Here is a 112478-nt window from a genome sequence, read left to right as displayed (position 1 = left end):
ACCAGAGCGCGTTCGGGATCGGCACGCCAGAGACCTTGACCTTGCCCTCCTTGATGATCTGCTCGAAGTCACGTGGCGCGAAGCCGCTGGAGATATCCGCATCACCCCGCTCCAGCATGGCGCGGCGGGTGCCGGGGGAAGGAACGTCGCGCGCAATGACGCGCCTGAGCTTCGGCAGCGGTCCGCTCTTCCAGTCATCGAAGCGCGCCAGTACAGTCTCGCTGCCGGGCTTCCAGCTTTCGATCCTGTAGGCGCCGCCACCGGCCTCGTTGTTCCTGAGCCACGCGAGCGCCCAAGGATCTTCCGGCGTCGCGTTCTTCTTGGCGAGCTCGGAATTGATGATGAAGGGCACGACCACCGCGACGTTGAACAGCAGCATCTTGTCCTTGCGCACATAGTCGATGCGGAAGGTGTGGTCGTCGACCACGACGAACTGCTCGGGCTTTTCCAGCGACCCCGCCGACATCTGGAAGGTCGGAAAGCCGCCGACCTTCACCGCGCGGTCGAACGACCATTTGACGTCCTTCGCGGTGACCGGCGTGCCGTCGTGGAATTTTGCGTCCTTCCGCAATTTGAAAGTGCAGGACATGCCGTCGGCGGCAACCTCCCAGCTCTCGGCGAGTTCAGGCGCGAGCTTCTCGCGGTCATAAGACACCGTGCCGTCGGGGAGCGTCTTGGAGGCGTAGCTCAGCAGGCGATCGTAACAATTCCAGGACAGCCCGTTCACGGTCTGGTTGGAGCCGACGCCCTGCATGTCGAGCGAGTTTGGCCCGAGCTCCTGCACCACCAGCAGCGTCTCCGCGCGCCCTTGCGCCGAGGCAAAGCGCGGAGCAAGGGCGGTCATTCCGGCAAGGCCGAGGCCGCCCAGCACGCCGCGGCGGTTTAGTTCGAAAGATGATGCGCTCATGGGTGCCTCACTCTTGAGAGATTTGCACCATAAAGAGGCAAGGCGCATGCCATCGGCCGCGCTTCACGGCGTCACATCCTGGGCGGACCTAAATCCTACGGCGTCACCGCTCCGCGGCTCACGGCACGCGGGGCGGTCAGCTCTTTCCAGGTGGAATTGGCGACATGCACGGGTGAGAACGCCGGGCGCTCGACATAATGGCCGTCGCCGGCCTCGGCTCGGAGATCGCCATCCTTCCAGACGACGCGGCCGCGCGACAACGTCGCCGCCGGTCCGCCGGTGCAGGAAAAGCCCTCGAACACGTTGTAATCGATCCGGCTCATCTGCCGCTTCGCGCTGATGGTCTTACTCGCCTTGGGATCCCAAACCACGACATCCGCGTCCGAGTCGACGGCGACCGCACCCTTGCGCGGATAGATGTTGAGGATGCGGGCGATGTTCGCCGAGGTCACCGCGACGAATTCCTCTTTCGTCAGCCGCCCCGTAGCGACACCGGCAGTCCACAGCAGCGCGAGGCGATCTTCGAGGCCGCCGGTGCCGTTCGGGATCTTCCTGAAATCGGCGCGCCCGAACCGCTTCTGCTCGGTGGTGAAGGCGCAGTGGTCGGTCGCGACCACCTGCAGCGAGCCGGCTTGCAGACCGGCCCAAAGACTATCCTGATGCGACCTGTCGCGGAACGGCGGCGACATCACACGCTGCGCAGAATGATCCCAATCCTCGTTCTGATATTCACCGGCGTCGAGCAGCAAATGCTGGATCAACGGCTCGCCATAGACGCGCTTGCCCGCCGCACGTGCCCGCGCGATCGCCTCATGCGCTTCGCGGCAGCTCGTGTGCACGATGTAGACCGGTGTGCCCGTCATGTCGGCGATCATGATGGCGCGGTTGGTGGCTTCGCCCTCGACCTCCGGTGGCCGCGAGTAGGCGTGTCCCTCGGGCCCGGTGACGCCGCGCGCGATCAGCGCCTCCTGCATCAGGGCGACGACGTCGCCGTTCTCCGCATGCACGACCGGCATGGCGCCGAGATGGGCGCAGCGGGCGAACGAGTTGTAGAGCTCGTCGTCGTTCACCATCAGCGCACCCTTGTAGGCCATGAAGTGCTTGAAGGTGTTGATGCCGTAGGTTTTGACCACGGTCTCCATCTCGTCATGGATCTGCTTCGACCACGACGTTACCGCCATGTGGAAGCCGTAGTCGGAGGCCGCCTTCTCGGATTTGTGCCGCCACTCCTGATAGGCCCCGAGCATCGACTGGCCGGGATCGGGCAGGCAGAAATCCACCACCATGGTGGTGCCGCCGGCCAGCGCTGCCTTGGTTCCCGATTCGAAATCGTCGGCGGTGACGGTGCCCATGAACGGCATTTCGAGATGGGTGTGCGGATCGATGCCGCCCGGGATGACGTAGGCGCCGCCGGCCTCGATGATCTCGCTGCCCGTCGGTGCATCGAGCGACGGCCCAACCGCGACGATGGTCTCGCCGTCGATCAGCACGTCCGCGCGGCGCGAATGATCATGATTGACGACTGTGCCGCCGCGGATGAGGAGGGGCATGAAGGCTCCTGAGAGAGGCGTGAACCTCGCGAAGCTAAGCGTGCTGCATGCGATGCGACAGGTGAAATTTTAGTCAGGCGCCGACAGTTGAGCTGTGCTCTCCCGGCCTCTACGCCGCCCGCGCGATCAGCCCGTCAATCATCGCGCGCACCAGGCCCGCGATTTCCTTCCGAAGCGCCGGCAGCGGTACCGCGACCAGCTTCTGCTCCAGTCCGAGCGCCACCATGCCATGCACCGCCGAGAACAGGCTGCGCGCGGTGATGCCGAGCTCTTCTCGGCTGCGTTTTGGAAACAGCGCGGCCAGAGGCTCGTATACGTGGCGGAACAGCTGGAGCTGGTCGTCGATCGACCAGTCGGGGAGGAGCTTGTCGGCTTCCATGCGGTGCTCGAACAGGGCGCGCCACAGTTCGAGATTTTCCGCGGCGAAATCGCAATAGGCGAGGGCGATGCGGACCAGGGTCTCCTGTAGCGACGGCTCGCCCGCGCTTTCCGCTGTGCTGAGGGCCTGGTCGAGCCGAAGCAAAGTGCGCGAGCCCACGCGCAGGATCAGCTCGTCGACATCGGCGACGAGATTGTAGACCGCGCCGTTGGCGCAGCCGATCTCGCGGGCGAGATCGCGGGTTTTTAGGCCCGCCAATCCCCTGTCGGCGATCATTTTTTCGGCCGCCAGGATCAAATCTGATCGCAGTTTCTCCCGGCGTTCCAAAGGCTTAGTCATCTGCAAACCAAATTTATGAGCGTTGCTCAAATATTTATTGAACGATGTTCAAGCTTCTTGCTACAAACCATCTGTGAGCAACGCTCATAACAGGGAGCTTCAGATGTTCAAGACCGTAGTGACACTTTTCCGCGGCAGCGTGGCTGCCGCCGGCGAGGAGCTGGAGGACCGGACAGCCCTTCTGATCCTCGATCAACAGATGCGCGACGCGGCAGCCGCCGTCGAGCGGGGCAAACGGACCCTGGCGCTGGCGATTGCACAGGACCAGCAGGAAGGCCGCAAGCTCGAGGCGACCGTCGCCCGCATCGCCGATCTCGAGACCCGCGCGGTTGCGGCGCTCGACGGCGGCCGCGAGGATCTCGCCAACGATGCCGCCGAGGCCATCGCGGGCCTTGAGGCCGATCGCGATGCGGCGCTGACGGCACGCGCCTTGTTCGCAACCGAGATCATCAGGCTGAAGCGGCACGTCGCAAGCGCGCAGGCCCGCATCACCGAGCTCGATCGCGGTCGCCGCGTCGCCCGTGCTTCGGAAGCGGTGCGCTCGCTTCGCCGCAGCGGCATCGAGGCGGCACGCCCCTACGAATCCACGCTGCCGGAGGCGGAGACCACTTTGAGGCGTCTTCGTGAGCGGCAGATGGAAGCCCAGGCCGCCGACGACGCGCTGATCGAGCTCGATGCGGCCACCGGTCCGCTCGCCACCGCCGAAAAACTCGCCGAGCAGGGTTTTGGCCCCCGGCTCAAGACGACCGCGGACGACGTGCTGGCGCGGTTGAAGTCCAAGCGCACGCCGACTGTCTGATCCCAAACCCCATCATCATTCGAACCAACAGGAGACCATCGTGAACCAGAATGGCCAGCCCCACAGCGGCGCCTGGGTGACTTTCACTTACGTGTCCTTCGCAGCCTCCGCCTTCCTCATCGCGATCGGCATCTTCTTCCTCCCGATCGACCTCTGGATGAAGGGTTATCTCACCATGGGCATCGTCATGCTGATCCAGACTTGCATCACCCTGACCAAGACGGTCCGCGACAATCATGAAAGCAGCCGGATGGTGAACCGCATCGAGGATGCCAAGGCGGAACGTCTGCTGATGGAAGTCTCCAAGGCGGCTTGATGGGCATAGCAATTGCGCAAGGAAGCAGCGGAGCAAGTCGCTCCGCTGCTTTGCGCGCCGGAGCGCATCCGCCAAACCTCATTTCGCGCCTGCGAAATGCAACCGAGCCATGACGGATCGCGCGGGCGTGCGCCCTTGCGCAGCCGCGGCGGTCGGAGCACTCTGCGCGAGCGGCACACAAAGAATGCCGCCAAAAAGATGTGCTTATAATATCTTGGCGAGGAAGCTCATGGCGGTGACGCGGATCGACTGCGACATCCACCCGGCGGTTGGTGGCACGCGCACGACGCTGCTGCCCTATCTCAGCGATCACTGGAAAGAGCAGGTGGTGAGCCGGGCCATCGACGGGCTCGATCTCACCTCCTATCCACCGAGCATGCCGCTGGCGGGCCGTGCCGATTGGCGGCCGGTCAATGGCACGAAGCCTGGTTCCGATCTGGCGATGGTGCAGAAGGGCGCATTCGAGCAATTGGGTGCCAGCCACGCGATCCTCAACGTGCTCTATGGCGCGCAGGCCGTGTTCGACCCCTACATGGCGGCCGACTTCTGCAAGGCGATCAACGACTGGATCGCAACTGAGTGGCTGTCGCGCGATCCGCGCTTGCGGGCCTCGATCGTGGTGCCGATGCAGGACCCGGATCTGGCGATCGAGGAGATCGAGCGCCGCGCCGGCGATAACCGCTTCGTCTCGATCCTGGTGCTGGCGCAGGGCGAGACGCTGCTGGGGCGGCGGCATTTCTGGCCGGTTTATCGGCTCGCGGAAAAGTACAAGCTGCCGCTCGCGATCCACGCCGGCACGCAATATCGGCAGGCGCCGAGCTCGGCCGGCTGGCCGTCGCACCGCTACGAATATTACTTCGTCGAGGCACAGGCATTTCAGGCGCAGATCCTGAGCCTGATCTATGAGGGCGTATTCGGCAAGTTTCCGAACCTCAGGGTCGTGCTGATGGAATCCGGCGTGAGCTGGCTGCCGGCCTTCATGTGGCGCGCCAACAAGACCTGGCGAGGGGTGCGCGTCGAGGTGCCTTGGGTCGAGCGCGAGCCGGCTGCGATCATTCGCGACAATTTTCGCGTCACAATGCAGCCGTTCGATGCGCCGGGCGATGCCAAAAGCGTCGAGGACATCATCGACCAGATCGGCTCCGAAAAGATGTTCCTGTTCGCGTCCGACTATCCCCACTGGCAGTTTGACGGCGACGATCCGATACCGCCGAACCTGCCGAACAGCATCATCTCGAAGATGTGCGTCGACAACCCGCTGGAGACGTTTCCGCGGCTGTCGCTCGCCAATTGACTTTGGAGGTTCGCATGAGTGAGGTCATCGACCGCCCGCTGCGGGAAGACGAGAAGCCTGCCGCCTCGCGGCTGCGCATCGTCGATTGCGACGTCCATCCAAGCCTGCACTCGTCCGACGACCTCAACGATTTCCTGCCAAAGCGGTGGCAGCAGCATCTGAAGGAATATGGCAGCCATCTGCGCACGCCCTATCTGTTTACAACGCCCTATCCGCGCTCTTCGCCGCTGATCGCGCGCCGCGATGCCTGGCCGCCGACGGGCGGGCCGCCCGGCTCGGATCTCGCCTTCATGCAGAAGCAGCATCTCGATCCGCTGGACGTCGAGTTCGGGATTTTGCAGGTGCTCGATCTCTTCATCTTTTCGCAGCAGAACCTCGAATTCGGCGCCGCGATCCAGCGCGCCATCAACGACTGGCAGCTGGCGTTCTGGTCGCATCGCGACCCGCGCCTGAAGGCTTCGATTCTGGTGGGACAGGACGGCGTCGATCTCGCCATTGCCGAGATCGAACGCTGCGCGAAGATCGGCGAATACGTTCAGATCAACGTCTCGCCGCGTGCCAACGAGCCGCTCGGTCGCCGCCGCTATTGGCCCATCTACGAACGTGCCGAGGCGTTGGACCTGCCGCTCGGCATCCATGTCGGCGGCTATGGCGGGCATGCGCCGACCGGTGGCGGCTGGCCGTCCTATTATGTCGAGGAGCACCAGTCCAACGCGCACACCATTGCGGCGCAGCTTGCCAGTCTCGTCATCGAGGGCGTGCCGGAGCGCTTTCCAAAATTGAAGTTCGTCTTCATCGAGGGCGGCTTCGGCTGGATCCCGTCTGCGGTGTGGCGGATGGATCAGCACTTCGAGCGGTTCCGCAGCGAGGTGCCGCATCTCAAGCGCAGGCCGTCGGAATACGTCCGCGAGCACTTCTGGTTCACGACGCAACCGATCGACGAACCTGACGAAGCCCGGCACCTGCGGTCGCTGATCGAATGGGTCGGCATCGATCGTCTCTTGTTCTCGTCAGACTATCCACACTGGGATTTCGACGATCCGCGCTTCGCCTTCAAGACGCCGCTCACTGAAGCCGAGCGGACCAAGATCTTCAGCAGCAATGCCCGCGCCGTCTACAAGTTCTGAGAAGGTCCGCACGGTATGGCCCGTCACATCGTCGCGTCCATCTCGGAGATCCCACCCGGCGGCAACAAGGTCGTCGATGTCGCCGGCCGCGACATCGTCGTGTTCCACGTCAATGGCGAGTTCTTCGCGTTGCTGAACCGCTGCCCGCACGAAGGCGCGCCGCTGGAGAAAGCGGCCTGTGTGGCGCGGCTGACCTCGCCCGAGCCGGGTATCTATCAGCGCTCGCGCGTCGGCGAGATGCTGCGCTGTCCCTGGCATGGCTGGGAGTTCGACATGCGCAATGGCCAATCCTGGTTCGACCCGAAGCGCGTCAAGATAAGGTCATATCCGGTCGCTGTGGAGCGCGGCGAGGAACTCCAGAAAGGTCCGTATGTTGCCGAGACCTTTCCGGTGCATGTCGAGGACAGCTACGTGATTGTCGAGGTCTGAGCAGTCGTTTCGGATTGTGATTCCGCCGCAGGTGGGATAAGCCTCGCCCCGCATTTATGGCGGAGACGAGCTTTGTCGAAACAATCCCTGCGTGAGGAGGCCGAGCGCCTGATCCGCGAATCGATGGAAAAGAAAACCGTCGTCATCAAGCAGGGCGATACCCGGATCGAGGCCGTTTGCGGTAAATGCGGTGCCCCGAACCGTGTGCAGGCGCCAAAGGGCCAGACCCGCATCAAGTTCGCCTGCAAGAATTGCGGGCATCAGCAAGAGACGCTGTAGAGCGCCCCCTGTGTAGATCCTCATCCTGAGGCGCCTGCTGGAAGCGGGCGTCTCGAAGGATCGAGGCCCCAGCCGGCCTGCATGGTTCGAGACGCGCGTTCCGCGCTCCTCACCATGAGGATCAACTACTCTCCCTTCACGAACTTCGCGAATGCATCCGCATGGTCCGGATGCCAGCGTGACAGCGGCGGGCGGTTCTCCACGATGTCGCCGGCGGCCCACAGCATGCGCTTTTCGTCGAGCGCGCGCGGGACGTCGTTGTCCGGGCACAGGATGTAGAAATCACCGGCCTCGAGTCGGGTCAGCATGAAATTCACGGTCTGCTCGGCCGTCCAGGCGCTGGCCGGCTTCTCTGTCCGGCCCTTCGCGGTAAGGCCCGTAAAGACGAAGCCGGGAATCAGCAGATGCGCGGTGACGCGGCAATCCCTGGTGTTGCGCAGCTCGTGCTGGAGCGCTTCGGTAAAAGCCTTCACGCCGGCCTTGGAGACGTTGTATGCGGGATCGCCGGGCGGAGTGGTGATGCCCTGTTTCGAGCCGGTGTTGATGATGAGGCCGGCCTTGCCGCGCGCGATCATGTTGGGCGCGAAGATGCGCGCGCCGTTGATGATACCCCACATATTGACGCCGATGATGCGCTGCCAGTTGTCGGGCTCGCCGAACAGCGTGCTGCCGGGCTGGATGCCCGCATTGTTCATGAGGATGTCGGTGCCGCCGAAGCGCTCGCGCACGGCGCGCTCCAGTTCCGTCACGCTCTCGGCCTTGCTGACGTCAATCGCGAAGGTCATCACATGTGTGGCGGACGAGACGGATGAGAGTTTTGTTGCGGCTTCCGCCAGCCGCGCCTGATCAACATCGGCGATACACACCTTCATGCCGTCGCGTGCGAAGGCCAAAGCGGCGGCGAATCCGATGCCGGACGCACCGCCGGTGATCACGGCAACATTGTCTTTGACGATGGCGGGGTGCGGCATGGATCGTCTCCGGGGGAAGGGGGTCGGTCGAGCTATAACATGGCGCTCGCGCGACCCTGCACAAGTCGGCATGGGAGGTCTTCGTTCCGCGCCGACTTTACGCCTCTCCTTTACGCCCCTCCGGCATCGCAGTATTCTATCGACCTAACGATCCCGCCCAGATCGAACCAATCAATCATTTGACAGGGAGTTCAGCCATGGCTGTGTCGCAGGCTATTCCGATCACGCGCCATCCGTTCGCCAACGGGTCCTACAAGCAGATGCTGATCGACGGGAAGTGGATCGATGCTGCCTCAGGCAAGCGCTTCGAGACCCACAACCCCGCGACCGGCGAGCTGCTCGCAACCGTGGCGGAGGGTGACAAGGAAGATATCGACCGCGCAGTTGCTGCCGCCCGCCGCGCCTTCGAAGGGCCCTGGAGCAAGGTCAAGCCGTTCGAGCGGCAGAACCTGCTTCTGAAGCTTGCCGACCTCGTCGAGAAAAATTTCGACGAATTGTCGCAGCTCGATACGCTCGACATGGGCGCGCCGCTGAGCCGTACCCGCGCCTATCGCCTGCGCGCCGTCGGCATGCTGCGCTATTATGCCGGCCAGACCACCGCGATCCACGGCGAGACCATCGAGAACTCGCTGCCCGGCGAAATCTTCTCCTACACGCTGAAGGAGCCGATCGGCGTCGTCGGCGCCATCATTCCCTGGAATGGTCCGCTGACCGCGACGATCTGGAAGATCGGTCCGGCGATCGCGACCGGCTGCACCGTCGTGCTCAAGCCGGCCGAAGAGGCGCCGCTGACCTCGCTGCGCATCGCCGAGCTCGCGATGGAAGCAGGTGTTCCGCCCGGCGTCATCAACGTGGTTCCCGGCTATGGCGAGACCGCGGGCGCGGCGCTGGCCTCGCACCACGACGTCGACAAGGTTGCCTTCACCGGCTCGCATGTTACGGGCCAGTCGATTATCCGCGCCTCGGCCGGCAACCTCAAGCGTGTCTCGCTCGAGCTCGGCGGCAAGTCGCCGGACATCGTGTTCGCGGATGCGGATCTCGATGCGGCCGTGCCGGGCGCCGCGATGGCGGTGTTCGCCAATTCGGGGCAAATCTGCAGCGCCGGCACCCGGCTGTTCGTCGAGCAGTCGATCTATGAGGAATTTGTCGGCCGTGTTGCTGAGTTCGGCAAGAAGCTGCAAGTGGGCAACGGCCTCGATCCCAACACCCAGATCGGACCGCTGGTGTCCGAACAGCAGCTCGAGCGCGTCACCAGCTATCTCGATATCGGACAGAAGGAAGGCGCGCGGGCGCTCGCCGGCGGTGGCCGTGTCACCGAAGGCGCGCTTGCAAAGGGCTTCTTCGTCTCGCCGACAGTGTTCGCGGGCGTCCAGGACAACATGCGGATTGCGCAGGAGGAGATTTTTGGTCCCGTCATCTCCGCGATCGCGTTCAAGGACATGGACGAGCTGGTCAAGCGTGCCAACGCCACCACGTTCGGCCTCGGTTCAGGCCTGTGGACGCGCGACGTCAGCAAGGCGCATGCGGTCGCGAAGCGCCTGCGTGCCGGCTCGGTGTGGGTGAACTGCTACCAAGCGATGGACCCGGCCGTGCCGTTCGGCGGCTACAAGATGAGCGGCTACGGCCGCGAATCCGGCAAGCAGCACGTCGAGGAATATCTCAACGTGAAGGCGGTGTGGATCAAGACGGGCTGAGGCGTTTTTGCGATCGCGTCCGGACTTCAGCAGTCGAGTCTTGCCTGCGGCGACGCAAGTTCGCTTGCGGCGACTAAGGGTTGTTGCCCGGACGCTACAAGCGGTTTGAAAGCGCGCGTCGTCCGCGATTTTTGCAAGACTCGCTATCCCATTTCGAATGTCGGCCGGTTAGTTCTGGTCAGCGTCAATCTTCGGAATTGGAATATCGATAATGCTTCGCTTTGCTCCGATCGTGCTTGTGGCTTTGGGGGTCGCCTCGGCGCAGCCCGCACTCGCGGCCGATATGACCGCACGTGCGCCGGCCTACAAGGCGTCTCCACTGCCCGTCGCCTACAACTGGTCGGGCTTCTACGCCGGCGTGAATGTCGGGTATGGGTGGGGCGATGGTGCGAACGATCTCGCGCCGCATGATCCGATCTTCACCGCGGGTGTGCTCGACGTCGCACTGGCGGGCGGCCTTGTCCCGGCTTCGCTGGCAACAAACGCGCGTGGTGTGCTGGGCGGCTTGCAGGCCGGCTACAATGTGCAGACGGGTTCGTTGGTGTGGGGCGTCGAAGCCGATATCGCGGCTGCCGACATCAAGGGCAGCTCAACGGTGACCCGAACCTTGCCGGTCTTCCCGACGATCATGACCACGCAAGATCAGAAGGTCGACTGGTTGGGGAGCGTGCGCGGCCGGATCGGTGCTGCCGTCGTGCCCGACTTGATGCTCTACGCGACCGGTGGTCTTGCCTATGGGCACGTCAAGGCGTCGACGTCGATCGTGGATCCCACGGGTGCGAGCGGCACGCCCTGCCTCAATGTGATCTGTAGCGCCGGCGCGGTGGAAAGCTGGCGCGTGGGCTGGACCGTCGGCGGCGGCGGCGAGTACCACTTTGCGTCGAACTGGAGCGTCAAGCTCGAATATCTCTACTACGATCTCGGCAGCGAAAAATACACCATCTTCAATCCGCTGTTCCCGTTCACGCCTGGCCCGGCGCGCGGCTTTGACTCAACCGCGAATTTCTCGGGCCACATCGCGCGTGTCGGCTTGAACTACAAGTTCGGCCCGGGCGCGGTCGTTGCAAAATACTGACCTGCAATTCTGAATGGACAACAAGCCCCGGGCCCGGCCCGGGGCTCTTTTTATTCCCGCCTCTTTCGGCTGGCCAGCCATTCCCCCATGCAGCTTCCGAGCTGCGAGGCTTTCTCTTATGATCCTCATCCTCTCATGGATCATTTTGGGGCCGGCATGAAATTCGAGGCGTTGTTTCAACCGTTGCAGGTCGGTCCGTACAAGCTCGCGCATCGCGTCGCGATGGCGCCGTTGACGCGCATGCGGGCCGAGCGCGAGAGCTTTTCGCCGCGCTCGCTCAACGCCGAATATTACGGACAGCGCGCCACCCAGGGCGGTCTGCTCATCGCCGAGGCCTCGCCCGTGCTCTCGCACGGCCGCGGTAATCCGGCGACGCCCGGCATCTATTCGGAGACGCAGATCGCGGGCTGGCGCAAGGTTGTCGACGCCGTGCACGCCAAGGGCGGCGTCATCTTTCTCCAGCTCTGGCATGTGGGCCGCGTCTCGCATTCCTCCTTCCACGGCGGGGAGCTGCCGGTCTCGGCCTCGGCGATCGCGATCAAGGCCGAAGGCATGAAGGCAATGACCGCCGACGGCAAGATCTCCGATTACGAAACGCCGCGCGCGCTGGAGACGGACGAGGTCCAGGGCATCGTCGAGGCCTTCAGGCAGGGCGCGAAGAACGCGCTGGCCGCCGGCTTCGACGGCGTCGAGATCCACGGCGCCAACGGCTATCTTCTCGAGCAATTCCTGCAATCACGCAGCAACCAGCGCACAGATCAATATGGCGGGTCGATCGAGAACCGCGCGCGACTTCTGCTTGAAGTAACGCAGGCCGCGATCGACGTCTGGGGCGCAGGCCGGGTCGGCGTGCGGCTGTCGCCCCACGGCATTGCCAACGATTCCGGCGAGCCCGATCCGATGCCGCTCTACACGCATGTGGTGAAGGCGCTCGACAAGCTCGGTCTTGCCTATTTGCATTTCATCGAGCCGCGCTCCAGCGGCTCGGGGCGTGCAGAAGTCAACTGGCAGAACGTGCCGTCGGCAATGTTGCTGTTCCGCCCGCTCTACAGCGGCGTGCTGATGACCGCCGGCGGGTTTACCGGCGAGACCGCGGACGCCGCGATCGCCGACGGCCACGCCGACATCATCGCCTTCGGCCGCATCTTCATCTCCAACCCCGATTTGCCGCGGCGTCTGCAGCACGATTACCCTCTCACGCCGTATAACCGTGCCACGTTCTACGGCGGGGAGGAGAAGGGGTATACGGATTATCCGGTGCATGGCGAGCCGACGCCGGTCTGACACTGCTGTAGCCCGGATGAGCGAAACGATATCCGGGGTCTTCACCCAAGCTCAGGTCTTACCGGATGTCGCTTCGCTCATCCGGGCTACGGAGTTATTGTGCTGTCCCGACGGACACCACAAATTCCGTCATTGCGAGCACCGCGAAGCAATCCAGAATCCCTCCGCAGAAAGACTCTGGATTGCTTCGCTGCGCTCGCAATGACGACGGAGAGAGATGATGGCCAAAGCCGCAGCCGCCGCAGGAGTTGCCACCGGCCAATGCCTCTGCGGCAAGGTCACCTTCGAGATTGACGTCCCCGCACGCTGGGCCTGGCACGACCACTCCGCCGCCAGCCGTCGCGCCCACGGCGCTGCTTATGCGACATACGTCGGAAGCTGGAAGAAACGGTTTCGCATCACCGCAGGCAAGACGGCGCTGACCCGCTACGAGGACAAGGCAACGAAGACCGCGCGCAGCTTCTGCGCGCATTGCGGCACGCCGATCGCCTATGAGCGCCCGCGCGGGCCGCACATGGTCAACATCCCCCGCGCGCTGTTTAGGGAACGCACCGGCCGGCAGCCGCTCTATCACATCGCGATCGAAGAGCTGCAGGAATGGACCTATACCGGCGAGCTGCTGGTGCCGCTGAAAGGCTTTCCCGGTGTGGTCTGGCAGCGCTCGAAAAAGAAGAAGCGGGCGGGCGGCGAGGATCCGTTCGAGCTGGGTCGCGAGGAGATGTAGCGTGCTGCGCCCGCGCAACGCAGCCATGACCGCGCTTCCTTGCGCGCCTCCCGCGATTTCGGCCATCATGCTTCCTGCCTTGCGGCAACGTCCGCCTCTGGAGGAAACATGAAGAACAAGATCACCGGTCGCTCCGCCTTTCTCGCGCTGCTCAAGGACGAGGGCATCACGCATCTGTTCGGCAATCCCGGCACCACCGAGCTGCCGATCATGCACGCGCTGAAGGACCATCCCGATCTCACCTATGTGATGGCGATGCAGGAGAGTCTGGTGGTGGCGATCGCGGATGGCTATAGCCGCGCCTCCGGAAAGCTCGTCGCCTGCAACGTCCATGTCGCGCCCGGCCTCGGCAACGCGATGGGCTCGCTCTACAACGCCCAGTTCACGGGCACGCCGATGATCCTCACCGCGGGCCAGCAGGAGCAGGGCCACGGCCTGATGGAGCCGGTGCTCTACGGTCCGCTGGTGCGTATGGCCGAGCCGCTGGTGAAATGGGCGGTCGAGGTGACGCGGCTCGAGGATTTGCCGCGCATCGTGCGCCGCGCCGCAAAAGTCGCGACAACGCCGCCGACCGGGCCGGTGTTCATTTCGTTGCCCGGCGACATCCTCAACAGCGAGGCCGGAATAGATCTCGGCCGTTCCACTCGCATCGACGCCCGCACAAGGCCATCGGATGAGGCACTCAAGGCATTCGCCGCGCGGCTGCTCAAGGCTGAGCGTCCCGTGATCGTCACCATGGACGAGGTGGTGAAGAGCGACGCGCTCAAGGAGGCCGCCGAACTTGCCGAGGTGCTCGGTGCGGCTGCCTACCAATCCTCGACGCCCTATGGCTCGCACTTCCTCTCGGAGAGCCCGAGCTTCGTCGGCACGCTGGCACGTGTCCAGAAAGTCGCGCGCGACACGCTTGCGCCGTACGACCTCCTGATCGCGCTCGGCGGCGATCCCCTGCGGATGTCGGTCTACAGCGAGGTCGATGCGCTGCCGGAGGGTCTCGGCATCGTGCAAATCGGCCTCGGCGATTGGGAGATCGCCAAGAACTACGGCGCCGAGATCGCGCTGAAGGCGGATTTGAAGGAAACGCTGCGCGCGCTGATGCCGGTGCTGAAGGAGATGGGCGGCGCCGCCCTGGCGCAACGTGCGAGGCAACGTCTCGCCGAACTCGCGCCGAAGAACTGGACCGCGCGGCGCACCGCGCTGGTCGAGCAGATCGGCAAGGCTGCAGACCGCAGCCCCATCGATCCAGACTGGCTGGTGCTACAAATGGTCGAGGCCATGCCCGCCAATGCCATCCTCGTGGATGAAGGCCTCACCTCGAGCCGCCAGATCACGGCGTTGCGTGCGCACCGCGACCGCTTTGGTTATCACGGCCTTGCCTCCGGCGGCATCGGCTGGGGCCTGCCGGCCTCCGTCGGCGCCAGCATCGCCAACCCCGATCGCCCCGTGGTCTGCTTCTCCGGCGACGGCAGCGCGATGTATTCGATCCAGTCGCTGTGGACGGCAGCGCATCACAAGCTGCCGCTCAATGTGGTCATTGCCAATAATGGCGGCTATCGCATCATCAAGCAGCGTCTGCTCGCCTTCCACGGCGACGACAATTACGTCGGCATGGATTTTGTCGATCCGCCGGTGGATTTCGCAGGCGTGGCGAAGGCGCTGGGATGCGAGGCGATCAAGGTCAGCGACCCCCGCGAGCTGAAGGCGACGCTGGCGTCGGCGTTTGGCCGGCCGGGGACGAAGCTGATCGAGGTGATGGTGGATGGGAAGGTGTAGGGCAGCGTCTCTTGCGCGCCGCTGGTGCCCGCCATGTTCTCACTCGTCATCACCCGCGAAGGCGGGTGATCCAGTATTCCAGAGGCGGCTGTGATTGAGTCGAGACGCTGCGGCGTACTGGATGCCCCGGTCAAGCCGGGGCATGACAGCGTACCTTGGGGTGCTACCCCTTCCTCCCCACCCGGTACCCCGCCGCCGGATGCGGCGCACCTAGTCGCGCACGCCCGTCACCGAACAGCTTCTCTCGCAGTGTGCCCTGCGCGTACTCCGCCTTGTACCGCCCACGTCGCGTCAGCTCCGGCACCAGCATGTCGGCGATGTCCTCGAAATCGCCGGGTGAGATCGCGAAGGCGACGTTGAGGCCGTCGACATCGGTCGCCTCGAACCACGCCTCGATCTTGTCCGCGACCATCTCCGGCGTGCCGACCACGACGGGACCGGCGCCGCCGACGCCGACATGCTCGATGACGTCGCGCACGGTCCAGACGCGATCGGGATCGGCGCGGGTGACGTTGTCCATTGCGCTCCGGCCGGCGTCGTTCTGGACGTGACGCACCTGCTGGTCGAGGTCGTAGCCGGAGAAGTCGACGCCGGTCCATCCCGACATCAGCGCCAGCGCGCCCTCCGGGCTGATATGGCGGCGATAGTCGGCATATTTTTCATTCGCCTCGGCCTCCGTCCGCCCGAGGATGATCGTCATCATCGAGAACATCAGGATTTCCGCCGGATTGCGGCCGAACGCGGCGGCCTCCTGACGGATCGCCGACACGCGCGGCGCGATCACCTTGGCCGACGGTCCCGACATGAAAACGCATTCGGCGTGCTGTGCCGCGAATTTCCGTCCGCGCGGCGAGGTGCCGGCCTGGTACAGTACGGGCGTCCGCTGCGGCGACGGCTCGCTCAGGTGGATGGTGTTGTTGATGCGGTAGTTCGCGCCCTCATGGTTGACGCGATGCACCTTTGTGGGGTCGGTGAAGATGCCGCGCGTGCGGTCGCGCAGCACGGCGTCGTCCTCCCAACTGCCCTCCCAGAGCTTGTAGACGACCTCCATATATTCGTCCGCGATCTCGTAGCGGTCGTCGTGCCCGATCTGCTTGTCCTTGCCGGCGCCGCGCGCGGCGCTGTCGAGATAGCCGGTGACGACGTTCCAGCCGATACGTCCCTCGGTGAGATGATCGAGCGTCGACATCCGCCGCGCGAACGGATAGGGCGGCTCGAAGGAGAGATTGCTGGTGACACCGAAGCCGAGATTCTGCGTCACCGCCGCCATGGCCGACAGCAGCAGCAGCGGATCGTTCGAGGGCGACTGGGCAGCATTGCGCAAGGCTGCGTCAGGACTGTTGCCATAGACGTCATACACTCCGAGCACGTCGGCCAGGAATAGCCCGTCGAAACGGCCGCGCTCCAGCGTTTTGGCAAGATCGATCCAGTAGGGGAGGCGGTTATATTCGGCGGTGCGGTCGCGTGGATGGGTCCACAGGCCCGGTGACTGGTGCGCGACGCAATTCATCGCAAATGCATTGAGCCTGATCTGCTTGGCCATGATGGTCCCCCGGCGCCCTATACCGGGCGCTCTTCGAATGATAGTGCTGCGCCCCGAACTTGGCGAAGTTCTTGCATATAGCCCGACGTTGGCAAGGCCAAAATCAGCGGCGCTGCCGCGCTTGGCAAGCCAATCTCAAGAGAGCAAGAACGAAATCCCAAGACTATCGAAGTCCCCGCCACTTTCGGAGGCCTGCCCGTATCGGGTATGCTCCTTCGTCTCGCAACCTAAAAAAGAAAATAATGACCAGAGCCGATGCCATCGCCCGCGCCCGTGACGATTTCAAATCCGGCGCGTTCCTCGCTGAACTCGATCGCCGCGTTGCCTACCGGACCGAGAGCCAGAATCCGAACCGGAGCGTCGAGCTGCGCGCCTATCTGGAACAGGAGATGGTGCCCGCTTTCGCCGCGCTCGATTTCGAAAGCCGAATGATCGAATCTCCCAGCGGCAAGGCGCCGTTCCTGTTTGCCGAACACCACGAGAGCGAGACGGCGCCGACCGTGCTGATCTACGGCCATGGCGACGTTGTCGACGGCATGGAAGGCGAGTGGCGCGACGGCCGCGATCCCTGGCGCACCACGGTTTCGGGCACGCGTCTCTACGGTCGCGGCACGGCCGACAACAAGGGCCAGCACAGCATCAACATGGCCGCACTCCGCGCGGTGCGCGAGGCCCGCGGCGGCAAGCTCGGCTTCAATGCCAAGTTCATCGTCGAGATGGGCGAGGAGATCGGCTCGCCGGATCTCGGCAAGGTCTGCGATCTCAATCGCGATGCGCTCAAGGCCGATCTGTTCATGGCCTCCGACGGGCCGCGCCTGTCCGCCGACCGTCCGACCCTGTTCCTCGGCTGCCGTGGCGGCATCCGCATTCATCTCGATGTGAACCTTCGCGACGGCGGCCATCACTCCGGCAATTGGGGCGGCGTGCTCGCCAACCCCGCGACCATCCTGGTCAACGCGATCTCGACGCTGGTCGACGGCCACGGCCGCCTTCAGCTGGATGCGCTGAAGCCGCCCCGGCTCACCAACCAGATCCGCAGTTATCTTGCCGACGTGCAGGTGGTGCCGACCGAGGACGAGCCGGCGTTGGCGGAGAACTGGGGCGAGGAGGGTCTTTCGGCAGCCGAGCGGCTCTATGCCTGGAACACGCTCGAAGTGCTGGCGATGTCGTCGGGCAATATCGAGAAGCCGGCCAATGCCATTCCCGGCCACGCCAATGCCGTGCTGCAACTGCGTTTCGTGGTCGGCACTGAGATCGATGGGTTGATCGAGGCGATCCGCGCGCATCTGGCGCAAAAGGGGTTTCCGATGGTCGAGGTGCGGGCGGCGCAGAGCTTTGCCGCCTCGCGCACGGATTTCGACAGCCCCTGGATTACATGGGCGGCGGATTCGGTGCGCCAGACCACCGGCAAGGTGCCGGCGGTGCTGCCGAATTTCGGCGGCTCGTTGCCCAACGACGTGTTCTCCGAGATATTGGGCCTGCCGACGATCTGGGTGCCGCACTCCTATCCCGGCTGTTCCCAGCATGCGCCCAATGAGCACATCCTGCTGCCATTGACCGAAGAGGCCTTGACGGTGATGGCCGGGCTGTTCTGGGATCTCGGGGAATTGCCGAAACCGCTCGCTGGCCTGAGCCGTTAACCGGAGCCACGATCCAGCCAAAAGTCACATTCTATTCCAACCCAATTTGTGCTTGCATCCCGCCGGCATCATCCTGAAAGGGGACAAAAAAGTGAAACATTTCCGTAGCATCGGCCTCGCGCTCGCCGCGACCTTCGCTGTCAGCCAGGCCGGGGCCCAGGAGCTCACCGGCACGCTGAAGAACATCAAGGACACCGGCGCCATCACGCTGGGCTTCCGCGACTCCTCGATCCCGTTCTCCTATCTCGACGACAACCAGAAGCCCGTCGGGTTCGCGATGGACATCTGCTACAAGATCGTCGACGCCGTGAAGAAGGAGCTCAAGCTCGACAAGCTCGAGGTCAAGCTCAACCCGGTGACCTCGGCGACGCGTATTCCGCTGATGGCCAACGGAACCATCGACCTCGAATGCGGCTCGACCACCAACAACGCCGAGCGCCAGAAGCAGGTCGCCTTCACCAACACCCATTACCTGACCGCCAGCCGCTACGTCTTCAAGAAGTCGAGCGGCCTGAAGTCGATCGACGATCTCAAGGGCAAGACCGTGGTCTCGACCGCCGGCACCACCAACATCAAGCAGCTCACCGAAGCCAACGTTGCGAAAAGCCTCGGCGCCAACATCATCCCGGCCAAGGACCACGCCGAATCCTTCCTGATGGTTGAGACCGACCGCGCCGTCGCCTTCGTGATGGACGACATCCTGCTTGCGAGCCTCGTTGCCGGCTCGAAGTCGCCCGACGACTACGTCATCTCCAAGGACGCGTTCTCCAAGCCTGAGCCCTACGGCATCATGCTGCGCAAGGACGACGCACCGTTCAAGAAGGTGGTCGATGCGGCGACCGCCGCGCTCTACACCTCCGGCGAAGGCCAGAAGATCTACGAGAAGTGGTTCACCCAGAAGATCCCGCCGAAGGGTCTGAACCTCAACACCCCGATCTCGGCCGAGCTGAAGAACGAGTTCGCGAAACCCTCGGACTCGCCAAACCCGGACGACTACAAGTAAGCTGAGTTGTTCGCCTCTCCCCGCTTGCGGGGAGAGGCAGCATATTCCGGCCATTCTGGAGGGAGAGTGGCCGGACATTTGCATAGGCGCCGGGACATCCATGACTGGCGCGTTCGCGCGGGGGACACGTGAACTACCACTGGAACTGGGGAATCTTCTTTGAGCCGAACCCGATGGGGACCGGCACCTATCTCGACATGCTGTTGTCGGGGCTGGTGCTGACCCTCAAGACGGGTGCGCTCGCCTGGATCATCGCGCTGATCACCGGATCGTTCGTGGGCGTGATGCGCACGCTGCCGTCGAAGCGGGCGTACTGGTTCGGCTTTGCCTATGTCGAATTCTTCCGCAACATGCCGCTGCTGGTGCAGCTCTTCCTGTGGTTCTTCGTGCTGCCGGAACTGCTGCCGAAAGCTGCCGGCCTCTGGCTGAAGCAGCTGCCCAATGCTCCGTTCTGGACGGCGGCGATCGGCATCGGCTTCTTCATGTCGGCACGCGTCGCCGTGCAGTTGCAGGCCGGCATCGGATCGCTCCCGCGCGGCCAGAAGATGGCGGCGACCGCGCTCGGCCTGACGACCTTGCAGGCTTATCGCTACATCCTGCTGCCGATGGCGTTCCGCATCATCCTGCCGCCGCTGACGTCCGAGTTCCTCAACACCATCAAGAACACGGCTGTGGCCATCACCATCGGTTTGCTTGAGCTGACGGGACAGGCGCGCTCCATGCAGGAATTCTCGTTCCAGGTGTTCGAGGCCTTCACCGCCGCGACCCTTCTCTATCTCCTCGTCAACGCCGTCGTCGTGACCGCGATGCGCTTCCTCGAGCGCTACGTCGCGATCCCCGGCTATATCACGGGGAAATAGCACCATGTTCAGCAATTTCGATTTCGAGGTCATCCGTCGCTCGCTGCCTTATCTTTTCTATGAAGGCATGACGTTCACGGTGACGTTGACGGCACTTTCCGCGCTCGGCGGCCTGATCTTCGGCACGGCCATCGCGCTGATGCGGCTCTCGGGCTTGAAGATCCTGGGCCGCATCGCCGGCGTCTATGTCGACTTCATGCGCTCGCTGCCGCTGGTGCTGGTGATCTTTTGGTTCTACTTCCTGGTGCCCTATATCGGGCAATGGGTGACCGGCGCGTCGCGCCCGATCAGCGTCGGCGCGTTTGCGTCCTCGCTCATCACCTTCATCATGTTCGAGGCCGCGTATTTCTCCGAGATCATGCGTGCCGGCATCCAGTCGATCTCGCGCGGCCAGCCGGCCGCAGCCAACGCGCTCGGCCTGACCTACGCCCAGACCATGCGCTACGTCGTGCTGCCGCAGGCCTTCCGCAACATGCTGCCGGTCCTGATCACGCAGACCATCGTGCTGTTCCAGGACACCTCACTGGTCTACGTGCTGTCGATCACCGATTTCCTCGGTGCGGCCAGCAAGGTCGCGCAGCGCGACGGCCGTCTGGTCGAAATGTATCTGTTCGCGGCGATCGTCTACTTCACCATCTCCTGTGTCGCGTCCTTCGGCGTTCGTCGCCTGCAGGCGCGCATCGCCATCATTCGATAGAGTTTGTCATGATCGAGATCAGCCACGTCGACAAATGGTACAGCCCGAGCTTCCAGGTGCTGACCGACTGCACCACCAGTGTCACCAAGGGCGAGGTGGTCGTGGTCTGCGGTCCGTCGGGATCGGGCAAGTCGACGCTGATCAAATGCGTTAACGCGCTGGAGCCGTTCCAGAAAGGTGACATCAGCGTCGATGGCACCAAGGTCAACGATCCCAAGACCAATCTGCCCAAGCTGCGTTCGCGGGTCGGCATGGTGTTTCAGCACTTCGAGCTGTTTCCGCATCTGAAGATCATCGATAATCTCTGCCTCGCACAGCAGAAGGTACTCGACCGGTCGCGCGACAAGGCGATGGCGAAAGGCATGCAGCTGCTGGAGCGCGTCGGCCTGAAGGAACAGGCGCAAAAGTTTCCCGCGAACCTGTCCGGCGGCCAGCAGCAGCGGGTGGCGATCGCTCGCGCGCTCGCGATGGATCCCATTGTCATGCTGTTCGACGAGCCGACCTCGGCGCTCGACCCCGAGATGGTGAGCGAGGTGCTCGACGTCATGGTGGACCTCGCCCATGAGGGCATGACCATGATGGTCGTCACCCACGAGATGGGCTTTGCCCGCAAGGTCGCCAACCGCGTCATCTTTATGGACCGCGGCGAGATCGTCGAGGACGCCCCGAAGGACGATTTCTTCGGCAAGCCCCGCAGCGACCGCGCGCAGAAATTCCTGTCGAAGATCCTGTCGCATTAATTCTCTCGTCACTCCGGGATGCGCCGAAGGCGCAGGCCCGGAAGTCATCGGGCGATATGAGGTGAAATGGATTCGCTGATGCGCAATTGCGCATCATAGTTCGCCGCTTCGCGCCGCCCCGGAATGATGGTTGAGGGTTTCAGGGCGCCACCAAATCCCCTATAACCGCACCAAATCTCTCTTCCCGCCAGGAGACCTGCCTTGGATCCGATCGCCTATGTCAACGGCTCATTCGTCCCGCTCTCGGACGCCAAAATTTCGGTCCTCGATCGCGGCTTCCTGTTTGCCGACGGCATCTATGAGGTCTCCGCCGTGCTCGACGGCAAGCTGGTCGACAATGCCTCGCATCTGACGCGGCTGGAGCGCTCGGTCGGCGAGATCCAGCTGAAGCTGCCCGAGACGGTCGAGCGCATCACCGAGCTCCAAAAGGAGCTGATCGCGCGCAACAAGGTCGAGAGCGGTCTCGTCTATCTCCAGGTCACCCGCGGCGCCGACAAGGGCCGCGACTTCGCCTTCCCCAAGGGCGACGTCAAGTCGAGCCTGGTAATGTTCACGTCGGAGAAGGACATCATCAACGCCGCCTCGGCCAAGACCGGCATCAACGTGATCACCGTGCCCGACATCCGCTGGGAGCGGCGCGACATCAAGAGCGTGGCACTCCTCGCGCAAGTGCTGGCCAAGCAGGCCGCGGCCGAAGCCGGTGCCGGCGAAGCCTGGATGCTGGAAGACGGCTACGTCACCGAAGGCGGCTCGTCTTCGGCGTTCATTCTCACCAAGGACGACGTCATCGTGACCCGCAAGAACTCCAACGCGATCCTGCCGGGCTGCACCCGCAAGGCGGTGGTGGCGCTGGCGGAGGAGCGTCAGCTCCGCATCGAGGAGCGCTCGTTCACGGTCGCCGAGGCGCTCGCCGCCAAGGAAGCCTTTGCGACGTCCGCGTCGCTGTTCGTCCAGCCGGTGGTTGCGATCGACGGCAACAAGGTCGGCGATGGCAAGCCGGGCCCGATGGCGGCGCGGCTGCGCGAGATCTACGTGGAGTTCGCCAAGGCGACGGCGGTTTAGCCATACACTCGGTGTCATCGCCCGCGAAGGCGGGCGATCTAGTACGCCGCGACGCCAGTGATTGAACCGAGAAGCCGCGGCGTACTGGATGCCCCGCCTTCGCGGGGCATGACAGTTGAGAATGTCTTAGGCCACCGACGCCTTCACCTTCACCGGGTGAACCGCACGGAACGCGATCGCGAGCCGGTTCCAGGCATTGATGGCGCCGATCAGCATGGTCAGGTTCACCGTCTCCGCATCGGAGAATTGCGCGCGGACCTGCTCGTAGACGTCATCAGGCGCGTGCGTCTCGGAGATCAGCGTCACTGATTCGGTCCAGGCCAGCGCGGCGCGCTCGCGGTCGGTGTAGAGCGGGGATTCGCGCCAGGCGTTGAGCAGATAGATGCGCTGCTCGGTCTCGCCGCGCTTGCGGGCGTCCTCGGTGTGCATGTTGATGCAGAAAGCACAGCCGTTGATCTGCGACGCGCGGATCTTGACGAGCTCGATCAGCGATTTCTCAAGGCCCGTCGACTGGATCTGCTCTTCCAGCGCCATCAGCGCCTTCATCGTGTCGGGTGCGGCCTGGTAGAAATTCATGCGGGGTTTCATGGTCGTTCTCCTTGCTTGCTGGGTTGATGTCAGTGGGCGCCGCCAGCCGAGGCATGGCCGGCCTTCTTCAGGAAGAGGGTGGCGATCAGCGCGACGATCAGTGCCACGCCGAGCAGATAGAAGGTGTCGCTGAAGGCGAGGATATAGGCCTGCTTCTGCACGATATGGCCGATCGCAACATAGGCGCGATGCGACGCGTCCGCAGGGTCGAGAATGCCGTGATTGACGAAGTATTGGGTGAGCTGTTCCAGCCGCGTCCGCGTCGCCTGCTCGAACAGCGAGACCGACTGCATCAGCACGTTGGAGTGATACTGCTCGCGCTTGGTCAGCAGGGTCTGCAGCAGCGCGATGCCGACGGCGCCACCAAGATTGCGCATCATGTTGAACAGGCCGGAGGCCGAGCCCGCGTTCTCCGGCTCGATGCCTGAGGTCGCCACCGCAGACAGCGGCGCCATCACCAGCGCCTGGCCGATCGCACGAACCACATTGGGCCAGAGCAGTTGATCGGCGGCATAGTTGCCGGTCATATAGATGTTCATGAAGTTGGAGGCCGCGAACAGGACGAAGCCGACGCCGATGATGAGCCGCGCATCGAGCTTCTGCATCAGCCGCGGCACCAGCGGGATCAGCAGGAGCTGCGGCAGGCCGGTCCAGGCCAGCACCATGCCGATCTGCTCGGCGTTGTAGCCTTGGATGCGGGCCAGATATTGCGGCAGGATGAACACCGAGCCGTAGAGCGCGATTCCCAGCAGGAAGTTCGCGAGCATGCCGAAGCCGAAATTGCGGCGGACCAGCAGACGCAGGTTCAGGAGCGGCTTCTTCACGGTGAGCTCGATGATCAGGAAGGCGGTCAGCGCCACGGCCGCGATGACAGACAGCTTGACGATGAAGGGCGAGCCGAACCAGTCGTCCTTGTTGCCTTCCTCCAGCACGGTCTGCAGCGCCGACAGTCCGATCGCCATGGTGATGATGCCGGCCCAGTCACCGTCGCGCAGCAGCGCAAGCCTCATCGGCTTTGCATCGAGCGCGTACCAGAGCATGCCGACCATGATCCCGCCTGGGACGACGTTGACGTAGAAGATGTATTGCCAGCCAAAATTCTCGGTGAGATAGCCGCCGATGGTCGGGCCGATCGCGGGCGCGAACGTCGCGGACAGCGCGAACAGCGCCAGGCCGACCGGCTGCTTTCCGCGCGGCAGCAATGTGATGATGAGCGTGAACGCCATCGGGATCAGCACGCCGCCGGTAAAACCCTGCACCGCCCGCAGCACGATCATCTGCGGCAGGTCCTGCGCCAACGCACAGGCGGCCGACAGGACCAGGAACAGGACCGCGTTGGTGAGGAGATAGATGCGGATCGAGAACACCTGCGCCAGCCAGCCCGAGAGCGGGATCACCACGATCTCCGCGATCAGATAGGAGGTCGAGATCCAGCCGCCGTCGTCGATGCCGGCGCCGATCGCGCCCTGGATGTCGGCGAGCGAGGCATTGACGATCTGGATGTTCAGCACCGCCATGAAGGCACCGAGCGTCGCGCCGATCACGGCAATCCAGGTCTTGGTCGAAACCGCGGGCGCGGCGGGTGCGGCCGGAGCAGGCATGCTGGTGACCGAAGCGGCGTTCAGGGCGGGTCGGAGCGTGCTCATGAAGGGCCTCGTCTCGGATACGGAGACAGGATGCATCGGGCGGATGGTTTCGATCATCGAGGAAGCGTGGGAAAGATCGTCCGGCAGGACTTGATGATGCTGCCGGAGCTGGCCTTTAGCCTCCGTGGGGTCGCGTCGCATTGTCGGCGAGGCGCTTGGCCGTTTCGCGCTCGGCCAGCACGGTCGCCTTGGTGTCGACTGTCGGCTCCGCCGACATGCCGGGGCGCAGCAGCCCGGTCAGGCGGTGGTCGTCGAGCACAATCTTCACCGGCACGCGCTGCACGATCTTGGTGAAATTGCCGGTGGCGTTGTCGGGCGGCAGCAGTGCGAATTCGAGGCCGCTCGCCGGCGACAGGCTGTCGACATGGCCGCGCAGGGTCTGGTTGCGGAAACCGTCGACGTGCAGCTCGACCGGCTGACCGGCACGGACATGGGTGAGCTGCGTTTCCTTGAAATTCGCCACGACATAGACCGCATCGAGTGGCACCACCGCCATCAATTGCGTGCCGGCCTGCACGAACTGTCCCACGCGCAGCGAGCGGGCGCCGACCGTGCCGTCGACCGGCGCGGTAATCTCGGTGTAGGAGAGATTCAGCGTCGCCTGCTCCGCGACCGCGCGCGCGTGTTCGAGCTGGGCTGTGGCCTGCGCGCGCTGGGTACTGAGCACGTCGACCTTGCGTTGCGCGGCCACGAGGCCCGACTTGGCATGTTGCAGTTGCGCGTTGCTGGCGCGCAACGCAGCGTCAGTTTGTTGCGCGCGTTGAATCGTGCCGGAGCCCGACTTCATCAAGTCGTCGTAGCGCGCGCGCTCCTCCTGCGCAAATTTCAGATTCGCGTCCGCAGCGGTGACATCGGCAGTGCTCTGCTCGATGATCGGCTGCTGGAGTGCGAGCTGGGCGTCGAGGTTGCGCACCGACGCTTCCGCTGCAGCGACATCGGCGCGGGCCTGGTCGAGCGCCGCCTTGAAGTCGCGGTCGTCGATCTTCGCCAGCACCTGTCCCGCCTTGACCTTTTCGTTGTCACTGACCTGCACCTTCGCGATGTAGCCCGAGACCTTTGGCGCGATGATCGTGGAGTCGGCCTTCACATAGGCGTCGTCGGTTGTCTCGAGGTAACGGCCGTTGACCCAGTAGTCGTGTCCCCAATAGACAATCGTTGCCGTGCTCGCGAGGAGCGCAAGCACCAACGCCGCCCTCCGGACGATATTCCTGGCCGGGCCACGCACCGGTGCCGTGGGGGAAGCTTGAGTTATTTCAGTCGCTTGCTGGAAATTTTCGGTGCGGGGCATCTCGGACATGGCAGTCTCCTGTCGGCTGGCTGAGACTATCGGTCTTCCTCGTTCGATCGATAATTGGCAAAATTCCGGAAGGATTATCCGCTGAGAGTGGATAGTCCGGATCTCGCCTTGGCGCGTATGGTCTACCGAGCCGGAAGGGCGACTGCCCCAGAGCGATTGCCGGGTCTGTCGAGGGATTGCGGCTAACGCGCCGTGCCGCACACGAGATGATCTGATGGATAATCCGAGAGAATTCCTTGCGATTATCGATCAAGAGCGGATAATCAGTCGGCATGGACCGATTGACCAGCCTCGAAGTCTTCAGCCGGGTGGTGGAAACCGGCGGCTTCTCTGCAGCAGCCCGCAAGCTCAACATGTCGACCACCATGGTGAGCAATCACGTTCAGGCGCTGGAAGACCGGCTCGGGGTAAGGCTGCTTCAGCGCACCACGCGCAAGGTCAACCTCACCGAGATCGGCAGGGCCTATTACGACCGTTGCATCCAGATACTCGCCGATATCGAACAGGCCGACGATATCGCGAGCGAATTGCAGTCGGTGCCCCGCGGCACGCTACGGATCCACGTTGCCACGCACATGGTGCCGTTCGTTGCGCCCGTGGTCGCGAAGCTCCTGTCAATCTATCCGGAGCTCAAGATCGATCTGCGCATGGGCGAGGCCGACATCGACCTCATCGAAGAAGGCTATGACGTCGCTTTGCGCATGACCGCGCCGCCGGATTCGAGCCTGATCGTCCGCAGCCTCGCCACCTGGCGCCACGTGCTGTGCTGCTCGCACGACTATCTCGATAGGCACGGTCGCGTGCAGAAGCTCGATGAGCTCACCGCGCACAATTGCGCCCGTCACTTGAATTATCCGTTCGGCGACGACTGGCGCTTCTTCGACCGCAAGGGTATGCCGGCATCGGTGCGCATCTCCGGCAGCTTCATCACCAACAGCGGTGAGGCCCTGCGGAAGGTGGCGCTGGAAGGCGCTGCCGTCTGCCTGATGGCGGGCTTTCTCGTCCAGGACGATCTCGAAGGCGGTCACCTCGTTCGCCTTCTGCCCGAATATCGTCCCGTCGAGATGTCGATGAACGCGGTCTATCCGCACCGGCATCATCTGTCGGCGAAGGTCAGGACCTTCATCGACATGCTCGTGCATCACAGCGCCGAGCAGCAGAAGCTGATCAATCCCTATTCATGATCGGGGTGGCGCCGGCAGCCGCCCGAACACTTTTTCAAGCGCCATCCCGACCGCAAGCAGGCGGCGATCGCTGCCCGCGGGGCCATCCAGCTCAAGCCCGATCGGAAGTTTGCTGACCGCGCCGAGCGCAATCGGGATCTGGATTCCGGGAATTCCGGCATTGCTGCCGGGATCGGTGTTCTGGATGAACAGGCCGAAATTTTCGAGGCTGCTGGAGTCGGGATTGGAAGCAATCGCCACACGCGGCGTGGTCGGAAAGGCGATGGCGTCGAGCCGGTTGTCCGCAAAGGTCCTGCCGTAGAGCGCCTGCAGGGCGGGACGCGCGCTTGTGATGGCAGCGTCATAGATCGGCTCGGCATCGACCAGCGTATTGTCGGGACCAGGCAGCTTGCGCGGGATCACGAGGCCGTCATAGGTGCCCTTGACGTCGGGGCTCGCGATCTCCCGCGCCAGTGCTTCGATGGTGATGCCGGTGCCGGTGTGAGCGAGATAGGCCACCATGTCGTCATAGGCCTCGTACAGCGCGACGGGAAAGCCGACCTGGCCGTTGAGTTCGGCCAATTGCGGCATTTCGATCTCGACCACCGTGACGCCCTGCGCCTTCAGTTTCGCGACCGCCGCCTGGAAGGCGGTCTCGGTGTCGGTATCGAGATTGATCAGCATCGACCGCACGATACCAATTCGCATCTGCTTCAGATCAGCCGGCTGAACGGCTTCGCCCCCTGCAATGACGCGGTCGAGCAGTTCGACATCCGCCAAGGTCGCGGCCATCGGGCCCGCGGTGTCGCGGGTGTGCGAGATTGGCGCGATGCCGGTTTGCGGATAGCGTCCGACCGTCGGGCGCAGCGACGCGCATCCGTTCAGCGCAGCCGGCACCCTGACCGATCCGCCAGTGTCGGTGCCGAGCCCGCCCGCGACGATCCGTGCGCCGATCGCGGCGCCCGTTCCGGAGGAGGATCCGCCGGCGATCAGGGCGCGGTCATAGGCGTTGCGCACGCCGAACTCCGCGCCGGTCTTGAACGCGGTGTTGTAGCCGGAGATGCCGAAGGCGAGCTCGTGCATGCTGGTTTTGCCGATGATGACCGCGCCCGCCGCGCGCAGCCTTGCTACCACCGGCGCGTCGGCCTCGGGAACGTAATGCTTCAGCGCTGGCGTTCCTGCGCTGCAGGGGAGCCCCGCGACCTCGATATTGTCCTTAATCACGATAGGAACGCCGCCGAGCGGCTTGTCCTTGTCGTCGTTCGCGTCGAATGCTGCCGCAGCCTTCAGGGCGCCGGCCTCGTCCAGGGTGACGAAGGCATTCAGATCGGCGTTGGCGTTGGCGCGGACGAGAGCTTGCGTCGTGAGCGCGGTGCTCGTGATTTTTCCGGCGCGGAGGTCGGCCGCGGCCTGGGTCAGGGTCAACTGGTCGAAATCCATGATGCGTCACCCGATTGCAGGAGCGCCATCAGGGGGCCCCTCAGCTCCAGAGGCTGAAGCCTCGTCGGCGCTCCGTCAACCGTGGGCGCGCATCCTTGCAGGTGATGGCGCGTCGAGCTCGGCGAACAGCCGTTCGACCTCGGCCTTCACCTTCCCGATCGCGGCGTCCTTGACCGGCCCGTAGCCGCGGATATCCATCGGCGCTTTTGCAATGGCGACGAGACTTGGCAGATGCGCCGCGTCGAGCCCGCCGAGCAGCCGTTTGATGATGCCATCGTACCAAGTGATCAGTTCCCGCTCGGCGCGCCGTTCCGCCGTGTAGCCGAACGGGTCGAACGGCGTCCCGCGCAATCCCTTCAATCGCGCCAGCAGGGCAAGCGGCATCTGGATCCACTGCCCGAAGGCGCGCTTGCGCGGACGTCCGCGGGCGTCGCGCCTTGACGGCAGGAACGGCGGGGCGAGGTGATATTGGATGCTGAAGTTGCCTTCGAACTCGCCTTTCAATTCGTCGAGGAACCCACCCTGCATGTGCAGCCGCGCCACCTCGTATTCGTCCTTGTAGGCCATCAGCTTGAACAGGGCTCGCGCGACTGCCTCAGTCAAGGCCTCGCTCTTCGAGTCGGCTTCCGCATGGCGAACATTTGTAACGAGCTCTCGATAGCGCGCTGCATAGGCATCGTTCTGATAGGCCGTGAGGAAGTCGGCGCGGCGGTCGATCAGCTGGTCGAGCGTCTCGGCCTTCGGCGCTCCGTCCATCTTCGGCAAGAAGTCGGGATCGGCCGCTGCAATCCGGCCCCAGGCGAAAGCCTGCTTGTTGCTTTCGACCGCGACACCGTTGAGCTCGATCGCGCGCAACAGCGCCGGCAGTGAAACCGGCAGCAGCCCGCGCTGCCAGGCAAAACCCAGCATGACGATGTTGGCATAGACGGCATCGCCGAGCAGGCGCTCGGCCAACGCGTTGGCGTTGATGGTGTCGAGATTGCCGTCGCCGATCACCCGGCCGATCGCGCGCAGGCGGGCGGGCGAGGCGAGATCGGCGTCGCGGAAACGGACGACGTCACCGGTCGGCATCTCCGCGGTGTTGACGGCGGCGCGCGTGCCTTTTCGATAGGTGCCGGACGCCTTTGGCGAGGAACTGACGACGAGGTCGCAGCCGATCAGCGCGTCGGTCGCACCCTGGTCGATACGCACCTGATGGAGCGACTCGGGAGTTGCCGCAAGCCGGATATAGCTCAGCACCGGCCCGAATTTCTGCGCAAAGCCGGTAAAATCCAGCACCGAGACACCGTGTCGTTCGAGATGTGCCGCCATGCCGATCAGCGCGCCGACCGTGATCACGCCGGTGCCGCCGACGCCGGTGATGAGCAGATCATAGGGACGGTCGAGCGTTGCGGGTGCGGGCAGGGGAAGCGTGGCGGCGTGGCCGGCCGCGTCGATCCGGCTTGCGCCCTTCTTCCGGCGCGTCGCGCCTTCAACGGTGACGAAGCTCGGGCAGAAGCCGTTGAGGCAGGAAAAGTCCTTGTTGCAAGACGAGAGGTTGATCTGACGCTTGCGGCCGAACGGCGTTTCCTTCGGCTCGACGCTGAGGCAGTTGGATTCGACCGAGCAATCGCCGCAGCCTTCGCAGACGAGATCGTTGATGTAGGCAAAGCGTTTTGGGTCGGCCATCTGTTCGCGCTTGCGCCGACGACGCTTCTCCGTCGCGCAGATCTGCTGATAGATCAGCACCGAGACGCCGGAAATTTCGCGCAGCTCGCGCTGCACGCTGTCCATCTCTTCGCGCGGATGGATGGACACGCCGACGGGCAGGTCGCCGGGCGCAAATTGCGCCGGATCGTCCGACACCAGCGCGATGCGCGCAACGCCCTCGGCGCGGACGCTGTGCGCGATGGCGTGGACGCTGATCGGGCCGTCAACGGGTTGGCCGCCGGTCATCGCGACGGCATCGTTGAACAGGATCTTGTAAGTGATGTTGGCTTTGGCCGCGATCGCCTGCCGGATCGCCATCGAGCCCGAATGATAATAGGTCCCTTCGCCGAGATTCTGGAAAACGTGCTTGTTGCCGGTGAAGCGAGACGAGGCGGCCCAGTTGACGCCTTCGCCGCCCATCTGGATCAGGGACGATGTCTCGCGGTCCATCCAGCTCGCCATGAAATGACAGCCGATGCCGGCGAGCGCCTTCGACCCCTCCGGCACTTTGGTCGATGTGTTGTGCGGGCATCCGGAGCAGAAATAGGGCGTGCGCGTCGCACCAGAGACGTTGACGGTCCGCTCGGCGTCCGGCAGCAGCGAGGCTGCACGCGCGGCGAGATTGAGGCCCGGAAACATCGGATCGAGCCGTCGCGCCAGCACGGACGCCAGCGCGCGTGGCGACAATTCGCCGATCCAGGAAATCAGTCGCGCGCCGGTTTCGTCATGCTTGCCGACCATGCGCTCGGGCTTGCTACCGGGATAGTCGTAAAAATATTCCTTGAACTGGCTCTCGATGATGCCGCGCTTCTCCTCGACCACCAGGATCTCGCGCTTGCCCTTCACGAAATCCATCGCGTCATGGAGCGCCAGCGGCCAGACCATGCCGACCTTGTAGATGTCGATGCCGATGCTGCGGCAGGCCGCTTCGTCGAGATCCATCAGCCGCAACGCTTCCATCAGATCGAGATGCGCCTTGCCCGTGGTGACGATGCCGTAGGTGGCGTCGGGGATGTCGTAGATGTGACGATCGATCGGATTGGCCTTTGCGAAGGCGTAGACCGCATGCTTCTTCGCCTCCAGCCGCTCCTCGATCTGCGGCCCCGGCAGATCCGGCCAGCGATAGTGCAGGCCGCCTAGCGGCGGCGTGAAGTCCGGCGTGTGGAAGGCGCGCGGCGGGCGCAGCGCGACGGAGGCGCCGGATTCAACTATCTCCGAGATCGCCTTGAAGCCGACCCACATGCCGGTGAAGCGGCTCAGAGCGTAGCCATACTCACCGAATTCGAGGTACTCGCCGACGCTTGAGGGGTGGAGCGTCGGCATGAACCAGCTCATGAAAGCGACGTCGGACTGGTGCGGCATCGAGGACGAGACGCAGCCATGGTCGTCGCCGGCGACCACCAGCACACCACCATGCGGCGAGGAGCCGTAGGCGTTGCCGTGTTTCAACGCATCGCCGGAGCGATCGACGCCGGGCCCCTTGCCGTACCAGAGTCCGAACACGCCATCGACCTCGCGGTCGGCCTGCGTCTCGACCTGCTGCGAGCCGAACACGGCAGTCGCGGCAAGGTCTTCGTTCACCGCGGGGAGGAATTCGATGCGGTCCTGCTTCAGCCGTTCCTGGATGCGCCACAGTTCGAGATCGACGCCGCCGAGCGGCGAGCCGCGATAGCCCGAGATGAAGCCCGCCGTGTTCAGCCCCGCGGCACGGTCGCGCCGCACCTGGTCGAGCGCGATGCGGACGATGGCCTGCGTGCCCGTGAGGAAGACGCGGCCCCGTTCGCGATCGTAGCGGTCGGAAAGCTCATAGGCGTCGAGTGACGAAATGGCGTCCATGCGGACCTCCCGCGGCATCCTTACCGGATAGGAGAAGGGTAGGCCTGGGCCACTGGTAGGTCTTACCTATTTTTCCGAGTAACAGGCTTGTTATGGTAGAGTTATCCGATGTGATCTACAGAGAGGTGGAATAATCCATTTTGGCGGCATCCATGATCGAAGACCAGGACGCGCGGATTCTCGCTTTCCTTCAGAAGGACGGCCGCGCCACCAACCAGCAGCTCGCCGACGCGGTCGGCATGTCGACCTCGGCATGCTGGCGCCGGGTGCGCGCGCTGGAGGAGAGCGGTGCGATCCAGGGCTATGCGGCCCTGGTCGCGCGCGAGCAGGCTGGCTTTGCGATGTCCGCGATCCTCCACGTCTCGCTGGAGCGGCACGACGCAAAATTCGTCGACGAGTTCGTCGCGCGGGTGACCACGCGGCGTGAGGTGCTGGAGTGCTTTGCGACCACCGGCGATGCCGATTACCATTTGCGCGTCGTCGTGGAGGACATGGCAGCCTACAACAGATTCCTCGACGACTTCATGTTCCGCATTCCCGGCATTCGCTATGTGAGAAGCAATGTCGTGCTGAAAGAGATCAAGACGGGCGTGGCCCTGCCGTTTTGAGAAGCAGCGCTTCGTCGTCCCGGCGAAGGCCGGGACCCATAACCACGAATGCCAATTGTCTTTGTGAAGCCGTAACGACGAGTCCTAATCAAAACATCTGCTGCGGCGCATGGGTCCCGGCTTTCGCCGGGACGACACTGTTGGTGCAACGTGGGCTACCGCTCTTCCCGGACGAACCTGTTCATCAGCGTGCCGATGCCGGTGATGTCGATCTCCACGACGTCGCCGTGCGTGATGTCAGGCGAGGCACCATCCGTTCCCATCCAGATCACGTCGCCCGGCCATAACGTAAAGTATTTGCTCAGCTCGACCAGGAACGGCACAACGCCAAAGATCATGTCGTTGGTGTGGAAGCGGTTGGTCTCCTTGCCGTTGACCCGGACGATCGTTTCCATCTTGTCGAGGTCGGCTTCGGTCTCGATCCACGGGCCCATCGGCTTGAACGTGTCGGCATTCTTCGAGCGCCAGAGGCTGCGGTCGGCCTTCTGCCAGCTCCGCTCGCTGACGTCGTTTCCGATGGTGTAGCCGAAGACGCAATCCATCGCGTTCTGTTTGGTGAGATGCTTCACCTTCTTGCCGATGACCACGACGAGCTCGCCTTCGTAATGGATCTTGTCCGTCGCAAAGGACGGGATGACGACCTCCTCGCCATGGGCGATCAGCGCATTCTGGGCGCGATAACCGATCTCGGGTCTGTCCGGCACCGCCGGCACCTCGCCGCGCTTGTCGGCGGCCTCCTTCAGATGCTTCAGGTAGTTCAGGCCGACGCAGTAGAAGGTGCGCGGAATCAGCGGCAGCTCGATCTTGACCTGTGAGAGCGGATGCGTGCGCGAGGTGCGTTGCCATTCGCCGAAGGGATCGCCGTCGACCGCGATGACCTGATCGCCCTCGACGATTCCCCAGGACGTTTTGTCCGCGGCGGTGAATTTCAGCCAGCGCATGCCGTGTCTCCGTTGTTATTCCGCGGCATCGCGCGGCTGCACTTTCCAGTCGCCGGCAGCCGGCCGCTTGAGCCCGAGATTTTCCCGCAGCGTCTTGCCGCGATACTCCTTCTGGAACAATCCGCGCCGCTGTAATTCCGGGACGATATGTTGCACGAAATCGGCATAGGAGCCGGGCACATAGGTCGCTGCGATGACGAAGCCGTCGCAGCCGCGCTCGACGAACATCTCTTCGAGCTTGTCCGCGATCTCCTTGGGACCGCCAACCATCGCATCCTGGACCTGACCGCGGCCGGAGAAGGTGACGAAGTCGCGCGCGCTCGGATTGCTCTTTCCGGAGTTCTTGAGCACGCCGTCCCGGATGCCCAGAATGCCCTGCATGCTCTTCAACTCTTCCGTCGTCAGCGGCTCGTCGAGATCCTTGGAGGCGAAGTCGTAGTTGAGCGCTTCTGCCAGCAGCGACAGCGCGTCGATCTGCAGCGGCAGCTTGTTGATCAGCGCCATTCTGTCTTCGGCCTCGGCTTTGCTCGCGGCGCAGACGGGTGTCGTCAGGTTGCAGAGGAACATCGCCTCCGGATCGCGACCGGCTTTCGCGGCCTCGTTACGCACGGACGCATAGCCTTCCTTGGCGGCGGCGAGGTTGCGTGCAGCGGTAAAGATCACTTCGCCCCAGCGTCCTGCAAAGCGTTGCCCGCGGCCGGACGCGCCAGCCTGGATGATCACGGGATGGCCCTGGTCGGAGCGCGGCACCGTGAAGGGACCGCGGGACTTGTAGAATGGACCCTTGTGATCGAGCCGCTTCACCTTGGCTGGATCGGCGAAGCGGCCGCTCGTCTTGTCCATGATGAGCGCGCCGTCCTCCCAGGTGTCCCAATGGCCGAGCACGACCTCCATGAATTCGTCGGCCTTGTCGTAGCGGGAATCATGTTCGGGATGAGAGTCGCGCCCCATGTTGTGTGCTTCGCCGTCGTTGAGCGAGGTGACGACGTTCCACCCGGCGCGTCCGCCGGACATCAGGTCGAGCGTTGCGAAGCGGCGGGCGATGTCGAAAGGTTCGAAATAAGTCGTCGAACCGGTAGCCCCCAACCCGAGCTTCTCCGTAACCATGCCCATCGTCGTCAGCACGATCAGGGGATCCATCTTCACGCAGCGGATGCCGTATTCGACGGTGTGGGCGTGATCGTTGCCGTAGCGGTCCGGCATCGCCAGCCGGTCGTCGAAGAAGGCCATGTGGAACTTGCCGGCTTCGAGGATTTTGGCGATCTCCTGATAATAGTCCGCCGACATCGAATCGTCGCGCGAATCCGGATGTCGCCACGAACTCGGCAAATTCGTGCAGTTCTGGGCCTGAAGGAAGCCGACCAGTACCATCTGCCGCGTCATGCTGCTGTTCTCCGAATTCCATCAGGCCAGATCGAGGACCGTATCCAGCCTGTACTCGCGCGCCAGCGCGCGCAGCTTTTCCCAGGTCGCATCCTCGATCTCGATGCCATCGCGTCGGCGCTGCTGCTCGCGCACGCCCTCGATCTCACCGGGATAGAACACGCCCTTGCTGCCCTCGGACGGCGGGGTCGATTTGAGATAGTGTGCAAACTCGGCGACCTCGCGCTTGAAGTCCTGCAGCGGGCGAAACGCGGCGACGTTGAACACGGCCATGAAGCAGCCGTCATTGTGCCGGCCCGTGGGTTCGACGCCGAAACCGAGGCCGGTGAGCAGGCCGCACAGCACCTCGACCATCGCGGCGAGGCCGCTGCCCTTGTAGCCCTCGCTTCCGCCTAGCGGCAGCAGCGCGCCGCCCTTGCGGTATTGGGTCGGATCGGTGGTGTGGCGTCCTTCGGCATCGATGATCCATCCCCTCGGAATCTCCTCGTCCCGTGCGACCGCGAGCTGGATCTTGCCGGCCGCGACCGCAGAGGTCGCCATGTCCAGGTAGAAGGGCGCATCGAGATCGGACGGCACCGCAATCGAGATCGGATTAGTGCCGAGCCGTGCCTCCTTGCCGCCGAACGGCGCCACGTGTTTCGGCGAGCGGCCGGAATCCGCCGTTGCGATCCCGATCATGCCTTCGCGCATCGCCATCAGCGGATAGGCAGCGAGGCGGCCGACATGGCTTTGCCGGAACACGGTGCAGGCGGCGACATTCGCCGTCTTCGCCTTCTCGATCGTCAGCGCCATCGCCTTGGCGTTGACGTGAAAACCAAAACCCCAATGGCCGTCGATCACGGTCGTGGTCGGCGATTCCTGGACGATGGTCCATTTTGCGCCGGGAACGATGTGCCCGGCCTTGATCCGGTCGATATAGGTGGAGACCGCGATTACGCCGTGGGAATCGTGGCCGGCGAGATTGGCGTTGACGCAGCCGCTTGCGACCGCGTCGGCCTCTTCCTCGGAAGCTCCGGCGGCACGAAGCAGCGCGGCGCTGATGCGCGTGAGGCGGTCGGCCTGGACGATCGGCATGGCGTTTCCCCGGCATCGTGCCCTTAACAGGCTGCTTGTTGGGAGCCATGGTCTCAAAGCGCGGCTGCGATATCAATCTCCCGTAAACCAATACAGGGCTGCAAATTCGTAGCGAGAACGCGCTGTTGGGCCAAGATTCGTCCCGCGCGGCGGTATTTTCGACAGTTTGGCGCCGGTCGTTCGCAGCTCGTTCACTTTGATGGACGGTTTGCAGCGCGCAATAACGAGCACTTAGGCGCTCGCCGGTCATAACGTCATCCGGGAAAAAAAGGCAGAAATTGCCCGGGAGCTGAGATCGTGACGACGACACTCGCGCGCACCTTTGCGGCGTTGAGCGCCATCAACGAAGCGATCCTCTACGCGAAATCGCCGGACGAGCTGTACCAGAAGGTCTGCGACGCCGGCTTTTCGAGCGGGGATTTTTTGGCTGTTGCAGTGTTTCTGATGGGACCGGATGGCCGGCGATTGCAATTTGCGGCCGGCTGTGGCGACGACATTCCGCGGCTGCGCTCCATCATGATTACGACGGAAGCCGGCACAGCCGAAGGATCGGGCGTCGGCGGCGAAGCATTTCGCAATCAGAAACTGTGCGTCAGCAACGATTATCTGAACGATCCGCGCTCGCTGGCGTGGCGCGCGGGCGCGGCCGCGGCCCAGATCGGCGCTGCTGCGGCGCTGCCGCTGCTCTGCAACGGCAAGAGTGTCGGCGTGCTCTTTGTGACCCGCCGCGAGGCCGGCTCGCTGAATGAGCAGATGGTGTCGCTGTTCGAGCGCATGTCGGCCAACATTTCCTACGCACTGGACATTTTCCGGCGAGAGAGCGCACGGCAGACCGGTGAGCGGGCGACGCGCCGGCTCAACCGCATGTTCGGCGCCATCAGCGCGACCAACGAAGCCATCCTGCGCGCCAAGACCGAGCGGGAGCTGTACCAGCTCGTGTGCGACGCCTCTGTCCATGGCGGCAAGTCGCTGGCGACCATCGTTCTGCTCCGCGAGCCGGACTCGCACTGGATGATCCCGGTCGCCTCCACCGGAGAGAACCTCGAGCTGGTCACCCAGGCGCGCTACTCGATCGATCCGGAAAGCCCCTATGGCAACGGCATATCCGGCGAGGTGTTCCGGACGCAGAAGGCCATCGTCGAAGACGATCTCGCCAGTCGTACCAAGGGCTCGCCGTGGGAACAGGCCAAAATCAACACCGGCGTTGCCGCGTGCGTGGTTGCACCGCTGATCAGGCACGGCGAAAGTGTCGGCGTGCTCTTGTTCTTCATCAGCCGGTCCTGGGCCAAGGATGAGGAGATCGTCGCGCTCCTGCTGCGGATGGCTGAGAACGTCTCCTTCGCGCTCGAGAATTTCGGGCGCGCGGCCGACAATGCCAGGATCGCCGCGGAAGAAGAACGCCTGGCCCGCATGTACGCGGCGCTGAGCGCCACCAACGAGGCGATCCTGCGCGCGCGGTCGCGCTCAGAATTGTTCGATTTGGTCTGCGAGGCGACGGCCAAGGGTGCAAAGTTCACCTCGGCTACGATTGCGCTCGCCGACGATCGCGCCGAGCTGTTGCGCGTCGTCGCCTGCTACGGACCGAATGCAGATCAGGTCCGCACCTTCAAATTCTCCACCTCCGACCAAGTGCCTGAAGGCCGCGGGCTGACCGGCACCGCCTTCCGCACGGGTCAGCCCGCCGTCAGCAACGACGTGCTCGCCGACGACCGCATCAAGCCCTGGCAGTCAAGCGCCCGCCGCAACGGGATCGCGTCCTCTGCGGCGCTGCCGCTGTTCAACGGCGACCGCATCGAGGGCGTATTCCTGTTCAACTCCCCCGAACGCCACACCTTCACTGGCGAATTCATCGAATTGCTGCGTAAGCTTCAGGCCAACGTCGCCTTCGCGCTGGAGAATTTCGACCGCGCCGACGAGAAGGCGAAGGCCGACAAGCAGCGTGGCAGGTTGAGCGGCATGTTCGAGGCGCTGAGCGCCACGAACGAAGCCATCATGCGCGCCAAGACGCGCGAGGAGCTGTTCGAGGTCGCGTGTCAGGCGGCCGTGCTCGGCGGGGTCTTCGCATCGGCGACCATCGGAATCGTGGACGAAAAACGTGAGCTGGTTCACGTCGTGGCAGTCAAGGGACGGCTCCAGGAGCGAATGGTTGGACGTACCTGCAACCTCGCTCCCGATCATCCCGAGGGACAGGGGATCATCGGAACGTCGTTGCGCACGCGGCGGCCCAGTGTGATCAACGACTATCTCCACGACCCCAGATCGGCGCATTGGCATTCCAAGGCTACCGAAGATGGGACGCGAGCCGCTGCCAGCTTCCCGCTGCTGCGCGCGGGTCAGGAGCCCATCGGCATTCTGCTTTTCCTCGCGCCGGAAGAGAATACGTTCACACCAGATATGGTCGAGCTGCTCGGGCGCCTCGCCGAGAACGTCTCGTTTGCACTCGATAATTTCGATCGCGCCGAGGAAAAGGCCCGCAACGAGGTGCGGACGGAGCGCCTGGCTCGCATGTTTGCGGCGCTGAGCGCGACCAACGAGGCGATCATGCGGGCGAAGTCGCGCGCCGAACTGTTCGACCTCGTCTGTCTCGCCGCATCGAACGGCGCCAAGTTCACATCGACGACCATTGCGCTGGCGAGGGCCGACAGCGACCAGCTGGAGATCGTGTCGAGCGCCGGACCATCGTCTGACACCACGCGCAATGTCCGCCTGTCAATCGACCCCGAGCGTCCCGAGGGGCGCGGAATGAGCGGCACGGCGTTCCGTACCCGCCAGCCCTGCATCAGCAACGACTATCTCAACGACGATCGCGTTCGCGCCTTTCATACCATCGTCCGCAACGACGGCGCGCGGTCGGGCGCGGCTTTTCCGCTCGTCGCGCACGATCAGGCCGTCGGCGTCATGATCTACATGTCGACCGAACCGGGCACCTTCACGGCCGAGTTCGTCGAGCTGCTGCAGCGCCTCGCCGACAACGTCTCCTTCGCGATGGAGAATTTCGACCGGGCCGACGAGAAAAACGAGGCGGACGAGCGAATCGAGTACCTCGCTTCGCACGACAGCCTGACCGACCTGCCGAACCGGGAGACGTTCAACGGGCTGCTGCATGAGGCGATCGACGCAGCGCAGCGCCACGATCACCGCTTTGCGGTGCTGTTCATCGACCTCGACCGTTTCAAGGTCATCAACGATTCGCTGGGTCACGAGGCCGGCGATCTGCTCCTGCTCGAAGTGGCCAATCGGCTGCGTGGTGCGCTGCGCGCAAGCGACGTGGTGGCGCGGCTCGGCGGCGACGAGTTCGTGGTGATCCTCGATCAATGCGGCGAGATCGATGACGTCCAGCGCATTGCGACCGGGCTGTTGACGGCCCTTGCCGAGCCCATGGAGCTGGCGGGACACGAGTGCCACACCACGGCCTCGATCGGCATCGCGATGTATCCGACCAACGGCTCCGACGTGCAGACGCTGACCAAGAACGCCGACATGGCGATGTATCTCGCCAAGGAGGACGGCAAGAACGGCTATCGCTTCTTCTCGCAGGAAGTGAAGACGCAGTCGATCGAGCGACTCTCGCTCGAAAGTGCCCTGCGCCGGGCGCTGGAGCGGGAGCAGTTCTCGCTGAACTACCAGCCCAAGGTGGACATGGTGACCGGCCAGATCACCGGCGTGGAAGCGCTGTTGCGCTGGGCGCATCCCGATCTCGGCAATATCTCGCCGGCACAGTTCATCCCGCTCGCGGAGGAAACCGGACTGATCGTGCCGATCGGCCGCTGGGTGATGAAGGAGGCCTGTGCCCAGGCCATGGCCTGGCAGCGGCGCGGCCTGTTGCCGGTGTCGATGGCGGTAAACCTGTCGCCGCGCCAGTTCGTCGACGCGCATCTGTTACAGGACGTCGACGAGGCGCTCGCTGCAAGCGGCATGTCCCCGGTGCTGCTCCAGCTCGAAGTCACCGAGAGCATGATGATGCGCAATGTCGGACGTGCGATCAAGGTGCTCGACGCCATCCAGAGCCGCGGCATTCGCCTGGCCATCGACGATTTCGGCACCGGCTATTCGTCGATGTCGCTGATGAAACATTTCCCGATCGACACCATCAAGATCGACCGCTCCTTCGTGCGCGACTTGCCGCAGGATGCGGAGGATCAGGCAATCGCGCAGGCGATCATCAGCATGGGCAAGGCGCTCGGTATGACCGTGGTCGCCGAAGGCGTCGAGAACGTCGAGCAGGAGACCTTCCTGCGCGCCCATGGCTGTGACGAGATGCAAGGTTTCCTGATCTCCAAGCCCGTTCCGGCGCGGCAGATGGCCGAGCTGCTGCGGCCGATGGTGCCGCCCTACGCGCCGCCGCTTCAGCCGGAGCTGGACCATGCCGCGACCGATGCCGCGGCGCTACGGTTGAAAAGCGCTGTCGTCTGACGGCTGCGGGTGCAGCTCGCGGACGTCCTCGTCTCTTATCTCCACCTTGCGTGGAAAATCATCCGGCCACGGGAGCGAGGTTTGTTCGGCGAAGAGCGTGATAAGGACATTTGCTCCTTCCGCAAAGCTCGAGCTGTCGCCGAGGCCGAGCGCACGACACCAGGCCTGTCGCATCGGCTCATGCGCGTCCAACACCGCCATCGCCGGTCCCCACCACCAGGCAGGCGCCGGCGATCGTTCGTTCTCCGGCACGGCATGCCAGAGGACGAACTCGTCCATCATGCGCTCGAATTGCAGGCTTGCGGCCTGATGCATTCGTTCCGTGCTCCCTTGGGTCGCGCCTGAAAGCAGGCCGATGCGCGGACTCGATCGTGGCCTTCGCTGTGAAAAGCTGGCTCGCGCTGTTGGCTGAGCCGATTGTGCCGCTTGTGTCGGCAGCCATACAAAAACATGCGGCGGCCGGGAAAGGTGCCGACGCCGACTGTGACAGCCTCTTTAGCCGCTTATGAGCCCGGCCCGCAAGGCGCAATACCGGCGGCTCTGGCGTTGAAATAGCGCAGGCGGGGCTGATAACCGGCGGCGGTCTGGGCGCGGCACGCGTGCGAGCCGATATAGCCCGCGCCTCGCGTCACGAGGACTGTCGGTCGGTCATGTCGTTGCCTGCTCAGCGATTGAAGGGCCGATTGCGGCTGAACAGCAGATAGATCGCGCGGGGGTTGGTGGTCAAATAGCGCCAGAACAGGCGGCGAGGCTCGAGCAAGGTGCGCCAGGCCCATTCCAGCCCAATCTTCTGCATCCATCGCGGCGCGCGCGAGCGGCTTCCCGACAAGAAGTTGAATAGGCCGCCGGATGTCTTGATGACGCCGACATTGGTGAGATGCGGGGTGAATTCCTCGACGAACGCCTGCTCGTTTGGCACGCCCAGCGCAACCCAGAGATAATCCGGCGCCAGCGCGTTGATCTCGTCGACCTTCGCGCGCAGCGCATCGCCACGGAGATAACCGTGGCTGTAGCCGACGATCTTGAGGTTTGGATACATCTTCCGCACGTTCTCGACCGCAGCGGCGTTTTCATCCTCGCTGGCGCCGAACATGTAGAAGGTGCGGCCGACCGCTTCAGCCTTGCGCGCGACGACGTGAAACAGGTCCGTCGTGGCGACGCGCTCGGGCAGCGGAAACCAGGATTGCAGCCTGGACGCCGCCACCAGCGGCTGACCATCGGCGTTGATGAGGTCGGCGCCGCGGAACAGGCGCTCGGTCTCCGGTTCGGTCGAGCACCGCGCCAGCACCTCGCCATTGGCCGAGGTCAGGTGCAGCGGACGGCCGATGCGATGGCGCGGATCGGTCGCCTCGATCATGAAATCTGCGGTTGCTTCCAGGTCGAGCGCGGCCATGCGAAGGCCGCCGATGGTGATCCGCGGCACGTCGGCGGTTGCGGCCCGGCCATCGAGATTGATGCGGCGCTCAAGCATATTGTCTGCCTCGCTGGCGAGCTTGGGCCATAGGAGTGAGCTCGTCGAGCACGACCCCGACGAGCTTGCGCTCGGCGCGGCCGAGCGTGCTCAATATCTCTTCCAGGCCGTCGTTGATGTCGAGGCTGGTCGGCAGCACCGCCACCAGCGCGTCGGCATCATCGAGCAGCTTACGGCTGCCGGCCGTGAGTGGCGCCGCGGGGCCGTCGAGGATCACAAGGTCATAGCCGCCGGAGGAGCGCGCCTGCTCGATGGCCTTGCGGATGGCATCAGCGGCTTTGCCTGCGTCGCGTTCGGCGGCCGGCAATACCGAGATGCCGTTGAGGGTCTTGATCTCGCGCGCGGCCTTGCTGCCGATCGAAAGCCATCCGACCTTGCTCGGCTCGCTCTTCCCGGGACGGCTGACCTTGTTCGAGAGCGAGTGCGCCTGATGGTCGGCATCGATCATCAGCACCCGGGCGCCGTCGCGCGCGGCCGCGAGCGCGAAATTCAGCGCGGTCACGCTGCGCCCGGTGGTTTCGCTGGCACCGACGAGCGCGATGACCGGCATTGTCTTTCCACCAGCGCGCCGGGCCGCCGTAGCGCGCATGTCGCGCCAGGCGTTGAGCAGCGTCGTCAGTGGAAAGCCGGGGCGCAGCGTCGGCCAGCCCAGCCGGGTGAGGTCGATGCCGCCGCCGGTGGCGAGAATGGCACCGAGCGTATGAATGACGTCGGCCTCCTGGAGGCGCGCGATCAGCGGCTTTTCGATCAGGGGCTTCTCGACCATCGAAGGTTGCAGCGGCGGGGCGGCGAGTTCCGGCAGTGCCTCCGCGACTTCCGGGGCTCGCGAGACCGGCTGGGGCCGGGTGGTCTCCGGCGCCCGCGAAGGCGCTGGGGCTCGCGGAGCTTGCGGCAATGGAGTGCGATTGGGACGGGCCGGCGCCGGTGCCGGCACGGACGCACCGGCGAACAGCAGTTCAGCCGCGACGAACCAGCTCGATGCAGCGATCGCGCCGAAGATGAAACCGATCATGGCGAACAGGCTCATCGCCGGCGGGAACGAGCGCCGCTGCGGCACCGTCGCTTCGCCGATGATTCGAGCCGCCGAGGTGTTCAGCGTCTCCTGCTCCTCGGTCTCGCGCGAGCGCTTGAGGAAGGATTGATAGACGTCACGGCTGGCATCGGCTTCACGCTCGAGCTCGCGCAAACGCACGGCGGCCTGGCTGAGCTGGACGCTCTGCCGCTTCTGCGCCTCCAGCGCCCGGCTGAGCGAGGCTTGAAAGTCGCGGGCGCGCGTCAAATCGTTCTTGGCGGACTGGGCGAAGCGGTCGATCTCTTCGTTGATGGTGCGCTTGAGATCTTCGACCTGCTTCTCGGTCTGACGCAGCGCCGGATGACGCGGGCCGAGCTCGCCGGCCTGCTCCGCATATTTCTTGCGCGCGTCGGCATATTGCGCGCGCAGGTTCGCGATGGTCGGCGATTGCAGCGCCTCGGAGTTCGCGCCCGCATCTGCCGTGGTGCGTCGGCTCGCCTCGATCTGGTCAAGCCGCGCCTGCGCGTCCATCGTCGCGGCGCGTGCGGCGGAAAGCCGCTGGTTGCTGGCGGAGAGCTGCTGATCGCTGATCAGCGCGTCCTGAGTGCCGACGAAGTTGTTCTGCGCCTTGTAGGTCGCGAGCACGGTCTCGGCGTTGCGCAGCCGCTCGCGCAGCTCCTTCAGGCGGCCGGAGAGATCGTTGGTGGCGCGCCGCGCGGCCGAAGCCTGCGAATTGCGGGATTCCGCGAGGTAGGCGCTGGTCAGCGTGTTGGCGAGCATCGCCGCTTTCGCCGGATCGGTCGACCAGACCTCGATGTCGACGATGAAGCTCTTCTCGGTCTTGCGGATCGTGATGTGCCGGTTCAGCGCCTCGAGGGCGGCGAGCTGCACTTCCTTTTTCTCCGTGGCGGAGGGCGCGCGGGGCTGAAGGCCGATCAGGCCGAGCAGCGACGACATCACGCCTTTGCCGTCGGCCCCGCCGCCGAATTCGGGGTCCTTGTCCAGATCAGCCTGCTGGATCACCTGGAGCAGCACGCTGTTGGAGGTGATCAGTCGCGCCTGGCTCTCGACCACCATCGACATGCCGGATACGTCCTGCGCGCGAGGCGTTAGCTCGCGATCGACGAGCTGAAGCTCGCGCGGGTCGACATAGAGCTGGGCGGTGGCGGTGTAGCGGGGCGCCAGGCTCTTGCCCACGGTGACGGCAAGCGTCGCACCGAGCAGCGCGGCAACGGCAATCGCGATCTTCCGCCGCCAGAGCAAATTGACGAGCTCCAGCACGTTCAAGCCGGCCTGAGGCCGCTGCTGCGGGGCCTCCGGTCTGGCCCGGTCGATCGGCTGGTTATAGTCAAGCATGATCCCCAGCTTTCATTCCAAGTGCCGCGTGCTGAGGGGTTGTTCTTCGCTCTACGCCACGCACCCCAGATATAGGTGCCCACTCAACGCAACAGGGAAAATTAACCATACTCATTGAGGGACTATTCACCGAAATGGCAAACAAAGCGTTTAAGCGCATGCCACTCTTCGACGCGTCGCCGTGACGCGTGCGATGCCGCGGTCCTTCAGAGATTAACGGTTCGTTACCGCGTGCGTCGTGGCCGCGAGGACTCGCTGGTCTTGCGGTCGGCCGCGCGCGCACCATGGCCGTCAGCTTTTCCGCAGAATGACGTGATAGTCGCCGCGGCGGACGTCGGTCCCGCGCGGGAGCACGGCGTTGAGCACGGCGGCGCCGGCGTCGACCAGGGCTGCGAACAGCGGCTTGCGCCGGCGCATCTCGGGATAGCGCGGGCTCTCGACCTCACGGCGGTAGATCATCTCGAGGCCGTGGGCGGTGGCGAACGCTTCGAGCCTCGGCAGCGACACCAGGGGATGGAAGAAGGTCGGGAACGGCGGCTCGCCCGGCAAGCCGGCATCCTTGATGCCTCGAATGTGCCGGTAGAACCAGACGTGGAACCAGTGCGGCGAGTATTTGGTGACGACCCCGGACAACGAGCGCGGATTGGGCGCGCCGATCAGGATCATCCCGCCCCGCTTGAGCGCATCGCGGAAATTCAAGAGTGCCGCGTCGACGTTGGGAAGATGTTCGATCACATTATAGCAGATCACCAGATCGAAGGTCTCGCGCCCGAAGCGGTAGGTCTGGACGTCGCCGAGGATCGCTTCGTCTGCATAGCTGTTGTTGCGGACCTGGTCCTCGTCGATGTCGACGACGGTGACCTTGCTCCGGCTCAGCAATTCCGGTGGCAGTACGCTGCACGAGCCGCCTCCGGCTTCGTAGGCGGCGAGCTGGCCCTGCGGCAGTTCGCGGTGCAGCACGTCGTGAACGGCGAGCAGACTGTCGCGGGCTTCACCGGGGACGAGATCGTGCAGCGCCTGAGTGTGTGCAATGGCCGCGGGAATCTGGACCGCCGTGGCTGTCGCGAAATCGATCGTGGCTGGCTTGTTCATATTTTTTTCTGACCGCGCTTGTTCGACTTAAATTTACAGGAAAAATCTCGTGTACCCGTAGAGCAAATCCGGTGCCGCGACGCTTCACCCGTCGCAGTGCTTACGGTCCGGTTAATGAGCATGCGCGTTAACTACGGCATTGTCGGCGCCAGCCGCCGTCGGCACGGTGGACCGCGAATTGCAGTATCACGCGCGCGAGGTTTCGCAGCAGAAACACCCGAAGGCGGTTAAGCGTATGGATGGCGGAACATCGGCGATGTGGCGACGTCGCGAGACTCAAGCCGGCCGTTCATTTTGGGACGTGCCTGTCCCGCGGCGATGTGCCGTCGCGGGACGGCGCCGATCCCCGGGATCGAAGCAGGGCTTTTTCAATCTATCTCGGACATCTAGAACGTCATGACATTGATCCCGACAGACCTGTCCGCCACGCGTATCTCGGATGCCGTGCGCGATCCCAACCGGGAGATCGCGGCCAGCTCCCGGATTATCGACCTGTCGGCTGGTATCGTGGTCTGCGTCCCCTGCTTCCGCCGCCCGCAGCATCTGCGGTTGACGCTGGACTCGCTCGCCAACCAGCGCACCCCGCGCTCCTTCGCCGTCGTCATGGTCGAGAACGATACGGTACGGCGCGAAAGCGCGCCGGTGGCCGCGGAATATCTCGCCGATGGCAGGCTTCAGGGCGTCTGCCTGGTCGAGAAACGGCAAGGCAACGTCCAGGCGATCAACGCCGCGTTCGAGACGGCGCTGGCGCTGTTTCCCGCCGCGACCCGGTTCCTGATGATCGACGATGACGAGATCGCTTCGCCCGATTGGCTCGAGCTGATGGTTCGCACCGCGGAGGCGACCGGCGCCGACGTGGTCGGCGGGCCGGTGCTGCCGGTCTTCGAGGACGACAGCATGCCCTGGCTTTCGCGACACCCGGTCTTCTGTCCCGCCTATGACTACAGCGGCGCGGTGCCCCTGATCTATGGCTGCGGCAATTGCCTGATCACGCGTGCGGCGTTCGAGAGGTTCGCCCGTCCGGCCTTCGATCCGCGCTTCAACTTCCTCGGGGGCGGCGACTGCGATTTCTTCGTGCGGTGCCGCGATGCCGGCATGACGTTCCACTGGACGGCGGAGGCAGTCATCACCGAGACGGTGCCGCAAAGCCGCACCAGTTTCGGCTGGATCGTGAAGCGAGGCCTGCGCATCGGCGCGATCAATTATCGTGTGCAGTCCAAGGCCGCGCAGGGCGCGGCGGCGCGACTGTGGGTGTTTGCGCAGATGCTCGGGAGGCTGCCGCTGTCGCTGGTGCGCGCGGCCGGCTTGCTGAAATCGTCGAAGGCCGTCGTCGCGATGCATCCCGTGATGGTCGCGCTCGGCTCGCTGCTCGCTGCGTTCGGCATCGAGCCGAAACCGTATGAGGCCTCGAAGATCGCGTCCTGACGTCGAGGCGGCGGGCTAAATACCAAAGCAGGCGAGGGCAACCCTGACCGCGGAGCGCGGCAGCGACTTGAGCGAGCGGCGCCCGACCATGCCGAGATAGGCGAAGGCCTGGCGATATCTGCCGAAGCGGACCGCTTGCATCGCCGAATACGTGACGAGATGAACCTCGGCGGCCTTGCGCAGTCCGGCTGCCATGCCCGCGGGCAGTCGTGCCATGATCAGCCCGTCATCGAACACCCGGGCGATCGCCGGAAAGAAATCCTGTGGCGTCCGCACCGCCGCGTTCATGGTGTTGGCCGTGTGCAGGCGGTAGTCGAGCAGAAGGTTTGGCGCAAATTCGAATTCGCCGATCGCGGCAAGGCGGCACCAGCAGTGCCAGTCCTCGCAATATCTGAGCGACACGTCGAAGCCGCCAATGGCGCGGAAGGCCTCTGCACGTGCCAGCGCAATGCCGCCATTGACGATGAAGTTGCCGGCCGCGAGCCGCGCCAGCACGTCGCCGGACGGTTTGCGGCGCCCTTTCAGCAGATCCCGGCGGCCGATCTGCCGTCCCTCGCTGTCGATCGTGTTGTAGTCGCCGTAGACGAGAACGGCCCGCGGCGCGCCACGCGCAGCCGCCAGCAGCGCCGCGACCGCGCCGGGCCGCAGGCGATCGTCGGCATCCAGGAAGAGCAGCCATTGGCCACTCGCATGCTGCGCGCCGAGATTGCGCGCTGCTGATACGCCGGATGCGCCGTTGGTCGTCAGGCGCAGTCGCGGGTCACGAACGGCACGGACGATGGCGGTGGTGCCATCGGTCGAGCCGTCGTCCACGACGATGACTTCGGTGACCTCGGCTTGCGCCAGCGCGCTGGCGAGGGTTTCGCCGATATAGGCCGCAACATTCTTGGCCGGAATGACGACCGACACCGATGTGTTTGAGCCGACCTGCAGCGGGACGCGCGCCGCCGGAGCGACGCGTGATGTGGCGGGCAATTCGAGAATTTCTTCCGCGGTGATCAAGATAAGACTCGCCTTTAACCGTCTGTTAACCAGGGCGCATCTGAGAGTTGGACAATGCGATCAATCGCAACCTTGGCCGTCGCCGATGATACTCGCATCGGGAAAAAAACGTCGCCGCGAAGACTGCCGCAGCGTTGGTTTCGTCAATTAGCGTTAAGCCGCCGGCATTAAGCCTGTGGCAAATTTGGAAGAGTGCGACAGCCGGTCCCATGCGAGAATGCGCACCAGACCGCCGCGGATGGACCCCAGTGCCCGCAAAGACATTCGACTACGATCCCGACGACATGGTCCTCAACCTTTTCTACGAGGACAAGGACGATCGCTGGTTTCCCGGTGACCGGCATCTGCGGCGCGTGGCGCGTCGCATGCTGCTCGGCGAGCCGCGCATGAGCGGGCAGCTCCGCGTGTTCCTCAATCTCTGTGCGGGGCTCGATCGGCTCGGTATCCGCTATCGCGTCAACGACTATGGCTACATCGCGCGGCATCCGGGCGAACTCGCCTGCATCATCGGCCGCACCTTCCTGCTCGACAAGTTTGCCTGGAAAAATCCGATCTTGCTCGGGGTCGCCGCCCACAATCATCCGCTCGACGATCCCGATCTGTTCAAGCGCCTGCCGGTCAAGAAGGTCGTGGTGCCCGGCCCGTGGTACGCCGACATGTATCGGCCGCATTGGCCCGACACGGAGGCCTGGCCGATCGGCATCGACACGGATCTCTGGGCACCCTCGCCGAGGTCGCAAAAGAGCGTTGACGTCCTGATCTACGACAAGGTGCACTGGGACCGCGAGCGCTACGCGCCGGAGCTGATCGAACCCGTCCGCGCCCGGCTCACGAGGGAAGGCCGCTCGTTCACCGAGCTGCGGTACGGCAGCTACAAGGAGGAAGACTATCGGGCCGCGCTCGCGCAGTCGCGTGCGATGATCTTCCTGTGCCAGAACGAGAGCCAGGGCATCGCCTATCAGCAGGCATTGTCTTGCGGCGTGCCGGTGCTCGCCTGGGATCCCGGCGGCCCCTGGCGGGACCCCGATTATTATCCGCACCGCGTCCAGTTCGCACCGGTGTCGTCGGTGCCGTACTGGGACGATCGTTGCGGCGCCAAGTTCGTCGACATCGCGGGGTTCGAGGCGGGGTGGGACCAGTTCTGGGCCGGGTGCGCCGCGGATACGTTCGATCCGCGCGGCTTCGTGCTCGACAATCTAACGCTGGAACAACGCGCGCTGCAATATTACGAGATCGCGCGAAGCATCGTGCGGCAGAAGGCGGTGCCGCAGAGCCCCGCTGGACTGGTTGACGGATGCTTAACAGGGACCGGCTAAGACTTGGAGCTTCCCTCCGGCTTCACCACCAGCCTCGAGCCATGGATCGCAGCGCCACTGACATGACCGACGTCGAGGCCCGATCGTTCGGCGACGTCCTGCGCGATGGGTTTGCGGGGGTCAACGCCGTGCGGGCGGCGCGCTGCCTCGTCGCGGTCGCAGCGCTGCTCCTCGTGCTGGTGACGCTCGATCCGTTTCCGGACCTGCGCAGCGAGGATGTCGCCACCGTGGTTGGGGGGCGATTGGCGCTCACCTATGTCTCCTGGGGCTTGCTGGCCGCGGTCGCGGTCCTGTTGGTCGCCGCAACGGATGCGCCGGCGCTGAAGACCCTGGTGACGCCGCTGCATCTCTGCCTGCTCGGCTGGCTGTTGATCAACATCGTCTTCTCCGAGAATCGCGGAGTCTCGATGCAGCGCTTCGTGCTCGCTGCCAGCGTGATGTCGCTCGCGGTGCTGTTGCCGTTGCTGCCGCCGACGCAGCGCAGCTTCAACCTGTGTCTCGGGGGTGCCGCGCTCGCACTGCTTGCCCTCTGCTATCTCGGCGTCTTCATGGCGCCGCAATACTCGATCCACACCGCACTCGACGTCACCGAGCCGCAACTGGCCGGCGACTGGCGCGGCAGCTTTGGCCACAAGAACATCGCCTCGCCGGTGATGACCATCCTGGTCTATGTCGGCATTTACCTGTCTGCCGTCGGCTCGTTCGTGATGGGCCCGGCGATCGCCGCGCTGGCCGGACTCTTCCTGATCTTCACCGGCGGCAAGACGTCGTCGGTGCTGTGCCTTGCGATCTACGCGCTCGCCTCGCTGGTCTGTGTCACGCCGAGCCTGTGGCTGAAGCGGATCATCTGCTTCGTGCCGTTGATCGTGATGAACCTGCTGACGGTCGGCAGCGTCCTGAGCCCGGCGCTCGGCGCGATGACGCGGCTGCTTCCGCTCGATCCCACCTTCACCGGCCGTTCCGCCATCTGGGAGTTCGCGCTCGCAGCCGTCGCCGAGAAGCCGATCCTCGGTCACGGCTATGCCGCGTTCTGGGACGACGTGACCGCGCGGCAGACCACCCAGGGCGCCGAATGGGCAACGAGCGCGGCGCACAGCCACAACAGCTATCTCGACCTCGCGGTCACCATCGGCCTGCCGGGGCTGTTGCTGGTGATCCTCGTCTTCGTGCTCGCGCCGCTCGGCAATTTCCAGTCGGCCCGAACTCACAACCGCAGCGGTGCGTTGGCAAAGCTGTTCCTGACCGTGTGGCTGTTCGGCCTGTACTACGGGGCCACCGAGACCTTCCTGCTCGAACGGCAGAATCCGATCTGGTTCATGTTCGCCGTTGCCGTGGCCGGCCTGCACTTCCTGGCCAGGTTCCAATGCGTCGCGGAAAGGGAACCGGACCCTGACGGCTCGTCGGAGCCGGTGCGGCTGCAGTGGCATCGGCTTAACGATAAGCAGTGAGGTCCCTTGTGGCCGCGACAAAACATAATCTATCTGGAAACACCCAGTAATCGTATGTCCCGCGGATGACGATCCTCAGCGTCGAGCAACCAGATGGTCTTGTGTCCAGCACGTCGGGAATCGCGGTCGATTTCGTGCGTGACTGGCGGCGGGCCGCGTCGCGCCTGAACGCAGGCCATCGCACCGCATTCCAGCATGGATACTGGCTCGGCGCCTGGTACGAGGCATTCCGCGATCTCTCGCCGCTGATTGCATTGATCTCCGATGCCACGACCGGCAGGGACATCGCAATGGTGCCGATGATCAGCCACCTCAGGCGCGGCATCCGCATCGTCGAATTCGCCGATCTCGGCGTCTCCGACAACAACGCGCCGATCCTGGCGCTCGATGCCACGTTGGACGCGGCGGCGACGGATGCGATCGGTAGCGCGCTGATCGACGCATTGCGCGCATTGCCGGACGGCTTCGATCTGCTGCGCCTGAAGAAGATGCCGGCCCATGTCGGCGGCAACCCGAACCCGCTGGTGTCGCTCGGCCGGATCGGATCCTGCTCGCTCAACGGCAACCTCGTGCTGACCGGCGACGACTATGAAGATTACCAGGCCTCGATCAAGCGCATGCAGATGCCACGCTGCTGGCGCGTCTTCAGCCGTCACGCCGGCGCGCGGTTCGAGATCGCCACTGATGTCGCGCGTGCGCGCGAGCTGCTGGACGTGATGGATGTCCAGCAGCAGTCACGCATGCGAAAGCTGGGTTCGCGCTTCGTCCTTAACGACGAAACCCATGCGCAGTTCTATCGCGAGGTCGCCCGTCAGGGTGTCGCGGACGGTTACGCCGTCATCTCGGCGCTGGTCTGCGACGAGGCCGTCGTCGCCACCACGCTCGGCGTCAGGTTCGGTGCGACCTATTTTCTCCTGCGCATCAGCCACGCCGGCGAATCCTGGTCGAGCTGCTCGCCGGGGCTGCTCGTGACCGAGCGCACCATGGCAGCGCTGCATGCGGAGGGCGCGCGCCGTTTTGACCTCAGCATCGGCAACCAGGACTACAAGCGCCGTTTCGGCGCCGAGCCGGTGCCGTTGACCGATGTCAGCGTCGCGCTGTCCTGGCGCGGCATGCCCTTCGCGTGGCGTGACCACGCCGCGCAGGGCCTGCGTCGCCACCCAAGGCTTGCCGCTGTCGCGGCGCGGGCGTTGGGCAAGGGGACGCGCTGAAGCGCTGCCCTGGATTGCAGGGTCACTCGATTATCGCAATCGTTGTGTTATCGTCGCCTGTTTTCCGGAGGCGACATGGAAGATCGTTCGGCAAAATATCGCGCATTCTATGCGCAGTTGATCTGTGCCGCGGCGAGGGCCGCGGACCCTCGTATCGAGGAAGCCTTTCGCACCGTCAGGCGCGAGCCGTTCGTCGGACCCGGGCCGTGGTCGATCTCGGTTGGCAGCCACCCCTATGTCGTGACGCCGGATGACGATCCCGCCTTCGTCTATCAGAACACGCTGCTCGCGCTCGACAGCGCGCGAGGTCTCAATATCGGGATGCCCGGTGCGCACGCCCATTGGCTCGACGGCTGCGCGGTGAAGGAAGGCGAGACCGTGGTCCAGATCGGCGCGGGCAGCGGCTATTACACCGCGATCCTCGCGCATCTCGTCGGCCCTGGCGGCCGCGTCCATGCCTATGAGATCGACGAACGTCTAGCAGGGCTCGCGCGCGAGAATCTGAAGGACATCGCCTATGTGGATGTGCGTGACCGTACGGGCATCGCGTCCGATCTGCTCAAGGCCGACGTGATCTATGTCTGCGCGGGCGCGGCGCAGCCGGCCACCGAATGGCTCGATGCGCTGCGGCCCGGCGGGCGGCTGGTGTTTCCGCTCGCGCCCGAAGGCATCCTCGGCGGCATGCTGATGGTCACGCGCCCGGACGAGGGTGCAGCCTGGCCCGCCAAATTCCTGGGACGTGCCCAATTCATCGGCTGCGCCGGATTGCAGGATGCGGATGCCGCCCGGCGACTGGCCGAGGCCTTCGCAGGAGGATGGGAGGGTGTGCAGTCGTTGAGGAGAGAGGGCGCTCCCGACGAGACGTGCTGGTTCGCCGGTGAGGGCTGGTGGCTGTCGACGGCGCCTGTCGCGACTGCGCCCATCAAGCCCAACGCGGACATCACGCAGGCCTAGTGGCTAGAGCCATCATGACTTCGCGCAGCCGGCACAGTGAAAGCGGCCGCGTGAGGCCTTGAACAGGCTGCGGCAATACCAGCGCCGCGCCAACGCCTGAGCGGGCCTGCGGATCATCTGCGCGATCAACAAGAGTTCGAAAGCCATTCGTATCGCTTTTGGTGAAATATCCTGATCACAGAGATGGGGCGGCATCCCCAGAAGAGAATGCCGCCCAGATCGCACCTGCCATGCAGTGGTTCGGACGTAAAGCTTAACCGTGCTCAGCCATGCAGCTTCCTGGCGGTCTCAGCAATCTGGCGGCCCTGATAGCGTGCGCCGGCGAGTTCGTTGGCGCTGGGCTGCCGGCTGCCGTCGCCGCCGGTGATCGTGGTGGCGCCGTAGGGCGCGCCGCCGGTGACCTCATCGAGCTTCATCTGGCCCGCGAAGCCGTAGTTCAGGCCGACCACGATCATGCCGAAATGCAAGAGGTTGGTGATGATCGAGAACAGCGTCGTCTCCTGGCCGCCATGCTGGGTCGCGCTCGACGTAAAGGCGCCGCCGACCTTGCCGTGCAGCGCACCCTTGGCCCAGAGCCCGCCGGCCTGGTCGAGGAAGTTCGCCATCTGCGAAGCCATCCGGCCGAAGCGGGTTCCGGTGCCTACGATGATCGCGTCGTAGTTCGCGAGGTCATCGATCGTCGCGACGGGGGCAGCCTGATCGACCTTGTAATAGGAGGCCTTGGCGACCTCGGCCGGCACCAGCTCGGGCACGCGCTTGATGTCGACGGTGGCGCCGGCTTCGCGCGCGCCTTCGGCGACGGCATTGGCCATCGCTTCGATGTGGCCATAGGCGGAATAATACAGGACGAGAACTTTGGTCATTGGTGGTCTCCGTTGAAAAATGAGTAGAGTTGCTCTGTGAGAGTGGCGCTTAAGCCGCGTCGACGAGCACGATCTCGGAATCTTCCAGTGCCGTGATCGTCAGCCTGTCCTCGTCGCGGATCGCGGCGCCGTCGCGGGCGTTGACGCGCACGCCGTTGATCTCGATCGATCCCGCCGCGGGCACGAGATAAAGGTGCCGCGTCTTGTGCGGCACGTACTCCGCGCTCTCGCCCGCCTTCAATGTGGTGGCGAGCACCCGCGCATCGGCGCGGATCGGCAGTGCGTCCGTGTCATTCTCGAAGCCGCTCGCAATGGTGACGAGCTTGCCCGAGCGGTCGCCTTTCGGAAACGGCTTCGAGCCCCAGGTCGGCTGCCCGCCGCGCGCGGTCGGCTCGATCCAGATCTGGAAGATGCGTGTCTTGGTCGGCTCGAGATTGTACTCGGAGTGGCGGATGCCGCTGCCGGCGCTCATCACTTGCACGTCTCCCGCTTCAGTGCGGCCTTCGTTGCCGAGGCTGTCCTGATGGGTGATCGCGCCCTCGCGCACATAGGTGATGATTTCCATGTTGGCGTGGGGATGGGCGGGAAAGCCGGTGTTCGGCGCGATCTCGTCGTCGTTCCACACCCGCAAGGCGCCGTGACCCATGTTGTCGGGGTCATAATGGCTTGCGAAGGAGAAATGATGCTTGGCGTTGAGCCAGCCGTGATCGGCGCCGCCGAGCTTTGCGAAGGGTCTGAGTTCGATCATCTGCGTAATTCCTTGTTTGAGCGGGCGGCGCCTTGATCAGGCGCCGAAACCGCCGTCGACGTTGAGCACCGTGCCGGTGACGAAGGAGGCTTCCGGGCTTGCGAGGAAGACGATTCCGGCCGCGACTTCCTCGGGGCGGCCGAAGCGCTGCAGCGCGTGCTGCTTGCGCTGGGTCTCGGCGAACTCGCCGCCGTCCTTCGGATTCATGTCGGTGTCGATCGAGCCGGGCTGCACCACATTCACGGTGATGCCGCGCGGGCCGAGGTCGCGGGCTGCGCCCTTGGTGTAGCCGACTACGGCGGCCTTGGTGGCGACGTAGTCTGCAAGACCCGGGAACGAGGCGCGGTCGGCAAGCATCGAACCAACAGTGACGATGCGGCCGCCTTCACCCATCAACTGCGAGGCAGCGCGGATCGCCGCGATCACGCCATGCACGTTGATGGCGTCCTGTCGGGCGAGCGCTTCCGTGTCGGCTTTGGCATCGTCGATCGCGCCGCCGCTCGCAACGCCGGCATTGTTGACGAGGATGTCGAGATGGCCGAATTCCTTTGCGACGTCGTTGACGAGCTGCGTCACGTCCTTGGCCGAGGCCTGATCAGCCTTGAAGGCGCGGGCCTTGACGCCCTTGGCCCTCAGCTCAGTGACGACCGCCTCCGCCTTTTCGGGCGAGGCGACATAGCTGATGGCGACGTCCGCACCTTCGTTGGCGAGTGCGCGGGCAGAGGCCGCGCCGATACCGCGCGAGCCGCCGGTGACGAGGGCAACCTTGCCTGAGAGCTTCTTGGTCATTGGATTTCTCCATTCCTGAATTTCTGATGGCCCTTGGATAAGCCTCCGTTTGTGGTATAGAAATAGAAACTGTTGAAACGCATTGTTTCCATAAACAACCCAATGGGATCCGCTTTCATGGCCAAACTCCCCGATTTCGAGGCGCTCGCGATTTTCGCAAAAGTCGTGGAATTACGGTCGTTTGCGGGGGCCGCGGGCGAGCTCGCTATGTCCAAGGCGACGGTGTCCAAGGCGGTCACGCGCCTCGAAGAGCGGCTCGGCGCCCGGCTGTTCAACCGCACCTCACGCCGGCTCGCGCTGACCGATGCCGGGCATAAGCTCGCTGAGCGTGCGACGCGCCTGCTGTCCGACGGCGAGGCGGCGGAGAACGAGGCGCTGGCGCAATCGGTCGCGCCGCGGGGCCTGGTGCGGCTCGCCGTGCCCATGTCGTTCGGGATCAAGGCGGTGGCGCCGTTGCTGCCGGAGTTCTTCGAGGCCTATCCGGAGGTCTCGGTCGATCTGCATCTGAGCGATGCGACGATCGACTTGATCGGCGAGGGCTTTGACATGGCGGTGCGGATCGCGCGGCTGCCGGACTCCTCGCTGATTGCGCGGCAGCTCTTCACCATGCCGCGTTTCACGGTGGCCGCGCCCTCATATCTCGAGCAACACGGGCGGCCGACGCATCCGATGCATCTGGCCGCGCACAAATGTTTCAGCTACGCCTATCTCTCGACGCCCAACGTCTGGCACTACACCAACTCGGCCGGCGAGCAGGCCAGCGTGCGTCCGGGCGGACAGCTCCGTGTCAACAACGGCGAAGCGGTGATGCCGGCGCTGATCGCCGGCCTCGGCATCGCCGACCTTCCGGAATTCATCGTCGGCGACGCCATCTCCTCCGGCGAGGTCGAAGTGATCCTGAAGGACTGGAAGCAGGTCGAAGGCGCCGTGCATCTGGTGACGCCACCTGGCGGCCCGCGCCCCGCACGCGTCGAGGTACTCGGCGATTTTCTCGCGGCGAAGCTGCCGGGTACGTGCAAGCGGCGGGTGCGCGGAAAAGCAAAGCCGCCGTAGACCAAGCTGCTTAAGCGGCCTCCGTCATTGCGAGGAGCGAAGCGACGAAGCAATCCAGACTGTCTCCGCGGAGGTATTCTGGATTGCTTCGCTTCGCTCGCAATGACGGGGTTGGACTAAGACACCTTCTCACCATTACGCGCGACCACGCGCAGGCTCGGCTTCAACGTCTCTTCCAGCTGCGACTTCAATTCATGAACACGCGGGTCGTCCGAGCGCTTCGCGCAGATTGCGTATTGATGCACGGATTGCGCCAATGCGCGTCGCGCTTCCGGCGTTCGCGTCAATTCGGGCTTTGAAAGTCGCAAGACGATAGCGGCGAGATTCACCAGCATCTCGTCCAGCGCCACGTCAATGGTCTGAAGTCTGTTCATCGCTCCACTCCCTGGGAGGCAACGGTAGAGTCGAGGGGGCGTTCCTGACGGGGCGGAACATGGATAATGCTTCGTTAATCCCGCCGCGCGGCTTGTTCTTGCGGACGGTCACGCTAGGCTGGCAGCGAAACAAGAAAACAGGGGGGAATCTGCCATGGATCGACGCGATGTCCTGCGCGCCGCTGCCGCATTGCCGTTGTTGCCTGCGTTGTCGAGCGCGGCTTTCGCGCAAGCCTATCCCGCCCGCAATGTCACCATGATCGTGCCGTTTCCGGCCGGCGGCCAGGCGGATCTCGCGGCGCGCCCCGTCGCACAGGCGCTGGAGCGAATCCTCGGCAAGGCGGTCATCGTCGACAACCGCGCCGGCGGTGGCGGAGGATCCGTCGGCAATGCCGCGGCGGCGCGCGCCGAGCCCGACGGCTACACGCTGCTGATGACGCTGTCCTCGCTCGCGGTCCTGCCCGAGGCCGACCGGCTGTTCGAACGTCCGGTCGCCTACGAGGTCTCGCAGTTCATGCCGATTGCCCGGGTGCTGGCCGATCCCACGCTGCTCGCGGTGCCGGCCTCGGCGCCGTGGAAGACGGCGCAGGATTTCGTCGAGGATGCCAGGAAGCGTCCCGGCCAGATCACCTATGGCTCGTCCGGGCCTTACGGCACACTGCATGTGGCGATGGAGATGTTTGCGAGCAGCGCCGACATCAAGCTGCTGCATGTGCCGTTTCGCGGCGCCGGACCGGCGCTCACCGCGCTGCTCAGCGGCACCGTACAGGCGATCGCCGCCGCACCCGGCACGCTGAAGCCGCAGGTCGACGACGGCAAGCTGCGCGTGCTCGGCAATTGCGGCGCCAAGCGCATCCCAAGCTTCCCCGACGTTCCGACCTTCCAGGAGCTCGGCTACAAGGACGTCGAGATGTACATCTGGGCCGGGCTCTTTGCACAGAGTGCTCTTCCTGCCCCGATCGCGACCCGCCTGCGCGAAGCGATGGCGCAGGTGATGACGAGCCCCGACGTGCTCAAGGCCTTCGAAACGTCGGGCAGTCTCGTCGCCTATCAGGACGCGCCGGCGTTTGCCCAGTTCGTGGCGGTCGACAGCGCGCGGCTGATTGCGGCGGTCAAGAAGATCGGCAAGGTCGAATAGGTTCCCGACCCGTTTTCACAATTTTTTGTTGGTCCAGAACCTCTCCGCGTCTCATTGATTGAACAGAATTCGAGAGACTCGCGAAGGAATCGGACATGCGAACAGAGCGGATTGCGCTGGGTGTGGCGCTTGCGATCGGCGGTATCGTCGCGCAGGGCGCTGCATCCGCTGAAGAGTATCGCGGAACCATGGAGCAGCAGATGGCCTGCACGCCGGATGTGTGGCGGCTGTGCAGCGACCAGATCCCTGATGTGAGCCGCATCACGGCCTGCTTGCGGCAGAACACGCCGCAGCTCTCCAGCGGTTGTCGCGCGGTGTTCCAGTCCAACAACCAGATGCCGCCCCAGCAGCAGGTTCCGGGCAATCGCGCCGCGCCCGTGCCACGATACAATGCTGCGCCGCCGCCTACGGCGACCCAGCCCAGGCCTCACGACGAGGATTAATAGGGCGTGTACACATAAACCCGATCAGTCCGCACGGACGTAGTGCCTGTTGCAAGTTAGGCATCCTTGCGTGCCTAAATCACGTCAGGAAGGGGAACGACTGTCGCCGCGGAATATTGCCGCGTGACGCTTTGCGAACTGCTCGAACCGGGTCGGCTCAATTCCGAAAGCTTCGTGTGCTCCAAGGTTGATTGCGGATACCGGATGCCTCCGCCGTTCGGCTGCTTGTTCGCTGAGCGCGTCGATCATGAATCGGGGCAGGCCGGCAGCGGCCATCACGCGGCGGTGCTCTTCGGGATCGATCGATTGATAACGAACGGGTTTGCCAATGGCCTCACCGATTATTTTGGCGATCGCCGCCATGGTCAGCGCCTGCGGCCCTGTAATGTCCAGTGATAGGTTCTCCCGTCGACCGCGCGTCAGCACCGCAAACGCGATCTTTGCGACATCCATAATGTCGACGGGGGAGAGTGCCACTTCCTCGTGCGGCAGGAAGAGCATGCCTTTTTGCGCGATTGTCGCGGACGCCCGGAGATAAACCTGCATGAATTGGGCCGGACGCAGATGTGTCCAGGATAGACCGGAGTTTTCGAGATAGTCCTCGATTTCTTCGTGCATGCGGGTGAAGGGAAACTTTGCCGCGTCGAAGTCTATCCCGGACTCTTTTCCGGAAAACTTGACGATACGGTTCACGCCCGCCGTCCGGCAAGCGTCGATGAAGGTCGTTTGCGTGGAGACCATGGTCGCGCTCGAACTGGAGATCATCATGGCCTGCTCGATGCCCTCCAGCGCGGGTCCGAGGGTCTCGGGACGGTCCATGTCGCCCTCCACGACTTCAACTCCGAGCAATTTCGCGATCGCGTCCGCCTTTATGCGATCGCGAACGAGCGCGCGTACCGGCACCCTGTTCAGGGAGAACTCGTTGACGATGGCCGATCCGCTCAGGCCGGCTGCCCCGGTAATCAAGATCATGTCCGCTCCATCTGGAAGTAATGGTTCGGATCAGACGGTCGAGTTGGCCGAAAGGATTCCAGGGCAGCATATATTTGCATCGCGCCGGGAATCCTTTACGGCTCGTCGTACGTCTTCGCTGTGGGATCATCCAGATCAGGAGACGAACCGACGATGTTCAAGCTTGTGCAATATCGAGTGAAGCCTGAAAAAATTGAAGAGAATCAAGGCCTGATCGCAGCCGTCTTTCGCGAACTGGCCGCGAACGCCCCAGAAGACGTCGATTATCTTGTCTTTCAGCTGGACGATGACACATTTTGCCATCTGGTCTCTGACCCCTCAGACGTGCTGAAGAGGCTGGAGGCTTTTGCAGCCTTTCAGCACAACGGTGACGCGAGGAGGCTGACAGTTCCGCTGCAGAACAGAGCAGGCATTATCGGCAGCTACCCATTTGCTGTCGGAAAGAAGGTGTCCCTTGGGGGCTAGTCCTGACGAAACCAGCTTGCGCGGACAGATCGACTCTGACGACCTTCATGGGGTGCTTGCGACGCTGAGGCCGAAGCTGCACCGGTACTGCGCACGGATGACTGGCTCGGTGATCGATGCCGAGGACATCGTGCAGGATGCGATGGCAAAGGCCGTCCTGTCGTTGCGCCAGCCAGCTATCATACACAATATCGAAGGCTGGATATTTCGTATCGCCCACAACGCGGCCATGGACTTCTTGCGTCAGCGTACCCGCCAGCACAAGACATTTGCAAATGAGGACTTCCCAGCGCTTGCCGACGAGATTGACACGATACAACAGCGTCAATTGGCGGCGGCTGGATTGCGCACCTTCATGCGCTTGTCGGCGGCTGAGCGGAGTGCCGTTGTTCTCATGGACGTCCTCGGCTATTCGCTCGAAGAGATCGGCGGCATAACCGAGAGCAGCATCCCCGCGGTCAAGGCCGCCCTTCACCGGGGTCGCCAGCGGCTGCGAACCATCACGCTGGAGCCGGATGACCGGGCGCCGCCGACGCTGTCTGTCGCAGAGACGAGACGCCTTTCAGCCTATGTTGACCGGTTCAATGCCCGTGATTTCGATTCCATTCGGAACATGCTGGCAGAGGACGTTCGCGTGGAGCTCGTTGGACGAACCCGGCTGCGCGGCGCGGAAGCCGGTCGGTACTTTGGAAATTACGAGAGGGTATCTGATTGGTATCTCCGCTTGGGGGTCGTTGAAGAGCGCGTTGCGGTAATCGTGACCAATCACGCGAAGCCTGACGGGCCGCCAAGCTATTTCATTCTTCTGGACTGGCGGCTCGAGCAGGTCGCCGGTATCCGCGATTTTCGCCACGTAGGTTACATCACGGAGTCTGCGGATATCTTGTTTCTTGACGCGTCCGACGGCCCGAGGACCCCGCTCTGAACGGCTGACCCGAGCAAGAAAGACGCGACTTGGGCTGACCTGGTTCGGGTCAGAACCGCCAGCTTGCTGACGTTTATGGGTACGAGCCCTGTCGCGCCCTAGGGCTTGTGCTCGCAGACATCGACCCATTCGGCCGCGGTGAGCTCCGCCATCCGCTCCGGCGCGATGCGCACGGCGCTGTGGGTCGAGCCGGCGGCCGGCACCACCATTTCGAACGCTTTCAGCGAGACGTCGCAATAGACCGGCAGCGGCGCCTTCAGTCCGAACGGGCAGACGCCGCCGACCTCGTGGCCGGTGATCTCCGCGACCTCTTCAAGCCCCAGCATCTTCGGCTTGCCGCCGAACGCCGCCTTCACCTTCTTGTTGTCCATGCGCGAGGTGCCGGCCGCGACGATCAGGATCACGCGCTCGCCGATCCGCAAAGACAGCGTCTTGGCGATCATTCCGGGTTCGACGCCATAGGCTTCGGCGGCCAGCGGCACTGTCGCGGAGCTGATCGGGGATTCGATGACGGTGATGTCGGGGGCTTTTTCAGCGAAGAAGGCGCGAACAGATTCCAGGCTCATTCCAGTCAGCTCATTCCAGACCTACGGGCGGGCGGCGATGCCTAAGCAATCCCTGGCAGCTCCGAGAGCGCCCGGACGCGGTGGTCCGGCGCAAAGCCGAGCTCGTCCATCTGGGTGCGGATCGCCTTGAACATCGTTAGCGGTGCCACGAGTTCGTTCTCGACGCAAGCCAGCGCCATCGCTTCGGGCGTCACCCGTTCGATCCAGGCAACGTTCAGTCCGAACGCTTTCGCGCCCGCGACATCCCAGGGATTGGAGGAGACGAACAACACCTCGTCCGGCGCGGTGCCGAGCACCTCGCCGATCAGCTCATAGGCCTCCGGGCTCGGCTTGAAGATCTTATTGGCGTCGACGCTGATCGTGGCGTCGAGCAGGGCGTCAAGGCCGGAGTTGCGCACGAGCGCATTCAGCATGTCCGGACTGCCGTTGGAGAGGATGGCGAGCTTTCGCGGTTTCAGCGCCGTGAGCGCAGCCGCCGCATCCGGATAGAGATCGAGATGCAGGTACTTCTCGATCACGCGCTCAAATGCCTCGTTCTCGTAAGCGAGCCCGAGCACGCGCAACGTATAGGCAAGCGAGTCGCGCGTGATCCCCGCAAAGTCCTGGTAGCGCCGCATCAGCGAGCGCAACCAGGTGTATTCGAGCTGCTTGATCCGCCAGATCTGCGTGATGATCTCACCGTAACCCGGAAACGCATCCTCGGTGATCTCGGCGACCGACTGGATGTCGTAGAGCGTTCCGTAGGCGTCGAAGACAACGGCTTTGAGGCTCAATGGACCTGTCCTCCGGGATCTTTGCGGTGCACGGACTATACAAGGCGCCGCGATATCGATCCAAGACGGAATCGCGACTGGGAGCCCTGGTTTCTAGAATCTGATCACGATCTTGCCGAAATGTGAGCCGCTCCGCAGGTGCGCATATGCTTCGGGGACGTCGTCGAAGTCGTAGACCCGATCCGAGATCGGGTGGATCGCATGTTCGGTCAGGAAGCGATTCATCGCGGCAAAGTGTTCGACCGACCCGACGGTGACACCGATGATGTCGGCATTCTCCCATTGAAGGCGCGCGAGGTCGGGCTTGGGGCCGAACCCCGTCAAAACCCCGATCTGAACGATCTTGCCACCCGAAGCGACCGATCGCAGCGATCGGTCATAGGTGCCGGGACCGCCGAGTTCGAGGATATGACTGGCGCCGGCGCCATTCGTTGCCTTCATCAGGGCGACATCCCAGTCAGGCGTGTCGCGGTAGTTGATGAGGATCGAGCCGCCCAGCGCCTTGGCGCGGGCGAGTTTTTCGTCGGAGGAAGATATCACGATCGCGCGCGCACCCAGTGCCACCGCGAATTGAAGCCCGAACAGCGCGACGCCGCCTGTTCCCTGGACCAACAGCGTGTCGCCTTTGCGCATCCCGCCGCGTGCGATGAGGCCGTGGAAAGCCGTCACGCCGGCACAGGGCAAGGTCGCTGCTTCGACCGAGGACAGATGTGCTGGCACGGACACCAGCGCGGTTGCCGGCAGCACGACATACTCAGCCAGCATTCCGTCCATCGTGTTGCCACCGAGGGATGACGGAATATAGCTGGACTTGAACGGCCCCGAGATCCAATCGCGGAAGAACGATGCGGCGACGCGGTCTCCGAGTTGCCATTGCGCGACGTCGGCGCCGATGGCGTCAACGACACCCGCGCCGTCGGAGAGTGGCACACGGCCGTTGAGCTCGCCTTGGCCTGCACGGTCGAGGATCAGGAGGTCGCGGTAATTCAGACTCACCGCTTCGACCCGGATGCGGACCTCGCCATCGGCGGGTTCGGGTTTGCCGACGTCGACGCGCGCAAGGCGGCCAGCACCAGCATGGCCATTCAAATGGTAGGCTTTCATCGTTGCTCCCTTCACAAGTGGCATTCACTTGGACGAGCGAAGTCTGTAAGGTCTGACAGTGCTGTCAGGGTCAAGAGGCTTCAGATGAAAATCGGCGAACTCTCCCGACGGACGGGGGTCAGCGTCCGAATGCTGCGCTACTACGAGGGCGAAGGACTGCTTGCGCCGCTGCGGACGAACTCCGGCTATCGCGACTACGGCCTGGCCGAAGAGGAAACCGTACGCCGCATCAAGATGCTCGGCGGCGCGGGGATGACGCTCGAAACCATCAAGCGGTTGCTCCCCTGCGTAAGGAACAACGATCCAGCTTTCACGCCGTGCAACGAGCTGCGAAAAATACTCACTCAGCAGGTCGGCCTGATCGATGAACGTATCGAGACGCTCAGCCAAAGCCGGACAATTCTGGCCGGCTTCCTCGCAAGCGTGAACTGATCGGACGCAACGCGACCATCAGCTTACTGTCCATTTGTGTTGCGGATGTCGATCTTGCCCCGTTCGTCGGTACGGGTTTCCACGCGGGACCTTCCAGAACGGACTGCGTGGGCCGCTGACGGAGCAAACGACGCGCCTTGACTCACGTCAAGAAAGAACCCGGCGCCGCGTGCTAGTCGAGACGTTGGGGCGGTACCATTCGAACCATGGGAGATGAAACAATGGTCACGCACAGCAACATCAACTTCTTCACGAATTGGGGAAAGGAGCGTCTCGGCGAAATGGAAGCAACGGTGACCGCACTTCAGGCCAAGGCTGCCGAGGTGCAGTCCGATGTCCGCGAGAAGGCCACGAAAGTCCTGGCGGATCTCTGTAATCAGCGCGACGAGTTTCGGGACACCCTGAAGAAGCAGTCGGAGGCGGGCGAGGCGGCCTGGACCGAGGTGAAATCGAAACTCGATGCCGATTGGCGCGGATTCGAGGCCGAGGTCGGAAAATACGTCGAAAGCTTCGGCAAGCAGATCGAGCATCAGCAGGCGACGTTCAAGCTGCAGGCCGATGCGCAGCTCAAGGCATGGCGCGAAGCGGCCGACAAGCTCGGCAGCGATGCCAACAAGCTTGCGTCCGAGCATCGTGGCGACATTGACGCCGCCCTGACGCGCATGAGCGCCGATGCAATCGAGGCTGAGAAAAAACTGGACAAGCTCAAAGATGCCGGGACGCACTCATGGTCCGCACTCATGGCGGCCCTGACCGAGACCCGCCGTACCTTTGATCGCGCCAATGAGGCAGCGCGGGAGGCTTTCAAGAGAGCTGCCTGATCAGGCGCGGTGAGCTTCCGGAGACCGCCACCAGGCGGTCTCTTGGCTAGCCGTCGGAGGCTCGAGCAGTGCTCCGCCGCGCCAGCGGCTTCCTAGGGCGTCCGCGCTAGATCCCCAAAATCTTCCTTGCGTTCGCCTTCAGCACCTTCGGGCGGATTTCGTCGCGGATCTCGATCTTGGCGAAATCCGACAGCCAGCGGTCCGGCGTGATCACCGGCCAGTCCGAACCGAACAGCATCTTGTCCTGCAGGATCGAGTTGATGTAGCGCACCAGGATCGGCGGGAAATATTTCGGCGACCAGCCGGATAGGTCGATATAGACGTTCGGCTTGTGAGTCGCGACCGACAGCGCTTCTTCCTGCCAGGGGAAGGAGGGGTGGGCGAGGATGATCTTGAGGTCGGGGAAATCGGCCGCGACGTCGTCCATGTACATCGGGTTGGAATATTTCAGCCGCATCCCCATGCCGCCGGGCATGCCCGAGCCAACGCCGGTCTGGCCGGTGTGGAACAGCGCGATCGCGCCGCCATTGTTGATCTCTTCGTAGAGCGGATAGGCCATGCGGTCGTTGGCGTAGAAGCCCTGCATGGTCGGATGGAATTTGAAGCCGCGCACCCCGTATTCCTCGATCAGCTTGCGCGCCTCGCGCACCCCGAGCTTGCCCTTGTGCGGGTCGATCGAGACGAAGGGAATGAGGACGTCGAGATGGTCGGAGGCGATCTCCAGCATCTCCTCGTTCTTGTAGCGGCGGAAGCCGGTCTCGCGCTCGGCATCGACCGGGAAGATCACCGCGGCGATGTTCTTGGAGCGATAGTAGGCGGCGGTCTCCGGCACGGTCGGGGGATGCTTGTGCGGCGACTTGAAATAGTCCGCCATCTGCGCCTGAAAATCGTCATAGCCGTCGTCGGGATGGGTGCCGCAGGGCTCTTCGGCGTGGGTATGGATATCGATGGCGACGACGTCGTCGATATTGGGCAGCTTCAGCTTCGGCATGGGTTTCCTCCCGACGGGTTACCGAATTGATTATATGATATAACGAATTTGGCAAGGAGTTGTGGGGCAGGCGCCGTTAGAGATGCCGATTGGGCCGATCCGGCCGCTTCTACTGTGCATGGGGTTGTTTTCCAGAATTTGCTGACCCGGACCGGGGCAGTTAACATTGACATCCGGTCCTCCCATGCCTTAAGAACCGCCCCGTCCCGGGCGGTCGATCCGCCGGCGGGAAAATCTTATTTTGCCTCATTCGCGCGTGCCGAAACGGTAGTGCCGAACACGGCCTTTCGAACGTTCAGGATTCTGCCATGAAGGTCCGTAACTCGCTGAAATCGCTGCGCGGTCGCCATCGCGCCAACCGCCTGGTCCGCCGCAAGGGCCGGGTCTATGTGATCAACAAGGTGCAGCGCCGCTTCAAGGCGCGTCAGGGCTGATTTCGCCCTGCCGGGCCCGCGCGCGCGCCCCGCAAGACCACTGTCTCACACGAGTTTGACGCCGCCCCTGCTATGCAAGGGCGGCTTTGCGCGTTTACACTCCGACCATGGCAGTGAGATTCCTCGTCGCGCGCACCCTGTGTCTGGCTCTTGCGTTGGGAGCCGCCGGCCTCGCTCCGGCGCTGGCGCAGGCTGATCCGCCGGCCCCGCCCGGCAAGCAGAAGAAACTTCCGGAAGCGCCGGCCAAACTGCCCAAGGTCGATCGCACCAAGAATCTCGATTTCCTGTTCGGCGCGCTGAAAGCTGCGCCCGATGAAGCCAGCGCCAAGCATGTCGAGGCGCGGATCTGGGCGATCTGGATCCAGACCCCGAGCGACACTGCGGCGCTGTTGATGGCGCGGGCCAAGACCGCGGTCGACGCAAAGAAGATCGAGGTTGCGATCAAGCTGCTGGATTCGGTCGTCAAGCTGAGGCCCGACTACATCGAGGCCTGGAATCGTCGCGCGACGCTCTACTACATGCAGAACGATTATGGCCGCTCGCTCGCCGACATCCGCGAGGTGTTGATCCGCGAGCCCCGCCATTTCGGCGCGCTCGCAGGCCTCGGCATGATCATGCAGGAGGTCGGAGACGAAAAGCGCGCGCTCGAGGCCTACCGCAAGGCGCTCGCCGTCAATCCGCACCTCGAGAAGATCCCCGATCAGGTCAAGGCGCTGACCGAAAAGGTCGAAGGCCGCGATATTTAGCGGACAAGTCGATCATTGCTCGAGCGAATGCGGCGCAGGCGGATTAACCACGATGACACGCGCCGCGTTACAAGGGGTGTGGGTGGCACCGCCGCAGGCCTACCTTCATGGAAGGAGCACAGCCATGAAGCGTTTGATCTTTGCAGGTATATTGCTGCTGGCGTCGGTCACGGTGAGCCTCGCCGACGGACTGTTCTGGGTGGTCGGCAACCGCGCCACCGGAAAATGCAACATCGTGACCAGCAATCCCGTGATCATCGGCGACATCTGGTTCGGTGACGGTCCCTACAAATCGAAGGCTGACGCCAAGCTTGCCCGTTCGACCATCCGCGCCTGTCCCGCACCCACGCCTGACGAGCAAAAGGACGAGGACAGCACGAACTAGGTCGACAGCACCTAGTGCAAAACGCTGCCTTCGCGCTCGGCGAGGCCGCGATCGATCGCCGCGGCGTAGGCCTTTGCAAGCTCCGTCTCGAGGTGCTCGTTGATCAGCAGCAGCGCGCGCACGGCACCGCGCAGGTCGCCGTGGCAGCTTGCCACGATCTCGTCGATCGCAGTGTCTTTGGATCTCAGGCTCATCGAAATTCTCCGGTTCAAATCAGGACAAATCCTGCCGGTCTTTCCCGCATCCCCGAGGGTTGCGAGCACGATCGGCGCCCACCCGCGTCTAAATGGCGGAACCGACCGTGGCGATTATAAGGAAGCCGCGATGACGACTGCATGAAGCTGTCTCGAACTAGTTTGCCGCGAGGAATGCCATTGATTTCATTGTCTTTTCTTCCGCTTGAATTATGCACATATCCACAGCCCCGGCATTTCAAGTGGAGCGCGCGGTCTCCCCGGGCGAAACTGCCGCTCGCAAGCCACGTAACTGCCCTGTGCCCTGGATCGCCCGGATTCCATCCATGATCGTGATGTCAGTCGTGACCGCGCTGGTTGTGCTGGCGCTGGTCACGCAGGCCGGCGTCCTCGCCGTGCAACGCGCCTTTCCGCCTCAGGGGCGGATGATCGAGGTCGATGGCGCCGTGCTTCACCTGGTCGATATCGGGCCGCGCGATTCGGGCCTGCCGGTCGTGATGCTGCACGGCGCGAGCTCCAACCTCGAGGCGATGCGGCGGCCGCTCGGCGATCTACTCGCCAGGAATCATCGCGTCATCCTGATCGACCGTCCCGGTCACGGCTGGAGCACGCGGGCGCGGCGGCAGGATTCGACGCCGGAGGTCCAGGCGCGGATGATCGATGAGGCGCTCGGCAAGCTCGGGATCGATCGCGCGGTGTTCGTTGTGCATTCCTGGAGCGGCGCGCTCGGCGCGCGGCTGGCGCTCGATCATCCCGGCCGCGTCGCGGGCCTTGTGATGCTCGCGCCCGTCACCCATCCTTGGCGCGGCGGCGTCGGCCGTTACAACGAGATCATCGCAACGCCCGTGATCGGCCCGCTGCTCGCCTACACCATAACCCTGCCGCTGGGCTATTTCCTGAGCGAGCCCGGCGCGCGCAACGTCTTCCTGCCGCAAATGATGCCGGATGGTTTTGTGCAGGACTCCGCGACGCCGCTGCTGCTGCGCCCGCGCGAGTTCATCGCCAATGCCTATGATCTGGTGACGCTGAAGGAAGCGGTCGCCGCGCAGGTCGCGCGCTACGGCGAGATATCGGCGCCGGTCACGATCATCGCCGGCGAACCCGACAAGACGGTGAAGACCGACATTCACGCGCGCCCGTTCGCCGCGACCGTGCAGAATGCCAAGCTGATCGTGCTGCCTGATCTCGGCCACATGGTGCAGAACGCGGTGCCCGAACTTGTGAAGACCGAGATCGAGACGATGATCGGAAAAATCGTCCCGGCGCAGGCGGCCGCCGATTAGAGCGTTTTCGAGCGAAGTGGATACCGGTTGGCGCGAAGAAAACGCGTTAAAACAAGAAGCTGGAGCTTCGGTGCTGGTTCAATCAGAACCGAAGCTCCAGCGGCCGCCCGTCGCGCGCTTACTGCTTGACCTTCCCGTCCTTGTCGAACTGCGAGACATAGGCCCAGAGATTGTTGATCTCGGTCTCGTTCTTGATGCCGGCGAACGCCATCTTGGTGCCGGGGATCTTGGCCTTCGGGTCCTTGATGTATTCCTTGAACACGGCCTCGTTCCAGGTGATGCCGGAATTCTTGTTGGCGTCGGAGTAATTGTAGTCCGGCGCGGTGCCGGACTTGCGGCCGTCGAGGCCGTTGAGCTCAGGGCCGACCTTGTTCTTGGCGCCTTCGCCGATCGCGTGACAGGCCAGGCATTTGTTGAACGAAGACTTGCCGGCCGCGGCATCCTGCGCCATCGCGGCGGGTGCGGTGGCAATCGCGGTGAGGATGGTCAATGCGCCAAAAATCAGTTTTGTCATCGGGTGCTCTTCGTCTCTTCCCTGGGGGCTGGTCAGTTGCATGCCTGATCGGCAATGGTCGGACCTGCCGGTTTTGGCAGGCCTGCTCGGCTTGGACAAGCCGCCAAACCATGACAGGTTTCACGATTTCCTACTTGTCCCAGAGCGAACTCGCGCAAGATCGTCGATCCGACTTTCGGACGGCCTACCCAAACCACCGCGGACGTGGTTGATTTACCGCGACAAATCGATCATGCGGCCTCGGCCGGAAGGATCTGCCATGAAGGAAATGTTATGGCCATAATGATGCCCGCGAGCGACCAGGCCGTGCTCGCGCGCCGCGCCGAGATCGTGGCTGCATTGCGCGCAATCGTGCCGGGCGAAGGTGTGATCGATAGCGCCGCGGAGATGCGGGCCTATGAATCCGACGGATTGACGGCCTATCGGCAGCCGCCGATGGTCGTGGTGCTGCCCGACACGACCGAGCAGGTTTCGCTCGTCCTGAAATATTGTGCAGGGCAGGGCATCAAGGTGGTGCCGCGCGGCTCCGGCACCTCGCTGTCCGGCGGCGCGCTGCCGCTGGAAGATGGCGTGCTCCTGGGCCTCGGCAAGTTCAAGCGCATCCGCGAGATCGATTTCGACAACCGCGCCGTCGTCACCGAACCCGGCGTCACCAACCTCGCCATCAGCCAGGCCGTCGCCCATGCCGGGTTCTACTACGCGCCGGATCCGTCCTCGCAGATCGCCTGCTCGATCGGCGGCAATGTCGCGGAGAATTCCGGCGGCGTGCACTGCCTGAAATACGGCATGACGACCAACAACGTGCTCGGTTGCGAGATCGTGCTGATGAGCGGCGAGATCCTGCGCATCGGCGGCAAATCGGCGGAGAACTCCGGCTACGACCTGATGGGCGTCATCACCGGCTCGGAAGGCCTGCTCGGCGTCATCACCGAGATCACGGTGCGCATCCTGCAAAAGCCGGAGACGGCGCGCGCGCTGATGGTCGGATTCGCGCAAGTCGAGGCGGCCGGCGAATGCGTGGCGCGCATCATCGGCGCCGGCATCATTCCCGGCGGGATGGAGATGATGGACAAGCCCGCGATCCACGCCGCGGAGGCCTTCGTCCATGCCGGCTATCCGCTCGACGTCGAGGCGCTCCTCATCATCGAGCTCGACGGTCCCAAGATCGAGGTCGACGAGCTGATCACGCGGGTCGAGACGATTGCGAACGCTTGCGGCTCGACCACCTGCCAGATCTCGACCTCGGAGGCCGAGCGCAATCTGTTCTGGGCCGGCCGGAAAGCCGCGTTCCCCGCCGTCGGCCGCATCTCGCCCGACTATCTCTGCATGGACGGCACCATCCCACGCGGTGCGCTGCCGAAGGCGCTGGCGCGCATCCGCGAGCTCTCGGAAAAATACCAGCTTGGTTGCGCCAACGTGTTCCATGCCGGCGACGGCAACCTGCATCCGCTGATCCTCTATGACGCCAACAAGCCCGGCGAGATCGAGCGCGCCGAAGCCTTCGGCGCCGACATCCTGCGCGCCTGCGTCGAGTTCGGCGGCGTGCTTACCGGCGAGCACGGCGTCGGCATCGAGAAGCGCGATCTGATGCCGGAGATGTTTTCCGAGATCGACCTCAACCAGCAGCAGCGCCTGAAATGCGCCTTCGATGCGCAGGGCCTGCTCAATCCAGGAAAGGTGTTTCCGACCCTGCACCGCTGCGCCGAGCTCGGCCGCATGCACGTCCATGCCGGCAAGCTGGCGTTTCCTGACATCCCGCGCTTCTAGCGTCGCCTCGCTGCAACGCGCCAAATTTGATTTTCGCTGCAAACTTCGTTACCCGCTACAGGCGTGGATACGCTCAAGGTACGAGACGCCAAAGACGTCGAAGAGGTGGTGCGCGCGGCGATTGCCAACGAGCAGCCGCTCGAGATCATCGGCCATGGCTCCAAGCGCGGCATCGGACATGCGATGGCGACCAACGCCGTGCTCGACGTCTCCGCGCTGAACGCCATCACCGCCTACGAGCCCAACGAACTCATTGTCACGCTCCAGGCCGGTGCGCCGCTGGCCGACGTGCTGTCGCTGATCGATGCCAAGAACCAGCAATTCGCCTTCGAGCCGATGAACACCGCGCCGCTGCTCGGCACGCCCGTATCAGGCACCATCGGCGGCATGATCGCGGCTGGCCTGGCCGGTCCGCGCCGGATCAAGGCGGGCGGGGCGCGCGACCATCTGCTCGGGGCGCATGCCGTCTCCGGTTTCGGCGACAGCTTCAAGACCGGCGGCAAGGTGGTGAAGAACGTCACCGGCTATGATCTCTGCAAGCTTCTCGCCGGTTCCTGGGGCACGCTGTCGGTCATGACCGAGGTTACGCTCAAGGTGATGCCGAAGCCGGAGGCCGAGCGGACGCTGTTGCTGCGCGGGCTCGACGATGCCGCCGCGAACAAGGCGATGACGGCGGCGCTCGGCTCGCCCTTCGACGTCTCCGGGGCCGCGCATCTGCCAACATCGGCTTTCCGGACCAGGATTGAAGGTCTCGGCGATATCGCCGGTCAGGGCGAGGCGCTGACCGTGCTGCGGCTCGAGGGCATTACCGCCTCGGCCGCCCACCGTGCCGGCTCGCTGCGCGAATTGCTGGCCCCGTTCGGAACCGCGACCCTGGTCGAGGACGTCGCGTCCGCGGCGCTGTGGGCCACGATCCGCGACGTCCTGCCGTTCGCGGCTGACGGCGCGCTGGGAGCCTGGCCGGTCTGGCGGATCGTCTGTCCGCCGGCGTCGGGCGCGGCGCTCGGGACGGTGCTGGCGCGCGAGACCGGCGGCGACGTGATCTACGATTGGGGCGGCGGACTGATCTGGGCGGCGTTGCCACCGAAGCCGGACGCGCATGGCCCGGCCGTGCGTGAACGTACGAATGCGGCCGGCGGGCACGCCATGCTGATCCGGGCGGCCGAGGACATCAGGCGCACGATCGATGTATTCCACCCGCAAGCCCCAGGCCTTGCCGCGTTGAGCGAGCGGGTCCGCGCCAGTTTCGATCCGAAGACCATCCTCAACCGGGGCCGGCTGACGCGGGGCGCTGCCGCATGAAGACCGAATTCTCACTCGCGCAGCTCGCCGATCCCGACATCGCGGAAGCCGACAAGATCCTGCGCGCCTGCGTCCATTGCGGCTTCTGCACCGCAACCTGTCCGACCTATGTGCTGCTTGGCGACGAGCTCGATAGCCCGCGCGGCCGCATCTATCTGATCAAGGAGATGCTGGAGAAGGACCAGACGCCGACGGCCGAAGTGGTCAAGCATGTCGACCGCTGCCTGTCGTGCCTGGCCTGCATGACGACCTGCCCCTCGGGGGTGAATTACATGCATCTGGTCGATCAGGCCCGGGTCAGGATCGAGCAGCGTTACGAGCGGCCGCTGGCCGAGCGGCTGCTGCGCCGGGTGCTGGCCTTCGTCCTGCCGGACCCGCAGCGCTTCCGCGCCAGCATGCGGCTGGCGCGGCTGGCCCGCCCGCTGGCCGCGTTCCTGCCAACACCCCGGCCATCGGCGACGCCCGGCCTGATCCTGCGCCTCAAGGCGATGCTGGCGCTGGCGCCGAGCCGGCTGCCGCCGCCGGGGCCCGCCGCTGGCAGTGTGTTCGCGGCACTCGGCAAGAAGCGCGGCCGGGTCGCGCTGCTCCAGGGCTGCGCCCAGCAGGTGCTGGCGCCGCGCATCAACCAGGCCGCCATCAGTCTGCTCACGCGCCACGGCATCGAGGTCGTCCTGGTCCGGGACGAGCAGTGCTGCGGCGCGCTGACCCATCACCTCGGCAACGACCAGGACGCATTGGCGCGGGCTCGCGCCAATGTCGCGGCGTGGCGCGCGGAAGCGGCCGGCGAGGGGCTCGACGCCATCCTGGTGACCGCGTCTGGCTGCGGCACCGTGATCAAGGACTACGGCTATCTTCTGCGAGAGGACGCTGCGTTTGCCGCCGATGCGGCGAAGGTCTCCGCGCTCGCCAAGGACATCACTGAATACGTCGCCGGCCTTGGACTCACGGCCACCGCGCGACAGGACAACATCGTCGTCGCCTATCACTCCGCGTGTTCGTTGCAGCACGGGCAGAAAATCACGAGCCTTCCGAAAGAATTGCTTTCCAATAATGGATTCGTGGTGAAAGATGTGCCGGAGAGCCATTTGTGTTGCGGTTCGGCGGGGACCTACAACATTCTCCAGCCCGAGCTTGCGGGCCGGTTGCGCGATCGCAAGGTCGCCAACATCGCGAGCGTCAAGCCGGACATGATTGCCGCAGGCAATATCGGCTGCATGGTGCAGATTGCCAGTGGCACGTCAGTTCCGGTCGTACACACGATTGAGCTTCTCGATTGGGCTACGGGCGGGTCGCGGCCGGCATTGAACGCGCAAGACTGAGCTTTCGAAGACTGAGCTTTCGAGGGCTAAGCTTTCGTCCGGAGGTGACGGCTGAAGACGCCTGATCGACCATTGTTCGGCGGCAACAGGAGGACCACGATGGCGAAAGCGAAGAAGAAAAAAAGCAAGAAGGCCAAAAAGGCCAAGAAGGCGGTAGCGGCGAAGAAGACCTCAAAGAAGGCAGCCAAGAAGTCCGCGAAGAAGTCTGCCAAGAAGGCCACAAAGAAATCTGCGAAGAAGGCCGCGCCGAAGAGGGCCGCCAAGAAGTCGGCCAAGAAGGCTGCCCCTAAGAAGGCCGTCAAGAAGGCTGCGAAGAAAGCGGCGCCGAAGAAGGCGAAGGCAGCTCCCGCGCCGAAGCCGTCAACGCCGGCAGCTCCGGCTCCCGAGCCCGCCGCCGAGACAAGCTGGGCGATGCCTTCGTCTTCTGCGGACACGACGCCGGCCGAAGGACAAGGTTAGGTCAAAGGCTGGACCCAATCCGACGACCACGATCGACAACAGGAAGGCCGCAGCGGTGATGCTGCGGCCTTTTTGCATCGGCGCGGCGGCACGCGGGAGACGGTCTTGTCCAGGAGCAGCCTGATTCGTGGCGCGGGCAGCACGGATCGCGGGATCCGTACTAACCCGGGCCTGCCGGTGCACTTTGGAATGCAAATAATGTGATCGAGAAGACACACAGGCTGACAACCTTCCGTGGAATCGCCAGAACGCCCAAAAAGTCGGCAGATGCCCGCGTTTTTTGCTTCACGGTTTACGTCTCTCCATCCAAATTGCCGCAGTTACGAAATTTGCAATCAGGTCGAGCGTTCCGGGGGCTTCCGGGATCCGGCTGGGGTCTTAGAACTGGTGATGGGGATCGAAATGAAAAAAGTGGCTTTGTTGGCAACGGCGCTGGCAATGGTGACGACGGGTTCGGCCCTCGCGGCGGACATGGCGGTGAAGGCCAAGAAGGCTCCGGTGGTCGCGTTCGATCCCTGGGATATCGCCTTCGGCGGCGCCATCATGAACGACTACATCTTCCGCGGCGTCACGCAGTCGAACCACAAGGCGTCGGTCGCGGCCTATTTCGAGCCGCGCTACAACGTCAACAAGGACCTCCAGCTCTACGTCGGCGTGTCCGCGGAGAGCATCTCCTTCGCCAATCGCGCCGCTGCCGAAGTCGACATCTACGGCGGTATCCGCCCGACTTTCGGCGCCTTCGCCTTCGACATCGGTGTCTGGGGCTACCTGTATCCGGGCGGCAGCTGCGCCGACAACGTGCTCACCGGCGGCATTCCCGGCGGCAACGTCTGCGGCGTCAGCACGACCACGATTTTCCTCGCCGACGGCAACGTCATGAAGAAGGACGTCAGCTTCGTCGAAGTCTACGGCAAGGTGAACTACACCATCAACGACAGCTTCACGGTCGGCGCGACCGAGTACTACTCGCCGAACTTCCTGAACTCGGGTGCCTGGGGCAACTACGCTTCGTTGACCGCCAAGTACACGGCGCCCAGCACGGCCTTCGGTCCCTCCGGTATGGGCATGTACGTCTCGGGTGAGTTCGGCCGGCAGTGGTTCGGTACTTCGGACGCCTTCTACGGCACCGGCGTCGGCACCGTTTTCGCCAACGGTATCCCCTACAAGGACTACAACACCTGGAACATCGGTATCGGCTTCACCTACAAGGTGTTCACGCTGGACCTGCGTTACTCCGACACCGACCTGAACAAGGGTGATTGCAACGCCTTCACCAGCGCCTTCAACGCCACCGGCACCACCAACGTCACCGCGATCAATCCGGGCGGCGCTGGCTCCAACTGGTGCGGCGCGGCCGGCATTGCCAAGCTGTCGTTCGACCTGACGGCGATGAGCAACCTGAAGTAAGCTTCTTCCCGAAGCGACTTGATGAGGGCGGCAGGGCAAACCTGCCGCCCTTTTGCATTGGGACTGTCGGGCGCAGGCCGGCGACCTGCATGGTTTGAGACGCCCGCCTCCGGCGGGCTCCTCAACATGAGGGGCACACATCTCACCGCGTGGACAGACCTCATCCTGAGGGCCCGCCAAAGGCGGGCGTCTCGACGGATGGCCGCAACGAAGGGCGATAGCCTCAGGGTTGGTCGAGCCGTCTCAGCGTGCCGCGCTCGGCTCCTTTTCGACCGGCACACCACCGTCACCGAGGACGTGGATTGCGCCGTGCTTCACCATCGTCACCTTGCGGGTATGGAAGGCTTCCAGCGTCGAGCGGTGGCCGATCGAGACGATGGTGGCCTGTGGCAGCTTCTCCGTCAGCAGCCGGTACAGACGGGCCTCGGACGGCTCGTCCAGCGAGGCGGTGGCCTCGTCCAGGAACAGATAGTCCGGCGCGTGCAGCAACGCGCGGGCGAGCCCGAGGCGCTGCTGCTCGCCCAGCGACAGCATCCGGTTCCAATGACCCTCTTCTTCAAGACGCTCGGCGAGGTCGGGCAGCCCGACCGCGATCAGCGCGTCCCTGACACGGGAGCTTTCGAACGCGCCCGGCGCGGCCGGATAGACCACCGCGTCGCGCAGCACGCCGACCGGGAAATAGGGACGCTGGGGCAGCATCATCAGCTTCGCCTTTTCCGGGATGAAGATGCTGCCGGTGCCGAACGGCCAGATGCCGGCGATGGCCCGGAATAGCGTCGACTTGCCGGAGCCCGACGGTCCGGTCACCAGCACGCGCTCCGGCGTCTGGACGGAGAAGGCGTCGGCTGCGACCAGCGGCGTGCCGCTCGGCAGGTTCACGCAGAGCTGTTCGAGGGAGATATCGCGATTGCCGCCGGCGGTCTTGAGCGCAATCGCAGGCTCGTGCGGCGGCAGGTTCGCGGCCGCATCGACCGACATCTCGAAACCGTCGAGACGCGCGACGATCGAGCGCCATTCCGCCAGCGACCGGTACGCCGTGACGAAGAACGACAATGCGCCCTGTACGCTCGAGAAGGCGGAGGCGGTCTGCATCATGTCGCCAAGCTGGATCTTCTTGGCGAAGAAGGCCGGCGCCACCAGCACGTAGGGAAAGATCACGGCGGCCTGCTGATAGCTCGCGGTGAACGCGGTGAGGCGCTTGGTACGGCTCATGATGGCGTACCAATTGCCGATCACGAAACCGAAGCGATCCAGCAGGCGGCCGCGCTCGGCGCCTTCGCCCTTGAGCAGCGCGATCTGCTCGGAATTCTCGCGGACGCGGACGAGGTTGAAGCGGAAGTCGGCTTCATAGCGCTGCTGCTCGAAATTGAGATTGACCAGCGGGGCGCCGATCCAGTGCGTCAGCGCCGTGCCGAAGATCGCGTAGACCAGCGCGCCCCAGCACAGATAGCCGGGGATCATGAGATCGGCGCCGAACAGGTGCAGCGGAGCGGCGTTGGAGAGGCCCCAGAGGATGATCACGAAGGAGAACAGCGTCACGATCGAGGAGAGCAGGCCAAGCCCGATCGTCAGGGTCTGCTCGACGAAATTCTTGACGTCCTCGGTGATGCGCTGGTCCGGGTTGTCGGCCGCATCGCCCTTGAGCTGCATGCGGTAATGGGTGGCGCCTTGCAGCCATTCGCCCAGATAATGCCGGGTCAGCCATTGCCGCCAGCGGATCTGGAGCCACTGATTCAGGTACAGCTTGTAGACGGCCAGCGCGATGAAGGCGGAGGCGAGGCCGATGAAGATCCAGATCTCTCTGACGAAACTATCCCAGTCACTTGCCTGCAGCGAGCTGTAGAACCGGTTCTGCCATTGATTGACCAGGACGTCGATCGCGACCAGCGCCAGCTCCATCGCGATGACAGCGGCGAGCAGGCCGCGGCCGGCCCATTTGTCCTCCGAACGGAAATACGGGGCGGCGATTCGCCAGACGATCGCGAGCGTGGCGCTGATGTTGTTCACAGAGCTGGGTCTCCTGAGGGGATGTGCATAACTGCCCGGCGCCAAAGACTTGGAGCGACGGCGGCAATGGGCGCGCTTAGACTAAAGTCGCAGGCCTGCAATTTGCGTTGGCTTGTCGCAGCTTGCAACCCTAGCATGGGCTCAACGGCGCGGGGTGGGGGCCTTCGGGATTTCGCGAGCTTGTGAGCGGATGGGAACCGCTGCATTCGCGAGGAATTCGCGTCCGGCTCGGGGGTTATCGCTTCAGCGTCAAGCAGGATCGGCTGTCCACGCGGGCCGCCTGCAACACACATGCGTGGGGGAGGAAGATCATGTGGAATCAAGTCTATGACCCGTTGCACAGCCCTGTGCTGTCGACGATCGCGGCGGCAATCCCTGTCGTCACACTGCTGGTCCTGATCGCGAGCGGTCGCGTCCAGGCTCATATCGCGGCGGTCATCGCCGTGATCGTGGCCAATTTGATCACGATCTTCGTCTTCACCATGCCGGCGAACATGTCGATCCGCGCCTCGGTGCTGGGCATCGTCACCGGGTTTTTCCCGATCGGCTGGATCGTTCTCAACGTCATCTTCCTCTACCAGGTGACGGTGACCACCGGACGCTTCGAGTTGCTCAAGCGCGCGGTCGGCGGCGTCACCGAGGACCGGCGGCTGCAATTGCTGCTGATCGCGTTCTCGTTCGGCGCCTTCTTCGAAGGCGCTTCGGGCTTCGGCACGCCGGTCGCGATCACGGGCGCCGTCCTGATCGGCCTCGGCTTCTCGCCGCTTGCGGCAAGCGGCCTGTCGCTGATCGCCAACACCGCGCCGGTCGCCTATGGCGCGCTGGGCACGCCAATCCAGGGCCTTGCCTCGGTCACCGGACTCGATCCGTACATCCTCGGCGCGATGGTCGGCCGGCAATTGCCGTTCTTCTCGCTGATCGTGCCGTTCTGGGTGGTGTGGGCGTTCGCGGGCTGGAAGGGCATGAAGGACGTCTGGCCGGCGATCCTGGTCACCGGCGTGTCGTTTGCAGTCCCGCAATTCGTGATCTCGAACTACGTCAATCCCTGGATCGTCGACATCGGCGCATCGCTGATCTCGATGGGCGCGCTGATCCTGTTCCTGAAGGTCTGGCAGCCCAGGCAGCTCTGGCTGTCGCCGGCGCTGCGCGGCCGCGATGAATCGGCCGCCACCATGGCCGCGGCAAAACCGATGGACAAGACGCCGCTGACGCAAAGCGAGCTGTTCAGCGCGCTGCTGCCGTGGATCATCGTCTGTATCGTGATGCTGATCTGGGGCAATGGTGGATTCAAGACCTGGGCGAACTCGATCTTCACCTGGAACTACCCCGTTCCCGAGCTGCATCAGATGATCAACAAGATGCCGCCGGTCGCGCCAGGGCCGACGAAAGAGAGCGCGGTGTTCGGCTTCACCTATCTCTCGTTCACCGGCACCGGCATGCTGATTGCCGCGATCATCTCCGGCTTCCTGATGGGTGTCGGGCCCGGCAAGCTCGTGATCCAGTACGGCCGCACCATCCGCCTGTGCGCGATCTCGCTGATCACGATCTCGGCGATGCTCGCCATCGGCACGCTGACGCGGCTGTCCGGCGTCGACGCGACGCTCGGCCTCGCCTTCGCTGCAACCGGCGTGCTCTATCCCTTCTTCGGCACGCTGCTCGGCTGGTTGGGCGTGGCGCTGACGGGATCGGACACCGCCTCCAACGTGCTGTTCGGAAACCTGCAGAAAATCACCTCCGAGCAGCTCGGCCTGTCACCGATCCTGATGGGTGCGGCGAACTCGTCCGGCGGCGTGATGGGCAAGATGATCGATGCGCAATCCATCGTGGTCGCTTCCACAGCCACCAACTGGTACGGCCACGAGGGCACCATCCTGCGCTTCGTGTTCTGGCACTCGATCGTGCTGGCCTGTCTCGTCGGTGTGCTCGTGACGCTGCAGGCCTATGTCTATCCGTTCACGGCGATGGTGCTGAAGTAGCAGGCCACGCAGGCCTCAACGCAAATCCCCGCGAGGTTGGCCCTTGCGGGGATTTTTGCGTCGCGCATGCGCGAACCTTCTCAACGGCGCCGCCGTCTTATAGAAGGTGCCGCAAATCAGGTCGGTCGAGAGGTCTCATGGTTTCGTTCAGGCAGACGGTGTGTGCGGCGGTTGCAATGCTCGCGATGTCCACGCTCGCGCGTGCGGAGGACGGTTTTCCGTTCGGCACCGAGATAACGCTGGAGGCGCTGCCGCAGCCGGGCTCGAAGCGGATTCCGAACATCGAGATCGGCGACAATGGCGAGGTCGTGCTGGAGCTCTGGTGCAAGGGCGGCAAGGGCCAGTTCTCGGTCGCCGGCAACACCGTGATCTTCGTCCCCGGCCAGATCCAGGACCGCTCCTGCCCGCCGGCAAGGGCCCAGGCCGACGACGATCTCGTTGCAGCGCTGGGCAGCGTCGAGACCTGGAAGCGCCAGGGCGACGTGCTGACGCTCGTCGGCTCCAAGCCGCTGCGCTTCCGCGTCAACGGGAACTAGCCATTGCTGTCATTCCCCGCCACCGGGTCTCGCCTTCGGCGAGCCCGATGACAGGCTCAGGCGGGGAATCCAGTACGCCGCGGCTTCTCGATTCATCAAAACCGTCTCGGAGTACTGGATCGCCGGTCAAGCAGGGCGATGACCGAGAGTTGATGTGCGGGCTACATCACTTCCACACCGACTTGTCGGCGTCCCAGCGCTGGCCTTTCAGCTCCTTGGCAAGCGCCTCGACCGAACCGTTGTCGTCGGGCTGATCGCCTTCCTCGTCGGCGGTCGCTTCGTCCGAGAGATTGAGCTTGGCGCCGCTGCTCTCGTCGGTGGTCGTGGTCGCGGGACTCCCGACCCAGAGCATGAGCTTGTCGGTCGTGCCGGGCTTGTCGGGCGAGACAAGGCCCGCGACCTCGATCGTGTCGGTGAGCTCGAGTGCGGGAAAATCCTGGTTCGGCCGCTTGAACACCAGCTTGAGCTTGCCGGTCGCGGGGTTGAAGCCTTGCGAAACCGGCTTCGCCGCGAGCGTCCTGCTCAGCACGCCAGCCACCGCGGTCGCGAGCTTGTCGCGGTTGATCTTGTCGCCGTCGCGCCAGTCGGCGGCGGGAATGCGAATGGTGCGGTCCATCTCGGTCATGCCCGCAGTCCAGCCCGCAGCGGTGACGCCGGGCGTCGCCTTGAATTTTGCCAGCAGCGCGCCGGCGCGCTCCGGATCGACCGACATGTTGATGGTCTGCTCGCCCGCGCGCAGCGCGTCGCAGCCGACGGTGAGGCTCGCCAGCGTCACCTCGACGCCCTGGCCCTTCAGGCTCTTCAGGAACTCGGTCGCGGCATCCAGCTTGACCTTGACCGCGATCGCTTCCGGCGAGACATCGGTGAAATCCTTCGGCTGCGGCGTGATGCCGTCGTCGGAGGTCTGGTTGTCGAGGAATTCCTTCTCGCTGAGATCGGAATTGTCGGGCGAGGTGACCTCGGTCACGGCCTGGCCAATGCTGATCTGGCCGCGGAATTCGAACGTGTCTCCGGCCTGTTTGCGCAGCAGCTTGACGGCGACCGGCGTCTTCGCGCCGAGGCTCTGCGTCGTACCGGTCAGGTTCTGGCCCGCGACCTGGAGATTGACGACGAAGCGGTCCTTGCGGTCGGAATTCTTCGCGACGGGATAACAGACGTCGAGCACGGCTGCGGTGACGGTCTTGCCCTGGCGTGTCTCCTTCAGGATCACGTCGGCATTGCCGTCCATCAGCCCGTCGATCGAGGTGAAGTAGCGCGTCTCGACGCCGCCGGGCGCCGTGGCCTTCGGCGCCAGCTTCATCTGGGCGGAGGCGACCTCAGGCGAAACTGCAAGCAGAGCCGCCAGAACGGCCGTGGAGCAAAACACAAGCGCGCGCATCGACGAAATCCCCAGAGGCAATGGGGCATGATCCGGAAAAGTGTTGAAGCGGTTTTCCGATGAGATCATGCCCAAACAATTCGAATCGGGCGTCACCGTAGTGGGTTTTGGCCGCCGGTTGAATTGGAAAGCACGGGCCATGATCGGCAAAAAGAAGGCCGCCCGGAGGCGGCCTTCGCAACACTGTAGGCTGGGGATCGGCCTTAGAAGCCGCCCATGCCGCCACCGGCCGGCATGCCGGAAGTGGCGGCGTCCTTCTTCGGCGACTCGGCGACCATGGCCTCGGTGGTCACCAGCAGGCCGGCGATCGAGGCGGCGTCCTGGAGCGCGGTGCGCACCACCTTGGCGGGGTCGATGATGCCCTTCTCGACCATGTCGACATACTCCTCGTTCTGGGCGTCGAAGCCGAAGGTCTCGGACTTGTTCTCCAGGATCTTGCCGACGACGATCGAGCCTTCCACGCCCGCGTTCTCGGAGATCTGGCGAATCGGGGCTTCCAGCGCCTTCAGCACGATGTTGATGCCGGCCTGGACGTCGGCATTGGCGTTGGTGATACGGCCGACCGCCTTCTTGGCGCGCAGCAGCGCGACCCCGCCGCCGGGGACGATGCCTTCCTGCACCGCGGCGCGGGTCGCGTTCAGCGCGTCCTCGACACGGTCCTTCTTCTCCTTGACCTCGATCTCGGTGGCGCCGCCGACGCGGATCACCGCGACGCCGCCTGCGAGCTTGGCGAGGCGCTCCTGGAGCTTCTCACGGTCGTAGTCCGAGGTGGTCTCCTCGATCTGGGCCTTGATCTGGCCGACGCGAGCCTCGATCTCCGGCTTCTTGCCGGCGCCCTTGACGATCGTGGTGTTCTCCTTGTCGATCACCACCTTGCCCGCGCGCCCAAGCATCTTCACCGTGACGTTCTCGAGCTTCATGCCGAGGTCTTCGGAGATCAGCTGGCCGCCGGTGAGGATCGCGAGGTCCTCGAGCATGGCCTTGCGGCGGTCGCCGAAGCCCGGCGCCTTGACGGCGGCGACCTTCAGGCCGCCACGGAGGCGGTTGACGACCAGGGTGGCCAGCGCCTCGCCCTCGACATCCTCGGCGATGATGACGAGCGGTTTGCCCGACTGCACCACGGCTTCCAGCACCGGCAGCATGGCCTGCAGGCCGGACAGCTTCTTCTCGTGCAGGAGGATGTAGGCATCCTCGAGCTCGGCCGTCATCTTCTCGGGGTTGGTGACGAAGTAGGGGCTGAGATAGCCGCGGTCGAACTTCATGCCCTCGACGATGTCCACCTCGGTATCGAGCGACTTGTTCTCCTCGACGGTGATGACACCCTCGTTGCCGACCTTCTGCATCGCCTGCGCGATCATCTTGCCGATGGCGGCATCGCCGTTGGCCGAGATAGTGCCGACCTGGGCGACCTCGGAGGAGGCAGCGACCGGCTTGGCGCGCTTCTCGATGTCCTTGACGACGGCTGCGACCGCGATGTCGATGCCGCGCTTGAGGTCCATCGGATTCATGCCGGCGGCAACCGACTTGGCGCCTTCGCGCACGATGGACTGGGCCAGCACGGTGGCGGTGGTGGTGCCGTCGCCGGCGAGGTCGTTGGTCTTGGAGGCGACCTCACGCACCATCTGGGCGCCCATGTTCTCGAACTTGTCCTCGAGCTCGATCTCCTTGGCGACGGTGACGCCGTCCTTGGTGATGCGGGGCGCGCCGAACGACTTCTCGATGAGCACGTTGCGGCCCTTCGGGCCGAGCGTCACCTTGACGGCGTTGGCGAGAATATCGACGCCGCGCAGCATGCGTTCGCGCGCGTCTCCGGAAAACTTGACGTCTTTGGCAGCCATGGTCTGCAATTCCTCTTCTTTCGTGATGTGTCTTGCTTATTGGGTCGCCTCATTCCGGGGTCCGCGATCGAACCCGGCGGAATGATGCATGCCCGGATCGAATGACCCGGGCATGCATTCAGCGGCCATTCAGGCGTCTGGCCTTAGGCCATCACGCCCATGATGTCCGACTCCTTCATGATCAGGAGCTCATCGTTGTCGATCTTGACCTCGGTGCCAGACCACTTGCCAAACAGCACTCGGTCACCGACCTTGAGGTCGATCGGGATCAGCTTGCCGGCCTCGTCGCGGCCACCGGGGCCGACGGCGACGACTTCGCCTTGGGACGGCTTTTCCTTGGCCGTGTCCGGAATGATGATGCCGCCCTTGGTCTTTGACTCGGCGTCGATACGTTTGACCACGACACGGTCATGCAGCGGACGAAATTTGGATTTAGTCATGACGTTTCCCTTTGGAGGCTCGCTTCGGAAGGAGAGGAAGTGGGCGGGCGGCGCTTCCGTCCACCCTTCCCGAGGATCGATCGGCGCGCGTTAGCAATCCATCTTTCAGAGTGCTAATGGTGCGCCCGGGAATATGGCTTGGCCGCGATCCTGTCAAGCAAAGGTGGTTAAGCGATTGGTGAGACGGATATAGGATGGTGACATTGGAAACTTGTTCGGGGCGCCGGCGTATTAAAGGACGTCATTGCTCCGGCAGCGGTTTTGCGCTTGGCTGCGTAAGGGGTGCGGCCATGGTTTTGTCCGGGGGAATGCCATGATCAGTTCAGCTCACGCGCGCACGGTCGCCAATCTGGCGGCGGCTTCTTGCCTGGCGCTGCTGCTTGGCGCCTGCGGGGGCGGCATGAGCCTGCCGTCCTTCTCTTCGTCCTCACCGCCCCCCGAGGCCGAGCCCGGCACCGGTCCGGAGATGCCCGCGTCGATCCGCGCCGACGAGATCGTCGGGCGCTGGGGCCTCGCCTCGTTCCAGAACCCGGCCGACCGCGCCCGAACCGAGGCTGCCGCCCGGGCCCAATGCAAAAATCCTTACGTGATCACTGCCGGCTCCTCCGGCGGCGTGATCATGCATCTGGCGGACCAGGCAACACCGCAGGAGCTGCGGCTGAAGGGGTCGCCCAGCGGCAAGAACTATATCGGGCCGGCGGGTCCGACGCCCGGCGAGCAGGATCGCGAGATCGTCTCCTTCGACGGCCGCGTCCTCATCACCCGCTTCATCGACAAGGACGCCGCCACCCGCTACGGCAACATGGTCTACGTCCGCTGCGCGCCGAGGGCGTGATCAGGGCGCCGGCCTAGCCACTCGTCATTGCGAGGAGCGAAGCGACGACACAATCCAGGCTGCCTCCGCGGACACAGTCTGGATTGCTTCGCTTCGCTCGCAATGACGAAAAAAAACGCCGGCTTGCGCCGGCGTTTTGTTTTTCGGAGTGTCGCGTCCGCTCAGTCGAACAGCGCGTCGATGTCGTCCTGCGAGGCGTGGCCGACGTCGCCGGCGAGCTTCGGGCCGTTGAGGAGTTTGTCGTCGTCGCTGCGGGTGTCGACCTGCGGCACGACATGGGACTTGATCGCATCGACGCCGCCCCAGATCTCCATCATGGAGTTGATGTGCTGCTCGATGAACTTCATCGTGTTCATGACCTTGCTGATGCGCTGGCCGGTCAGGTCCTGGAAGTTGCAGGCTTCAAAGATCGAGATGACGCGTTCCTGGATATCGTCGGCGAGCCGCTTCTGCTGATCGGCCGATTGCACCTTGGCCATCGCGCTGGCCGCCTGGTCGATCGACTCGGCGGCTTCGAGGATCTGCTGGGTCGCCTGTTCGGTGCCGCCGACGACCGCGCCGAGCTCGCCATTGACCTTGGCCATTTCGCCGCCGTCGAAGCTCTTGCCATGCAGTGTCGCGATCTCGCGCTTGGTACGGTCGATGGCGTCGTGGATGAGGTCGAGCTCGACCTTCAGCTTCTCGCACTGCTCGATCTGCGCCCGGTAAGTATCGAGCATGGTACGGGCTTCGGAGAGCTCGTGGGCGGTGGAGGCGTCGATCGCCGCCATGGCGGCGCTGCCGGACAAGGGCACGGTGCCCTTCGCCATCTGTGCACGGATCGCACGCAACTCGGCCATGATCTCGCTATGCATCGGCGCAGCCTCCTCAATCACTTCGGGGCTGGGCATCTCGCCGACAATAGCCTCCTCGACACGAAAACGTTTGCGGTGAATAGCCATCAAGAACTCCCCCCACCTCACTCACGCGTCTTTGTAGGCAGAAGCGATTTAACACGAAGTTCACAGCCGGAACTGTCGTGCGGTTGTGGGCGCCGGCTTGCAAACGGGCGATTAACCATGCGTGCGCGGCGTTCATCGAAAATAAACGCTGATCGTCAAATTGCGCCGCTGCCGACGACGTGGTGAATCGAAACGGCGTTTCCGTTTACCAAACAAAACGGCTTTTGCTCTTTATTGACCACGTCGCGGGTGCGGATGCTCCCACGACGCATGTGATCTAGACGAAACAGTACAGAGTACGTCGATGTTCAAGAAAATGTCTGTCGCGCTGCTTGGCAGCGCTTGCGCCTTCATCGCGGGCGCCAACAGCGCCAGTGCCTTCGACAATAGCGTGCCGAACGATCCGCCCGCGGTGCTCTACCAGCCGCAGGTGCCGCCTGCGCCGGTTCGCGTCGCCTCCAATTCGAGCATGGGCGGCGGCTTCATCGAGTTCATCTTCGGCGATGGGCCCGGTCGCGGTCCGGCCTACGCTCCGCAGCAGCCGATGTATCAGCAGCAGCCAGGATACTATGACCAGCGCCGCCTGCCGCCGATGGGCGAGCCGCAGATGCAGGGCGCAGGTCTCCAGCAGGAGGCGGTCGATCCGCGGCAGCGTCAGTTCGACCCGAGATTCGAGAAACAACTCGTTGACTATAGTGGCAATGAAAGCGTCGGCACGATCGTGGTCGATACGCCGAACAAATTCCTCTATCTCGTCGAGGGCAACGGCCGCGCGATGCGCTACGGCATCGGCGTCGGGCGTCCCGGCTTCACCTGGTCCGGCGTGAAGTCGATCACGGCCAAGCGCGAATGGCCGGCCTGGACGCCGCCGGCGGAAATGATCGCGCGCCGGCCCGACCTGCCCAGGCACATGGAAGGCGGCCCGGAAAATCCGCTCGGCGCGCGCGCGATGTATCTCGGCTCGACGCTTTACCGTATCCACGGCTCCAACGAGCCCTGGACCATCGGCACCAACGTCTCCTCGGGCTGCATCCGCATGCGCAACGAAGATGTCATCGATCTCTACGGTCGCGTCAACGTCGGCACCAAGGTCGTGGTGATGTGATGTTCTTACCCTCTCCGGAGGGTAGCCGACTGTGAGCAAGCATCGAAAATGAAAACGGCCGCCTCGATGGCGGCCGTTCTTGTTTGGCGTCAGGAGCGGTCAGGCGTAATCGCTGCCGCCGTCGTCATTGCCGAAATCGCTGTCGTCGGCGAGGTCGACATTGTCGCCGCCATTGTCGTTCTGATCGTTGTAATTCTGGTCGTCGTTCGAAGCGTGGTCGGCGAAACCCTGGCGGGACGCATCACCACGGTCGCGGTTCGAGCCGATGTCGTCGAGGCCGGCATCGCGCGCGAGCGAACCACCGGACTGATCGCTGCCGCTCCAGGGACTTCCACCAGCGCTGCGATCGCCGAGGGCATTGGTGTCGCCGAAGGCCTGCTGATGCGATCCGCCCATCATGCCGCGAATGCTGGAGAGCAGCAGCGAGCCGCCGACGACGCCGGCCGCGGCGGCTGCCGCCGTGCCGAGGAACGAGCCGCCGCCACCGCCGACCGGCGGCGCGCCATAGCCCTGACCTGGACCCTGACCCGGAGCTTGACCGTAAGCCTGCCCATAGGGTGGTTGGCCGTAGCCCGGCTGGGGCTGCTGCATCGTCTGGCCGCTGTTCCACACCGGCCGCGAGTCACGCGGCGGCACGTTCGGAACCGAGCCGCGCGACGAACCCCCGCCGAACAGCGTGTCGCGCATGGTGTCCAGGAAGCCGCCGGACTGCGCCTGTTTGGGCGCTTGCCCGGCCTCCAGTTCCTGGATGCGGGCATGGGCGCGCTTCAGCGCTTCGTCCTGCAACAGCACGGTCTGTACCAGAGCATAGATCGCCCCGGGCGCCTTGCGCAGGCCGTCGGAGATCGCTGCGATCGCGTCGGGATCGCGCTGTGCATTTTCCAGTTTCGAAAGCCGGTCGAAAAGCTCGTCGACGAGCTGGCGTTCCTGCGGCGTCATGGTCTGTCTCCCTCGCGCAAAACAAGCGCGAGGCAGATGTAGGGTTCCATTGTGGCCCCAACAGTGCCGGCAGGATTAAATTTCGGTATGCGACAAGCTGCCCCGCGGGCTGCTTTCTCGCAAACTTCGCCGGTTTCACCCCAGCGTGACGCCGCTGTCCGTCAGCAGGCGCGCAAAGGCATCGCCGGCGAGATAGGCGTGCTCGCGTTCGCGGACATCCGTCATCGGGTCGAGCCCGGTGAGGATGTCGTCAACGAAGCCGGGATGACACATGATGAGGCCGCCATCCGGCAGGCCTTCGAGGAATTGCCGCATCAACGCACCGAAATCGGCCGCCTGCGTGAAATCATAGGCGCCGGCGAAGCCCGGATTGAAGCTCAGGCCCGCGCTGCCGGCACGGCGGCGGAATTGCGCGCTGAGGATATCGAGCACCATGGCTTTCGGCGAGGCCAGCCGCTGCATCAGCGGCAGGTCGCGGCCGCCCTGGCGCACCCAGGCTTTTGGCGCGACTTCGGCGACTACATCGACAAAGCCGTCGCGCACCTGCGGATAGAGCTGCACATGCTGATGGCCGTCGACGAAGTCAGGCGCGCGCCCGAACGCTTTCGCGAAAGCTGCCAGCTGCGCCTTGACCTCGTTGCGAAAGAACTCGCGGTCGAGCCGTCGCGCAAGACCGGCGCGGAGCAGCTTCGGAAACGGGAGAAACATGTCGCCGTCGAGCGGGCGGAAATGCATGGTGAGCGGCCGGAACGGTGCCGACAATGTCACGTGCAATCCGATCGCGCAGCGCGGGCTCGCTTTCGCCGCCGTCTGGAGCGCCTCGATCTCGCTGCGCTCGATCGCGGGTCCCACCATCATCACCGAGGTGGCGTTGAGACGGCCGCGTTCGATCAGGTCGCGGATGGCGCGATTGACGCCCGGACTGATGCCGTAATCGTCGGCGCAGAGCCAGATCCGCCGCAGCGCCGCGGCCGCGCTCATTCGGCCGCCGTCCTCTTCGAGGCGTCCAGGCTTGAAGTGTCCTGGGCCTTTTCGGTCTCGAAATGCTTTTCACTGTGCTCGGCGACGAAGTAGATCGGGCGCGCCTTCAGCTCGGAGAGGATCTTGCCGATATATTCGCCGACGATGCCGATCATGATGAGCTGCACGCCGCCGATCGTCATCAGGCCGATCACGAGGGAGGGATAGCCGGGCACCTGCTTGCCGGTGGTCAAGACCTCCCAGAGGATCGACAGACCGAACAGGAACGCTCCGCCGGCGAGGATCACGCCGAGCAGGCTGGCGAAGCGCAGCGGCGCCACCGAGAACGAGGTGACGCCTTCGATCGAAAGACCCAGCAGACGCGCGGCGCTGAAGGTTGTTACGCCATGGGTGCGCGGCGCGGGCTCGTAATCGACGCGGATCTGGCGGAAGCCGATCCAGCTCGCGAGGCCTTTGAAGAAGCGGTTGCGCTCCGGCAGCTGCCTCAGCGCTGCGACCGCGCGCGGTGACAGCAGGCGGAAGTCGCCGGCGTCTTCGGGAATCTTCTGACGTGCGCCCCAATTGATCAGCGCATAGAAGCCCCGTCCGGCGAGCCGCCGCAGGAAGGGCTCGTTATCGCGATGCGCCTTGGCGGTATAGACGACGTCGTAGCCGTCCTCGATCCAGTGCCGCACCAGTCGCTCGACCAGCGACGGCGGATGCTGGCCGTCGCCGTCCATGAACAGCACCGCGCCGAGCCGGGCATGGTCGAGGCCGGCCATCAGCGCGGCCTCCTTGCCGAAATTGCGCGACAGCGACACCACCTGGACGTCGACCGCGTCGGCCGGCAGCGAGCGGGCGATCGACAGCGTCGCGTCCGCGCTGCCGTCGTCGACATAGACGACCTCGCAAGCCAAGCGATAGCGCTCCCGCAAGGTCTTTGCGAGATCGCAGATGCGCTGGTGCAGGGCGGCGAGGCCCGCCGCTTCGTTGTAGAGCGGGACCACAATCGACAGTCCCTTCGCGGCGGCGCTTGCCGCGATGGTCGTCATGCCGGAAACGTCAGAGCCCAGCGTCATCGATCAAGGTTCCAGAGGCGTTCAAGATCATCTCAACAGCATATGGTAGCTGCCGTTTGCTGTCGCTACGCTGAACGGACCTGAGGCTCACTGCCGCAGGAACGCCTCGAGCCTGGCAAACAGCGGGTTCTCCCGGTCGAACACGTAATCCAGCGAAACCACTGAGACGGTCTCGGCGCCATGCCCGCGCAGGAAGCTCGCGAGTGCATAGAGCTGGCCCGGCGGGCAGTGCAGGGTGAGCATGCCTGACGAGGTCGGCCCGCCGAACGGGGCTTCGACGCCGAAGCGCTCGTGGGCCTCGGTGAGCATGGCCGCGTCGCACTGGCGGAAGCGAGTGCGGACTTCGCGGTATTTGTTGGCCCGCGCCCGCGCCGCAATGTGATCGAGGATGATTCGCGCGGTCTCCCGCGCCTGCGGCGACCAATCGGCGTCCCTTGAGGCGACCAGATTGGCCTGGCTGCGCAGGATCACGCCGTCGTCGAGCACCCGCAATCCGTTGGCGGCGAGGGTCGCGCCGGTCGTGGTGATGTCGACGATCAACTCGGCGCTGCCGGCGGCCGGCGCGCCTTCGGTCGCGCCTGTGCTTTCGACGATGCGGTAATCGGTGATGCCTTTGCTCTGGAAGAAGGCGCGGGTGAGGTTGATGAACTTGGTCGCGACCCGCATCCGCATGTGATGCTGCTCGCGGAAGCCGGTGGTGACGTCGTCGAGGTCGGCCATGGTGCGGACGTCGATCCACGCCTGCGGCACCGCGACGACGACGTCGGCATAGCCGAAGCCGAGGCCTTCGATCAGGGAGACGCGTTTGTCGGCGTCCGCGATGGTCTCGCGCACCAGATCCTCCCCGGTGACGCCGAGATGCGCCGAGCCGCGGGACAGTTGCGAGGCGATCTCGCTGGCCGAGAGATAGGCGACCTCGACATTGTCGAGGCCCGCGAGCGTGCCGCGATAGTCGCGGGCGCCGCCCGCCTTCGACAGCTTGAGCCCGGCGCGGGCGAAGAACGCCTCGGTATTTTCCTGAAGGCGGCCCTTGGAGGGAACGGCCAGGACGAATGGCGCGCTCATGACTTAAGCTCCCACCTTGCGGCCGATCCGGGTCAGCGCATCCACCCAGACCGAGAAACCAACCGCGGGGATCGGCTCGGCCGATCCAAGCTGGGTCATCAGCCCGTCATAGCGGCCGCCGGCAACCAGCGGCTCGACGCCGTTGCCGCGGTGATGCAGTTCGAATTCGAAACCGGTGTAGTAGTCGAGCCCGCGCCCGAACGCGGTCGAAAAGCGCGTCCCCTTCACGTCGATGCCGCGCGCCGCCATGAACCCGACCCGGCTTTCGAACTGGTCGATCGCAGCACTGAGGTCGAGCTTTGCATCATTGGTGAGCGCGCGCAGCTCGGCGACGGCGGCGTCGGGGTTACCCGATATCGACAGGAAACGCTTGAGTACAGCGATGGCCTCGCGCGGCAGCGCGCCGCCCTTCAGCGTCGACTGCTCGAGGAAGCGGTCGGCAATCTCGGCCGTAGCGCGGCCGCCGACATTGGTGGTGCCGGCGATCGACATCAGATCGGTGACGAAAGCGAGTGCCGCCTTGCGGTCGGAGCCGGCGAGCGCCGCGAGCACGCCCTCATATTCGCTGCGGGTCGCTGTGGTCGCGGCTGCCAGCCGCTCCAGATCCTGCTCAAGGCTGATCTTGCGGTTGAAATCCTTGACCAGGCGGCGGCGCCAGACCGGATAGAGGTCGAGCGCGTCGAGCAGCGCGTTGAACAGCGCCACATCGCCGGTGCGGATCTCGACGTCGCGGATGCCGAAGGCAGCGGTCGCCTCCAGCGCCAGCGCCAGCATCTCGGCATCGGCCGCAGCGCGGTCCTGGCGGCCGAACGATTCGATGCCGGCCTGCAGGAATTCGCTGCTCTGGCCGTTGCGGTAGCGAAACACCGGGCCGAGATAACTGAACCCGGCCGGCTGGCCGGCACGGCCAGAGGTGAGGTAATCGCGGGCCACGGGAATGGTCAGGTCCGGGCGCAGGCAGAGCTCCTCGCCGGAGAGGTCCGTGGTCAGGTACAGGCTCTTGCGGATGTCCTCGCCGGAGAGGTCCAGGAACGGTTCGGCCGGTTGCAGGATCGCGGGCTCGGCCCTGACATAGCCGGCCTGCGCGAACGACAGCAGCAGCGTATCCGCCCAGGCGGCGGAGCCGGCAGCATTTGAGGTGGCAGTCGGGGTCATCTCGGGGTCCATCGTCCCGGTGGAAGCGGGCAGGGGCAAGCATGCGAAGCGAATTGCCGCAGGCCTTAGCATGGCCCGAAAGCGGTTTCGACCTCCAAAGGATCAATCGCTTAACAGCGTCGGAGCGACGCGCAGTGATCAGAGAGGGCGAAGCTCAAATCAGGTCTCGCGCCAATCTAGGTAATATATTACCTGAATTTGCCGGCATTCATCCCGCTGCGATGACCTAGTGAGGTAGGAATGCTTCGCCCTCATCATTTCGGGCCAGGGACGGCTCGGGGCGCTTCCACGAGGGATGGGTCGCTTGAGGCGAAGGCAAGCTCGGCTGCCTCGGACGCAGCCTCATCCGCGAGTTGTTCGGCCCGTTTGAGAATGCTCTGCCTTTTGCCCGGGTCTGCGATTCTGAGAAATAGTTCGATCAATCGCAATTCCTCGCGTCGCCGCACGTCGCCGACGTCTTCGTCCATTGCCATGTCTTCGCGCACGGATGTGCCGTCCTGTGAGCCCGATCTGAATGGCGCCCGCGAACTTTCCTCAAAGCAGGTCCAGCGTCACCATGAGAATTTGAGAGCGACTGGCAACCCGTCGCATACCCAATTTGGGTATGGCGGACGATCCGTTTGCAGAGCCTTCGTTTACAATGCGGAAGCTGGTTTCCGATTCATGCGCAACGCAACAGATATTATCCGTACGGTCTCGCGACACACGCTGGCCTATATGCTGTTTTCGATCAGCGAGCTGTTCCGGCTCTACGACGAATTCGATCCGCTCGACCTTCTGATCGTTCATGCCATTCTCAATGCCAACGTCATCAACGTGATGAACGATCCGTCGCTCGACCAGCGATTCTCCAGCATTCATTCGGTCGAGCCGGATGTGATCAAGCAAGGCGTCTCCCGAGCGGCGCTCTCTCGCTTCCTTAGCCTGCCGCTCGAGACAGTTCGCCGACGCGTGACAGGACTTAAGAGACGAAAGATTCTCGCCGAGACCAAGGTCGGGCTGATCGTGACCGAGCAGAACGCATTCAGGTTTGGAAACAATCACGAACTGCAGAAGACCAACATGCTGCTGCTCACAAAGCTCCTCCGCGACCTGCGGCGCGCCGGCGTCAACGGGCCGGATGATTTGCGTGGCGCTAAAGTCGCCGTTTCTACCAAGAAGGCCAGGTAAGCAGCAGAACATGGATCAAAGCCGTCTAATCCCTGCTCGCGAGGGAATGCAAAAGAGAGCGGCGGATCGCTTGATGTCGTTCCAGGATCTCAAGCCGTCCTCGGCGCTCGAGCTCAAATCGTATGACATCGATCATTTCGGCGAGACCGAGAAATACGCCGGCGCATCGAGCATGCCGTTGTCGGCCGGGACGACCGCGATCATGCGTGCCCGGCTCAACTTGCCGACCCTGACCCTGTCGCTGTTGAAAACCTTTCCCCGGATCATTCGAGGCTACCAGTTCACCAATGCTGCCGCAGTGGTGGTACCGATGGATCACGTGACCTCTGCCCGCATCAACGGGCAATCGATCGGCGGTTCTGTCCTCGTATTGAAAGGTGATTCAGATTGCCTGGTCTATGAGCCGGAGGGGCGCCTGCTGGCTGTGGTCTACTTCAGCCCATCCGGGCGAGAGCCATTGCCTGAATTGGGGGATGGATGCCATTTGCTGAATCCGGCGCCGGACGTGCTTGCCTCGCTGCGCCGTCTGATCTCGATCTCGCTTGAAACCGCAGCAAATGACCCAGACTTCTTGAACGAGCCGGCTTCGCAAACGATTGTCGAGCAGTCACTGCTCAGCACGATGGATGCGGCGATCTGGTCCAGTGTCGCAAGCGGACCTGTGTCGTCCACCACCGAGCATTATCGGCGGATCGTGGCTGATATGGAAAAACTGATTCGGCGCGATCTGATGATCTGGCACAAGACGACCGAACTGGCGGAACAGGCGGGCGTGTCGGTCCGGACTCTCCAGAGCGCGACACGCGCCATCTGCGGCATGAGCCCACATCGCTACAGCCGGGTCTTACGCCTTTGGTCCGTACGCAAGCAACTGCGCACCGGCCGAGCAGGCCGGAGTGTGAAGTCCTGTGCGCTTGCGCATGGTTTCTGGCATCTCAGCGAGTTCGCAGCGAGCTACAGAGAGGCTTTCGGAGAGTTGCCTTCCGAGACCCTGAACCGATCGCTACGAGGCGAGTAGACGGTGCGGTAGCCCTCTACCTGGTTCGGTGGCCGGGGTCTGCTCAGACACAGACACCCCAGTCGCCCAGCACCGCCTGCACCAGCGCCAGCGCGGCCACCGCGGCGGTGTCGGCCCGCATGATCCGGGGTCCCAGCGCCAGCCGCAGGATTTTCGGCTGCCGCAGCAGCAGCGCCCGCTCTTCCTCGGCAAAGCCGCCTTCGGGGCCGATCAGCACGTCGATGCCCTCCGTCGCGCGTGCGCCTTGCAGGCTCTGAATGGGGTTTTCGAGCTGCGCCGCCTCGTCGCAGAAGATCAGCAGCCTGCCGGCGGCGCGCTGGCTCAGGAAACGCTCCAGCGGCATCGGCTCGGCAACGGTGGCGATGCTGAGAATGCCGCATTGCTCGGCCGCCTCGACGACATTGGCGCGCATCCGCTCTGTGTTGACGCGGGAGGCCTGGGTGAACCGGGTCAGGACCGGCTGAAGCGAGGCCGCGCCCATCTCGATGGCCTTCTGCACCATGTAGTCGAGCCGGGCATGCTTGAGCGGGGCGAAGACGTAGGCGAGGTCGGGCAGCCGGTCCTGCGGCCGGGTCTGCTGGAGAATGACGAGGCCGTCCGGCCGCTTGCGGCCCTCAATGGCGGCCTGCCATTCGCCGTCGCGGCCGTTGAACGCCAAAACCTCGGCCCCGGCCGAAAGCCGCAGCACATTGCCGAGATAATTGCTCTGGTCGCGGTCGAGCTCGACCCTGCCGTCCTGGGCAAGGGGGGCATCGACGAACAGGCGGGGGCCGCGGAAATCGTGGGTGGGCATCGTTCAAAGGTCCGATTTGCCGCCGTTCTTAACCGAAAGCAGTACTTTCGGGGTAAATTTTGCCAAATTGGTGCGTCGGCGCGCCGCGCTCTTGCCCTATTCAACGGGTTGTTAAGGGCCGGCGGGAATCGTAAAATCGCGAGCACGCTGGTTGCGCTTCAATTGGGAAGACGCCGAACCCCGCAAGCTCCTGCCGGAGAGACTGCCTTGATGATCCGTCATTTGATGGTTCCGATCACTGCCGCCATGGTCACGATGGGCGCCGTGGGTGCCCTAGCGCAGGGTTTCCCCGCGCCGCTGCCGGGCCAGGCCCCAGCGAGTTCCGCGTTTCCGCCCGTGAACGGCTCGGCGCCCGTCGCCTCCGTCGGCGGCGCGCCGCAATCGTCCTTCCCCGTGAACGGCGCCGCGCCTGTCGGTGGCGCCGGCGCCTTCAGCGCGGCCCCGCCGACGCAAGCCGGTCCCGGCGAGGACTGCATGAAGGCCTTCATGCCTCTGCGCGAGGATGCCGAAAAGCGCGGCAAGCTGATCAAGGCCGCGAGCGACCGTCACGCCCCGCCGGACGAGGCCTGCAAGCTGATCCGCAACTTCAGCCAGGCTGAGACCAAGATGATCAAGTACATCGAGGCCAACGCCTCGAAGTGCGGGATTCCGGCGCAGGTCGGTGCGCAGATGAAGGACGGCCACAAGAATACCGAGGCCATGGCGGCGAAGGTCTGCAATGTTGCGCAGCAGATGCAGAACCAGCCGCGCGGTCCGGCCGGTCCGTCGCTGAGCGAAGTGCTGGGTTCGGGCTCGGCGCCCGAGGCCAATGCAGGCAAGAAGGGCGGCAGCACCTTCGATACACTCAACGGCAACGTCCTGACCCGATGAGCGACACATCCGCCCGCGTTGCCGATTCCACCGGCAACTGGGTCGATACGCGCGCACCGCAATGGGCGCGGCCTTATCTACGCTTGTCCCGCTTCGATCGCCCGATCGGCTCCTGGCTCCTGTTGATGCCGTGCTGGTGGTCGGCCGCGCTCGCCGCCGGCATGGCGCATGATGTCCGCGGCCTGCCGCTCACCATCGTCCTGTTCTTCATCGGCGCCTTCGTCATGCGTGGGGCAGGCTGTACCTGGAACGACATCACCGACCGTGACCTCGACGACAAGGTCGAGCGCACCCGCTCGCGGCCGCTGCCGTCGGGCCAGGTGAGCGCGAAGCAGGCGCTGGCCTTCATGGTCGCGCAGGCGCTGATCGGGCTCGTGGTGTTGCTGCAGTTCAACCGCTTCGCGATCCTGACTGGCATTGCCTCGCTGCTGATCGTCGCGATCTACCCGTTCATGAAGCGCATCACCTGGTGGCCGCAGATCGTGCTCGGGCTCGCGTTCTCCTGGGGCGCCCTGATGGGATTTGCCGTCACCTTCGGGCGCATCGACGTCACCGCGCTCGTGCTTTATGCCGGCGCGATTTCCTGGGTGATCGGCTACGACACGATCTACGCGCATCAGGACGCCGAGGACGATGCGCTGATCGGCATCAAGTCCACCGCGCGCCTGTTCGGCGCGCATACGCACCAGGCGCTGATCCTGTTCTACGGCCTCGCGGTGCTGCTGATCGGCGTGGCGCTGGCGTCGGGCGATGCGCGCTGGCCGGCCTGGCTGGGACTTGCGGCCTTCGCCGTGCATCTGGCCTCGCAGATCGCGCGGCTGAATATCAGCGACGGCGATCTCTGCAAGCGCCTGTTCTATTCGAACCGCGATGCGGGGCTGTTGTTGTTTGCGGGACTGCTGGTCGACGCGGTGCTGCGGGCGGCTTAACTCCGGGCGATGATCTCGCGCTCATCGCGATGCACCGACAACTCCCGTACGACACCGGTGCGGCGGCGCATCAGAAATTTCGGACGGCGGTCGCGGATCGCGTTGGCGCGGCGACGGCGCGGCGCGGGTTTGCGTGCGCCTTCGTCGAGCTGCGGAAGCGCGAACAGCTCGCTCCAGATCGCCCAGGCCTCAACGAGTTCGTCGCCATCGGCGCTGACCAGCAGCGGAATGGAGAGCGAGGGATCGCGATGCACGAGGACAAGCGTCTGGGCCTCGTCGTTGCCGCGTAGTGCGACCCCGGTGAAGTCGCTGACGCGAACATTGATCGCCATCCGCATGCCGCGGACGGCACGGCGCAGCACGACACGTTCGCGATGAAGCTCGATCTGCCGGACATATCCGTCGGCGCGCGGATCATGCGCATCGAAGCGGACCGGAAGGGAAAGGGGGTCGAGCCGCAGGGAGCGGCTCGACCCGGCGGGAGCGATCCCGCTTGTTGCTGTTTGACGCCTCACGGCTTTAGTTCTCCCCGCCAGGATTATGTTCCCGGTCGATGCGAGGACCTTAGCGCGGGCCTTTCCGAAACCGCTTAAAAAGGCTGGTTAATCCAACCTCACCGCCGCGCATGATTGACAAGACCTTGGCGCGCATGATTGACGAGACGTTGCGCGCAAGGTGCGAATCTGAGCTTTTGGTGGGCTGAAAATGCTTGAAGTCCGCGCGATCAGGGCACATCTGTGGGTTCCGGTCCCGCAGCCCGCCCCAACAGGATTTCGTTTGTGAACCCTTCACCAAGCTCGACGCTTTCGCCCAAGGATTCGTCCACAGCCAGCCGCGACCTGTTCGACCAGTCTGCGCTCTCCGATCTCGCGCAGCGGCTGGTGGAGGCTGCCAGGCGCGCCGGCGCGGATGCCGCCGATGCGGTCGCCGTGCGTGGCGTCTCGCAAGGCGTCGAGGTCCGCGACGGCCGGGTCGAGGAATCCGAACGTTCCGAGGGCGACGATGTCGGCTTGCGCGTGCTGGTCGGCCGGCGCCAGGCGGTGGTCTCGACCAATGACGCCAGCGGCGATGCCGTGACCAAGCTTGCCGAGCGAGCGGTTGCGATGGCGCGTGTCGCGCCCGACGACAAATATGTCGGCCTTGCCGATCCCTCACTGCTCGCGCGCGACTTCCCCGATCTCGATCTGCTCGACCCTGACGTGCCCGCGACCTCGGAACTCGAGCGCCGCGCGCTCGAAGCCGAGGCTGCGGCGCTCGGTGTGAAGGGCGTGACCAAATCCGGCGGCGCCTCGGCCTCCGCCGGCATGGGCGGCATGGTGCTCGTCACCAGCACCGGCTTCCACGGCTCTTATCTGCGGTCCAGCCAGGGCATCTCCGCCACCGCCATTGTCGGCGACGGCACCGGCATGGAGCGCGACTACGATTTCACCTCGGCACCGCATGGTGCGGACCTCTTGTCACCGGATATCGTCGGCCGTTCCGCGGGCGAGCGCACCGTGGCGCGCGCCAATCCGCGCAAGGTCGAGACCTGCAAGGTGCCCGTGGTGTTCGACCCGCGCGTCGCGGGCTCGCTGGTCGGTCACGTCGTCGGCGCCATCAATGGCGCTTCGATCGCGCGCAAGACCAGCTTCCTGAAGGATAAGCTCGGCCAGCAGCTGTTCGCCAAGAACATCCGCATCATCGACGATCCCCTGCGCAAACGCGGCCTGCGCTCGCAGACGTTCGACGCCGAAGGCGTTGCCGTGAAGAAGATCGCGCTGATCGACGAAGGCGTGCTGACGACCTGGCTGCTCGATTGCGCCACCGCGCGTGAGCTCGGTCTCACCACCACCGGCCACGCCCATCGCGGCGTCTCCTCCTCGCCGTCGCCCGGGCCGTATAATCTGCATCTCGAACCCGGCACGCCGACCCCGGCCGAGCTGATCTCCGACATCAAGCAGGGGTTCTACGTCACCGATCTGATCGGCTCGGGCGTCAACGGCGTGACCGGCGATTACAGCCGCGGCGCCTCCGGCTTCTGGATCGAGAACGGCGAGCTCACTTATCCCGTGAGCGAGGTGACGATCGCCGGCCATCTGTTCGAGATCTTCAAGTCGATGCAGCCGGCGAACAATCTCGAGTTCCGCTACGGCGTCAACGCGCCGACGGTGCGCATCGAGGGTTTGACGCTTGGCGGACGTTGATGCGAACGCGACAGGCGAAGCCATCCTGGCGCGCGACGCGGCGCTGCTGCAAGACACGGTGCGGGAGGCGGGCGCACTCGCGCAGTCGATGTTCCGCACCGAGCTGAAGAAGTGGACCAAGGGCGCGTCCTCGCCGGTCTCGGAGGCCGACATTGCAGTCAACGATCTCCTGGAAGCGCGCCTGCGCACGGCGACGCCCGACTATGGCTGGCTGTCGGAGGAGAGCGCCGACGACGAGGTGCGGCTGTCGCGGCGGCTGACCTGGATCGTCGATCCCATCGACGGCACCCGCAACTACCTCAATGGCCATGACGAATGGTGCGTCAGCGTCGCGCTGGTGGAGGATGCCGCGCCCGTCCTCGCCGCTGTGTTCGCGCCGACGACCGATGAGTTCTTCTTCGCCGTCCGCGGCCAGGGCACGACCCTCAACGACGTGCCGGTGCGGGCGAGCGCGGGATCCGAGCTCGACTTCTCGCGTGTCGCGGGTCCGAAGCCCCTGGTCGAGCGCCTGAAGCCGTCACTGGGCGAGATCAAGCTGCATCCGCGAATCGGTTCGCTCGCGTTGCGGCTGTGCCGGGTCGCCCATGGCGCGCTGGATGCGGCTTTTGCGGGCGGCAGCAGTCATGATTGGGACCTTGCGGCGGCGGATTTGATCGTGCAGGAAGCCGATGGTAGGATGAGCGATCTCTCCGGAGATCCCATCCTCTATAACCGCCGGCAAGTCACGCATGGGGTGCTGGTGGCAGCGGGTCGCGATCGTCATGCGAGTATTGTCTCGCATTTTCGAAACCGCCCCTTGCCGTGAAGCGCTTTCTCGTGCTTGTCGAACACTGCTTTGCCGGGCAGCCCGTTAGGAACAGAACCGATGCCAGATAGTGCCCCGCAACAACTGCTCCACCTCGTCGTCGGCGGCGAGCTGGTCGATCTCGAGCACAACACCTTCAAGAACCTCGACGACGTCGAGATCGTCGGCCTCTATCCGAATTATGCGACCGCGCACGCCGCCTGGCGCGCCAAGGCGCAGAGCACGGTCGACAACGCGCAGATGCGCTATTTCATCGTCCATCTCCACCGGTTGCTCGACCCGAATCAAGAACCGGCGCGTTGAAAAAGCTGCTTCGCAATGCGCTGAGGAGCAGCTTCGTCCAGCGTGCCGTCGGAATCCTGGCGGCGGAATATCTGCGTCTGGTCTGGCGGACGAACAAATTCACGTTCGATCCGCCTGACGTCTATGACCGGGTCGAGCCGCAGATCCCGGCGATCTTCGCCTTTTGGCACGGCCAGCATTTCCTCACCCCCTTCATCAAGAACAAGGACTGGTACAAGGCCAGGGTCCTGATCTCCCGTCACCGCGACGGCGAGTTCAACGCGATTGCCGCCGAGCGGCTCGGCATCGGCACCATTCGCGGGTCCGGCGACCATGGCGGCGCGTTTCACCGCAAAGGCGGGGTCGGTGCCTTCAAGGAAATGGTGCGGACGCTCCAGGACGGTTGTAATGTCGCGCTGACTGCCGACGTCCCCAAGCGCTCGCGCGTGGCCGGGCTCGGCATCATCATGCTGGCACGGGAATCGGGGCGGCCGATCATGCCTTTTGCGATGGCGACCAGCCGCTTCGTCCGGCTCAAGAACTGGGACCGCACCACCATTAACCTGCCGTTCGGGCGGGGCGCGTTGGTCGGCATCAAGGAAATCCACGTTCCGCCGGATGCGAACGCCGCCACCATGGAAGCGCTGCGGCTCGAGCTGGAGGAGACCTTGAACGAGGCGACCCGCCGCGCCTATGCGCAACTCGGCCGGCCGGGACCTGCAGATGCCTAAATCGCTGCCCGGCTCGCTGCCGTTGACGCTGCGGATGTACCGGCGCCTGGCGCGCGGCCTGGTGCCGCTCGCGCCTGTGCTGATCAAGCGGCGCCTGAAGCAGGGCAAGGAAGATCCCGCGCGCGTCGGCGAACGGCGGGGGCTGTCCCGGGACGTACGGCCGCACGGTCCGCTGGTCTGGATTCACGGCGCCAGCGTCGGCGAGGTCCTCGCCGCGGCGGCCCTGATCGAGCGCTTGCGCGATCTGAACCTGCGCATTCTGCTCACCTCGGGCACCGTCACGTCGGCTGCCATTGTCGCAAAGCGCTTTCCTCCCGACGTCATCCATCAATACGTGCCGTATGATTCCCCGCGTTATGTCGCGCGCTTCCTCGACCATTGGAAGCCGTCGCTGGCGCTGTTCATCGAATCCGATCTGTGGCCGAACCTGATCCTGGCCGGCGCCGCGCGCCGCGTGCCGATGGTGCTGATCAACGGGCGGATGTCGCCGCGCTCGTTTCCGCGCTGGCGCCGCATGCAGGGCACCATCTCGGCGCTGCTGTCGCGTTTCGACATTTGCCTGGCGCAGTCCAAGACCGATGCCGAGCGCTTCTCGGCGCTCGGCGGCCGCGATGTCGTCACCACGGGCAATCTCAAGCTCGACGTTCCCGCGCCGCCGGCCGATCCCGCCAAGCTCGAACGGCTGATGGCGATGACGCGCGGGCGTCCGATCATCGTCGCGGCCTCGACCCATCCGGGCGAGGAGGAGATGCTGGTGGCGGCGCATCGCAGCCTCTCCGGTTTCTTCCCGCAGCTCCTGACCGTGATCGTGCCGCGGCATCCGGATCGCGGCTCCTCGATCACGGGCCTGATCACGGCGTCCGGCCTGAAGCCGGCCCTGCGCTCGCGCGATGAGCTGCCGACGGCGGCCACCGACGTTTATATCGCCGACACCATGGGCGAGCTCGGCCTGTTCTATCGCCTCTCGGACATCGTGTTCATGGGCGGATCGCTGATCCACCATGGCGGCCAGAATCCGATCGAAGCGATCAAGCTCGGCGCGGCCATCGTCCATGGTCCGCACGTCTTCAATTTCGCCGACGTCTACGAGGCGCTCGATCACAGCGGCGGCGCGCGCCAGGCCGACACCCAGGAGCTGCTGATCAAGCAGCTCGGCCAGCTGCTTGCCGATCCTGCCCTGCGCCGGAAGATCCAGCAGTCGGGCGCCGGCGTGGTTGAGGATCTCGGCGGCGCGCTCAACCGCACCATGACCGCGCTCGAGCCCTATCTGTTGCAGTTGCGGATCGAGATGGGGGCCGCCAATGCGTGAGCCGGCCTTCTGGTACCGGCCGCGTTCCCTCGAATCCTACGCATTGGCGCCGCTGGGAGCGCTCTATGGCGCGATCACCGAACGGCGGATGCTGCGCGAGGGCGTCGACGCCGGCATCCCCGTGATCTGCGTCGGCAACTACCATGTCGGCGGCGCCGGCAAGACGCCGACCGTGCTGGCGCTGACCAAGCTCTTGCGCGAGCTCGGCGAGACCCCGGTGGTGCTCAGCCGCGGCTATGGCGGCAGCCTCAAGGGCCCGGTAATGGTCGACCGGATGCGTCACACCGCGTCCGACGTCGGCGACGAGCCGCTGATGATGGCGCGCGACGTTCCTGTCACGGTCGCGCGCGACCGCCTCGACGGCGTCGTGCTGGCGAAGTCGCAAGGCGCCACCGTGATCCTGATGGATGACGGTTTCCAGAACCCGCGTCTTCTAAAGGACACCTCGCTGATCGTGATCGACAGCGAGCGCGGCCTCGGCAATGGCAAGGTGTTTCCGGCCGGTCCGCTGCGCGCGCCGCTGAAGGCGCAGCTCGCGCGCACCGACGCGCTGGTCCTGATCGGCGGCGGCCGCGCCGCGGACGATGTCGCCGCCGAGCTTGCCAGGCGCAACAAGCCGCAGCTGCGCGCGCGGCTGAGACCGGATGCCGAGTCGGTCGCAAGACTGCTGGGCAAGCCGGTGTTCGCGTTCGCCGGCATCGGCGATCCCGAACGGTTCTTCCGCAGCTTGCGTGCTGGCGGCATCGATGTCGCGCGCACGCGCGCCTTCGCCGATCATCACATGTTTTCAAACGACGAGATCGCAGCCCTCGCTGCGGACGCCCGGCGCGATCAGCAAACATTGGTGACGACGGAAAAGGATCTCGCCCGCCTGCACGGACGTGAAGGCGTGCCGGATGGCATCGTGCCTTTCGCCGTCCAGCTCGAGTTCGACGACCCGGCTGCGCTCCGGCAATTGATCAGCGATCATCTCTACAAGGCGCGCGAGCGGCGCTTCAGCCAGCGGTGACTTCGTAGGGTGGGTTAGCCCTGCGACTGCGCGAAGCGCAGTTGTCGGGCGTAACCCACCAACTTCGTCCCGCTTTCGCCGAGGCATGGTGGGTTACGCCCTGCAGATGCGCTGCGCGCATCTGCAGGGCTAACCCACCCTACAGCAGTTCGTTATTCACGCGACATTCATCGCAAAACGCCTATCGGTTTGAACCGCTCAGGAGAATTCGATGAAGTTGCTGCTTGCCGCCTCACGCCTGCGGCTTGGGCGCGCCCGGGTAATGCCGCTCGAGCACGGCGGCGGGCGTGGCGTAGGCTTCCTGCAGGTCCACGCTCCAGTATTTCAACTCGTCGAGCGGGATGCGCGTATCGGTGATCGCGCAGCGCACGAAGGTCCCCGGCGAGATCACGCGGAAATCGCCGTCGAGATACTGCACCTGGGCTTCGCCATGGCCCGAGGGGCCGAACTTGTTCAGCACGGTCGAAAGTCTCCGTGGAAGGCCGCTCCGGGGTCACCTTGGAGGGCACGATGTGTTGGACGGGATGTAGCATAAATAGGGTGGCTTGTCCGCCCGGTAAACCCACCGGTTTGTGATGTTTTGGCGCCGTTTCCGCGTGATAGTGCTTGAGCGAAGGATCCAACGGCAAAGTTCGATGCGCCTTCCGTTCACCGCCCTGTTCCTGACGTTCCTGATCTCGGCCGCGCAAGCGTCGCCGGCGCCGCAGCAGGTCGAGATTCCGCTGGCGTCCGGCGTGCTGCATGCGCAGCTCTACAAGCCCGAGGGCACGGGGCCGTTTCCGACCGTGATCGCGCTGCATGGCTGCGGCGGCCTCGGTGGCCATTCCGATTCCGTGCTGCCGCGCTATCGCGAATGGGCCGAGCGGCTGCTCAAGTCCGGTAACGCCGTACTGCTTCCTGACAGCTACGGCTCGCGCGAGCTCGGGCCGCAATGCCGCGTCAAGGAGATCCACGTCAAGGCGCGGCGCGAACGCGTCACCGACATCGCGGCGTCGCGCGCCTGGCTGATGAAGCAAACCTGGGTTGCGCGCGACCGCGTCAGCCTGATGGGATGGGCCAATGGCGCCAGCGCGCTGCTCTGGGCCGTGCGTCCACAGAGCGTTGCGCGCGAGGCGGGCCCGGATTTCCGCGCCGCGATCGCGTTCTATCCGGACTGCAGGATTTCCGCAGGGTTAGGGTGGAGCACACGGGTGCCGACGCTGGTGCTGATCGGCGCCAATGACGACGTCTCGTCGCCGCCGGCCTGCCGCCAGATGGTGGAGGGTGCGCATGGCCGCAGCGCGCTCGCGCGCATCGTGGTCTATCCCGGCGCCTATCACGACTTCGACCGCGCCAACACGCCGCTGCATGCGGCTGCCGGCAGCCTTGATGCCGCCGCGCCCGAGCACGGCCATCTCGGCACCGATGCGCAGGCGCGCGCGGAATCGCAGAAGGAAGTCGCGGAGTGGCTGGCGCGGTAATGGCGGCGCCGTAGCCCGGACGAGCGTAGCGATATCCGGGTAGGTCTGTCCCGCATGTCGCTGCGCTCATGCGGGCTACAGTGCCGAGCGGGCTCGCCGCGCCGTAGCTCGTGAGAGCGAAGGCGGGGCCGCCCGAGGGAACAACAACGGACAGCCCCGCATCGACCACCGCCCTGCACGGAAAATGGCCGACCGTGAAGCTACGGTTGGCGCGCCGTGATGGTTTCAGCCCGTGACGACGCCATCATTCGACCACGATGTCGATTAAACGCAATCCCATGCGCAACCGCTTCGTCCTGTTCTCCTCCGCCCTGATCGTCTTCACCGTCGCGGTCTTCCTGTTCGAAGCCCATCTCTTCGAAGCCCATGCCGGCGCGCCAATGCGTGCGCCCGAACATTGCGGCTTCTGGACCACGATCGATGCGGGATTGTCCTGCCGGTAGGCGGCGCCAATCCATCACCGTCACCCTGAGGTGGCCGCTTCTTCAGCGGCCCTCGAAGGGCGACGGCCCGGCTGCATCGCGGCCGCTCATCCTTCGAGGCTCACCACGCGACGCGTTGCGTCGCATGGTTCGCACCTCAGGATGACGGGTCTGAATGGGCTGCATGCAAGCCTCTCCAATGTCGTCCTGGCGAAGGCCAGGACCCATTACCGCAGGGAGTAGTTTGGCGAAGGCTGGTCGTTCGGGATTGGCACCACGCGTACCCGATAAACCTCGCGGTATGGGTCCCGGCCTTCGCCGGGACGACGCCGAGGGTGAGGCGATGCCACCCTCGCCTCTAAAACAAATTCCCCTGATCCACCGGCTTGCCCACGCGCTTCGGCGCTGGCTTCGCCTCTTGCGCCGCCGCCTTGGCTTGCGACGGCCCACGCTTCGCGGCGGCCGCCGGCCGATCCGCATCCGCGGTCGCACCCACGCGTCCATCCGCGAACTCAATCTCGACCCTTGCACCAGGCCCGATCGCGTCCGCCGCATGCACGGGATGGCCGGCCTCATCGCGCACCAGCGCGAAGCCGCGCGCGAGCACGCCGCGATAGGACAAGGCGGAGAGCAGCTTGCCGCTGTTCTCGACGCGGGCATCCAGCCGCTGCAGCAGCGTCGCCAGCGCGCGGCCCGCGCGCTCGGCAAGCCGATGCGTGCGCTCGCGCTGGCGCGCAAGCGCGTTGCGCTGCGCCTGCGCATTGGAGAGTTTTGAGGCGCGCAGGCGCACCTCCAGCCCGGCAAAGCGGTCGCGTCGCCGTCGCAGCAGCGAACGCGTGGACAGTCCGAGCCGCTCCCCGCACACGGTGAGGCGATGATCGGCCTGCGATATCTGGCCGTGCAGCACCCGCAGCGTCAGCTTGGCGCCTGCGGCGGTAAACCTGCGGAAATGCGCATGGGTGTTGGCCTTGAGGCAGCGGGGCAGGGACGCACCCGCCGAATCCAGCCGCTGCCGCGGGATCGCCAGCAGATCGCCGGCGGCCGGCAGCGCGCGCGCGGCCGCGCGCAGCTCGCTGCGACGGCTCTCCTGGCTGCGCTGCCAATAGGCGCGGGTGCGTCGCCCGAGATCGCCGACCTCGACAAAGAGATCGCTGCGCACCGGCACGGCCATCTCGGCCGCCGCCGTCGGCGTCGGCGCGCGCTTGTCGGCGACGAAATCGATCAGCGTGATGTCGGTCTCATGCCCCACCGCCGAGATCAGCGGGATCATGCTCTCGGCCGCGGCACGGACCACGATCTCCTCGTTGAACGACCACAGATCCTCCAGCGAACCGCCGCCGCGCGCGACGATCAGCACGTCGGGCCGCGGAATCCTGCCGCCCTCCGGCAGCGCATTGAAGCCGCGGATCGCGGCCGCGACCTGCTCGGCCGAACCTTCGCCCTGCACCTTGACCGGCCACACCAGCACGTGGCGGGGGAAGCGGTCCTCCAGGCGATGCAGGATGTCGCGGATCACGGCGCCGGTCGGCGATGTCACCACGCCGATCACCTCCGGCAGCCACGGCAGCAGCTGCTTGCGCGCCTCGTCGAACAGGCCTTCGGCGGCGAGCTTCCGCTTGCGCTCTTCCATCAGCGCCATCAGCGCGCCGATGCCGGCCGGCTCCAGCGCCTCGATCACGATCTGGTATTTCGAGGAGCCCGGATAGGTCGTGAGTTTGCCGGTGGCGATGACCTCGAGCCCCTCCTGGGGCTTGAAGCGCATGCGGCCGTGCACGCCCTTCCAGATCACCGCCTCGATCTTGGCGCTCTCGTCCTTGAGCGCGAAATAGCAATGGCCGGAGGAATGAGCCCCGCGGAAGCCGGAGATCTCGCCGCGGACCCGGACATGGCCATAGGTGTCCTCGACCGTCCGTTTCAGGGACTGCGAGAGCTCGGAAACGGTGAATTCGGGAGTGTTGAGCAGGGGTTCCGCTGACGGCATCGGCAAACGATTCGGCATGTGGGGATCAGACCCCACGTTAGGGATTTTCGCCCCGCGGCGCCAGCCAGGGAGTTCACCTCTCCCCGCTGGGGAGATCAATCTTCGGGTCGCCGCACGAGCCAGCTTCTTCACACGACGCTCTGGAGCGTCCTTCTCGGAGCGGGCGTCTGGTTCGGCCGTGCCTTCCTCGTCATCGGCGCCACGATCGTCGCGCTGACGTTGATCGGCTTCTTCACTATCGACGAGGCATTCCCGCTCTGGATGGCCTTCGTCAATGGCGGAGGCCTGATCCTCGGTGGCCTCTGGATGCGGCGGATCTGATGGCCGAGCTCGACGACATCATCCACCAGCCGCTGCGGCTGAAGATCATGGCGGCGCTGAATGCGCTGCCGGCCACCGCAGGTTTGGAGTTCTCCCGGCTGAAAAAGCTCACCGGCGCCACCGACGGCAATCGCGGCGCGCATATCGAGACGCTGGCCAAGGCCAGCTACGTGTCGGTGGAGAAGGCCTTCATCGGCAAGAAGCCGCAGACCACGGTGACTGCGACCGCGGCGGGCCGCGGTGCATTTGCGCGGCATGTGGCGACGTTGCAGGAGATCATTGCAGGGAGGCCGAACTAGGGTGCGTACTCATGAATTGCAAACCAGTCCGCTTTGCTCCGATGGCAACCACAAATGTGCAGCCGCTGCAAATGATGCGATGGGCAGCAGATTACGAAACTTCCACCGTCAGTCCAGCCCGCCATCGATGGAAATGTTAGGCTCACTTGGTGATATTTATCCAAATCCCTACAGCCGCGCGCGGACATAGAGAGGTGGAGTTTCACTTAGCATACCCAGCAATTACCTATTGATTGTAAACGAGAAATTCAAGGTTATTGCTTTGTTCTATAAATGTTCCTACTTGTCGATAGTGCCGTTGATGCTGATTCCGCGCGTTATTCGTAAGCCCAAACAACCGTAGCGGAACCGGTCTAGACCGGCTTACTCTCTTGGATAGTGAGTCCTCACAATGGCAACCTTGGTGTCTGAACGACTAGACGAGCCTTGGCGGCGTCGAATGCTTCTCCCCGCCTACCAGATCAGCGAGGCTGCCGACTATGCTCAGGTAGCGCCGCAGACTGTTGCGGCGTGGCATCGGATTGAAGCCGAATTGCTCAAGCAGCGCGAGCAGCGGTCGGCGCTGAGCTACATGCAGTTGATCGAGGTTGCAGTGGTCGCGGCCTTCCGCAAAGCTGGGGTTTCCATGCCCCGGATCAGAAAGGCTCGCTCCTGGGCGGCGCATGAACTCAAGAGCGAGTTCCCGTTCGCTGAGTACAAGTTCAAAGAGAACGCCAAGCACCTGTATTTGGACGCGCAGCAAATCGACGTGGGGCCAAATACTGTTGTGCAAGCTGATGCTGAAGGCCAGCTAGAATGGGAATCGGTCATCGGTCGGCTCAAGGAATTCGAGTACGAGGAACATGTTGCCTTGCGTTGGCACGTAGCTGGTGCGGGAAAGCCGATCATTATCGACCCGCGTATATCGTTTGGCGCGCCTGCCGTTCGCGGAATAGCGACGTGGGTCTTGCGCGGTCGCCACGATGCCGGCGAGTCCGACAGCGACATCGCAGAAGATTTTGGCCTCGATAAAAGCGAGGTCCGAGAGGCATTAAAGTTCGAAGGACTTTTAGGGGCTGGGAGGCGTAAATCGCCGCGTCTAAACTGACGTTTTACTTTGATAGGAATTTCGGCAAGCGCCTTCCGGAAGCGGTACGGGCGGCGCGCCCGAAGTCATTTTCCGTCGAATACCACCACGACCCGAAGAACAAGTTCAAGTTTAAACATGATACGCCGGACGACGTGTGGCTTGAGGCGGTCGCTAAAGAGGGCTGGATTGTTCTGAGCCACGACCGAAAATTTCACACACTCCTGCCGGAGAAATCGGCAGTTAAGCAGCACAAGGCTGGTTGTTTCTATCTTCCAGGTGCGAACGACGAGACATGGGAAAAGCTGCGCTACTTTGTCCGCGCTTACGACGGAATGTCAGAGCGCGTGAGCGTGATAGCAAAACCGTTTATCTTTGAGTTTTCGAGCGCTGGGCGCTTTAAGGTCGTCTCACTCGCGTGACTTTTTAGGCGACCTCGCCACCATGTGGAACGCCCTTGACGGCATCGCCAATGGCATCAACTGCGATGGCTTTGAAATTAGTGCACTGTCACCGTAATACTGGCGGGTCTCTGGTTCGGCTATGCCTTCATCGCGATCGGTCTCGGCATCTCCGCGCTGACGCTGATCGGCTTCTTCTTCATCGGCGAGGCGTTTCCGCTCTGGATGGCCTTCGTCAACGGCGGCGGACTGATCCTCGGCGGCCTCTGGATGCGGCGGATCTGATGGCCGAACTCGACGACATCATCCACCAGCCGCTGCGGCTGAAGATCATGGCGGCGCTGAACGCGCTGCCTGTCTCCGCTGGCCTGGAGTTCTCGCGGCTGAAAAAGCTCACCGGCGCGACCGACGGCAATCTCGGCGCGCATATCGAGACGCTGGCCAAGGCGGGCTACGTGTCAGTGGAAAAAGCCTTCGTCGGCAAGAAGCCGCAGACCACGGTCACCGCGACGGCGGCGGGCCGCGGGGCGTTCGCGCGGCATGTGGCGACGCTGCAGGAGATTATTGCGGGGAGGCAGGTTTAGGCCATCGGCAAGGTTAGTACCGTTGGGTGGGAACCGCTCCTCGCTAAGACAAGAGAACTTCGGCTTGCGTTTGACTACTTGCTAGCAGGGATGTGTTTTGCAGTGCGGCATTGGACCGCCTCAATCTCGCTGCAGTGAGCACATTCAAGTAGCGCTACTTCTCCGGATGGCCGCTCGGTATTGGTCGACCACGAATGCTTTAGCTCGCCGCGCTCCGATCATAGTCTGCGATCCAATCCACCAACTCCTGCTCATCGCGGCAAATCTTTCGAAGAGCGACTTCGATCATTGGATTGTCCCCAATCGGGAGCAGCATCCGAGGATCAGTTTTCAGGCCTACGCAGACCTTCCCAATAGCAAAGGCGTATCCCAACTCGAATGCCGCGCCTTCATCGACCGTTCGTCCGTCCAGGACAATGACAAGCACGTCGCAAGCCGCGATCGCCTCAATGTCGAAGTGAAATATCTGCGATTTCGCCTGCTCTACCGGAACGCCGCTCCGCACGAGATCTAGAAGGATGCCACCATCTTCTTGCGGGAGATAGACGTTCGCAAAGCTCGAAATTGCATCCCGGAGAGCTTTGTTTCTTACCATCTCGGCTTGTGAAAACAGCGGGGCGGCAAGATAAACTCGTATTCCGTTAGCCTTCACACCTTTCCTCCGCTCGCGAGTAGTTCGTCTATACGCTTCTCGAAATCAAACGGCTTATATTCGCCGAGCAGTATCTGTCGAGCAATACGTCGCGAGGTCTGGTCGCTTCCCTCGAGAGAATTATCGAACGTGAACGCAGGTTCAGGCATGTAGACCGACTTCAACACGGCCGATTGTTTCACAAGGGCGGCGCCGTCATAGTCAATCACCATGGTAACACCTCGCAGCTTGCCACGCCGAGCCTGTCTGTCACTGAGCGCGGACTCATCAGCTTCCAAGAATATCATCTGTCCGGCCTCAAGGGGGCCGCTATGTTTGCAGACGCGCGCTCTCAGTTCCTTAAGCCTTTCAACGTTCTCTGCATCTGTTTTCGAAAACGCACACAGGTCAAGGTAGCACCGGTCCATCACGTGCATGCCCACTCCCGCGCGCCTCATCTTGTCGTTCTTTTCGCGTAGTTGACTATAAAGCCAGTCGTCAATTTCCTTCCGCTGCGCCACAGATAGCGACCTGTGATCTTGATACATCGTTTCTGGCGCTCTACCGGACCACTCCTCAAAAGTAGAGAAGCATCGCAGTCCTTCAAGATTGCTCGACTTGCCAGCGACAACCGATCCGACTAGATAATATTTTCGCCGCGCAGGGTGATGGGAAAACTTCATTAGCTCCGCTTCGAACAACCCAGCTTCTTCTTCATTTAGAAGATCAACAAGTTCTGCGATCTGCTCGGTTTCCAAGAAAATCGAAATGAGATTGTACACATCAAGATTTACATCAAAGATGTGTCGGCGCTCTTCGTCCGTCCGTCGGCGCGCGGGATCCTCCCAGTAAACGATGTAATGGTGGTTAGCAGGATTGCGCTTCATTCCAGCCCGCAGCATGTTCTTCAGCGAGTTATCGTTAAGCGACGTTCCTAGGAGCAAGAATGTTGTTGTCGCAAAGCGCGACATCAGGAAGTCCGACCCGTGCAGCGTTGGCGATATTAGAACGTCCGCAAAGGCATCTTCAGTGAAAACTAAATTCTCGCTTCGTCTTCGCCGCGCTTCGCGCGGAAGAGAGCCGTTGATGTGATAAATTACGGAGGCGTCGCGGCGGGTTTCGATTTTTGGGCGCGATATTACCTCAGGCTGCACTTTACTTCTGTCTCGCGCGAATCCTATCGCCGCCTCGTCAACCAAGTCATCGAAGTTAAAATTTACCGTTAGCTCAGTTCTGCAAACTAGCTGCCCGAGTGATTTCAAGTAGGAATGTCGCTGAAGTATTTGGTCGTATTTCAGGCTTGCGATGTCGCGATAAAGTTCCTGATGCACTACCTCCATCCAAGTAGAGTCGACCTGATACTGTTCAAACTGTCGCGGAAGAGTCGATGTGGAGCCTTTAACGTGTGCCTGATGCAACGCGTAAGCTATTTGTGTAATGTAAGTCTCTTGTAAGCCGGCTTTTCGGTGAGCCTTGAATTCTTTTTTGACCGCAGGAAATCTAGCAGTAAGGCGCTCCACTAAGTTCTTCCAGGTCGGAAGACCCGCATCGATGGACACACCCGCCCCGAGGATAAGACCCAATCGCCGGCGATCTAGGCGCTGCCACATGTGACACAGCCAAACGGGAAGCTGGGGCTGCGATTTCGACGCTTGTTCAAGAGCAACGGTAGAGCGGGGCATCCTGTTAGCTTTTCCCGACTTCGGATTTCATCACACGGGTATGGATTATTCTCGGTAGAGAAACGTCTGCCTTGCCGCCAGCGTCACGGAGATTCCAAAGGCCGGTCTTTACGATGACGTTATGCTTCGAATGGAGCCCTAGCCAATTCGAACCAGGACCCTCGACAGGAAGTAGGTGCTCAGTAAAGAGAGCAATTGAAAGGCGCTCAATAAGCGATCGAGCGCTCTCCTTAGCCGACTTATCCGCCACGGCAATCCAACAAACTAGGAGGCTACCGAGTATCTCCGAAACCGCTCGCTCAAGAGGCTTCTCCTTGTCACGAACGGCAGCAGTTGAGTTTTGTCCTGAGCCCCAATCAGGATATTGCTCTCGTAGTTCATCACGTCGAATGAGAGCTTCACCTACATGAAGCCTGAATACCGAACTGCGATGGTTGCCGTACCCGTCTGACGTCCCCAAGTGCGTGCGCAGGCGGTCGCGAAGCGTCGCCCGCGAACCGGAAGAAACACCGTGCGTGCCGATTCGAACTAATCTCGGTAGAGTCTGAGAAAACCGAGTTTGTTCTTTGGGGTCGAAGAAGAAGTACACGCCTTGATCAGGAAGCGAGCTTTGAAGAGCGTCTCTGAGCGTTTTGATTTGGCCAGCGCTGCCAAGCTTGTCGAAGATGGAATACAACTCACCGACGCTCGCGATTCGATCAAGATAATGGTGGCAGGCCTTCAAGAACATCAGACGGGCGCTATTTGAAAGCCCGGTCAGCGGATTGATTATCTCAAACCCTTCCGACTTCAAGCGGCTGTCGAGAGGAGTGGCGTATTCGTCATCGGCTAGCATGACCGCAACAGAGTTATCGCGCTTCTGACGTTTCAGCTTTGATACGACGCCTGATTGCCATCGAGAAAGCTGCTCCTCATCGAAAGTCCTCAAGCTGACATCATACGGATCGATTTGGGTAGTCAGACTGAGCAGTCCGTGTTTCGCCGAGAGAATGAACGCACGCTGTTGAAGGCGACCGATCAAGTTAACCGACATCCGGAAACGAGGTGACGTGTACATTTCGGACGCCATGGATTTGGCCTCCTTTTTATGCTTGCCACACGACACAAGCACAATGGCGCTCTTCGGAAGTTGTCTTAGCTCTTCAACAAAATGCTGCGCCAAAC

109 protein-coding genes (2 of these 109 running past the window's edge) are annotated in these 112478 nt (G+C 63.8%); 62 read left to right on the top strand and 47 right to left on the bottom strand.

Translation table 11 applies throughout. From position 1 onward, the window contains the following. The 3 genes from C7G41_RS01410 to C7G41_RS01400 form a co-directional block, all read right to left on the bottom strand. Positions 1–907 carry the 5' portion of an ABC transporter substrate-binding protein gene (locus tag C7G41_RS01410; RefSeq protein ID WP_106940905.1) on the bottom strand. The gene continues 713 nt to the left of window position 1, outside the view, so the window shows 907 of its 1620 coding nt (coding positions 1–907); it begins with the start codon at positions 905–907; the stop codon falls past the left edge of the window. Positions 908–1002: 95 nt separating this feature from the next. Beyond that, positions 1003–2457, bottom strand: a complete 1455-nt coding sequence (gene hydA, locus C7G41_RS01405) for a dihydropyrimidinase (RefSeq protein WP_106940904.1) — start codon at positions 2455–2457, stop codon at positions 1003–1005. Positions 2458–2566: 109 nt separating this feature from the next. Beyond that, complete coding sequence (locus tag C7G41_RS01400) at positions 2567–3175, bottom strand: TetR/AcrR family transcriptional regulator (RefSeq protein WP_106940903.1); 609 nt, start codon at positions 3173–3175, stop codon at positions 2567–2569. A 103-nt stretch (positions 3176–3278) separates the two neighbouring features. Between C7G41_RS01400 and C7G41_RS01395 the strand changes: the two genes are divergently transcribed. The 6 genes from C7G41_RS01395 (at position 3279) to C7G41_RS01370 (ending at position 7419) form a co-directional block, all read left to right on the top strand. Continuing rightward, complete coding sequence (locus tag C7G41_RS01395) at positions 3279–3974, top strand: PspA/IM30 family protein (protein ID WP_106940902.1); 696 nt, start codon at positions 3279–3281, stop codon at positions 3972–3974. A 40-nt stretch (positions 3975–4014) separates the two neighbouring features. Beyond that, the gene (locus C7G41_RS01390) at positions 4015–4290 is read left to right on the top strand and encodes a YiaA/YiaB family inner membrane protein (RefSeq protein WP_007615098.1); all 276 of its coding nucleotides are present in this window, start codon (positions 4015–4017) and stop codon (positions 4288–4290) included. A gap of 229 nt (positions 4291–4519) precedes the next feature. Further along, the gene (locus C7G41_RS01385) at positions 4520–5584 is read left to right on the top strand and encodes an amidohydrolase family protein (RefSeq protein WP_106940901.1); all 1065 of its coding nucleotides are present in this window, start codon (positions 4520–4522) and stop codon (positions 5582–5584) included. A gap of 14 nt (positions 5585–5598) precedes the next feature. Then, on the top strand, positions 5599–6711 hold the full coding sequence (locus tag C7G41_RS01380; RefSeq protein WP_199198070.1) for an amidohydrolase family protein: 1113 nt from the start codon (positions 5599–5601) through the stop codon (positions 6709–6711). Between the two features lie 15 nt (positions 6712–6726). Continuing rightward, on the top strand, positions 6727–7140 hold the full coding sequence (locus tag C7G41_RS01375) for a Rieske (2Fe-2S) protein (RefSeq protein WP_007615093.1): 414 nt from the start codon (positions 6727–6729) through the stop codon (positions 7138–7140). 72 nt (positions 7141–7212) lie between these two features. Then, positions 7213–7419: a hypothetical protein gene (locus C7G41_RS01370; protein WP_106940899.1), complete on the top strand. Its 207-nt coding sequence runs from the start codon at positions 7213–7215 to the stop codon at positions 7417–7419. Positions 7420–7544: 125 nt separating this feature from the next. Here the strand turns inward: C7G41_RS01370 and C7G41_RS01365 are convergent, their stop codons facing one another. After that, positions 7545–8390: an SDR family oxidoreductase gene (locus tag C7G41_RS01365; RefSeq protein WP_106940898.1), complete on the bottom strand. Its 846-nt coding sequence runs from the start codon at positions 8388–8390 to the stop codon at positions 7545–7547. A 197-nt stretch (positions 8391–8587) separates the two neighbouring features. Between C7G41_RS01365 and C7G41_RS01360 the strand changes: the two genes are divergently transcribed. From C7G41_RS01360 to C7G41_RS01340, 5 genes are all read left to right on the top strand, one after another. After that, entirely contained in the window at positions 8588–10084 is a 1497-nt protein-coding gene (locus tag C7G41_RS01360) for an aldehyde dehydrogenase family protein (protein ID WP_106940897.1), read from the top strand. Between the two features lie 211 nt (positions 10085–10295). Then, positions 10296–11159, top strand: a complete 864-nt coding sequence (locus C7G41_RS01355; RefSeq protein WP_106940896.1) for an outer membrane protein — start codon at positions 10296–10298, stop codon at positions 11157–11159. Between the two features lie 156 nt (positions 11160–11315). After that, positions 11316–12443, top strand: a complete 1128-nt coding sequence (locus C7G41_RS01350; RefSeq protein WP_106941451.1) for an alkene reductase — start codon at positions 11316–11318, stop codon at positions 12441–12443. A 220-nt stretch (positions 12444–12663) separates the two neighbouring features. After that, positions 12664–13167: a GFA family protein gene (locus C7G41_RS01345; protein ID WP_106941450.1), complete on the top strand. Its 504-nt coding sequence runs from the start codon at positions 12664–12666 to the stop codon at positions 13165–13167. Between the two features lie 108 nt (positions 13168–13275). Beyond that, positions 13276–14937, top strand: a complete 1662-nt coding sequence (locus C7G41_RS01340) for a thiamine pyrophosphate-binding protein (RefSeq protein WP_106940895.1) — start codon at positions 13276–13278, stop codon at positions 14935–14937. A 163-nt stretch (positions 14938–15100) separates the two neighbouring features. Here C7G41_RS01340 and C7G41_RS01335 read toward each other — a convergent pair whose 3' ends face one another. Further along, positions 15101–16480 (bottom strand): LLM class flavin-dependent oxidoreductase, encoded by a 1380-nt coding sequence (locus C7G41_RS01335; RefSeq protein ID WP_106940894.1) that lies wholly within the window; start codon positions 16478–16480, stop codon positions 15101–15103. Positions 16481–16722: 242 nt separating this feature from the next. Between C7G41_RS01335 and C7G41_RS01330 the strand changes: the two genes are divergently transcribed. The 6 genes from C7G41_RS01330 to C7G41_RS01305 all read left to right on the top strand — a co-directional run bounded on the left by C7G41_RS01330 (position 16723) and on the right by C7G41_RS01305 (position 22482). After that, entirely contained in the window at positions 16723–18120 is a 1398-nt protein-coding gene (locus tag C7G41_RS01330; RefSeq protein WP_106940893.1) for a M20 family metallopeptidase, read from the top strand. 91 nt (positions 18121–18211) lie between these two features. Beyond that, a complete protein-coding gene (locus tag C7G41_RS01325; RefSeq protein ID WP_106941449.1) occupies positions 18212–19123 on the top strand; it encodes an amino acid ABC transporter substrate-binding protein in 912 nt (303 codons plus the stop codon). Between the two features lie 128 nt (positions 19124–19251). After that, on the top strand, positions 19252–19983 hold the full coding sequence (locus C7G41_RS01320) for an amino acid ABC transporter permease (RefSeq protein WP_106940892.1): 732 nt from the start codon (positions 19252–19254) through the stop codon (positions 19981–19983). Between the two features lie 4 nt (positions 19984–19987). Next, positions 19988–20680 (top strand): amino acid ABC transporter permease, encoded by a 693-nt coding sequence (locus tag C7G41_RS01315; RefSeq protein ID WP_106940891.1) that lies wholly within the window; start codon positions 19988–19990, stop codon positions 20678–20680. Positions 20681–20688: 8 nt separating this feature from the next. Then, the gene (locus tag C7G41_RS01310; RefSeq protein ID WP_106940890.1) at positions 20689–21420 is read left to right on the top strand and encodes an amino acid ABC transporter ATP-binding protein; all 732 of its coding nucleotides are present in this window, start codon (positions 20689–20691) and stop codon (positions 21418–21420) included. Between the two features lie 201 nt (positions 21421–21621). Continuing rightward, positions 21622–22482: a D-amino-acid transaminase gene (locus C7G41_RS01305; protein WP_106940889.1), complete on the top strand. Its 861-nt coding sequence runs from the start codon at positions 21622–21624 to the stop codon at positions 22480–22482. 126 nt (positions 22483–22608) lie between these two features. Here the strand turns inward: C7G41_RS01305 and C7G41_RS01300 are convergent, their stop codons facing one another. From C7G41_RS01300 to C7G41_RS01290, 3 genes are all read right to left on the bottom strand, one after another. Next, positions 22609–23070 (bottom strand): carboxymuconolactone decarboxylase family protein, encoded by a 462-nt coding sequence (locus C7G41_RS01300; RefSeq protein ID WP_106940888.1) that lies wholly within the window; start codon positions 23068–23070, stop codon positions 22609–22611. Between the two features lie 29 nt (positions 23071–23099). After that, a complete protein-coding gene (locus C7G41_RS01295; RefSeq protein ID WP_106941448.1) occupies positions 23100–24716 on the bottom strand; it encodes an MDR family MFS transporter in 1617 nt (538 codons plus the stop codon). 115 nt (positions 24717–24831) lie between these two features. After that, positions 24832–26013 (bottom strand): HlyD family secretion protein, encoded by a 1182-nt coding sequence (locus C7G41_RS01290; protein WP_106940887.1) that lies wholly within the window; start codon positions 26011–26013, stop codon positions 24832–24834. Between the two features lie 272 nt (positions 26014–26285). Here C7G41_RS01290 and C7G41_RS01285 point away from each other — a divergent pair, with 272 nt between their 5' ends. Further along, positions 26286–27197 (top strand): LysR family transcriptional regulator, encoded by a 912-nt coding sequence (locus C7G41_RS01285; protein ID WP_106940886.1) that lies wholly within the window; start codon positions 26286–26288, stop codon positions 27195–27197. Here C7G41_RS01285 and iaaH read toward each other — a convergent pair. Next, positions 27192–28616: an indoleacetamide hydrolase gene (iaaH, locus tag C7G41_RS01280; RefSeq protein ID WP_106940885.1), complete on the bottom strand. Its 1425-nt coding sequence runs from the start codon at positions 28614–28616 to the stop codon at positions 27192–27194. The genes C7G41_RS01285 and iaaH overlap by 6 nt on opposite strands. A gap of 75 nt (positions 28617–28691) precedes the next feature. After that, entirely contained in the window at positions 28692–32141 is a 3450-nt protein-coding gene (locus C7G41_RS01275; protein ID WP_106940884.1) for an indolepyruvate ferredoxin oxidoreductase family protein, read from the bottom strand. A 152-nt stretch (positions 32142–32293) separates the two neighbouring features. Between C7G41_RS01275 and C7G41_RS01270 the strand changes: the two genes are divergently transcribed. Then, positions 32294–32749, top strand: a complete 456-nt coding sequence (locus tag C7G41_RS01270) for an Lrp/AsnC family transcriptional regulator (RefSeq protein WP_106940883.1) — start codon at positions 32294–32296, stop codon at positions 32747–32749. A gap of 155 nt (positions 32750–32904) precedes the next feature. Here the strand turns inward: C7G41_RS01270 and C7G41_RS01265 are convergent, their stop codons facing one another. Genes C7G41_RS01265 through C7G41_RS01255 form a run of 3 tightly spaced genes read right to left on the bottom strand, consistent with a single transcriptional unit; the run spans position 32905 to position 36147 of the window. Next, the gene (locus tag C7G41_RS01265) at positions 32905–33690 is read right to left on the bottom strand and encodes a fumarylacetoacetate hydrolase family protein (RefSeq protein ID WP_106940882.1); all 786 of its coding nucleotides are present in this window, start codon (positions 33688–33690) and stop codon (positions 32905–32907) included. Between the two features lie 15 nt (positions 33691–33705). Next, positions 33706–35073, bottom strand: coding sequence for an LLM class flavin-dependent oxidoreductase (locus tag C7G41_RS01260; protein WP_106940881.1), 1368 nt, complete (start codon positions 35071–35073; stop codon positions 33706–33708). Positions 35074–35094: 21 nt separating this feature from the next. Then, positions 35095–36147 (bottom strand): Ldh family oxidoreductase, encoded by a 1053-nt coding sequence (locus tag C7G41_RS01255; RefSeq protein WP_106940880.1) that lies wholly within the window; start codon positions 36145–36147, stop codon positions 35095–35097. Between the two features lie 297 nt (positions 36148–36444). Here C7G41_RS01255 and C7G41_RS01250 point away from each other — a divergent pair, with 297 nt between their 5' ends. Beyond that, complete coding sequence (locus C7G41_RS01250; RefSeq protein ID WP_106940879.1) at positions 36445–40560, top strand: GAF domain-containing protein; 4116 nt, start codon at positions 36445–36447, stop codon at positions 40558–40560. On the opposite strand, the gene C7G41_RS01245 is transcribed toward C7G41_RS01250, so the two are convergent. The 4 genes from C7G41_RS01245 to C7G41_RS01230 all read right to left on the bottom strand — a co-directional run bounded on the left by C7G41_RS01245 (position 40534) and on the right by C7G41_RS01230 (position 45491). Further along, the gene (locus C7G41_RS01245; RefSeq protein WP_106940878.1) at positions 40534–40875 is read right to left on the bottom strand and encodes a hypothetical protein; all 342 of its coding nucleotides are present in this window, start codon (positions 40873–40875) and stop codon (positions 40534–40536) included. The two genes, C7G41_RS01250 and C7G41_RS01245, sit on opposite strands and share 27 nt — an antisense overlap. Positions 40876–41224: 349 nt before the next feature. Beyond that, the gene (locus tag C7G41_RS01240; RefSeq protein WP_106940877.1) at positions 41225–42031 is read right to left on the bottom strand and encodes a WecB/TagA/CpsF family glycosyltransferase; all 807 of its coding nucleotides are present in this window, start codon (positions 42029–42031) and stop codon (positions 41225–41227) included. Beyond that, complete coding sequence (locus C7G41_RS01235) at positions 42024–44399, bottom strand: exopolysaccharide transport family protein (protein ID WP_106940876.1); 2376 nt, start codon at positions 44397–44399, stop codon at positions 42024–42026. Before C7G41_RS01235 ends, C7G41_RS01240 begins: the two co-directional genes overlap by 8 nt. 291 nt (positions 44400–44690) lie before the next feature. Further along, positions 44691–45491, bottom strand: coding sequence for a bifunctional 2-polyprenyl-6-hydroxyphenol methylase/3-demethylubiquinol 3-O-methyltransferase UbiG (locus C7G41_RS01230; protein WP_106940875.1), 801 nt, complete (start codon positions 45489–45491; stop codon positions 44691–44693). Positions 45492–45887: 396 nt separating this feature from the next. Between C7G41_RS01230 and C7G41_RS01225 the strand changes: the two genes are divergently transcribed. After that, positions 45888–46916: a glycosyltransferase family 2 protein gene (locus C7G41_RS01225; protein ID WP_106940874.1), complete on the top strand. Its 1029-nt coding sequence runs from the start codon at positions 45888–45890 to the stop codon at positions 46914–46916. Positions 46917–46931: 15 nt separating this feature from the next. On the opposite strand, the gene C7G41_RS01220 is transcribed toward C7G41_RS01225, so the two are convergent. Then, positions 46932–47918 carry a glycosyltransferase gene (locus tag C7G41_RS01220; RefSeq protein WP_106940873.1) on the bottom strand — a complete coding sequence of 329 codons (987 nt, stop codon included), beginning with the start codon at positions 47916–47918 and terminating at the stop codon, positions 46932–46934. Between the two features lie 248 nt (positions 47919–48166). On the opposite strand from C7G41_RS01220, the gene C7G41_RS01215 reads away from it, so the two are divergent. The 4 genes from C7G41_RS01215 (at position 48167) to C7G41_RS01200 (ending at position 52847) form a co-directional block, all read left to right on the top strand. After that, positions 48167–49234, top strand: coding sequence for a glycosyltransferase (locus C7G41_RS01215; RefSeq protein WP_199198069.1), 1068 nt, complete (start codon positions 48167–48169; stop codon positions 49232–49234). Between the two features lie 41 nt (positions 49235–49275). After that, positions 49276–50682: an O-antigen ligase gene (locus tag C7G41_RS01210; protein ID WP_106940871.1), complete on the top strand. Its 1407-nt coding sequence runs from the start codon at positions 49276–49278 to the stop codon at positions 50680–50682. Positions 50683–50747: 65 nt separating this feature from the next. Continuing rightward, positions 50748–51893 carry a GNAT family N-acetyltransferase gene (locus tag C7G41_RS37620; RefSeq protein ID WP_199198068.1) on the top strand — a complete coding sequence of 382 codons (1146 nt, stop codon included), beginning with the start codon at positions 50748–50750 and terminating at the stop codon, positions 51891–51893. A 75-nt stretch (positions 51894–51968) separates the two neighbouring features. Continuing rightward, a complete protein-coding gene (locus C7G41_RS01200) occupies positions 51969–52847 on the top strand; it encodes a protein-L-isoaspartate O-methyltransferase (protein ID WP_106940870.1) in 879 nt (292 codons plus the stop codon). 263 nt (positions 52848–53110) lie between these two features. Here the strand turns inward: C7G41_RS01200 and wrbA are convergent, their stop codons facing one another. From wrbA to C7G41_RS01180, 3 genes are read right to left on the bottom strand one after another with little or no spacing between them, the layout of a single operon-like run. Beyond that, positions 53111–53710, bottom strand: coding sequence for an NAD(P)H:quinone oxidoreductase (gene wrbA / locus C7G41_RS01190; RefSeq protein ID WP_106940868.1), 600 nt, complete (start codon positions 53708–53710; stop codon positions 53111–53113). A 49-nt stretch (positions 53711–53759) separates the two neighbouring features. After that, a complete protein-coding gene (locus tag C7G41_RS01185; protein ID WP_106940867.1) occupies positions 53760–54458 on the bottom strand; it encodes a pirin family protein in 699 nt (232 codons plus the stop codon). A 36-nt stretch (positions 54459–54494) separates the two neighbouring features. Continuing rightward, positions 54495–55247, bottom strand: coding sequence for an SDR family NAD(P)-dependent oxidoreductase (locus C7G41_RS01180; protein WP_106940866.1), 753 nt, complete (start codon positions 55245–55247; stop codon positions 54495–54497). A gap of 117 nt (positions 55248–55364) precedes the next feature. On the opposite strand from C7G41_RS01180, the gene C7G41_RS01175 reads away from it, so the two are divergent. Further along, positions 55365–56300 carry a LysR family transcriptional regulator gene (locus C7G41_RS01175; protein ID WP_106941446.1) on the top strand — a complete coding sequence of 312 codons (936 nt, stop codon included), beginning with the start codon at positions 55365–55367 and terminating at the stop codon, positions 56298–56300. Between the two features lie 116 nt (positions 56301–56416). Here the strand turns inward: C7G41_RS01175 and C7G41_RS01170 are convergent, their stop codons facing one another. After that, positions 56417–56674: a hypothetical protein gene (locus tag C7G41_RS01170; RefSeq protein WP_106940865.1), complete on the bottom strand. Its 258-nt coding sequence runs from the start codon at positions 56672–56674 to the stop codon at positions 56417–56419. A 154-nt stretch (positions 56675–56828) separates the two neighbouring features. Between C7G41_RS01170 and C7G41_RS01165 the strand changes: the two genes are divergently transcribed. Beyond that, on the top strand, positions 56829–57812 hold the full coding sequence (locus C7G41_RS01165) for a tripartite tricarboxylate transporter substrate binding protein (protein ID WP_106940864.1): 984 nt from the start codon (positions 56829–56831) through the stop codon (positions 57810–57812). Positions 57813–57907: 95 nt separating this feature from the next. Further along, complete coding sequence (locus tag C7G41_RS01160) at positions 57908–58255, top strand: hypothetical protein (protein WP_106940863.1); 348 nt, start codon at positions 57908–57910, stop codon at positions 58253–58255. An 84-nt stretch (positions 58256–58339) separates the two neighbouring features. Here the strand turns inward: C7G41_RS01160 and C7G41_RS01155 are convergent, their stop codons facing one another. Continuing rightward, positions 58340–59227: an NmrA family NAD(P)-binding protein gene (locus C7G41_RS01155; protein WP_106940862.1), complete on the bottom strand. Its 888-nt coding sequence runs from the start codon at positions 59225–59227 to the stop codon at positions 58340–58342. 153 nt (positions 59228–59380) lie between these two features. Between C7G41_RS01155 and C7G41_RS01150 the strand changes: the two genes are divergently transcribed. Together C7G41_RS01150 and C7G41_RS01145 are read left to right on the top strand one after the other, a co-directional pair. Further along, entirely contained in the window at positions 59381–59692 is a 312-nt protein-coding gene (locus C7G41_RS01150; RefSeq protein WP_106940861.1) for a hypothetical protein, read from the top strand. A 16-nt stretch (positions 59693–59708) separates the two neighbouring features. Continuing rightward, on the top strand, positions 59709–60617 hold the full coding sequence (locus C7G41_RS01145) for a sigma-70 family RNA polymerase sigma factor (protein ID WP_106941445.1): 909 nt from the start codon (positions 59709–59711) through the stop codon (positions 60615–60617). 98 nt (positions 60618–60715) lie between these two features. On the opposite strand, the gene C7G41_RS01140 is transcribed toward C7G41_RS01145, so the two are convergent. The 3 genes from C7G41_RS01140 to C7G41_RS01130 form a co-directional block, all read right to left on the bottom strand. Then, complete coding sequence (locus tag C7G41_RS01140; protein ID WP_106940860.1) at positions 60716–61183, bottom strand: YbaK/EbsC family protein; 468 nt, start codon at positions 61181–61183, stop codon at positions 60716–60718. 41 nt (positions 61184–61224) lie between these two features. Next, a complete protein-coding gene (locus C7G41_RS01135) occupies positions 61225–61956 on the bottom strand; it encodes a haloacid dehalogenase type II (protein ID WP_106940859.1) in 732 nt (243 codons plus the stop codon). Between the two features lie 93 nt (positions 61957–62049). Further along, a complete protein-coding gene (locus C7G41_RS01130) occupies positions 62050–63060 on the bottom strand; it encodes an NAD(P)-dependent alcohol dehydrogenase (RefSeq protein WP_106940858.1) in 1011 nt (336 codons plus the stop codon). Positions 63061–63144: 84 nt separating this feature from the next. Here C7G41_RS01130 and C7G41_RS01125 point away from each other — a divergent pair, with 84 nt between their 5' ends. Then, positions 63145–63492 (top strand): MerR family transcriptional regulator, encoded by a 348-nt coding sequence (locus C7G41_RS01125; RefSeq protein ID WP_106940857.1) that lies wholly within the window; start codon positions 63145–63147, stop codon positions 63490–63492. A 221-nt stretch (positions 63493–63713) separates the two neighbouring features. Beyond that, positions 63714–64313, top strand: coding sequence for a hypothetical protein (locus tag C7G41_RS01120; RefSeq protein WP_106940856.1), 600 nt, complete (start codon positions 63714–63716; stop codon positions 64311–64313). Positions 64314–64419: 106 nt separating this feature from the next. Here the strand turns inward: C7G41_RS01120 and C7G41_RS01115 are convergent, their stop codons facing one another. Next, positions 64420–65304 carry an amidohydrolase family protein gene (locus C7G41_RS01115; RefSeq protein WP_028157903.1) on the bottom strand — a complete coding sequence of 295 codons (885 nt, stop codon included), beginning with the start codon at positions 65302–65304 and terminating at the stop codon, positions 64420–64422. Between the two features lie 308 nt (positions 65305–65612). Here C7G41_RS01115 and ykgO point away from each other — a divergent pair, with 308 nt between their 5' ends. From ykgO to C7G41_RS01100, 3 genes are all read left to right on the top strand, one after another. Further along, on the top strand, positions 65613–65738 hold the full coding sequence (gene ykgO / locus C7G41_RS01110) for a type B 50S ribosomal protein L36 (protein WP_006611362.1): 126 nt from the start codon (positions 65613–65615) through the stop codon (positions 65736–65738). Positions 65739–65845: 107 nt separating this feature from the next. Then, positions 65846–66484, top strand: coding sequence for a tetratricopeptide repeat protein (locus C7G41_RS01105; RefSeq protein ID WP_106940855.1), 639 nt, complete (start codon positions 65846–65848; stop codon positions 66482–66484). Between the two features lie 124 nt (positions 66485–66608). Then, entirely contained in the window at positions 66609–66869 is a 261-nt protein-coding gene (locus C7G41_RS01100; RefSeq protein ID WP_106940854.1) for a hypothetical protein, read from the top strand. Between the two features lie 11 nt (positions 66870–66880). Here C7G41_RS01100 and C7G41_RS01095 read toward each other — a convergent pair whose 3' ends face one another. Beyond that, complete coding sequence (locus C7G41_RS01095) at positions 66881–67063, bottom strand: hypothetical protein (protein WP_106940853.1); 183 nt, start codon at positions 67061–67063, stop codon at positions 66881–66883. Between the two features lie 326 nt (positions 67064–67389). On the opposite strand from C7G41_RS01095, the gene C7G41_RS01090 reads away from it, so the two are divergent. After that, on the top strand, positions 67390–68346 hold the full coding sequence (locus C7G41_RS01090; protein WP_199198067.1) for an alpha/beta fold hydrolase: 957 nt from the start codon (positions 67390–67392) through the stop codon (positions 68344–68346). A 118-nt stretch (positions 68347–68464) separates the two neighbouring features. Here the strand turns inward: C7G41_RS01090 and cycA are convergent, their stop codons facing one another. Further along, positions 68465–68860 carry a cytochrome c-550 CycA gene (gene cycA, locus C7G41_RS01085; RefSeq protein ID WP_106940851.1) on the bottom strand — a complete coding sequence of 132 codons (396 nt, stop codon included), beginning with the start codon at positions 68858–68860 and terminating at the stop codon, positions 68465–68467. 273 nt (positions 68861–69133) lie between these two features. On the opposite strand from cycA, the gene C7G41_RS01080 reads away from it, so the two are divergent. From C7G41_RS01080 to C7G41_RS01060, 5 genes are all read left to right on the top strand, one after another. After that, complete coding sequence (locus C7G41_RS01080) at positions 69134–70627, top strand: FAD-linked oxidase C-terminal domain-containing protein (protein WP_085350117.1); 1494 nt, start codon at positions 69134–69136, stop codon at positions 70625–70627. 63 nt (positions 70628–70690) lie between these two features. After that, complete coding sequence (locus tag C7G41_RS01075; RefSeq protein ID WP_106940850.1) at positions 70691–71929, top strand: FAD-binding protein; 1239 nt, start codon at positions 70691–70693, stop codon at positions 71927–71929. Further along, positions 71926–73248, top strand: a complete 1323-nt coding sequence (glcF, locus tag C7G41_RS01070) for a glycolate oxidase subunit GlcF (RefSeq protein WP_106940849.1) — start codon at positions 71926–71928, stop codon at positions 73246–73248. Before C7G41_RS01075 ends, glcF begins: the two co-directional genes overlap by 4 nt. Positions 73249–73347: 99 nt before the next feature. Then, on the top strand, positions 73348–73707 hold the full coding sequence (locus C7G41_RS38165) for a histone (protein WP_106940848.1): 360 nt from the start codon (positions 73348–73350) through the stop codon (positions 73705–73707). A gap of 402 nt (positions 73708–74109) precedes the next feature. After that, complete coding sequence (locus C7G41_RS01060) at positions 74110–75114, top strand: TorF family putative porin (protein ID WP_199198065.1); 1005 nt, start codon at positions 74110–74112, stop codon at positions 75112–75114. A gap of 243 nt (positions 75115–75357) precedes the next feature. Here C7G41_RS01060 and C7G41_RS01055 read toward each other — a convergent pair whose 3' ends face one another. Further along, positions 75358–77121: an ABC transporter ATP-binding protein/permease gene (locus tag C7G41_RS01055; protein ID WP_106940846.1), complete on the bottom strand. Its 1764-nt coding sequence runs from the start codon at positions 77119–77121 to the stop codon at positions 75358–75360. Between the two features lie 311 nt (positions 77122–77432). Here C7G41_RS01055 and C7G41_RS01050 point away from each other — a divergent pair, with 311 nt between their 5' ends. Together C7G41_RS01050 and C7G41_RS01045 are read left to right on the top strand one after the other, a co-directional pair. Continuing rightward, a complete protein-coding gene (locus tag C7G41_RS01050) occupies positions 77433–79097 on the top strand; it encodes an L-lactate permease (protein ID WP_106940845.1) in 1665 nt (554 codons plus the stop codon). 137 nt (positions 79098–79234) lie between these two features. Further along, positions 79235–79633, top strand: coding sequence for an META domain-containing protein (locus tag C7G41_RS01045; RefSeq protein ID WP_106940844.1), 399 nt, complete (start codon positions 79235–79237; stop codon positions 79631–79633). 166 nt (positions 79634–79799) lie between these two features. Here C7G41_RS01045 and C7G41_RS01040 read toward each other — a convergent pair whose 3' ends face one another. The 3 genes from C7G41_RS01040 to groES all read right to left on the bottom strand — a co-directional run bounded on the left by C7G41_RS01040 (position 79800) and on the right by groES (position 83289). Continuing rightward, positions 79800–81011 (bottom strand): hypothetical protein, encoded by a 1212-nt coding sequence (locus C7G41_RS01040; protein WP_199198064.1) that lies wholly within the window; start codon positions 81009–81011, stop codon positions 79800–79802. Positions 81012–81214: 203 nt separating this feature from the next. Next, a complete protein-coding gene (groL, locus tag C7G41_RS01035) occupies positions 81215–82849 on the bottom strand; it encodes a chaperonin GroEL (protein WP_106940842.1) in 1635 nt (544 codons plus the stop codon). A 143-nt stretch (positions 82850–82992) separates the two neighbouring features. Further along, the gene (gene groES / locus C7G41_RS01030; protein ID WP_007596954.1) at positions 82993–83289 is read right to left on the bottom strand and encodes a co-chaperone GroES; all 297 of its coding nucleotides are present in this window, start codon (positions 83287–83289) and stop codon (positions 82993–82995) included. Positions 83290–83602: 313 nt separating this feature from the next. On the opposite strand from groES, the gene C7G41_RS01025 reads away from it, so the two are divergent. Next, on the top strand, positions 83603–84124 hold the full coding sequence (locus C7G41_RS01025) for a hypothetical protein (protein ID WP_007596953.1): 522 nt from the start codon (positions 83603–83605) through the stop codon (positions 84122–84124). Between the two features lie 161 nt (positions 84125–84285). On the opposite strand, the gene C7G41_RS01020 is transcribed toward C7G41_RS01025, so the two are convergent. Beyond that, positions 84286–85065: a protein phosphatase CheZ gene (locus C7G41_RS01020; RefSeq protein WP_199198063.1), complete on the bottom strand. Its 780-nt coding sequence runs from the start codon at positions 85063–85065 to the stop codon at positions 84286–84288. Between the two features lie 304 nt (positions 85066–85369). Between C7G41_RS01020 and C7G41_RS01015 the strand changes: the two genes are divergently transcribed. Next, complete coding sequence (locus C7G41_RS01015; RefSeq protein WP_106940840.1) at positions 85370–86170, top strand: L,D-transpeptidase; 801 nt, start codon at positions 85370–85372, stop codon at positions 86168–86170. A 99-nt stretch (positions 86171–86269) separates the two neighbouring features. Here the strand turns inward: C7G41_RS01015 and C7G41_RS01010 are convergent, their stop codons facing one another. The 6 genes from C7G41_RS01010 to C7G41_RS00985 form a co-directional block, all read right to left on the bottom strand. After that, entirely contained in the window at positions 86270–87109 is an 840-nt protein-coding gene (locus C7G41_RS01010; RefSeq protein ID WP_106940839.1) for a DUF2076 domain-containing protein, read from the bottom strand. Between the two features lie 135 nt (positions 87110–87244). Continuing rightward, the gene (locus C7G41_RS01005; RefSeq protein ID WP_106940838.1) at positions 87245–88090 is read right to left on the bottom strand and encodes a ChbG/HpnK family deacetylase; all 846 of its coding nucleotides are present in this window, start codon (positions 88088–88090) and stop codon (positions 87245–87247) included. Next, on the bottom strand, positions 88087–89148 hold the full coding sequence (locus C7G41_RS01000; RefSeq protein WP_106940837.1) for a glycosyltransferase family 2 protein: 1062 nt from the start codon (positions 89146–89148) through the stop codon (positions 88087–88089). The genes C7G41_RS01005 and C7G41_RS01000 overlap by 4 nt, the downstream gene beginning before the upstream one ends. Positions 89149–89235: 87 nt before the next feature. Beyond that, complete coding sequence (hisG, locus tag C7G41_RS00995) at positions 89236–90213, bottom strand: ATP phosphoribosyltransferase (protein WP_106940836.1); 978 nt, start codon at positions 90211–90213, stop codon at positions 89236–89238. A 3-nt stretch (positions 90214–90216) separates the two neighbouring features. Then, positions 90217–91368 (bottom strand): ATP phosphoribosyltransferase regulatory subunit, encoded by a 1152-nt coding sequence (locus C7G41_RS00990; protein ID WP_106941444.1) that lies wholly within the window; start codon positions 91366–91368, stop codon positions 90217–90219. Between the two features lie 254 nt (positions 91369–91622). Further along, positions 91623–91835 (bottom strand): hypothetical protein, encoded by a 213-nt coding sequence (locus C7G41_RS00985; protein ID WP_245446432.1) that lies wholly within the window; start codon positions 91833–91835, stop codon positions 91623–91625. Between the two features lie 4 nt (positions 91836–91839). On the opposite strand from C7G41_RS00985, the gene C7G41_RS00980 reads away from it, so the two are divergent. Both C7G41_RS00980 and C7G41_RS00975 read left to right on the top strand, forming a co-directional pair. Further along, positions 91840–92538, top strand: a complete 699-nt coding sequence (locus C7G41_RS00980; RefSeq protein WP_245446431.1) for a hypothetical protein — start codon at positions 91840–91842, stop codon at positions 92536–92538. 73 nt (positions 92539–92611) lie between these two features. Further along, positions 92612–93556, top strand: coding sequence for a helix-turn-helix domain-containing protein (locus C7G41_RS00975; RefSeq protein ID WP_245446430.1), 945 nt, complete (start codon positions 92612–92614; stop codon positions 93554–93556). Positions 93557–93599: 43 nt separating this feature from the next. Here the strand turns inward: C7G41_RS00975 and C7G41_RS00970 are convergent, their stop codons facing one another. Continuing rightward, positions 93600–94349, bottom strand: coding sequence for a 16S rRNA (uracil(1498)-N(3))-methyltransferase (locus tag C7G41_RS00970; RefSeq protein WP_106940832.1), 750 nt, complete (start codon positions 94347–94349; stop codon positions 93600–93602). A gap of 210 nt (positions 94350–94559) precedes the next feature. On the opposite strand from C7G41_RS00970, the gene C7G41_RS00965 reads away from it, so the two are divergent. After that, positions 94560–95219, top strand: coding sequence for a hypothetical protein (locus tag C7G41_RS00965; protein ID WP_106940831.1), 660 nt, complete (start codon positions 94560–94562; stop codon positions 95217–95219). Further along, positions 95216–96148, top strand: coding sequence for a 4-hydroxybenzoate octaprenyltransferase (gene ubiA / locus C7G41_RS00960; protein ID WP_106940830.1), 933 nt, complete (start codon positions 95216–95218; stop codon positions 96146–96148). The genes C7G41_RS00965 and ubiA overlap by 4 nt, the downstream gene beginning before the upstream one ends. Here the strand turns inward: ubiA and C7G41_RS00955 are convergent. Continuing rightward, positions 96145–96663 (bottom strand): DUF6101 family protein, encoded by a 519-nt coding sequence (locus C7G41_RS00955; protein ID WP_106940829.1) that lies wholly within the window; start codon positions 96661–96663, stop codon positions 96145–96147. The two genes, ubiA and C7G41_RS00955, sit on opposite strands and share 4 nt — an antisense overlap. Positions 96664–96927: 264 nt before the next feature. Here C7G41_RS00955 and C7G41_RS00950 point away from each other — a divergent pair, with 264 nt between their 5' ends. Genes C7G41_RS00950 through lpxK form a run of 6 tightly spaced genes read left to right on the top strand, consistent with a single transcriptional unit; the run spans position 96928 to position 102467 of the window. Continuing rightward, on the top strand, positions 96928–98331 hold the full coding sequence (locus C7G41_RS00950; protein WP_199198062.1) for a TldD/PmbA family protein: 1404 nt from the start codon (positions 96928–96930) through the stop codon (positions 98329–98331). After that, entirely contained in the window at positions 98318–99136 is an 819-nt protein-coding gene (locus tag C7G41_RS00945; RefSeq protein WP_106940827.1) for a 3'(2'),5'-bisphosphate nucleotidase CysQ, read from the top strand. Before C7G41_RS00950 ends, C7G41_RS00945 begins: the two co-directional genes overlap by 14 nt. A gap of 60 nt (positions 99137–99196) precedes the next feature. After that, positions 99197–99439, top strand: coding sequence for a DUF4170 domain-containing protein (locus C7G41_RS00940; protein WP_007596929.1), 243 nt, complete (start codon positions 99197–99199; stop codon positions 99437–99439). After that, a complete protein-coding gene (locus C7G41_RS00935) occupies positions 99436–100149 on the top strand; it encodes a lysophospholipid acyltransferase family protein (RefSeq protein WP_106940826.1) in 714 nt (237 codons plus the stop codon). Before C7G41_RS00940 ends, C7G41_RS00935 begins: the two co-directional genes overlap by 4 nt. Further along, complete coding sequence (locus C7G41_RS00930; RefSeq protein ID WP_106940825.1) at positions 100112–101458, top strand: 3-deoxy-D-manno-octulosonic acid transferase; 1347 nt, start codon at positions 100112–100114, stop codon at positions 101456–101458. Before C7G41_RS00935 ends, C7G41_RS00930 begins: the two co-directional genes overlap by 38 nt. Further along, positions 101451–102467, top strand: a complete 1017-nt coding sequence (gene lpxK, locus C7G41_RS00925) for a tetraacyldisaccharide 4'-kinase (protein ID WP_106940824.1) — start codon at positions 101451–101453, stop codon at positions 102465–102467. The genes C7G41_RS00930 and lpxK overlap by 8 nt, the downstream gene beginning before the upstream one ends. Before the next feature lie 232 nt (positions 102468–102699). Here the strand turns inward: lpxK and C7G41_RS00920 are convergent, their stop codons facing one another. Continuing rightward, positions 102700–102927, bottom strand: coding sequence for a DUF2093 domain-containing protein (locus C7G41_RS00920; RefSeq protein ID WP_007596922.1), 228 nt, complete (start codon positions 102925–102927; stop codon positions 102700–102702). Between the two features lie 175 nt (positions 102928–103102). Between C7G41_RS00920 and C7G41_RS00915 the strand changes: the two genes are divergently transcribed. Further along, positions 103103–103927 (top strand): dienelactone hydrolase family protein, encoded by an 825-nt coding sequence (locus C7G41_RS00915; RefSeq protein ID WP_199198061.1) that lies wholly within the window; start codon positions 103103–103105, stop codon positions 103925–103927. Between the two features lie 257 nt (positions 103928–104184). Beyond that, positions 104185–104370, top strand: coding sequence for a hypothetical protein (locus C7G41_RS00910; RefSeq protein ID WP_197031108.1), 186 nt, complete (start codon positions 104185–104187; stop codon positions 104368–104370). A 337-nt stretch (positions 104371–104707) separates the two neighbouring features. On the opposite strand, the gene xseA is transcribed toward C7G41_RS00910, so the two are convergent. Beyond that, complete coding sequence (xseA, locus tag C7G41_RS00905; protein WP_106940822.1) at positions 104708–106348, bottom strand: exodeoxyribonuclease VII large subunit; 1641 nt, start codon at positions 106346–106348, stop codon at positions 104708–104710. Between xseA and C7G41_RS00900 the strand changes: the two genes are divergently transcribed. From C7G41_RS00900 to C7G41_RS00880, 5 genes are all read left to right on the top strand, one after another. Further along, the gene (locus C7G41_RS00900) at positions 106349–106651 is read left to right on the top strand and encodes a hypothetical protein (protein ID WP_106940821.1); all 303 of its coding nucleotides are present in this window, start codon (positions 106349–106351) and stop codon (positions 106649–106651) included. It abuts the gene before it with no gap. Continuing rightward, complete coding sequence (locus C7G41_RS00895) at positions 106651–106950, top strand: transcriptional regulator (protein ID WP_106940820.1); 300 nt, start codon at positions 106651–106653, stop codon at positions 106948–106950. Before C7G41_RS00900 ends, C7G41_RS00895 begins: the two co-directional genes overlap by 1 nt. 439 nt (positions 106951–107389) lie before the next feature. After that, the gene (locus tag C7G41_RS00890; RefSeq protein ID WP_158267984.1) at positions 107390–108037 is read left to right on the top strand and encodes a DUF433 domain-containing protein; all 648 of its coding nucleotides are present in this window, start codon (positions 107390–107392) and stop codon (positions 108035–108037) included. Continuing rightward, positions 108019–108438 (top strand): hypothetical protein, encoded by a 420-nt coding sequence (locus tag C7G41_RS37285; RefSeq protein WP_158267987.1) that lies wholly within the window; start codon positions 108019–108021, stop codon positions 108436–108438. Before C7G41_RS00890 ends, C7G41_RS37285 begins: the two co-directional genes overlap by 19 nt. Before the next feature lie 263 nt (positions 108439–108701). Beyond that, complete coding sequence (locus tag C7G41_RS00880; RefSeq protein WP_106940817.1) at positions 108702–109001, top strand: transcriptional regulator; 300 nt, start codon at positions 108702–108704, stop codon at positions 108999–109001. A 199-nt stretch (positions 109002–109200) separates the two neighbouring features. Here the strand turns inward: C7G41_RS00880 and C7G41_RS00875 are convergent, their stop codons facing one another. The 3 genes from C7G41_RS00875 to C7G41_RS00865 all read right to left on the bottom strand — a co-directional run. Next, positions 109201–109653: a nucleoside 2-deoxyribosyltransferase gene (locus tag C7G41_RS00875; protein WP_146159744.1), complete on the bottom strand. Its 453-nt coding sequence runs from the start codon at positions 109651–109653 to the stop codon at positions 109201–109203. Further along, a complete protein-coding gene (locus tag C7G41_RS00870; RefSeq protein WP_158267983.1) occupies positions 109650–111242 on the bottom strand; it encodes an SIR2 family protein in 1593 nt (530 codons plus the stop codon). The genes C7G41_RS00875 and C7G41_RS00870 overlap by 4 nt, the downstream gene beginning before the upstream one ends. Before the next feature lie 76 nt (positions 111243–111318). Continuing rightward, on the bottom strand, positions 111319–112478 hold the 3' portion of the coding sequence (locus C7G41_RS00865; RefSeq protein ID WP_146159743.1) for a DUF6884 domain-containing protein. 76 nt of this gene lie beyond the right edge of the window; only the last 1160 of its 1236 coding nucleotides appear in the window; its start codon lies off the right edge, out of view — the gene reads right to left on this strand; it ends in the stop codon at positions 111319–111321.

The organism is Bradyrhizobium sp. MOS002, from assembly GCF_003020115.1.
GTDB lineage: Bacteria > Pseudomonadota > Alphaproteobacteria > Rhizobiales > Xanthobacteraceae > Bradyrhizobium.
The sequence above is the reverse complement of the archived record's forward strand: the minus strand, read 5'-3'. Positions and strand labels throughout refer to the sequence as shown.

Excerpts from the sequence above, each read along its gene's own strand:
- hydA (WP_106940904.1), bottom strand. The coding sequence starts at position 2,457 with ATGCCCCTCCTCATCCGCGGCGGCACAGTCGTCAATCATGATCATTCG.
- C7G41_RS01400 (WP_106940903.1), bottom strand. The coding sequence starts at position 3,175 with ATGACTAAGCCTTTGGAACGCCGGGAGAAACTGCGATCAGATTTGATC.
- C7G41_RS01395 (WP_106940902.1), top strand. The coding sequence starts at position 3,279 with ATGTTCAAGACCGTAGTGACACTTTTCCGCGGCAGCGTGGCTGCCGCC.
- C7G41_RS01385 (WP_106940901.1), top strand. The coding sequence starts at position 4,520 with ATGGCGGTGACGCGGATCGACTGCGACATCCACCCGGCGGTTGGTGGC.
- C7G41_RS01380 (WP_199198070.1), top strand. The coding sequence starts at position 5,599 with ATGAGTGAGGTCATCGACCGCCCGCTGCGGGAAGACGAGAAGCCTGCC.
- C7G41_RS01375 (WP_007615093.1), top strand. The coding sequence starts at position 6,727 with ATGGCCCGTCACATCGTCGCGTCCATCTCGGAGATCCCACCCGGCGGC.
- C7G41_RS01365 (WP_106940898.1), bottom strand. The coding sequence starts at position 8,390 with ATGCCGCACCCCGCCATCGTCAAAGACAATGTTGCCGTGATCACCGGC.
- C7G41_RS01360 (WP_106940897.1), top strand. The coding sequence starts at position 8,588 with ATGGCTGTGTCGCAGGCTATTCCGATCACGCGCCATCCGTTCGCCAAC.
- C7G41_RS01355 (WP_106940896.1), top strand. The coding sequence starts at position 10,296 with ATGCTTCGCTTTGCTCCGATCGTGCTTGTGGCTTTGGGGGTCGCCTCG.
- C7G41_RS01350 (WP_106941451.1), top strand. The coding sequence starts at position 11,316 with ATGAAATTCGAGGCGTTGTTTCAACCGTTGCAGGTCGGTCCGTACAAG.
- C7G41_RS01345 (WP_106941450.1), top strand. The coding sequence starts at position 12,664 with ATGGCCAAAGCCGCAGCCGCCGCAGGAGTTGCCACCGGCCAATGCCTC.
- C7G41_RS01340 (WP_106940895.1), top strand. The coding sequence starts at position 13,276 with ATGAAGAACAAGATCACCGGTCGCTCCGCCTTTCTCGCGCTGCTCAAG.
- C7G41_RS01335 (WP_106940894.1), bottom strand. The coding sequence starts at position 16,480 with ATGGCCAAGCAGATCAGGCTCAATGCATTTGCGATGAATTGCGTCGCG.
- C7G41_RS01330 (WP_106940893.1), top strand. The coding sequence starts at position 16,723 with ATGACCAGAGCCGATGCCATCGCCCGCGCCCGTGACGATTTCAAATCC.
- C7G41_RS01315 (WP_106940891.1), top strand. The coding sequence starts at position 19,988 with ATGTTCAGCAATTTCGATTTCGAGGTCATCCGTCGCTCGCTGCCTTAT.
- C7G41_RS01310 (WP_106940890.1), top strand. The coding sequence starts at position 20,689 with ATGATCGAGATCAGCCACGTCGACAAATGGTACAGCCCGAGCTTCCAG.
- C7G41_RS01300 (WP_106940888.1), bottom strand. The coding sequence starts at position 23,070 with ATGAAACCCCGCATGAATTTCTACCAGGCCGCACCCGACACGATGAAG.
- C7G41_RS01295 (WP_106941448.1), bottom strand. The coding sequence starts at position 24,716 with ATGAGCACGCTCCGACCCGCCCTGAACGCCGCTTCGGTCACCAGCATG.
- C7G41_RS01290 (WP_106940887.1), bottom strand. The coding sequence starts at position 26,013 with ATGTCCGAGATGCCCCGCACCGAAAATTTCCAGCAAGCGACTGAAATA.
- C7G41_RS01285 (WP_106940886.1), top strand. The coding sequence starts at position 26,286 with ATGGACCGATTGACCAGCCTCGAAGTCTTCAGCCGGGTGGTGGAAACC.
- iaaH (WP_106940885.1), bottom strand. The coding sequence starts at position 28,616 with ATGGATTTCGACCAGTTGACCCTGACCCAGGCCGCGGCCGACCTCCGC.
- C7G41_RS01275 (WP_106940884.1), bottom strand. The coding sequence starts at position 32,141 with ATGGACGCCATTTCGTCACTCGACGCCTATGAGCTTTCCGACCGCTAC.
- C7G41_RS01270 (WP_106940883.1), top strand. The coding sequence starts at position 32,294 with ATGATCGAAGACCAGGACGCGCGGATTCTCGCTTTCCTTCAGAAGGAC.
- C7G41_RS01265 (WP_106940882.1), bottom strand. The coding sequence starts at position 33,690 with ATGCGCTGGCTGAAATTCACCGCCGCGGACAAAACGTCCTGGGGAATC.
- C7G41_RS01260 (WP_106940881.1), bottom strand. The coding sequence starts at position 35,073 with ATGACGCGGCAGATGGTACTGGTCGGCTTCCTTCAGGCCCAGAACTGC.
- C7G41_RS01255 (WP_106940880.1), bottom strand. The coding sequence starts at position 36,147 with ATGCCGATCGTCCAGGCCGACCGCCTCACGCGCATCAGCGCCGCGCTG.
- C7G41_RS01245 (WP_106940878.1), bottom strand. The coding sequence starts at position 40,875 with ATGCATCAGGCCGCAAGCCTGCAATTCGAGCGCATGATGGACGAGTTC.
- C7G41_RS01240 (WP_106940877.1), bottom strand. The coding sequence starts at position 42,031 with ATGCTTGAGCGCCGCATCAATCTCGATGGCCGGGCCGCAACCGCCGAC.
- C7G41_RS01235 (WP_106940876.1), bottom strand. The coding sequence starts at position 44,399 with ATGCTTGACTATAACCAGCCGATCGACCGGGCCAGACCGGAGGCCCCG.
- C7G41_RS01230 (WP_106940875.1), bottom strand. The coding sequence starts at position 45,491 with ATGAACAAGCCAGCCACGATCGATTTCGCGACAGCCACGGCGGTCCAG.
- C7G41_RS01225 (WP_106940874.1), top strand. The coding sequence starts at position 45,888 with ATGACATTGATCCCGACAGACCTGTCCGCCACGCGTATCTCGGATGCC.
- C7G41_RS01210 (WP_106940871.1), top strand. The coding sequence starts at position 49,276 with ATGGATCGCAGCGCCACTGACATGACCGACGTCGAGGCCCGATCGTTC.
- C7G41_RS37620 (WP_199198068.1), top strand. The coding sequence starts at position 50,748 with ATGACGATCCTCAGCGTCGAGCAACCAGATGGTCTTGTGTCCAGCACG.
- C7G41_RS01200 (WP_106940870.1), top strand. The coding sequence starts at position 51,969 with ATGGAAGATCGTTCGGCAAAATATCGCGCATTCTATGCGCAGTTGATC.
- wrbA (WP_106940868.1), bottom strand. The coding sequence starts at position 53,710 with ATGACCAAAGTTCTCGTCCTGTATTATTCCGCCTATGGCCACATCGAA.
- C7G41_RS01185 (WP_106940867.1), bottom strand. The coding sequence starts at position 54,458 with ATGATCGAACTCAGACCCTTCGCAAAGCTCGGCGGCGCCGATCACGGC.
- C7G41_RS01180 (WP_106940866.1), bottom strand. The coding sequence starts at position 55,247 with ATGACCAAGAAGCTCTCAGGCAAGGTTGCCCTCGTCACCGGCGGCTCG.
- C7G41_RS01175 (WP_106941446.1), top strand. The coding sequence starts at position 55,365 with ATGGCCAAACTCCCCGATTTCGAGGCGCTCGCGATTTTCGCAAAAGTC.
- C7G41_RS01170 (WP_106940865.1), bottom strand. The coding sequence starts at position 56,674 with ATGAACAGACTTCAGACCATTGACGTGGCGCTGGACGAGATGCTGGTG.
- C7G41_RS01165 (WP_106940864.1), top strand. The coding sequence starts at position 56,829 with ATGGATCGACGCGATGTCCTGCGCGCCGCTGCCGCATTGCCGTTGTTG.
- C7G41_RS01160 (WP_106940863.1), top strand. The coding sequence starts at position 57,908 with ATGCGAACAGAGCGGATTGCGCTGGGTGTGGCGCTTGCGATCGGCGGT.
- C7G41_RS01155 (WP_106940862.1), bottom strand. The coding sequence starts at position 59,227 with ATGATCTTGATTACCGGGGCAGCCGGCCTGAGCGGATCGGCCATCGTC.
- C7G41_RS01150 (WP_106940861.1), top strand. The coding sequence starts at position 59,381 with ATGTTCAAGCTTGTGCAATATCGAGTGAAGCCTGAAAAAATTGAAGAG.
- C7G41_RS01140 (WP_106940860.1), bottom strand. The coding sequence starts at position 61,183 with ATGAGCCTGGAATCTGTTCGCGCCTTCTTCGCTGAAAAAGCCCCCGAC.
- C7G41_RS01130 (WP_106940858.1), bottom strand. The coding sequence starts at position 63,060 with ATGAAAGCCTACCATTTGAATGGCCATGCTGGTGCTGGCCGCCTTGCG.
- C7G41_RS01125 (WP_106940857.1), top strand. The coding sequence starts at position 63,145 with ATGAAAATCGGCGAACTCTCCCGACGGACGGGGGTCAGCGTCCGAATG.
- C7G41_RS01120 (WP_106940856.1), top strand. The coding sequence starts at position 63,714 with ATGGTCACGCACAGCAACATCAACTTCTTCACGAATTGGGGAAAGGAG.
- C7G41_RS01115 (WP_028157903.1), bottom strand. The coding sequence starts at position 65,304 with ATGCCGAAGCTGAAGCTGCCCAATATCGACGACGTCGTCGCCATCGAT.
- ykgO (WP_006611362.1), top strand. The coding sequence starts at position 65,613 with ATGAAGGTCCGTAACTCGCTGAAATCGCTGCGCGGTCGCCATCGCGCC.
- C7G41_RS01105 (WP_106940855.1), top strand. The coding sequence starts at position 65,846 with ATGGCAGTGAGATTCCTCGTCGCGCGCACCCTGTGTCTGGCTCTTGCG.
- C7G41_RS01100 (WP_106940854.1), top strand. The coding sequence starts at position 66,609 with ATGAAGCGTTTGATCTTTGCAGGTATATTGCTGCTGGCGTCGGTCACG.
- C7G41_RS01095 (WP_106940853.1), bottom strand. The coding sequence starts at position 67,063 with ATGAGCCTGAGATCCAAAGACACTGCGATCGACGAGATCGTGGCAAGC.
- C7G41_RS01090 (WP_199198067.1), top strand. The coding sequence starts at position 67,390 with ATGATCGTGATGTCAGTCGTGACCGCGCTGGTTGTGCTGGCGCTGGTC.
- cycA (WP_106940851.1), bottom strand. The coding sequence starts at position 68,860 with ATGACAAAACTGATTTTTGGCGCATTGACCATCCTCACCGCGATTGCC.
- C7G41_RS01080 (WP_085350117.1), top strand. The coding sequence starts at position 69,134 with ATGGCCATAATGATGCCCGCGAGCGACCAGGCCGTGCTCGCGCGCCGC.
- glcF (WP_106940849.1), top strand. The coding sequence starts at position 71,926 with ATGAAGACCGAATTCTCACTCGCGCAGCTCGCCGATCCCGACATCGCG.
- C7G41_RS38165 (WP_106940848.1), top strand. The coding sequence starts at position 73,348 with ATGGCGAAAGCGAAGAAGAAAAAAAGCAAGAAGGCCAAAAAGGCCAAG.
- C7G41_RS01060 (WP_199198065.1), top strand. The coding sequence starts at position 74,110 with ATGAAAAAAGTGGCTTTGTTGGCAACGGCGCTGGCAATGGTGACGACG.
- C7G41_RS01050 (WP_106940845.1), top strand. The coding sequence starts at position 77,433 with ATGTGGAATCAAGTCTATGACCCGTTGCACAGCCCTGTGCTGTCGACG.
- C7G41_RS01045 (WP_106940844.1), top strand. The coding sequence starts at position 79,235 with ATGGTTTCGTTCAGGCAGACGGTGTGTGCGGCGGTTGCAATGCTCGCG.
- C7G41_RS01040 (WP_199198064.1), bottom strand. The coding sequence starts at position 81,011 with ATGCGCGCGCTTGTGTTTTGCTCCACGGCCGTTCTGGCGGCTCTGCTT.
- groL (WP_106940842.1), bottom strand. The coding sequence starts at position 82,849 with ATGGCTGCCAAAGACGTCAAGTTTTCCGGAGACGCGCGCGAACGCATG.
- groES (WP_007596954.1), bottom strand. The coding sequence starts at position 83,289 with ATGACTAAATCCAAATTTCGTCCGCTGCATGACCGTGTCGTGGTCAAA.
- C7G41_RS01025 (WP_007596953.1), top strand. The coding sequence starts at position 83,603 with ATGATCAGTTCAGCTCACGCGCGCACGGTCGCCAATCTGGCGGCGGCT.
- C7G41_RS01020 (WP_199198063.1), bottom strand. The coding sequence starts at position 85,065 with ATGGCTATTCACCGCAAACGTTTTCGTGTCGAGGAGGCTATTGTCGGC.
- C7G41_RS01015 (WP_106940840.1), top strand. The coding sequence starts at position 85,370 with ATGTTCAAGAAAATGTCTGTCGCGCTGCTTGGCAGCGCTTGCGCCTTC.
- C7G41_RS01010 (WP_106940839.1), bottom strand. The coding sequence starts at position 87,109 with ATGACGCCGCAGGAACGCCAGCTCGTCGACGAGCTTTTCGACCGGCTT.
- C7G41_RS01005 (WP_106940838.1), bottom strand. The coding sequence starts at position 88,090 with ATGAGCGCGGCCGCGGCGCTGCGGCGGATCTGGCTCTGCGCCGACGAT.
- C7G41_RS01000 (WP_106940837.1), bottom strand. The coding sequence starts at position 89,148 with ATGACGCTGGGCTCTGACGTTTCCGGCATGACGACCATCGCGGCAAGC.
- hisG (WP_106940836.1), bottom strand. The coding sequence starts at position 90,213 with ATGAGCGCGCCATTCGTCCTGGCCGTTCCCTCCAAGGGCCGCCTTCAG.
- C7G41_RS00990 (WP_106941444.1), bottom strand. The coding sequence starts at position 91,368 with ATGACCCCGACTGCCACCTCAAATGCTGCCGGCTCCGCCGCCTGGGCG.
- C7G41_RS00985 (WP_245446432.1), bottom strand. The coding sequence starts at position 91,835 with ATGGACGAAGACGTCGGCGACGTGCGGCGACGCGAGGAATTGCGATTG.
- C7G41_RS00980 (WP_245446431.1), top strand. The coding sequence starts at position 91,840 with ATGTCTTCGCGCACGGATGTGCCGTCCTGTGAGCCCGATCTGAATGGC.
- C7G41_RS00975 (WP_245446430.1), top strand. The coding sequence starts at position 92,612 with ATGTCGTTCCAGGATCTCAAGCCGTCCTCGGCGCTCGAGCTCAAATCG.
- C7G41_RS00970 (WP_106940832.1), bottom strand. The coding sequence starts at position 94,349 with ATGCCCACCCACGATTTCCGCGGCCCCCGCCTGTTCGTCGATGCCCCC.
- C7G41_RS00965 (WP_106940831.1), top strand. The coding sequence starts at position 94,560 with ATGATCCGTCATTTGATGGTTCCGATCACTGCCGCCATGGTCACGATG.
- ubiA (WP_106940830.1), top strand. The coding sequence starts at position 95,216 with ATGAGCGACACATCCGCCCGCGTTGCCGATTCCACCGGCAACTGGGTC.
- C7G41_RS00940 (WP_007596929.1), top strand. The coding sequence starts at position 99,197 with ATGCCAGATAGTGCCCCGCAACAACTGCTCCACCTCGTCGTCGGCGGC.
- C7G41_RS00930 (WP_106940825.1), top strand. The coding sequence starts at position 100,112 with ATGCGCAACTCGGCCGGCCGGGACCTGCAGATGCCTAAATCGCTGCCC.
- lpxK (WP_106940824.1), top strand. The coding sequence starts at position 101,451 with ATGCGTGAGCCGGCCTTCTGGTACCGGCCGCGTTCCCTCGAATCCTAC.
- C7G41_RS00915 (WP_199198061.1), top strand. The coding sequence starts at position 103,103 with ATGCGCCTTCCGTTCACCGCCCTGTTCCTGACGTTCCTGATCTCGGCC.
- C7G41_RS00910 (WP_197031108.1), top strand. The coding sequence starts at position 104,185 with ATGTCGATTAAACGCAATCCCATGCGCAACCGCTTCGTCCTGTTCTCC.
- xseA (WP_106940822.1), bottom strand. The coding sequence starts at position 106,348 with ATGCCGAATCGTTTGCCGATGCCGTCAGCGGAACCCCTGCTCAACACT.
- C7G41_RS00895 (WP_106940820.1), top strand. The coding sequence starts at position 106,651 with ATGGCCGAGCTCGACGACATCATCCACCAGCCGCTGCGGCTGAAGATC.
- C7G41_RS00890 (WP_158267984.1), top strand. The coding sequence starts at position 107,390 with ATGCTTCTCCCCGCCTACCAGATCAGCGAGGCTGCCGACTATGCTCAG.
- C7G41_RS00880 (WP_106940817.1), top strand. The coding sequence starts at position 108,702 with ATGGCCGAACTCGACGACATCATCCACCAGCCGCTGCGGCTGAAGATC.
- C7G41_RS00870 (WP_158267983.1), bottom strand. The coding sequence starts at position 111,242 with ATGTGGCAGCGCCTAGATCGCCGGCGATTGGGTCTTATCCTCGGGGCG.